The sequence below is a fragment of the Rhizobium sp. R634 genome, from assembly GCF_002211305.1.
Lineage (GTDB): Bacteria > Pseudomonadota > Alphaproteobacteria > Rhizobiales > Rhizobiaceae > Rhizobium.
In genome coordinates this window covers 113,089-222,642 of record NZ_LOKW01000026.1, presented here as the reverse complement: position 1 = coordinate 222,642, position 109,554 = coordinate 113,089, and the positions used below count along the sequence as shown (strand labels likewise).

Annotated in this window: 112 protein-coding genes, 2 tRNA genes and 2 pseudogenes (2 of these 116 cut by a window edge); 58 read left to right on the top strand and 58 right to left on the bottom strand. The window is 62.1% G+C overall.

Annotated features, from left to right (window positions below):
* The 7 genes from sugE to lipB all read right to left on the bottom strand — a co-directional run.
* Positions 1–82: the beginning of a quaternary ammonium compound efflux SMR transporter SugE gene (gene sugE / locus ATY77_RS26430; RefSeq protein ID WP_088689494.1), read on the bottom strand. 233 nt of this gene lie to the left of the window's left edge; only the first 82 of its 315 coding nucleotides appear in the window; it begins with the start codon at positions 80–82; its stop codon lies off the left edge, out of view.
* A 166-nt stretch (positions 83–248) separates the two neighbouring features.
* Positions 249–716: a YaiI/YqxD family protein gene (locus tag ATY77_RS26425; RefSeq protein WP_088674295.1), complete on the bottom strand. Its 468-nt coding sequence runs from the start codon at positions 714–716 to the stop codon at positions 249–251.
* A 10-nt stretch (positions 717–726) separates the two neighbouring features.
* Entirely contained in the window at positions 727–1,200 is a 474-nt protein-coding gene (locus ATY77_RS26420; protein ID WP_088689493.1) for a GNAT family N-acetyltransferase, read from the bottom strand.
* 110 nt (positions 1,201–1,310) lie between these two features.
* Entirely contained in the window at positions 1,311–3,320 is a 2,010-nt protein-coding gene (locus tag ATY77_RS26415; protein WP_088689492.1) for an acetyl/propionyl/methylcrotonyl-CoA carboxylase subunit alpha, read from the bottom strand.
* A 107-nt stretch (positions 3,321–3,427) separates the two neighbouring features.
* Positions 3,428–4,132: a hypothetical protein gene (locus ATY77_RS26410; RefSeq protein WP_088689491.1), complete on the bottom strand. Its 705-nt coding sequence runs from the start codon at positions 4,130–4,132 to the stop codon at positions 3,428–3,430.
* Positions 4,133–4,229: 97 nt separating this feature from the next.
* Entirely contained in the window at positions 4,230–5,156 is a 927-nt protein-coding gene (locus tag ATY77_RS26405; RefSeq protein ID WP_088689669.1) for a DMT family transporter, read from the bottom strand.
* A 53-nt stretch (positions 5,157–5,209) separates the two neighbouring features.
* Entirely contained in the window at positions 5,210–5,923 is a 714-nt protein-coding gene (gene lipB, locus ATY77_RS26400; RefSeq protein WP_088689490.1) for a lipoyl(octanoyl) transferase LipB, read from the bottom strand.
* A 180-nt stretch (positions 5,924–6,103) separates the two neighbouring features.
* On the opposite strand from lipB, the gene ATY77_RS26395 reads away from it, so the two are divergent.
* A tRNA-Leu gene (locus ATY77_RS26395) sits at positions 6,104–6,188 on the top strand.
* 225 nt (positions 6,189–6,413) lie between these two features.
* Positions 6,414–7,058 (top strand): methyltransferase, encoded by a 645-nt coding sequence (locus tag ATY77_RS26390; RefSeq protein WP_088689489.1) that lies wholly within the window; start codon positions 6,414–6,416, stop codon positions 7,056–7,058.
* A 75-nt stretch (positions 7,059–7,133) separates the two neighbouring features.
* Here the strand turns inward: ATY77_RS26390 and ATY77_RS26385 are convergent, their stop codons facing one another.
* The 3 genes from ATY77_RS26385 to ATY77_RS26375 all read right to left on the bottom strand — a co-directional run bounded on the left by ATY77_RS26385 (position 7,134) and on the right by ATY77_RS26375 (position 8,891).
* Positions 7,134–7,502, bottom strand: a complete 369-nt coding sequence (locus tag ATY77_RS26385; RefSeq protein WP_088689488.1) for a hypothetical protein — start codon at positions 7,500–7,502, stop codon at positions 7,134–7,136.
* A 309-nt stretch (positions 7,503–7,811) separates the two neighbouring features.
* Positions 7,812–8,324 carry a BON domain-containing protein gene (locus ATY77_RS26380; RefSeq protein ID WP_088689668.1) on the bottom strand — a complete coding sequence of 171 codons (513 nt, stop codon included), beginning with the start codon at positions 8,322–8,324 and terminating at the stop codon, positions 7,812–7,814.
* Positions 8,325–8,396: 72 nt separating this feature from the next.
* Positions 8,397–8,891 carry a peptide deformylase gene (locus tag ATY77_RS26375; protein ID WP_088689487.1) on the bottom strand — a complete coding sequence of 165 codons (495 nt, stop codon included), beginning with the start codon at positions 8,889–8,891 and terminating at the stop codon, positions 8,397–8,399.
* A gap of 237 nt (positions 8,892–9,128) precedes the next feature.
* Here ATY77_RS26375 and mgtE point away from each other — a divergent pair, with 237 nt between their 5' ends.
* Together mgtE and ATY77_RS26365 are read left to right on the top strand one after the other, a co-directional pair.
* Positions 9,129–10,544, top strand: coding sequence for a magnesium transporter (gene mgtE / locus ATY77_RS26370; protein WP_088674304.1), 1,416 nt, complete (start codon positions 9,129–9,131; stop codon positions 10,542–10,544).
* Between the two features lie 64 nt (positions 10,545–10,608).
* The gene (locus ATY77_RS26365) at positions 10,609–11,001 is read left to right on the top strand and encodes a MerR family DNA-binding transcriptional regulator (RefSeq protein WP_037171273.1); all 393 of its coding nucleotides are present in this window, start codon (positions 10,609–10,611) and stop codon (positions 10,999–11,001) included.
* Between the two features lie 27 nt (positions 11,002–11,028).
* On the opposite strand, the gene ATY77_RS26360 is transcribed toward ATY77_RS26365, so the two are convergent.
* Together ATY77_RS26360 and ATY77_RS26355 are read right to left on the bottom strand one after the other, a co-directional pair.
* A complete protein-coding gene (locus tag ATY77_RS26360) occupies positions 11,029–12,018 on the bottom strand; it encodes a heparan-alpha-glucosaminide N-acetyltransferase (RefSeq protein ID WP_088689486.1) in 990 nt (329 codons plus the stop codon).
* A complete protein-coding gene (locus ATY77_RS26355; protein ID WP_088689485.1) occupies positions 12,018–12,782 on the bottom strand; it encodes a DUF599 domain-containing protein in 765 nt (254 codons plus the stop codon). The genes ATY77_RS26360 and ATY77_RS26355 overlap by 1 nt, the downstream gene beginning before the upstream one ends.
* A gap of 194 nt (positions 12,783–12,976) precedes the next feature.
* Between ATY77_RS26355 and ATY77_RS26350 the strand changes: the two genes are divergently transcribed.
* Positions 12,977–14,380 (top strand): L-serine ammonia-lyase, encoded by a 1,404-nt coding sequence (locus ATY77_RS26350; RefSeq protein ID WP_088689484.1) that lies wholly within the window; start codon positions 12,977–12,979, stop codon positions 14,378–14,380.
* Positions 14,381–14,440: 60 nt separating this feature from the next.
* On the top strand, positions 14,441–14,878 hold the full coding sequence (locus ATY77_RS26345) for a DUF1489 family protein (protein WP_088689483.1): 438 nt from the start codon (positions 14,441–14,443) through the stop codon (positions 14,876–14,878).
* Between the two features lie 3 nt (positions 14,879–14,881).
* On the opposite strand, the gene ATY77_RS26340 is transcribed toward ATY77_RS26345, so the two are convergent.
* The 7 genes from ATY77_RS26340 to ATY77_RS26310 form a co-directional block, all read right to left on the bottom strand.
* Positions 14,882–15,157: a hypothetical protein gene (locus tag ATY77_RS26340; protein WP_088674308.1), complete on the bottom strand. Its 276-nt coding sequence runs from the start codon at positions 15,155–15,157 to the stop codon at positions 14,882–14,884.
* 113 nt (positions 15,158–15,270) lie between these two features.
* Complete coding sequence (locus ATY77_RS26335) at positions 15,271–16,809, bottom strand: D-alanyl-D-alanine carboxypeptidase (protein ID WP_088689482.1); 1,539 nt, start codon at positions 16,807–16,809, stop codon at positions 15,271–15,273.
* 121 nt (positions 16,810–16,930) lie between these two features.
* Positions 16,931–17,716 carry a hypothetical protein gene (locus ATY77_RS26330; RefSeq protein ID WP_088689481.1) on the bottom strand — a complete coding sequence of 262 codons (786 nt, stop codon included), beginning with the start codon at positions 17,714–17,716 and terminating at the stop codon, positions 16,931–16,933.
* 224 nt (positions 17,717–17,940) lie between these two features.
* Positions 17,941–18,546 carry a transglutaminase-like cysteine peptidase gene (locus ATY77_RS26325; protein ID WP_088674311.1) on the bottom strand — a complete coding sequence of 202 codons (606 nt, stop codon included), beginning with the start codon at positions 18,544–18,546 and terminating at the stop codon, positions 17,941–17,943.
* A gap of 339 nt (positions 18,547–18,885) precedes the next feature.
* Positions 18,886–19,884 carry a prolyl aminopeptidase gene (gene pip / locus ATY77_RS26320; protein ID WP_088689480.1) on the bottom strand — a complete coding sequence of 333 codons (999 nt, stop codon included), beginning with the start codon at positions 19,882–19,884 and terminating at the stop codon, positions 18,886–18,888.
* Positions 19,885–19,945: 61 nt separating this feature from the next.
* A complete protein-coding gene (locus ATY77_RS26315; protein ID WP_088674313.1) occupies positions 19,946–20,557 on the bottom strand; it encodes a PilZ domain-containing protein in 612 nt (203 codons plus the stop codon).
* Between the two features lie 123 nt (positions 20,558–20,680).
* Entirely contained in the window at positions 20,681–21,325 is a 645-nt protein-coding gene (locus ATY77_RS26310; RefSeq protein WP_088689479.1) for a PAS domain-containing protein, read from the bottom strand.
* Positions 21,326–21,587: 262 nt separating this feature from the next.
* Here ATY77_RS26310 and ATY77_RS26305 point away from each other — a divergent pair, with 262 nt between their 5' ends.
* Together ATY77_RS26305 and ATY77_RS26300 are read left to right on the top strand one after the other, a co-directional pair.
* Positions 21,588–22,376 carry a rhomboid family intramembrane serine protease gene (locus ATY77_RS26305; protein WP_088689478.1) on the top strand — a complete coding sequence of 263 codons (789 nt, stop codon included), beginning with the start codon at positions 21,588–21,590 and terminating at the stop codon, positions 22,374–22,376.
* A 91-nt stretch (positions 22,377–22,467) separates the two neighbouring features.
* Positions 22,468–22,902: a CBS domain-containing protein gene (locus tag ATY77_RS26300; RefSeq protein ID WP_088674316.1), complete on the top strand. Its 435-nt coding sequence runs from the start codon at positions 22,468–22,470 to the stop codon at positions 22,900–22,902.
* 57 nt (positions 22,903–22,959) lie between these two features.
* Here ATY77_RS26300 and ATY77_RS26295 read toward each other — a convergent pair whose 3' ends face one another.
* The 3 genes from ATY77_RS26295 to folE form a co-directional block, all read right to left on the bottom strand.
* Positions 22,960–23,922, bottom strand: coding sequence for a patatin-like phospholipase family protein (locus ATY77_RS26295; RefSeq protein WP_088674317.1), 963 nt, complete (start codon positions 23,920–23,922; stop codon positions 22,960–22,962).
* Positions 23,923–24,038: 116 nt separating this feature from the next.
* Positions 24,039–24,491, bottom strand: a complete 453-nt coding sequence (gene hisI, locus ATY77_RS26290) for a phosphoribosyl-AMP cyclohydrolase (protein WP_088674318.1) — start codon at positions 24,489–24,491, stop codon at positions 24,039–24,041.
* 25 nt (positions 24,492–24,516) lie between these two features.
* A complete protein-coding gene (gene folE / locus ATY77_RS26285) occupies positions 24,517–25,131 on the bottom strand; it encodes a GTP cyclohydrolase I FolE (protein ID WP_088689477.1) in 615 nt (204 codons plus the stop codon).
* 306 nt (positions 25,132–25,437) lie between these two features.
* On the opposite strand from folE, the gene ATY77_RS26280 reads away from it, so the two are divergent.
* The 4 genes from ATY77_RS26280 to thrS all read left to right on the top strand — a co-directional run bounded on the left by ATY77_RS26280 (position 25,438) and on the right by thrS (position 28,955).
* On the top strand, positions 25,438–25,884 hold the full coding sequence (locus tag ATY77_RS26280) for an iron-sulfur cluster assembly scaffold protein (RefSeq protein WP_088674320.1): 447 nt from the start codon (positions 25,438–25,440) through the stop codon (positions 25,882–25,884).
* 5 nt (positions 25,885–25,889) lie between these two features.
* The gene (gene yidD, locus ATY77_RS26275) at positions 25,890–26,294 is read left to right on the top strand and encodes a membrane protein insertion efficiency factor YidD (protein ID WP_088689476.1); all 405 of its coding nucleotides are present in this window, start codon (positions 25,890–25,892) and stop codon (positions 26,292–26,294) included.
* A 5-nt stretch (positions 26,295–26,299) separates the two neighbouring features.
* Positions 26,300–26,827, top strand: a complete 528-nt coding sequence (locus tag ATY77_RS26270) for a DUF1697 domain-containing protein (RefSeq protein ID WP_088689475.1) — start codon at positions 26,300–26,302, stop codon at positions 26,825–26,827.
* A 121-nt stretch (positions 26,828–26,948) separates the two neighbouring features.
* On the top strand, positions 26,949–28,955 hold the full coding sequence (gene thrS, locus ATY77_RS26265) for a threonine--tRNA ligase (protein ID WP_088689474.1): 2,007 nt from the start codon (positions 26,949–26,951) through the stop codon (positions 28,953–28,955).
* 169 nt (positions 28,956–29,124) lie between these two features.
* Here thrS and ATY77_RS26260 read toward each other — a convergent pair whose 3' ends face one another.
* Positions 29,125–30,222, bottom strand: coding sequence for a hypothetical protein (locus ATY77_RS26260; protein ID WP_088689473.1), 1,098 nt, complete (start codon positions 30,220–30,222; stop codon positions 29,125–29,127).
* Positions 30,223–30,335: 113 nt separating this feature from the next.
* On the opposite strand from ATY77_RS26260, the gene ATY77_RS26255 reads away from it, so the two are divergent.
* The 3 genes from ATY77_RS26255 to ATY77_RS26245 all read left to right on the top strand — a co-directional run bounded on the left by ATY77_RS26255 (position 30,336) and on the right by ATY77_RS26245 (position 32,784).
* Positions 30,336–30,920, top strand: coding sequence for a nitroreductase (locus ATY77_RS26255; protein WP_088689472.1), 585 nt, complete (start codon positions 30,336–30,338; stop codon positions 30,918–30,920).
* Positions 30,920–31,537 carry a flavin reductase family protein gene (locus ATY77_RS26250; protein WP_088689471.1) on the top strand — a complete coding sequence of 206 codons (618 nt, stop codon included), beginning with the start codon at positions 30,920–30,922 and terminating at the stop codon, positions 31,535–31,537. The genes ATY77_RS26255 and ATY77_RS26250 overlap by 1 nt, the downstream gene beginning before the upstream one ends.
* Before the next feature lie 101 nt (positions 31,538–31,638).
* Positions 31,639–32,784 (top strand): DUF2336 domain-containing protein, encoded by a 1,146-nt coding sequence (locus ATY77_RS26245; RefSeq protein ID WP_088689470.1) that lies wholly within the window; start codon positions 31,639–31,641, stop codon positions 32,782–32,784.
* On the opposite strand, the gene ATY77_RS26240 is transcribed toward ATY77_RS26245, so the two are convergent.
* Positions 32,781–33,197, bottom strand: coding sequence for a hypothetical protein (locus ATY77_RS26240; RefSeq protein WP_088689469.1), 417 nt, complete (start codon positions 33,195–33,197; stop codon positions 32,781–32,783). The genes ATY77_RS26245 and ATY77_RS26240 overlap by 4 nt on opposite strands.
* A gap of 129 nt (positions 33,198–33,326) precedes the next feature.
* Between ATY77_RS26240 and ATY77_RS26235 the strand changes: the two genes are divergently transcribed.
* A complete protein-coding gene (locus tag ATY77_RS26235) occupies positions 33,327–33,785 on the top strand; it encodes a GNAT family N-acetyltransferase (RefSeq protein WP_088689468.1) in 459 nt (152 codons plus the stop codon).
* 17 nt (positions 33,786–33,802) lie between these two features.
* Here ATY77_RS26235 and ATY77_RS26230 read toward each other — a convergent pair whose 3' ends face one another.
* From ATY77_RS26230 to parE, 3 genes are all read right to left on the bottom strand, one after another.
* Positions 33,803–35,008 carry an AI-2E family transporter gene (locus tag ATY77_RS26230; protein WP_088674330.1) on the bottom strand — a complete coding sequence of 402 codons (1,206 nt, stop codon included), beginning with the start codon at positions 35,006–35,008 and terminating at the stop codon, positions 33,803–33,805.
* A gap of 112 nt (positions 35,009–35,120) precedes the next feature.
* Positions 35,121–36,260 carry an esterase-like activity of phytase family protein gene (locus ATY77_RS26225; RefSeq protein WP_088689467.1) on the bottom strand — a complete coding sequence of 380 codons (1,140 nt, stop codon included), beginning with the start codon at positions 36,258–36,260 and terminating at the stop codon, positions 35,121–35,123.
* Between the two features lie 184 nt (positions 36,261–36,444).
* Positions 36,445–38,517, bottom strand: coding sequence for a DNA topoisomerase IV subunit B (parE, locus tag ATY77_RS26220; RefSeq protein ID WP_088689466.1), 2,073 nt, complete (start codon positions 38,515–38,517; stop codon positions 36,445–36,447).
* Between the two features lie 209 nt (positions 38,518–38,726).
* On the opposite strand from parE, the gene ATY77_RS26215 reads away from it, so the two are divergent.
* The 5 genes from ATY77_RS26215 to ATY77_RS26195 all read left to right on the top strand — a co-directional run bounded on the left by ATY77_RS26215 (position 38,727) and on the right by ATY77_RS26195 (position 43,487).
* Positions 38,727–39,626: a phospholipase gene (locus ATY77_RS26215; RefSeq protein ID WP_088689667.1), complete on the top strand. Its 900-nt coding sequence runs from the start codon at positions 38,727–38,729 to the stop codon at positions 39,624–39,626.
* A gap of 123 nt (positions 39,627–39,749) precedes the next feature.
* Positions 39,750–40,520 carry a triose-phosphate isomerase gene (gene tpiA, locus ATY77_RS26210; protein ID WP_088689465.1) on the top strand — a complete coding sequence of 257 codons (771 nt, stop codon included), beginning with the start codon at positions 39,750–39,752 and terminating at the stop codon, positions 40,518–40,520.
* Between the two features lie 119 nt (positions 40,521–40,639).
* Entirely contained in the window at positions 40,640–41,173 is a 534-nt protein-coding gene (gene secG, locus ATY77_RS26205) for a preprotein translocase subunit SecG (protein WP_088689464.1), read from the top strand.
* 143 nt (positions 41,174–41,316) lie between these two features.
* Positions 41,317–42,945 carry a CTP synthase gene (locus ATY77_RS26200; RefSeq protein ID WP_088689463.1) on the top strand — a complete coding sequence of 543 codons (1,629 nt, stop codon included), beginning with the start codon at positions 41,317–41,319 and terminating at the stop codon, positions 42,943–42,945.
* 71 nt (positions 42,946–43,016) lie between these two features.
* Positions 43,017–43,487: an SRPBCC family protein gene (locus tag ATY77_RS26195; protein WP_088689666.1), complete on the top strand. Its 471-nt coding sequence runs from the start codon at positions 43,017–43,019 to the stop codon at positions 43,485–43,487.
* A 39-nt stretch (positions 43,488–43,526) separates the two neighbouring features.
* On the opposite strand, the gene ATY77_RS26190 is transcribed toward ATY77_RS26195, so the two are convergent.
* Positions 43,527–44,615, bottom strand: a complete 1,089-nt coding sequence (locus ATY77_RS26190) for a citrate synthase/methylcitrate synthase (RefSeq protein ID WP_088689462.1) — start codon at positions 44,613–44,615, stop codon at positions 43,527–43,529.
* Between the two features lie 84 nt (positions 44,616–44,699).
* On the opposite strand from ATY77_RS26190, the pseudogene ATY77_RS26185 reads away from it, so the two are divergent.
* From ATY77_RS26185 to ATY77_RS26165, 5 genes and pseudogenes are all read left to right on the top strand, one after another.
* Positions 44,700–45,846: pseudogene (locus ATY77_RS26185) on the top strand (citrate synthase).
* A 123-nt stretch (positions 45,847–45,969) separates the two neighbouring features.
* On the top strand, positions 45,970–46,488 hold the full coding sequence (locus ATY77_RS26180) for a FecR domain-containing protein (RefSeq protein ID WP_088689461.1): 519 nt from the start codon (positions 45,970–45,972) through the stop codon (positions 46,486–46,488).
* 4 nt (positions 46,489–46,492) lie between these two features.
* Complete coding sequence (locus tag ATY77_RS26175; protein WP_088689460.1) at positions 46,493–48,349, top strand: adenylate/guanylate cyclase domain-containing protein; 1,857 nt, start codon at positions 46,493–46,495, stop codon at positions 48,347–48,349.
* Positions 48,350–48,447: 98 nt separating this feature from the next.
* Positions 48,448–50,403, top strand: a complete 1,956-nt coding sequence (locus tag ATY77_RS26170) for a DEAD/DEAH box helicase (RefSeq protein WP_088689459.1) — start codon at positions 48,448–48,450, stop codon at positions 50,401–50,403.
* A 57-nt stretch (positions 50,404–50,460) separates the two neighbouring features.
* Entirely contained in the window at positions 50,461–51,114 is a 654-nt protein-coding gene (locus ATY77_RS26165; RefSeq protein WP_088689665.1) for a 50S ribosomal protein L11 methyltransferase, read from the top strand.
* 15 nt (positions 51,115–51,129) lie between these two features.
* Here ATY77_RS26165 and glp read toward each other — a convergent pair whose 3' ends face one another.
* From glp to ATY77_RS26140, 5 genes are all read right to left on the bottom strand, one after another.
* Positions 51,130–52,353 (bottom strand): gephyrin-like molybdotransferase Glp, encoded by a 1,224-nt coding sequence (gene glp, locus ATY77_RS26160; protein ID WP_088674339.1) that lies wholly within the window; start codon positions 52,351–52,353, stop codon positions 51,130–51,132.
* A complete protein-coding gene (gene moaC / locus ATY77_RS26155) occupies positions 52,350–52,847 on the bottom strand; it encodes a cyclic pyranopterin monophosphate synthase MoaC (protein WP_088689458.1) in 498 nt (165 codons plus the stop codon). Before moaC ends, glp begins: the two co-directional genes overlap by 4 nt.
* Position 52,848: 1 nt before the next feature.
* Positions 52,849–53,661: an indole-3-glycerol phosphate synthase TrpC gene (gene trpC / locus ATY77_RS26150; RefSeq protein WP_088689457.1), complete on the bottom strand. Its 813-nt coding sequence runs from the start codon at positions 53,659–53,661 to the stop codon at positions 52,849–52,851.
* A 9-nt stretch (positions 53,662–53,670) separates the two neighbouring features.
* Positions 53,671–54,687, bottom strand: coding sequence for an anthranilate phosphoribosyltransferase (trpD, locus tag ATY77_RS26145; RefSeq protein WP_088689456.1), 1,017 nt, complete (start codon positions 54,685–54,687; stop codon positions 53,671–53,673).
* A 124-nt stretch (positions 54,688–54,811) separates the two neighbouring features.
* Complete coding sequence (locus tag ATY77_RS26140; protein WP_088689455.1) at positions 54,812–56,704, bottom strand: peptidylprolyl isomerase; 1,893 nt, start codon at positions 56,702–56,704, stop codon at positions 54,812–54,814.
* Between the two features lie 219 nt (positions 56,705–56,923).
* Here ATY77_RS26140 and ATY77_RS26135 point away from each other — a divergent pair, with 219 nt between their 5' ends.
* Positions 56,924–57,205 carry a hypothetical protein gene (locus ATY77_RS26135; RefSeq protein WP_088674374.1) on the top strand — a complete coding sequence of 94 codons (282 nt, stop codon included), beginning with the start codon at positions 56,924–56,926 and terminating at the stop codon, positions 57,203–57,205.
* Positions 57,206–57,278: 73 nt separating this feature from the next.
* Here the strand turns inward: ATY77_RS26135 and ATY77_RS26130 are convergent, their stop codons facing one another.
* Entirely contained in the window at positions 57,279–57,533 is a 255-nt protein-coding gene (locus ATY77_RS26130; RefSeq protein WP_088674344.1) for a GlsB/YeaQ/YmgE family stress response membrane protein, read from the bottom strand.
* Between the two features lie 789 nt (positions 57,534–58,322).
* Between ATY77_RS26130 and ATY77_RS26125 the strand changes: the two genes are divergently transcribed.
* The 3 genes from ATY77_RS26125 (at position 58,323) to ATY77_RS26115 (ending at position 60,782) form a co-directional block, all read left to right on the top strand.
* A complete protein-coding gene (locus tag ATY77_RS26125; RefSeq protein WP_088674345.1) occupies positions 58,323–58,478 on the top strand; it encodes an entericidin in 156 nt (51 codons plus the stop codon).
* Positions 58,479–58,950: 472 nt separating this feature from the next.
* Positions 58,951–59,823, top strand: coding sequence for a transglutaminase family protein (locus ATY77_RS26120; protein ID WP_088674346.1), 873 nt, complete (start codon positions 58,951–58,953; stop codon positions 59,821–59,823).
* Positions 59,824–59,915: 92 nt separating this feature from the next.
* Positions 59,916–60,782: a transglutaminase family protein gene (locus ATY77_RS26115; protein ID WP_088689664.1), complete on the top strand. Its 867-nt coding sequence runs from the start codon at positions 59,916–59,918 to the stop codon at positions 60,780–60,782.
* Here the strand turns inward: ATY77_RS26115 and ATY77_RS26110 are convergent.
* A complete protein-coding gene (locus ATY77_RS26110) occupies positions 60,739–60,963 on the bottom strand; it encodes an alkylphosphonate utilization protein (protein WP_088674347.1) in 225 nt (74 codons plus the stop codon). The genes ATY77_RS26115 and ATY77_RS26110 overlap by 44 nt on opposite strands.
* Before the next feature lie 87 nt (positions 60,964–61,050).
* Complete coding sequence (locus ATY77_RS26105; RefSeq protein WP_088689454.1) at positions 61,051–61,944, bottom strand: LysR family transcriptional regulator; 894 nt, start codon at positions 61,942–61,944, stop codon at positions 61,051–61,053.
* 137 nt (positions 61,945–62,081) lie between these two features.
* Between ATY77_RS26105 and ATY77_RS26100 the strand changes: the two genes are divergently transcribed.
* A complete protein-coding gene (locus ATY77_RS26100; RefSeq protein ID WP_088689453.1) occupies positions 62,082–63,506 on the top strand; it encodes an MFS transporter in 1,425 nt (474 codons plus the stop codon).
* Between the two features lie 256 nt (positions 63,507–63,762).
* Here the strand turns inward: ATY77_RS26100 and ATY77_RS26095 are convergent, their stop codons facing one another.
* Both ATY77_RS26095 and ATY77_RS26090 read right to left on the bottom strand, forming a co-directional pair.
* Positions 63,763–64,752, bottom strand: coding sequence for a quinone oxidoreductase (locus ATY77_RS26095; RefSeq protein WP_088689452.1), 990 nt, complete (start codon positions 64,750–64,752; stop codon positions 63,763–63,765).
* 33 nt (positions 64,753–64,785) lie between these two features.
* A complete protein-coding gene (locus tag ATY77_RS26090) occupies positions 64,786–65,511 on the bottom strand; it encodes a 3-keto-5-aminohexanoate cleavage protein (RefSeq protein WP_088689451.1) in 726 nt (241 codons plus the stop codon).
* A gap of 206 nt (positions 65,512–65,717) precedes the next feature.
* Here ATY77_RS26090 and ATY77_RS26085 point away from each other — a divergent pair, with 206 nt between their 5' ends.
* Positions 65,718–66,602, top strand: a complete 885-nt coding sequence (locus ATY77_RS26085) for a LysR family transcriptional regulator (protein ID WP_088689450.1) — start codon at positions 65,718–65,720, stop codon at positions 66,600–66,602.
* Between the two features lie 30 nt (positions 66,603–66,632).
* Here the strand turns inward: ATY77_RS26085 and ATY77_RS26080 are convergent.
* Together ATY77_RS26080 and ATY77_RS26075 are read right to left on the bottom strand one after the other, a co-directional pair.
* A tRNA-Ser gene (locus tag ATY77_RS26080) sits at positions 66,633–66,722 on the bottom strand.
* A gap of 182 nt (positions 66,723–66,904) precedes the next feature.
* Positions 66,905–67,726 (bottom strand): Ig-like domain-containing protein, encoded by an 822-nt coding sequence (locus tag ATY77_RS26075; protein ID WP_088689449.1) that lies wholly within the window; start codon positions 67,724–67,726, stop codon positions 66,905–66,907.
* 496 nt (positions 67,727–68,222) lie between these two features.
* Between ATY77_RS26075 and ATY77_RS26070 the strand changes: the two genes are divergently transcribed.
* From ATY77_RS26070 to ATY77_RS26055, 4 genes are all read left to right on the top strand, one after another.
* Positions 68,223–69,329 carry a septal ring lytic transglycosylase RlpA family protein gene (locus ATY77_RS26070; protein ID WP_088689448.1) on the top strand — a complete coding sequence of 369 codons (1,107 nt, stop codon included), beginning with the start codon at positions 68,223–68,225 and terminating at the stop codon, positions 69,327–69,329.
* A 72-nt stretch (positions 69,330–69,401) separates the two neighbouring features.
* On the top strand, positions 69,402–70,595 hold the full coding sequence (locus ATY77_RS26065) for a D-alanyl-D-alanine carboxypeptidase family protein (RefSeq protein ID WP_088689663.1): 1,194 nt from the start codon (positions 69,402–69,404) through the stop codon (positions 70,593–70,595).
* A 131-nt stretch (positions 70,596–70,726) separates the two neighbouring features.
* Positions 70,727–71,410, top strand: coding sequence for a dTMP kinase (gene tmk / locus ATY77_RS26060; RefSeq protein WP_088689447.1), 684 nt, complete (start codon positions 70,727–70,729; stop codon positions 71,408–71,410).
* Positions 71,403–72,428: a DNA polymerase III subunit delta' gene (locus tag ATY77_RS26055; RefSeq protein ID WP_088689446.1), complete on the top strand. Its 1,026-nt coding sequence runs from the start codon at positions 71,403–71,405 to the stop codon at positions 72,426–72,428. Before tmk ends, ATY77_RS26055 begins: the two co-directional genes overlap by 8 nt.
* On the opposite strand, the gene ATY77_RS26050 is transcribed toward ATY77_RS26055, so the two are convergent.
* A complete protein-coding gene (locus ATY77_RS26050) occupies positions 72,429–73,217 on the bottom strand; it encodes a sulfite exporter TauE/SafE family protein (RefSeq protein ID WP_088674355.1) in 789 nt (262 codons plus the stop codon).
* Between the two features lie 234 nt (positions 73,218–73,451).
* Between ATY77_RS26050 and metG the strand changes: the two genes are divergently transcribed.
* The 3 genes from metG to ATY77_RS26035 are packed head-to-tail and all read left to right on the top strand — an operon-like array spanning position 73,452 to position 76,617.
* The gene (gene metG / locus ATY77_RS26045; protein ID WP_088689445.1) at positions 73,452–75,002 is read left to right on the top strand and encodes a methionine--tRNA ligase; all 1,551 of its coding nucleotides are present in this window, start codon (positions 73,452–73,454) and stop codon (positions 75,000–75,002) included.
* Between the two features lie 4 nt (positions 75,003–75,006).
* Positions 75,007–75,789 carry a TatD family hydrolase gene (locus ATY77_RS26040; RefSeq protein ID WP_088689662.1) on the top strand — a complete coding sequence of 261 codons (783 nt, stop codon included), beginning with the start codon at positions 75,007–75,009 and terminating at the stop codon, positions 75,787–75,789.
* Positions 75,790–75,792: 3 nt separating this feature from the next.
* On the top strand, positions 75,793–76,617 hold the full coding sequence (locus tag ATY77_RS26035) for an MBL fold metallo-hydrolase (protein WP_088689444.1): 825 nt from the start codon (positions 75,793–75,795) through the stop codon (positions 76,615–76,617).
* Positions 76,618–76,703: 86 nt separating this feature from the next.
* On the opposite strand, the gene ATY77_RS26030 is transcribed toward ATY77_RS26035, so the two are convergent.
* On the bottom strand, positions 76,704–77,309 hold the full coding sequence (locus ATY77_RS26030) for a TerC family protein (RefSeq protein ID WP_088674359.1): 606 nt from the start codon (positions 77,307–77,309) through the stop codon (positions 76,704–76,706).
* A 252-nt stretch (positions 77,310–77,561) separates the two neighbouring features.
* On the opposite strand from ATY77_RS26030, the gene ATY77_RS26025 reads away from it, so the two are divergent.
* From ATY77_RS26025 to ATY77_RS33315, 3 genes and pseudogenes are all read left to right on the top strand, one after another.
* Entirely contained in the window at positions 77,562–78,221 is a 660-nt protein-coding gene (locus tag ATY77_RS26025) for a hypothetical protein (RefSeq protein WP_088689443.1), read from the top strand.
* Positions 78,222–78,286: 65 nt separating this feature from the next.
* Positions 78,287–78,652, top strand: a complete 366-nt coding sequence (locus ATY77_RS26020; protein WP_088689442.1) for a hypothetical protein — start codon at positions 78,287–78,289, stop codon at positions 78,650–78,652.
* Between the two features lie 413 nt (positions 78,653–79,065).
* Positions 79,066–79,193, top strand: a pseudogene (locus ATY77_RS33315) (IS30 family transposase); the annotation flags it as partial.
* Positions 79,194–79,569: 376 nt separating this feature from the next.
* Here ATY77_RS33315 and ATY77_RS26010 read toward each other — a convergent pair.
* Positions 79,570–79,788 (bottom strand): hypothetical protein, encoded by a 219-nt coding sequence (locus ATY77_RS26010; RefSeq protein WP_088689440.1) that lies wholly within the window; start codon positions 79,786–79,788, stop codon positions 79,570–79,572.
* Between the two features lie 300 nt (positions 79,789–80,088).
* Here ATY77_RS26010 and ATY77_RS26005 point away from each other — a divergent pair, with 300 nt between their 5' ends.
* Both ATY77_RS26005 and ATY77_RS26000 read left to right on the top strand, forming a co-directional pair.
* Complete coding sequence (locus ATY77_RS26005; RefSeq protein WP_088689439.1) at positions 80,089–83,334, top strand: adenylate/guanylate cyclase domain-containing protein; 3,246 nt, start codon at positions 80,089–80,091, stop codon at positions 83,332–83,334.
* 73 nt (positions 83,335–83,407) lie between these two features.
* Positions 83,408–84,094, top strand: coding sequence for a peroxiredoxin-like family protein (locus ATY77_RS26000; protein WP_088689438.1), 687 nt, complete (start codon positions 83,408–83,410; stop codon positions 84,092–84,094).
* Between the two features lie 29 nt (positions 84,095–84,123).
* Here the strand turns inward: ATY77_RS26000 and ATY77_RS25995 are convergent, their stop codons facing one another.
* Positions 84,124–85,632 carry a winged helix-turn-helix domain-containing tetratricopeptide repeat protein gene (locus ATY77_RS25995; RefSeq protein WP_088689437.1) on the bottom strand — a complete coding sequence of 503 codons (1,509 nt, stop codon included), beginning with the start codon at positions 85,630–85,632 and terminating at the stop codon, positions 84,124–84,126.
* Positions 85,633–85,769: 137 nt separating this feature from the next.
* Here ATY77_RS25995 and ATY77_RS25990 point away from each other — a divergent pair, with 137 nt between their 5' ends.
* The 4 genes from ATY77_RS25990 (at position 85,770) to ATY77_RS25975 (ending at position 89,265) form a co-directional block, all read left to right on the top strand.
* Entirely contained in the window at positions 85,770–86,936 is a 1,167-nt protein-coding gene (locus ATY77_RS25990) for an MFS transporter (RefSeq protein ID WP_088689436.1), read from the top strand.
* Positions 86,937–87,042: 106 nt separating this feature from the next.
* The gene (locus ATY77_RS25985) at positions 87,043–87,534 is read left to right on the top strand and encodes a MarR family transcriptional regulator (RefSeq protein WP_088689435.1); all 492 of its coding nucleotides are present in this window, start codon (positions 87,043–87,045) and stop codon (positions 87,532–87,534) included.
* Positions 87,531–88,211, top strand: a complete 681-nt coding sequence (locus ATY77_RS25980) for a GNAT family N-acetyltransferase (RefSeq protein WP_088689434.1) — start codon at positions 87,531–87,533, stop codon at positions 88,209–88,211. The genes ATY77_RS25985 and ATY77_RS25980 overlap by 4 nt, the downstream gene beginning before the upstream one ends.
* A gap of 85 nt (positions 88,212–88,296) precedes the next feature.
* Positions 88,297–89,265 (top strand): substrate-binding domain-containing protein, encoded by a 969-nt coding sequence (locus ATY77_RS25975; protein ID WP_088689433.1) that lies wholly within the window; start codon positions 88,297–88,299, stop codon positions 89,263–89,265.
* A 73-nt stretch (positions 89,266–89,338) separates the two neighbouring features.
* Here the strand turns inward: ATY77_RS25975 and ATY77_RS25970 are convergent, their stop codons facing one another.
* The 6 genes from ATY77_RS25970 to ATY77_RS25945 form a co-directional block, all read right to left on the bottom strand.
* Positions 89,339–90,604, bottom strand: coding sequence for an ABC transporter substrate-binding protein (locus ATY77_RS25970; RefSeq protein ID WP_088689432.1), 1,266 nt, complete (start codon positions 90,602–90,604; stop codon positions 89,339–89,341).
* 25 nt (positions 90,605–90,629) lie between these two features.
* The gene (locus ATY77_RS25965) at positions 90,630–91,463 is read right to left on the bottom strand and encodes a carbohydrate ABC transporter permease (RefSeq protein WP_088689431.1); all 834 of its coding nucleotides are present in this window, start codon (positions 91,461–91,463) and stop codon (positions 90,630–90,632) included.
* A complete protein-coding gene (locus tag ATY77_RS25960; protein WP_088689430.1) occupies positions 91,460–92,383 on the bottom strand; it encodes a sugar ABC transporter permease in 924 nt (307 codons plus the stop codon). Before ATY77_RS25960 ends, ATY77_RS25965 begins: the two co-directional genes overlap by 4 nt.
* Complete coding sequence (locus ATY77_RS25955; RefSeq protein WP_088689429.1) at positions 92,376–93,557, bottom strand: ABC transporter ATP-binding protein; 1,182 nt, start codon at positions 93,555–93,557, stop codon at positions 92,376–92,378. Before ATY77_RS25955 ends, ATY77_RS25960 begins: the two co-directional genes overlap by 8 nt.
* A complete protein-coding gene (locus ATY77_RS25950; RefSeq protein WP_088689428.1) occupies positions 93,554–94,384 on the bottom strand; it encodes a metallophosphoesterase in 831 nt (276 codons plus the stop codon). The genes ATY77_RS25955 and ATY77_RS25950 overlap by 4 nt, the downstream gene beginning before the upstream one ends.
* Positions 94,385–94,538: 154 nt before the next feature.
* Positions 94,539–94,934, bottom strand: coding sequence for a hypothetical protein (locus tag ATY77_RS25945; protein WP_088674014.1), 396 nt, complete (start codon positions 94,932–94,934; stop codon positions 94,539–94,541).
* 196 nt (positions 94,935–95,130) lie between these two features.
* Here ATY77_RS25945 and ATY77_RS25940 point away from each other — a divergent pair, with 196 nt between their 5' ends.
* The 6 genes from ATY77_RS25940 (at position 95,131) to ATY77_RS25915 (ending at position 99,270) form a co-directional block, all read left to right on the top strand.
* Complete coding sequence (locus ATY77_RS25940; RefSeq protein ID WP_088689427.1) at positions 95,131–95,319, top strand: hypothetical protein; 189 nt, start codon at positions 95,131–95,133, stop codon at positions 95,317–95,319.
* A gap of 122 nt (positions 95,320–95,441) precedes the next feature.
* Complete coding sequence (locus tag ATY77_RS25935; protein ID WP_088689426.1) at positions 95,442–95,744, top strand: hypothetical protein; 303 nt, start codon at positions 95,442–95,444, stop codon at positions 95,742–95,744.
* 41 nt (positions 95,745–95,785) lie between these two features.
* Entirely contained in the window at positions 95,786–96,292 is a 507-nt protein-coding gene (locus ATY77_RS25930) for a helix-turn-helix domain-containing protein (RefSeq protein WP_088689425.1), read from the top strand.
* Positions 96,293–96,303: 11 nt separating this feature from the next.
* On the top strand, positions 96,304–97,569 hold the full coding sequence (gene fabF, locus ATY77_RS25925; protein ID WP_088689424.1) for a beta-ketoacyl-ACP synthase II: 1,266 nt from the start codon (positions 96,304–96,306) through the stop codon (positions 97,567–97,569).
* 81 nt (positions 97,570–97,650) lie between these two features.
* On the top strand, positions 97,651–98,079 hold the full coding sequence (locus ATY77_RS25920; protein WP_088689423.1) for a DUF4864 domain-containing protein: 429 nt from the start codon (positions 97,651–97,653) through the stop codon (positions 98,077–98,079).
* A 105-nt stretch (positions 98,080–98,184) separates the two neighbouring features.
* On the top strand, positions 98,185–99,270 hold the full coding sequence (locus tag ATY77_RS25915) for an acyltransferase (RefSeq protein WP_088689661.1): 1,086 nt from the start codon (positions 98,185–98,187) through the stop codon (positions 99,268–99,270).
* On the opposite strand, the gene tgt is transcribed toward ATY77_RS25915, so the two are convergent.
* The 6 genes from tgt to ATY77_RS33310 all read right to left on the bottom strand — a co-directional run bounded on the left by tgt (position 99,267) and on the right by ATY77_RS33310 (position 103,403).
* Positions 99,267–100,400 (bottom strand): tRNA guanosine(34) transglycosylase Tgt, encoded by a 1,134-nt coding sequence (gene tgt, locus ATY77_RS25910; RefSeq protein ID WP_088689422.1) that lies wholly within the window; start codon positions 100,398–100,400, stop codon positions 99,267–99,269. The genes ATY77_RS25915 and tgt overlap by 4 nt on opposite strands.
* Positions 100,397–101,482: a tRNA preQ1(34) S-adenosylmethionine ribosyltransferase-isomerase QueA gene (gene queA / locus ATY77_RS25905; RefSeq protein WP_088689421.1), complete on the bottom strand. Its 1,086-nt coding sequence runs from the start codon at positions 101,480–101,482 to the stop codon at positions 100,397–100,399. The genes tgt and queA overlap by 4 nt, the downstream gene beginning before the upstream one ends.
* A 76-nt stretch (positions 101,483–101,558) precedes the next feature.
* Positions 101,559–102,068 carry a peptidylprolyl isomerase gene (locus tag ATY77_RS25900; RefSeq protein WP_010029525.1) on the bottom strand — a complete coding sequence of 170 codons (510 nt, stop codon included), beginning with the start codon at positions 102,066–102,068 and terminating at the stop codon, positions 101,559–101,561.
* Between the two features lie 28 nt (positions 102,069–102,096).
* The gene (locus ATY77_RS25895) at positions 102,097–102,669 is read right to left on the bottom strand and encodes a peptidylprolyl isomerase (RefSeq protein WP_088674022.1); all 573 of its coding nucleotides are present in this window, start codon (positions 102,667–102,669) and stop codon (positions 102,097–102,099) included.
* A gap of 26 nt (positions 102,670–102,695) precedes the next feature.
* Entirely contained in the window at positions 102,696–103,190 is a 495-nt protein-coding gene (coaD, locus tag ATY77_RS25890) for a pantetheine-phosphate adenylyltransferase (protein ID WP_088674023.1), read from the bottom strand.
* A 54-nt stretch (positions 103,191–103,244) separates the two neighbouring features.
* A complete protein-coding gene (locus ATY77_RS33310) occupies positions 103,245–103,403 on the bottom strand; it encodes a hypothetical protein (RefSeq protein ID WP_245314400.1) in 159 nt (52 codons plus the stop codon).
* Here ATY77_RS33310 and ATY77_RS25885 point away from each other — a divergent pair.
* The 3 genes from ATY77_RS25885 to ATY77_RS33405 all read left to right on the top strand — a co-directional run bounded on the left by ATY77_RS25885 (position 103,330) and on the right by ATY77_RS33405 (position 104,030).
* Positions 103,330–103,572, top strand: coding sequence for a hypothetical protein (locus tag ATY77_RS25885; protein WP_245314399.1), 243 nt, complete (start codon positions 103,330–103,332; stop codon positions 103,570–103,572). The genes ATY77_RS33310 and ATY77_RS25885 overlap by 74 nt on opposite strands.
* 101 nt (positions 103,573–103,673) lie before the next feature.
* Complete coding sequence (locus ATY77_RS32675; protein WP_141103968.1) at positions 103,674–103,859, top strand: hypothetical protein; 186 nt, start codon at positions 103,674–103,676, stop codon at positions 103,857–103,859.
* A 36-nt stretch (positions 103,860–103,895) separates the two neighbouring features.
* Positions 103,896–104,030: a hypothetical protein gene (locus ATY77_RS33405; protein ID WP_010056528.1), complete on the top strand. Its 135-nt coding sequence runs from the start codon at positions 103,896–103,898 to the stop codon at positions 104,028–104,030.
* 137 nt (positions 104,031–104,167) lie between these two features.
* On the opposite strand, the gene ATY77_RS25880 is transcribed toward ATY77_RS33405, so the two are convergent.
* Together ATY77_RS25880 and gyrA are read right to left on the bottom strand one after the other, a co-directional pair.
* Complete coding sequence (locus ATY77_RS25880) at positions 104,168–106,177, bottom strand: ABC transporter ATP-binding protein/permease (RefSeq protein WP_088689419.1); 2,010 nt, start codon at positions 106,175–106,177, stop codon at positions 104,168–104,170.
* Between the two features lie 147 nt (positions 106,178–106,324).
* A complete protein-coding gene (gene gyrA / locus ATY77_RS25875; protein WP_088689418.1) occupies positions 106,325–109,129 on the bottom strand; it encodes a DNA gyrase subunit A in 2,805 nt (934 codons plus the stop codon).
* Between the two features lie 237 nt (positions 109,130–109,366).
* Here gyrA and ATY77_RS25870 point away from each other — a divergent pair, with 237 nt between their 5' ends.
* Positions 109,367–109,554: the start of a MarC family protein gene (locus tag ATY77_RS25870; RefSeq protein ID WP_088674026.1), read on the top strand. 460 nt of this gene lie beyond the right edge of the window; only the first 188 of its 648 coding nucleotides appear in the window; the start codon lies at positions 109,367–109,369; the stop codon falls past the right edge of the window.

Here is a 109,554-nt window from a genome sequence, read left to right as displayed (position 1 = left end):
GCGTGAAGCCTTCGGTGTATTTAAGACCGACCGCCCAGCCACATTCGAAAAGACCAGCGAGAAAAAGCAGAATCCAGGCCATGCGCCTCTCCTTATTAAAGAGCGAGGCCGTCCCCGCGACGTTGCATCCTCGGATGCCGCAGTCGTCTGCGATAGCATCTATATGCGCGAGGAGACGGCCGCCTTCAAGGTAGGAATCGGCATGGCTGCCATGCCACCCGTTTCCTGCCGCCTTGCAGGGCCGGGCATCATCGCGGCCCGCCGGCCTCGCTGGAAAGGCTCTTGGCGCGGCGGCAGAGACGGTCGAAGGTTTCGAGGAAGCGCGAGCGGTCCTTGGGGCTGAAAGCGGCGTTGTAGCCTTTGCTCTCGCCGGTTTCGCGCAGGTGCGCGCCGAGATCGCGCATAGCGCTCGCCATGCCGATATTGGTCTCGTCGAAGACACGGCCCGTCGGACCGCTGACGAAGGCGCCGCCGGCAACACAGCGCACGGCGAGCGGCACATCGGCGGTGACGACGACATCGCCGGCGCCGGCGCGCTCGGCAATCCAATTGTCGGCGGCATCGAAGGCGTTGGAGACGATGACGTTATGGACCATCGGATCGCGCGAAGGCCGCAGGCCGGAATTGGCGACGAAGGTGACTTCGAGGCCATGGCGCTCCGCGACCTTCAGGACTTCCGGCTTCACCGGGCAGGCATCGGCATCGACGTAGATCATAGCGATATCCTCATGCCGGCTGAGCGGCCGGCTGGCGGACCATATCGATATGGGGAATGCCGTCTTCCAGATATTCCTGCGATGTCCCGATAAAGCCGAAGGATTCGTAGAAGCGGCGCAGATGGGCCTGCGCCGACAAGGTGATCGGGTTTTCCGGATAAAGCCGCTCGCAAACGGCGATCGCATCGCTCATCAGCGCGTCGCCCAGGCGCTTGCCGCGATGGGCAGGCGAGACGACCACGCGGCCGATCTTCGACGCATCCCGCGGCTCATGCGGTTTCAGGATCCGCGCCGCTGCCAGCAACTGCCCACCCTCCAGCAGCCGCAGATGCAAGGCATCGATATCCTTGCCGTCGAGTTCCGGGTACGGGCAGTTCTGCTCGACGACGAAAACGTCGACGCGCATTCTCAGGAGATCATAGAGTTCCCGTGCGGAGAACTCATCGAAACCCTTGAGATCGGTCGTGTAAGTCGTCGGAGCCATGAATAGAAACCACGTTTGGATGCCTCGCCGGAATGCACGAAGGTCGAGGTTATATGTACGACGGGGCTGCTGACTTCAAGCGAGGAAGTGGCGGGCTGGCCCGCCCTGCCTCAGGCGAACTCCATGATCACGGCATCGACGGCCAGGCTTTCGCCGGCGGCGGCATTGATCTTGGAGACGACGAGATCCCGGTCGGCGCGCAGCACGTTTTCCATCTTCATCGCCTCGACCACGGCGAGCGTTTCGCCGGCCTTGACCTCTTGGCCCTCGGCAACCGCGATGGCGACGACCAGCCCGGGCATCGGGCAGAGCAGCAGCTTGGAGGTGTCGGGCGGCAGCTTCACCGGCATCAGCCTGTCGAGCTCCGCATGGCGCGGCGAAAAGACCTTGGCGACAACCGAAAGCCCTTGCCAGGCAATGCGCAGGCCGTTCAAAACCGGGCGGATCTGGGCGGTGACATCGAGGCCGCCGACCTTGCCGCTCCAGACCGGGTCGCCCGGTCTCCAATCGGTGACAACGCCCGAAGGCTCGCCCTCTATCGCCATCTCCATATCGAAGGGGATGGTGACGAGACCGTCGAGCAACTTGGCGGCGACATAATTTTCCCCGAGCTTGATCACCCAGTCCTCGCGCAGCGCGCCCGAGGCAACACGCAGACGATCGGCGAAACGCTCGCGGCGGTTCGTCTCGATCAGGAAGGCGGAGAGGGCGATTGCCGCAAGCACGGCCTCTTCGGCCCGGTCCGGCTTCATCGGTGCAAAACCGTCGGGATATTCCTCGGCGATGAAGCCTGTGGAAAGCCGGCCCTCGCGCCAGCGCGGATGTTTCATCAGCGCGGACAAGAAGGGAACATTGTGCTCGATGCCATCGACGACGAAGCCGTCGAGCGCCTGGCCCATGGCATCAATCGCTTCGCTGCGCGTCGGCGCCCAGGTGCAGAGCTTGGCGATCATCGGATCGTAATACATCGAGATCTCGGCGCCTTCGAAGACGCCGGTATCGTTGCGGACGACGACATTGCCGGTCCTGCCCTCCGCCGGCGGACGGTAGCGCGTCAGGCGGCCGATCGAAGGCAGGAAGTTCCGGTAGGGATCCTCCGCATAGAGCCGGCTCTCGATCGCCCAGCCGTCGAGCCTGATCTCTTCCTGGGTGAAGGGAAGGGGCTCGCCTGCGGCGACGCGGATCATCTGCTCGACGAGATCGATGCCGGTGACGAGCTCGGTGACGGGATGCTCGACCTGCAGGCGGGTATTCATTTCGAGGAAATAGAAGTTGCGGTCGCGATCGACGATGAATTCGACGGTGCCGGCGCTCTGGTAATCGACCGCCTTAGCCAGCGCCACCGACTGTTCGCCCATGGCCTTGCGGGTCTTTTCGTCGAGGAAGGGCGAGGGCGCCTCTTCCGCCACTTTCTGGTTTCGCCGCTGGATCGAACATTCGCGTTCGCCGAGATAGACGACGTTGCCATGCGCATCGGCCAGCACCTGGATTTCGATATGACGCGGCTCGACGACGAATTTCTCGATGAAGACGCGATCGTCGCCGAAGGAGCTTTTCGCCTCCGAGCGGGCGCGCTCAAAGCCATCGCGCACTTCCGCCTCGTTCCAGGCAATGCGCATCCCCTTGCCGCCGCCGCCGGCGGACGCCTTGATCATGACGGGATAGCCGATCTCGTCGGCGATCGTTTCGGCGTGGGCGGCATCCTCGATGATGCCGAGATGGCCGGGGACGGTGGAAACGCCGGCGGCACTAGCGAATTTCTTCGATTCGATCTTATCGCCCATCGCCATGATGGCCTTCGGCTTCGGGCCGATGAAGATGATTCCCTGCTTTTCCAGCTCGGCGCAAAAAGAGGCGCGCTCGGAGAGGAAGCCGTAACCGGGATGCACCGCCTCGGCGCCTGTCGCCTTGCAGGTCGCAATGATCTTCTCGGCGACGAGATAGCTCTCGGCGGCGGCGGCAGGACCGATATGAACGGCCTCGTCGGCCATCTCGACATGCAGGGCATCCCGATCCGCATCCGAATAGACCGCGACGGTCAAAATACCCATGCGGCGCGCAGTCTTGATCACGCGGCAGGCGATCTCGCCGCGATTCGCGATCAGGATTTTCTTGAACATCGAGACTCCACCCAGAAATGCGTTCCGAAGTTTTACGCATAAAACACCGGAACGCACAATCGGGCTTGAGGCAGGCGCGCCAAAGGCAGCAGATTGCGCTTCGAAGGTCAGGCGACGGCGGCGGCCGAGACGGATTCCTCGTCGACGATGCGCAGCCAGCGGCTGCGCCGCGGCTCGGGACGATCACGCAGCTCGACGGCGGCCATGATGCCGGTCCAGTGCGGGTGATTCGCGCCCGGCAGGGTTGCCTGCTCGATCTGCCGGAGCACGCCATATTCGGCCGGCGAGACCGGGATGACACCGCCTGCCGAGATGCTTCTGAAGATGCGCATCGCGAAATCGACATCCTGGCGGGCAATGCTTCGGCGATCGACGGCGCGCGATAGGTGGTAGCCGCCGATGCCGTCGGTGATCGCCAGACGAAGCTGATCGAGGGCAAGTGCTCTCAGTTCCCCCGGGACTTCGGCCGAAATCTCCATGACGTGGAGAATGAGCTCGAGCTCCAGCGCCGAGTTAACGACGCCCTCGGTCGTGAACATGCGCATGATCCAGGCAACGTTGATTTCGTCAAGCGAGCCTTGCGGATAGGTGTGATTGACGATGAAACCGGCCAGCTGCTCCACGAAGAAAGCATTCCACTCGGCACATTTTTCAGGACAGGAATTGTTGAGCGCCAACATCGCCACGACATCCTGGGACGTCCGGATCCCCTCGGGAAAAGCATGTTTGCGCAGCAGCACTATATCTTCGGCCGTCAGCCGATGCTTGCCGGCCACGACACAGGCCGGAAAAGCGAGACGGAATTCGCTCATGTTTTAACTCCAGGCTTCATCATGAAGCCGGCAACAGTTTTACCGCCCGCGAATTGACGATCCCTCAAGAAGGGGAGTTAACCCTCCCTTCCCCAAGTCACGAGGATTTTAACGATCGCGTCTGCAGCCGCTCGCGCCAGATGATGAAGAGGCCGGAAGCGACGATGATGAAAATGCCGATCCATTTGGAGAAGTTCGGGAAATCGTTGAACAGGGCATAGCCGAGCACTGTCGCCGAGATGATCTCGAAGTATTGGAACGGCGCAAGCAGCGACAGCGGCGCGAGCCTGAAGGCCTTAACGACCAGGATATGCGCATAGCCCGAGATCGAGCCGAGGATGAGAAGCAGGACGAGGCCGAGCGCGGAGGAGGGCAGGGAAACGGCAAAATCGGCATTGCCGACACCGCTGCCGACGAGCAGGGCCGCGGCCATGAAGGCCGTTCCGCCGATGCCGGCCATCGTCTGCATGGTCAGCGGCGAATCGGCGACGCCGATCGCGCGGTTAAGGAAGAGGTAGAGCGAGAACAGAAAGGCGCAGGCCACCGGCAGCAGCGCCTTCAGGCCGAAAATCTCGTAGCTCGGCTGAATGACGATCATCGCGCCGCCGAAGCCGACCACGATCGCCATCCAGCGCCGCCAGCCGACCTTCTCTCCGAGAAACAAGGCCGACATGGCGGTCAACATGAAGGGCTCGACGAAATAGATGGCGAAGACATCGGCAAGCGGCATGTATTTGACGGCGACGAAGAACAGCAGGCTCGCCGCGCCATGCAGCACGCCGCGCAGCAGGTTCATCCATGGCCGTTTGGCCGAAAGCGCTTTTCGTCCGAAAAGGGCGAAGAGAATTGGCACGGTGCAGGCGATCTGGAAGAAGAAGCGGTAGAAAGTGACCTGGCCAGGCGACATCGCCTCGAAGGTCGCCATATATTTGGCGATGGCGTCCATGATCGGCAGGATGAGCATGGCGCCGGACATGATGGCCATGCCCTGCATGGTGTTTTGATGGGCTGGATGCTCTGCCATGGCTGCCGATTCTTGCGGGAACGGCTCCATCAATCACGGGAAAGCCGGGCAGATCAAGCCACGGTTTCGCCGAAAACCGCCTCGAAAGCGGCGCGCAGCCGGATATCAACATCCGACATCATGACCGGCAGGCCGAGATCGACGAGGCTGGTGACGCCGTAGGCAGATATACCGCAGGGCACGATGCCGCTGAAATGATCGAGATCTGGATCGACGTTGAGCGACAGGCCATGGAACGTCACCCATTTGCGCAGCCTGATTCCGAGGGCGGCGATCTTGTCCTCGGCCATGGCGCCATCCGGAAGCAGCGGCTTCTCGGGGCGGCGCACCCAAACGCCGACGCGATCCTCGCGCCGCTCACCGCGCACGTTCATCATGTCGAGCGTGCGGATGACGACATCTTCCAGGGCGGCGACGAAGGCGCGCACATCCTGGCGCCTGCGCTTCAGGTCGAGCATGACGTAAGCAACGCGCTGGCCGGGCCCATGATAGGTATATTCACCGCCGCGCCCCGTCGCAAAGACCGGAAAGCGGTCCGGCTGAACGAGGTCGCTCGCATTGGCGCTGGTGCCGGCGGTATAGAGCGGCGGATGCTCGACGAGCCAGACGAGCTCGTCGCCGCCATCGGCGATTGCCGCCACCTCGCGCTCCATCGTCTCCACTGCTTCCTCATAGGGAACGAGTCCCTCGGCAATGCGCCAGCGCACCGGGCGGGCGCCGGATTTCGGAAGCATGGAGAATTCGAGATCAGTGCGAAGCATGGCCATTCCTTGCCGCCTCCGCGAAAAGCCTGAAAAAAAGGGCGGCAGAAGACCTATATGGACGCGTTTCGGCGGCAATTCAAATGCTGTGAAAGGTTTTGAAAAAAACTGTCATATCGCCCTTGTGCACCCCAAATGCTTTTGCTACATGCTGCCCCGCCGACGCAAATCGGCACCTACCACGATGCGGTCGTGGCGGAATTGGTAGACGCGCAGCGTTGAGGTCGCTGTGGGGCAACCCGTGGAAGTTCGAGTCTTCTCGACCGCACCATCTCCTTTCAGGAGAGCAATCGCCGAGCGATAATTCCGGCAGATCCCCTCTATTTGATATGCCTGTAGCTGTGGCTGCCGCCTGGCGTCGCGGCCGCCTTCTGCGGCCGAAACGAAGTAACAAACCATCGCCATCGTGAGAATTGAGTCGGTTGTCTTAACCGACGATTAGCTGTCGCAAAGCTATAGATCAGCTTACTCTTATGGATGCGAAAGTTTGCGATCAATGAAAAAGAAGGCGGCGTCAAGCTGGTCACTCCTCGACGTCCATTTCGCTCTCGATATCGTCGAGAAGGTACTTATCAGCTATTTCTTTGTCGCTATCGTCATGCGCGTGCTGCCGCAGATGCAAGACAATCGTGCAGTCATCGATTGCCTGCTGCTCATTTCCGAGGGCGCGGCCACCTTCCTCATTCTGATGCGCCGGCCGACGAGAAATACGTCGCTGCGCCTCTTCGACTGGACGGTCACGGCCGTCGGCACGCTTTTCCCGTTGCTGGTTTTGCCTTCGGCGACGCAGCCGCTCGCGCCTCTTACGCTTTGCGTGATGGTGATGGCTTTCGGCCTCGCCCTGCAGATCTCTGCAAAGCTGACATTGCGGCGAAGCTTCGGTCTGGTACCGGCCAATCGCGGCGTCAAGATCGGCGGACCCTACAAGTTTCTCCGCCATCCGATGTATGCCGGTTATCTGCTAACCCATATCGGCTTCTTCCTGGCTCACCCGAGCCTTTGGAATTTTGCGATCTACGCAACGGCTCTTATGGCGCAGTGCTTCCGCCTGATGGCGGAAGAGCGTCTGCTCAAACAGGATGCCGCCTACACGGCCTTCATGGCCACGACGCGTTACCGGCTCGTTCCATTCGTGTTCTGAGGCGCCAGCGGACATTCATCGACAAGAAAAAGGGCCGTTTTCCGGCCCTTTCCTCCCGATATATGTCGCCGTCGCTCAGTGGGTCGCACGGCATGCATCCGTGCGGGACGCGCCGCTGTCGGCACCCTTGGTGTGGGAACCGCTTGGGCCGATCATGCTATGGCACGGGGGCAGGGGCTTGATGCTGGCGGTCGCGGTCTTGTCGACCGAAGGAGCCGTCATAGCGACGGGGGCGAATCCATCGCTGTCGTTGGTGTAATCGCTGGAATAGGCCGGAGCCTTGTGGTTGTTGCTGTAGTGAACGGGGGCAGGCTGTGCCATCTTGCTCGGGGCAAAGCCGTCACTGTCATTGGTGTAGTCGTCGGAATAGGTGGGCTGGGCGAAAGCGGCGCCTGCAAGGCTGACAGCGAACAGGGACGCGGCGAGGGCAAATTTGATGCGCATGGTTCATCTCCTCAATCTGCTGTTGAATTCAACAACATAAACCAACCCCTGGCGCTTCCAAGTTCGCGCCCCAATTCTGGCAATTTTGTGAACGAAAAATGCGCTGCCCGCGACCTTTTGTCCAAATGAAATCACAGTCTTGTCAAGGATTTTGACGTTTTCGTTACAGGGGCTACATGACGAAAGCAGGCGGCCGTCAGCAGCTTTACCCACAATCTGAAATTGTTAACTTTTGGTAATGTGGAATGGAGATATACGGGAGGCAGCGGACTGCCTCCCGTATAAGATTCCGTTCGTTCTGGGGTGTGATCAGTCCTCATTCGGAATATGCGCATCGACGCCGGTCAGCTGCAATTTGTTGCGGACATGATGAACGCCGTCGACCGAAAGCGCGCCGAGCTCGACCTTGCGGGCCATGCCAATGGTCTCCACAGAGCCTTCCAACGTGACGACATGGCCATCGGCGTGAACTTCGATACTTTCGATGTCGACGCCGGGGATGTTCTCGATATTGTCGTTCACACGCGCTTCGAGATCGTCGCTTTCGTCGCGGTCGATCATGCCGGCGCGCAACGAATCCTTCAGACGGTTTTCGTTGCCGTCCTCATCCGTGCCATCGATCCGGAAACCCTGGGTGGGATCGCTGTCGAAATTGGCAGCCGTTTCGCCATAGGGGCGGTTGGCAGGGTCGCTGGCGCCATTGCCGTCGGCATAGGGCCAACCGTCGTCGAGATTGCGTTCCTCGAGGTCGCGATAATCTTCTTCGCGCGAAAGCTCCAGCTTTTCGCGAGACGGCGAAGTCTTTTCACCTGTTCTTGCCATTGCATTCGCTCCTTGTTTCTCTGCTGGAAACGCCGGCAGCTGCGAATGGTTCGGCATGGAACGGGCGATTTGTCAGCCCTGCGCCTTCTCCCATTTCTTGACGAGGCGCTCGCGTTTCAGCCGGGAAAGGCGCTGCAGCCAGAAAATGCCGTCGAGCTGGTCGACCTCATGCTGAATGCAGATGGCGAGAAACCCTTCGGCAGCATCCTCATGCACGGCGCCTCCGGCATCCTGGTAGCGGAAGCGGATCGCCCGCGGGCGCGTAACCTCGTCTGTTGCGCCGGGCATGGAAACGCTGCCTTCGGCATGGCTCATCGTCTCCTTCGAAAACCATGTGATCTCCGGGTTGACGTAGAGGCGCACGCCGTCGTCCTTGTCGAGTTCCAGCACCGTCACGCGGCTCGCGACACCGATATGCGCGGCGGTGATGCCGACGCCGGGAGCAGCGCGCATCGTCGCCAAGAGATCTTCGGCAAGCTCGGCGAGCGACGAATCGAAGGCCGTTACCGGCGCGCAAACAGTCTTCAGGCCAGGATGCGGATAGCGCAGAATCGGACGAATGGGCATGTGACGGGCTCTCTCTGCATGGATGGCGGCGGAAACTATCGCCGGCCGCGGGCATTGTCATCACGAAGCATGGTTTGCCGCTTTACGACAAGCACGCTTTGAGCTAGCAGGAGCAGGAATCCGGCTGCGGGAACACCGCGTAGGATTTGCTTATCCGCTTGTTGATAATGTGTTTTCCGCCGACATTTGCGAATGCGGGCGGCAGTCGTTGAAATTCGAACCATGCGAGGGCGGCAGATGACGACGACCGACACAGACGACCGCATCCGCAGGCGTCCCGACGACGAGGAAGCCGATATCTACGATGAGGACGGCAATGTCCGCAGCGATTTCCTGGCGCTCGTCGGCGCCGCGATCGCCGACCGCGACACGCTGTTCCTGCGTGAGAATGTCGCCCGCCTGCATGAATCGGAGATAGGCGACCTGCTGGAATCGATCCAGCCGGATCAGCGCCTTGCGATGGTGCGCCTGCTCGGCGACGATTTCGACATGACGGCGCTGACCGAGGTCGACGAGGCAATCCGCCGCGAAATCGTCGACCAGATGCCGAACGACCAGATCGCCGCGGCGATCGGCGAACTCGATTCGGACGATGCGGTCTACATTCTCGAAGACCTCGACAAAGAGGATCGCGAAGAGATTCTCGCCCAGCTGCCGTTCACCGAACGCGTGCGGCTGCGGCGGGCGCTCGACTACCCCGAAAGTTCGGCTGGGCGCCGCATGCAGACGGAATTCGTCGCCGTGCCGCCGTTCTGGACCGTCGGGCAGACGATCGACTACATGCGCGACGAGGAGGATCTGCCCTATTCCTTCTCGCAGATTTTCGTCATCGATCCGACCTTCAAGCTGCTCGGCGCCGTCGATCTCGACCAGATCCTGCGCACCAAGCGGCAGACGAAGATCGAGCAGATCATGCGCGAGACCAACCATCCGATTCCCGCCGAGATGGACCAGGAAGAGGCCGCGCAGCTCTTCGAGCAATACGACCTTCTCTCGGCCGCCGTCGTCGATGAGAACGGCCGGCTGGTCGGCGTCTTGACCATCGACGACGTCGTCGACGTCATCCATGAGGAGGCGGACGAGGACATAAAGCGCCTCGGCGGCGTCGGCGACGAAGAGCTGTCCGACAATGTGCTTTCGACGGCGCGCTCGCGCTTTCTCTGGCTACTGATCAACCTCGGCACGGCGATGCTGTCGGCGAGCGTCATCGGCCTGTTCGACGCCTCGATCGAGAAGATGATCGCGCTTGCGGTGCTGATGCCGATCGTCGCCTCGATGGGCGGCAATGCCGGCACGCAGACGATGACCGTGACGGTGCGCGCGCTCGCCACCCGCGATCTCGACATTTACAATGCCGGCCGCATCATCCGCAGGGAGGCGGGCGTCGGCATTCTCAACGGCATGGTCTTCGCGACGATCATGGGCGCGATCGCCGGCACGTGGTTCCACGACTACCAGCTCGGCGGCGTGATCGCGGCGGCGATGATCATCAATCTGATGGCGGCGGCCCTTGCCGGCATCCTTCTGCCGCTGCTGCTCGACAAGATGGGGGCCGACCCGGCGATCGCCTCTTCCGTCTTCGTCACGACGGTGACCGACTGTACGGGCTTTTTCGCCTTTCTCGGCATCGCCACATGGTGGTTCGGCATCTAAGCCGGCTGCACAAATTGACTATTACGTAAAAGTCAATATTATGGCCCATGCAGATGGGGAAGACATGCCGGTGAACAAATATTATAGCATAACGGAGCTGACGCGCGAATTCGGTGTATCCACGCGCACACTTCGCTTCTACGAAGACGAGGGACTGATCCATCCGGAGCGGAGAGGGCGTACCCGTCTCTTCCGGCCCGCCGACCGGCGGCTCATCGCCGAAATCCTCCGCGGCCGGCGCATCGGTTTCACCATCGCGGAGATCCGCGAAATCATCCAGGTCTACAAGGAGCCGCCGGGCGAACTCGGCCAGCTGAAGCTCCTGATGAAGCGCGTGGACGAGAAGCGCGAGGACCTGCGCCAGAAGCGCAAGGATATCGACGACACTCTGACGGAACTCGACAATATCGAAGAGGCCTGCCTCGGCCGCCTCGCCGAAATCGGCGTTACCACCTGAAAACTTTCACCGGGCGCTCGCCGCCCTCTATTCCGCTTCCGCGCTGCATTGCGCGGCAATCGTCTGTACGCGCTCGTCGTTCTGAACGTCGATCGTGCCTGCCTGCAATGGTGTGAGCAGAGCCTGCGACTGCAATTTCTGCAGCGTGCATTCGCAGAAGCTGCGGCACAGCGCTTCGCCCTGCTGCATCACGCAGGCGGCGTTGCATTGCTTTCGGTAAGTCTCGACCGGATCAGGCTTGGCCGGCGGGACCACGAGGGAAAGCCCGTAGGCAATGGCGATCAAAACCGGCTGATGGATGAGGTAGAAGGCAAGGCTGTGACGGCCGAGCCTTGCCGGCCACCAGGAGCCGGTGCCGATGGCCGCAAGCCGGTGCAGGAGCCCGGTTCTGAGCGCGATCGAGGCGAGGCTCAGCCCGACAAAAAAGGGCGTCGCCCAGGGAAAGAGCGGCACATAATCATTGGACCGCTCCGGCATCTCGGCAAGGCCGATCCAGGCAAGATATCGGGGATCGAAGAAGGATGACCGAAGCAGGCCGGGCGTTCCGAAATTGTCGGTGATCCAGGCGGCAAGGAGGGCGACGGTCATGACCAGCGTAAAAGCAAGCGGCAGCCGCACGAAGACCACGCCGATGAGCGTGAGCACCGCGATGCAATGCAGGATGCCGAAGTAGATCCACTCGTTGGGCATGGCGATGCGCGTGGCGACCGAAATGAGCGCGGCCGCCGCCGCGATCATGCCGAACCGTTTCCAGAAGGAGGGCCAGCGGATCTCGGGCGTGCTGGAGAGCACCAGGCTGATGCCGACGATGAAGATAAAGGTCGTGGCGATCGCCCGGGCGTAGATCTTCAGCCAGCCGGTCTCCGCCGCGCCGGCCGGGAGATAGCCCATGAACTCCATGTCCCAGCTGAAATGATAAGTCGCCATGGCGATCAGCGCGACACCGCGCGCGGTGTCCAACAGACCGATGCGCGGCGGTCTGGCCGCCGCATCGGCTTCAATTGCCGGCAATGTCATCAGAGGCCCTCGGGCAAATCGTTTCCGTCGCGCGACGGTATATCGCGGCGAATAGCAGAAAGGTGGAGATTTGATGGCGAGCCGACATCCATGATCGCCAAACGCGCCTCCGAAAAGAACTGCCGGCGTGCGAGCACGAAGATGACGACCGCCGTCGTCACCATGAAGACATAGGGATTGATGAACCAGCCGAGATAACCGATCGACAGGAAGATCGCCCTGAGACCCTCGTTGAAATTGCTGCCCGCGATGACATTCATGCGGATGACGCGTTCGGCGGCCCGCTCGGCGGCAATGACGTCGTTCTCGCTGTCGCGCATCATCGGGATGGAGCCGAAAAGGATGGTGCAATAGTTGAACAGCCGATAAGACCAGCCGAACTTGAAGAAGGCATAGCCGAAAAGCGCCGCCAGCCCACCGACCTTGAGCTCGAACGCGGCGTGGCCGCCATGGAAGACGAAGGGCAGGTCGGCGAAAACGGCATCGACCTTTTCCGTCGCCCCGAGCAGCGCAAAACAGCTGCCAAGCGCAAAGATCGAGGTCGAAGCGAAAAAGGCGGTGCCGTTCTGCAGGCCGGACATGATCTGCGTATCGATCATTTTCAGGTCGCGGCGCAGCGAATTGTAGATCCACTCCCGGCGCCGTTCGGTCATCGCATGCGTCAGGCTGGTGCGTCCGAAGAAGGTGCGGCCCTTCAAAAGCCATGAATAGCCCATCCAGACACAGGCAAAGAAGGCCAGAGCGAGGTAATCCGCCGTCGTCATCAGTGATTCAGTCTCCGCATGAACGCGGGCCACTCTACATATGCATTGAAATGCTGCAATGACTGGTAAGGCGGCTCGTCTGCATTTAGTGTTTAGCCGGAATGTCGCACCGGCTCCATGCGATGTCGGTCCGCCGCCCGGGTCGCAAACCGGCCTCGCTTAAGCTTGCATCCTCCTGTTCAGAAAGTGCATCCATGTTTCTTTCGGTATTCGATGTCTTCAAGATCGGTGTCGGACCGTCGAGCTCCCACACGATGGGTCCGATGTCGGCGGCCAACCGCTTTCTCGAGCTGATCCTGTCGAACGAGTGGCCGCGTCCGTCATCGGGCGCACAGGTCGCCGCGATCAAAGTCAGCCTGCACGGCTCGCTCGCCCATACCGGCATCGGTCACGGCACGGGCAGGGCTGTGATTCTCGGCCTGATGGGCGAAGCGCCCGACAGCGTCGATCCCGACAAGATGGACGGCATTATCGATACGGTGGAGCGCAGCGGCCGCATCACGCCGGCCGGCCATCCCGGCTATCAGTTCCAGCCGAAAACCGACCTGATCTTCGACAAGAAACAGCCGCTGCCCGGCCACGCCAACGGCATGTCGTTCTCCGCTTTCGACAGGGACGGCCGGCTACTCCTCAAACGTATCTATTATTCGGTCGGCGGCGGTTTCGTTGTCACCGACACCGAACTCGAGCAGATGCGCGCAAAAAAGAACGCCGCCGGCGGTGCACGCGTACCCTATCCCTTCTCGACCGCCAGACAGATGCTCGACATGGCCGAGCGCTCCGGGCTTTCGATCGCTCAGATGAAGCGTGCGAACGAGGAGAGCCAGCGCTCGCGCGAGGAGCTCGACGAGGGGCTCGACCGCATCTGGGAGGCGATGCGCTCCTGCATCGAGCGCGGCCTCAAGGTCGAGGGTATTATGCCCGGCGGTCTCAACGTCAAGCGACGCGCGCGGCGAATTCACGACAAGCTGCAGGAGGAGTGGCGCAGCAACCGCATCAATCCGCTGCTCGCCAATGATTGGCTGAGCGTCTACGCCATGGCCGTCAACGAGGAGAATGCGGCCGGCGGGCGCGTCGTCACCGCGCCGACCAACGGCGCGGCCGGCGTCATTCCGGCGACGATCCGCTACTACGAGCATTTTCACGAGGATTGGGACCAGAACGGCATCCGCGACTATCTGCTGACGGCCGCCGCCATCGGCGGCATCATCAAGCACAATGCCTCGATCTCCGGCGCCGAGGTCGGCTGTCAGGGCGAGGTGGGCTCGGCGGCTGCGATGGCGGCTGCGGGGCTTGCCGCCGTCATGGGGGGAACGCCCGAGCAGATCGAAAACGCTGCTGAAATCGCGCTCGAACACCATCTCGGCATGACCTGCGATCCGGTCGCCGGCCTCGTCCAAGTTCCCTGCATCGAGCGCAATGCGCTCGGCGCCGTCAAGGCGGTCACAGCCGCCTCACTCGCTGTCAAGGGCGACGGCCAGCATTTCGTACCGCTCGACGCCTGCATCGAGACGATGCGCCAGACCGGCCACGACATGAGTGAGAAATACAAGGAAACCTCGACCGGCGGCTTGGCCGTCAATGTCGTCGAATGCTGAGGGTGTGAAGACTTTCGCTTCACACTTGACGCCCGCTGCCAAAAGGATTTCAACGGCGGCATGGCATTGCATCTCATCAAACTCTGTGTCGGCGCCGACTCGATCGACGATCTGCGCGAATGGGTGGCGGAACGGTCGCTGCGCGCTATCGCCGCCGGGCTAGAGCCGCATTCGGTGCACACGACGCGCATGGTGCCCAAACGCATGGAGGAGCTGCTCGACGGCGGCTCGCTCTATTGGGTGATCAAGGGGCAGGTGCAAGCGCGCCAGAAGCTGCTCGACATCGAAACCTTCACGGACGGCGAGGGGATTTCGCGCTGCCGCCTGATGCTCGGACCTGAGGTCATCGAGACCGCGGTGCAGCCGAAGCGTCCTTTCCAGGGCTGGCGCTATTATGTGCAGGACGACGTGCCGGCGGACCTGACAAGCCTTGGTGCCGGCATTGCGGAAATGCCGGCCGACCTTCGCCGCGAGCTTACTGAACTCGGTTTGCTCTGAAACTCAGCGCAGACGCAGTTGCACCGGCGCACTGCCGTCCGGCGACGTCACATGCAGATGGATGCGGGCTTCGGGCTGAGAATAGCGCCAGGCGCGGGCGCCATGGCAAAGCAGCAGATTGATGAGATCCCGGGTCTTTGGCGATTTCGCCCTTGGCCGCTGCAAACCGATTTCGGCAAGGCGCATCGCCGCCTCGTGCAGAGGATGCAAGGATGAACGCGTCCTGGCCGCAGCGCGGCGCTCTGAAGGCGTTCCCGGAACATTCTCATTGATCGCCATTGTTTTCCCCGTAAGCAATACTGATCGAGTTCAAAAATGGTGGCCGGAAACGCAAACACCGATTCCGGCCGTCACCGATGCCGCCGGCACTTCTGTGGGCAGCATCGAATTCCTCATTGGGCGGCTGCCCAGCACTTGACGCCCGCCTTCTTCAAGGCCTTGCAGGCGTTGACGGCATCACGCTGATCGTCGAAGCCGCCGAAGCGCGCACGGTAGACCTGGTCGCTGCCAGCGCCGTAGGCGACGGCAAAGGGCTTTGCCGAAGCCAGCGCTTTGCCGCCCTTGCTCTTGGCGCCTTCCAGCAGGTCCATTGCCATCTGCCGGCTCGGCGAAACGCCGACCTGCACGACCCAGCCGGTCGGGCCGGCATTCGTCGAAGCGGCGCTGGTCGAAGCGGTCGTGACGTGATCGACGCCGCTATCGCCTTGTTCCGCCGGAGCAGCGGCCGGAGCCTGCGGCTTGAAAGTCGAGATCTTGACCTTGGTCGGCGCAGGCATCGCCTGTGTCACCAACGGGTTATCTGTTTTCGGTGCAGCGGTCTCGGCATAGGCGACTTCGGTCTCGGCGACCTGATAGCGTGCATCCGGCAGCGGCCCCTTATGCGGCAGGCTGAGATCGGAGGCGGCAGCAGAAACCGGCGGCTGCGCCGATGTAATCGTCTTTGCGACCTGCTGCGGCGTCTTCTTCGGCATAACGGGAGCGGGCGTTTCGATGATCGCCGGCGCCGGGGCAGGGGCAGTCTGGGCGATCAGCGCCGAGGACCCGCCACGGCTCGATGCCTTCGGCAGATAGGTCGCGATCAGGTTGCGCATCTGGGCGTCGCGGGCAGGCGTCGAAGTGCCGCCCATGACGACGCCGACGATCGACTTGCCGTCCACCTGCACGGAGCTCACCAGATTGAAGCCGGCAGCGCGGGTATAGCCGGTCTTGATGCCATCGACGCCGCGCACGGAACCGACCAGGCGGTTGTGGCTGCGGATCGTGCGGCTGCCGAACTTGAAGGCACGGGTGGAGAAATAGCCGTAATATTGCGGGAAATGCTGACGAAGGGCGATGCCGAGACGAGCCTGGTCGCGCGCCGTCGTCATCTGCGCCGTGTTCGGCAGGCCGTTGGCATTGCGATAGGTCGTGCGCGTCATGCCGAGAGCGTGCGCCTTGGCGGTCATCAATTGAGCGAAGCGATCCTCGCTGCCGGCAAGCATTTCGCCGAGGGCGGTCGAGGCATCATTGGCGGACAGGGTGACGAGACCGAGAATACCCTGCTCGACGGTGATGGTGCCGCCGGCGCGCACGCCGAGCTTCGTCGGCGCCTGGGCTGCAGCATGAGCGGAGAAGGGAACCGGCGTATCGAGACGGATGCGACCCTGCTCCAAGGCTTCGAAGACCAGATAGAGTGTCATCATCTTGGTCAACGAAGCGGGATATTGCAGCCGGTCGGCATTCTCGCTGTAGAGAACGTTGCCGGTCTTGGCGTCGACGACGATGCCGGCATATTTCGGATTGGCCGTTTTCGCTTCGGCGCCTACCGAATCGACCAGGACGATCGTGACAGCCACCGAAAGGATCGCCAGCAGCTTTGCGACAAAACTGCCGGATCGGGACGATGATACGGAGGAGACTGACCTTGACACTATTCCACTCTTCGCTTGCAATTCAGTTATTTGGCGGGAACCGCACACACCCCCCGCCGCACAGTCCGTCTTTTGAAATTACCGATTGGGCGTTACCAATCCGTTTATGATGAATCGTTTATTTCATTGTCCGGGAAGCATTTTAGGGACTTGTCGCAGAACGGTTCATAAGACGCGCCTCCACAAAAGTCCGGATAGCGGCATCAATATGTTCCCAGTCACCGAGATGGCCGCTGGAGAAGCGATAAAGCACGCTGAGATCCTTGCCGACCTTGATATCTCGCTGGCAATCTCCGCTCGCCGCGTTGTCGGGGGCTGAAGGCAATATGCAGCGCACGACGTAATCCGGTCCATCCTTGACGGGGGCCGTCAGCAGTACCTCGTCGCCATAACCCGCGTCGGCGCGCAGACGATGCAGCGTCAAGCCGTCGCGAAACGGCTCGGCCGCGCCTTCGAGCAGATGGGAATAGATCGGCTCCAGACGCCCGGACATGTCGCGCGACATCGTGCTCTGGGCGATCTGCAGGAAGATCAGGCCGGAGGATTGGGAGACATCATCGAATCGGAGATGATTTTCCTTGCCGTACCCCCGCATTTCCGGCCAGGCGAGATAGAGGTCGACGCGTTCGGCGGCGCCATCATGTCTCTGGCTTGGAAAGCGGATGGCGTTCTCGGGAAATTTGACGGTATCGCGGCCGATGGTCAGCGTGATCTCGGCGGTGCTGTCGGTGTTGCCGGCAAGCGAGATATGCCGGCCGAACCAGCGCCCGCCGATGCTGATCGCAACGGTCAGCACCGCAAGGACGGCGACCACCGCCATGGTGCGGAGGAGGAAGCCCATGGAAAGAAGCGGCTGCTCGTCGGGTGCGCTCTGCACGGCGTGGCTCATGGCGGTTCTTCGCGTTTCGGCCCGCCGCAGGAAGAACATGAGCCGCCGGCGCCGATGATGAATCTCATCGGCATGATCGGACCGGCAAGGTTAATACTTCGCTAAAATTTCAGGGGCGGGCTTCCAGGGAATGAAACGCCTGTGCCAAAAAAGGGCGAGCCGTTCCCGGGACAGCGGGAACGGCTCTTGGGCACCGGTCGGGGACGGGATGCGGGGACTGACCGGGCCGAGGCCTTCTGCCGGTATCGCCGGCGGCCTGTTCTTTACTTGACGCTGCCGACCGCCTCAGCGCGGCCGTCCTGAAGCTTCGACCAGCGGCCCGGATCGCTGGCGGACTGGCGCTTCAGATAGGTATATTCGGTATCCGACCAGAGCAGCACCTTGTTGCGCATGTTGTCGAGGATGAAATCGCCGTGGTCGGTGCGGACGGTCAGCACGGCATGGCCTTCGCCGTTCGGCTGCAGCACGACGGTGATCAGCGTGTCGGACGGCGAGAAACCGTCCTCGATCAGCATCTTGCGCTTCAGCAGGACATAATCCTCGCAGTCGCCGACGGTGGTCGGATAGGCCCAGCGCTCTTCGACACCGTAGATCTGTTCATCCGTTTCCGGCTGAATCGACGAATTGACGGTGTAGTTGACCTTGAGGATTTCCTTCCAGCGGTCCTCGGTGAGAATGGCCGGTCCGGCATCGCCGCCGGAATAGGCGCATTCCTTCGGGTTCGCCTTGCAGAATTCATAGTGTCCGATCGGCGGGCTGGCATTGCCTGCGAGGGCCATGCTGGCGGGCGTCGCCTGTCCCGAACCCGCCATTGCCATCATGATCGCACCGGCCAAAAAGCCGCCTTTCAGGATATTCGCACTTGTCATTGCCGTCTCCCCGTAAGTTGGGACGACAATGGCACACACGTTTTTATCTCACGGAAAATTACGCAATAGAATTAAAGGCTTAGTTGATTCAAATGCCGATAAATCTTGACTAAAAACAATCTCGAATACGCATAAAATTTGAAGCGGATTTGTCTCGAATTCGATTAAAATTGAAACATGCGCAACAAGGCTTTCGTTCGTGAAAGGCTTGCATTGCCATTCCCGCGTTAAGGATTTGCTGAGCCGGATAAACTGCCGCGGCGCTGCCAATGGTGGCTGGTCGGCGGGCGAATACTGTCGAGACGGATCGATTCGGCCGGTTCAGAACCGGAATATCGCTCACTTCCCTGATTTCGACGGAAAATTATTTTTGAAAAAATCGCGAAATCGATCGGTGGCGGCGACGATTGCCGCACTCATATCGGGATTTGACGTGGAATGGGCGGCACGCGGCAGAATCCTGAGCTCGCTCTGCGGCCAGGCACGCGCCAGTTCCCATGCGGTGACAAGCGGCGCCTCGATGTCGAATTGCCCCTGGAGGAGGATGCCTGGAATGCCGGCAAGCCGCCCGGCGTTCTTCAAAAGTGCGCCTTCTTCCAGCCATGCGCCATGCACGAAGTAATGGGTGATGATGCGGGCGCGCGTCAGCAAAAAGGCCGGATCGGCCCAACGGGACGGCAGGCCTGCGGGGTCGGCAAGCAGGATCGACGCTGCTTCCCATGCATGCCAGTCGCGGGCCGCCTTGAGGCGCGTCTCGGCGTCCGGATCGTTGAGGAGACGGTGATAGGCGGCAACCATATCGTCCCCTCGGTCCTGACCGCCCAACGGAATGGCCTCGCGGAAACGGTGCCATTCCTCGGGAAAGAGGGGCGCCATGCCGCGATAGAGCCAATCTATTTCAGAGCGCCGCGTCGTGGTCACGCCCGCAATCACAATGGCAGCGACGCGCTCAGGGTGGGTTTCGCCATAGGCGAGCGCCAGCGTCGAGCCCCAGGAATTGCCGAAAAGAAGCCAGCTGTCGATGCCGAGATAGGTCCGCAGCCGCTCGATATCGGCAACGAGATGCCAGGTGGTGTTGAGGGCGAGGTCTGTTTCGGGGTAGGCGGCACTTGGCAGGCTGCGGCCGCAATTGCGCTGATCGAAGAGAATGATTCGATAGGCATCTGGATCGAACTGACGCCGCGCCGCGGCCGAACAACCGGAGCCCGGTCCGCCATGCAGCACGAGCGCCGGTCTGCCTGCCGGATTGCCGCAGGCCTCCCAATAGATCAGGTTGCCGTCGCCCGTATCGAGCAGGCCGTGATCATATGGTTCGATCTCAGGATAGAGAGGTGACATCGGCGCGCCCAAACGAGGAAACGAACCTTATCCGCCATATCGGTGACGAGTAAAAGACAGCCTAGAGGAATTCGCGCAACGTCTCGCGGGACTGGATCGAAAGGAATTCGATCGCGACGCCTTCGACGAAATGGCGCACGACACGGCCGCGCATATTTCCGAGACGCACCGCCGTACCGATCGAGGGGCGCATTTCGACGTCGATGGCGGCGCCTGACAGCGAAAGGTCCATGATGCGGCAGGAATAGCGCGTGCCGTCATCGAGCGTGAGTTCGGTCTTCACGTCGCGCGGCGTCAGACGGTCGTGGCGGCGATCCTCGGGCAGGCCGAGCTCGTGTTTGTTGGCAAGCCAGGTGAGCTGGGCGGCGAGCTTCTCACGCTTGCGTTCGGTCGCGTTGATCGACATGGTGAAGCCGCGGCCGTCGAGCGTCTGGACATAACCTTCGACGCGGCCAAGATGGTCGATATAGGCGACGACGCGCTCGTTGGCGCGCGGCCGGCCGATGCAGGTGACGTACATGTCGCCGGGCGACATGTCGATCACCATGCATTCGAATTCTTCGTAATTCGCAAGCATCAGCCGGCCCTGCATGTTGATGGGCACACGCTGAAAAACGCCCTGTTCAGGGCGCGGCGCAGGTCGTTGCGTCTGTGCTGGCTGGAACGAGTGCATCAAAGGGCTTCTTCATCAAATCTGAGAGTCCGATCATTACCCGCAATCCATTAACAGAAGGTTGTTTCGCCTTATTCCCGTATAGCCGAAAACGAGTATGCCGGATGTTCCGAAACGGGACTGTCAGCGCGCCTCCGCGCTCAGCAGATGCGACACCATGCGGCGCATGACCTGGCCGAAACGGGCGCTTTTGCCGGCGGCGATCTTGTTGATCGGACGCATCTCGACCGACGCAGCCTTGCCGAAACGTGTCGGCAGCAGACGGCTGCGGTCGAGCGCCAGGAATTCGAGCGGCACGATCTCCAGCCAGCTTGCGGCGGCGGCCGGCGTGATTGCGCCGAGCAGCCGGTCGCAGGCGCCGTCCTGTGAACGCAGCGGCATCATGATGATCTCGAAGGAGGCCTGGTGACCAACGGTGCTGTAGCCGGTGGCATTGAACAGGGCCGGCATGGCATGGTCCATGACGCCCATCGCCGTGCGTTCGATATCCATATGCTGACCATGCGCCCATAGCGACGAGAAACGCTCGCCGCGCAGATCGCGTCCGAAGAGATCGCAGATGCGTGTGCCGGCAAGCCGGAAGCCGATGTCTCTGCCTTCGCGCATCTCCAGAATGAAGAGGCTCTGGAGAAGATGGGGGACGGCAGAGGGTTCGACTTGTGACTTCAACGGCGCATCCGCAGTGCCGCGGATGCGATTCCAGTAGTCGAAGATTTCGATGGTCGTTTGTAAACGCATTTCACACCAACCTGTCCCATTCCGGAGCAATTTCAGGCCCTCATGGCCCTTACAGGCTTTACCATGCGGATTTCATGCCAAAGCCGGGCCGGTAAGGTTAACGAATGGTTTCGGTTGAGCTGCGATGCCCGTCGTGACACTGTTTCACATCGCTTCGACTTTCGAAGTTCTGCACAGCCTGACCGGGCCAAAGTCTTTCCTTGGGATCCCGGTACGCCGTCCGACACTCCGGGCGGCTTTTTTTTTGACAGGCGCTCCTGTATGGCTGTGGCCTCAACGAGGCGAAATACAGATGAACGAGCAGACGGCCGAGCCGAACACGGTGCCCGAACCTCCAAGGGGCCAGCCGCCGGCACAGCCGCCACGCGTACCGGTCTTCAACCTTCCGCCGGCGCTGTTCTTCAGCCTTTGCCTGCTGGTCGCGATCTATGCGGTGCAGGCGCTGGTGCTGTCCGACGATGCGGTGGAGTGGCTGCTTTTCACCTTCGGTTTCATTCCCGCACGTTATCTGATCCCGCTGTCGCAGCAGGGGCCGGAACTGTTCTGGACGCCGGTCACCTATTCGCTGCTGCATGGCGGCGTCGAACATATCGTCTTCAATGCCGTCTGGCTGATGGCCTTCGGCGCGCCGGTCGTGCGCCGCATCGGCACGCTGCGCTTCGTGCTCTTCTGGCTCTTTTCTTCCGTTGCGTCCGCGGCCCTGCACACGGCGTTGAACTGGGGGAACATATCGCTGCTGATCGGCGCGTCCGGCGTCATTTCCGGACTGATGGGGGCGGCCTGCCGATTCGCTTTCCCGCCTGAACGGCAGCCGATGCAGCCGGCGCATCTCAATGCGCGGCTTTCCATTTTCGAGGCGATGAGGAGCCGGACCGTCGTCATCTTCATGCTGTTCTGGCTGTTCGGCAATGCGCTGATTGCCGTCGGCGTCCCGCTCGTCGGCGACGGGAGCCAGGAAATCGCCTGGGATGCGCATATCGGCGGCTTCGTCTTCGGCTTCCTCCTGTTTGCGCTTTTCGACCGGGCGCCGCGGTCGCCTGTGGAACCTGCCGAAGCGCAGAAGGATCTGTTGCAATCCTGAGCCGGGCGGTGCACGATCGAACGATCCGCGATGGGGGGAGAAACTGCCGCGGATGCCTGTGACACTTGTTTCACGGACATAGGAGGTTCGAATGACCAGTTCAGTCAAAGCAATCCTCGACCTGAAGGGTAGGGACGTCGTCACCGCCGCGCCGAACACCACCGTTGCCGAGGCGGCCGCCATTCTAAGCAAGAAGAAGATCGGCGCCATCGTGGTCGTCGGCATGGAAAACCGGATTTCCGGCATGTTCACCGAGCGCGATCTCGTGCATGCCATTGCCAAGCACGGCAAGGAGAGCCTCGATCAGCCGCTCTCCCAGGTCATGACGTCGAAGGTCTATCGCTGTCACGAGGAGACGACCGTCAATGAGCTGATGGAACTGATGACCAGCCGCCGTTTCCGTCACGTGCCGGTGGAAAGCAACGGCAAGCTTGCCGGCATCATTTCGATCGGCGACGTGGTGAAGTCGCGCATTGCCGCGGTCGAGCGTGAGGCCGAGGAAATCAAGGCCTATATCGCCGGTTGAGGTTTCGTTGCCTCGTTCCGTGCCGTTGTCCCAAGCCGCCTTGGGACGACGTCTGCATCAGGGATGGCTGGCGTAGACTTCCTGCATACGCTTGATTTCGGGGAGTCTGGCCCTCGCTTCCTCATAGCCGCGTTCGATCGCTTCACCGGCCCGGTGAAACTCGGAAAGGCCGATGTCGCTCAGACGCGGCTGCAGAGAGATATCAGGCGGGTCGCCGGCAAGGCGGGCGCGGGCAATCCTATCCTGGATGATGTTGAAGGCCTGCACCATGACGCCGGTCATGCCGAGCCGCGCATAGGGCGCCTCTTCCTGCTTCTGAACTTCCTGCGGCGAGAGGCTGGCATTATGCCGGACGACGGCAGAGCGGCCGTAGAGATCGTAATTGAGATTGACGGCAACGACGAGCAGCTGCTCGTAAGCGCGGCAGACGGAGACGGGAACCGGATTGACCAGCGCTCCATCGACCAGCGTGCGGTGATTGCTGCGCACCGGCTCGAAAATGCCGGGCAGGGCATAGGAAGCCCTGAGCGCCGTGATCAGCGAACCGTTCGCGATCCAGACTTCGTGGCCGGTATTGACCTCGGCCGCGACCGCGACGAAAGGCCGGTCGAGATCCTCGACGTTGAAGCCTTCGAGATGTTCCTGCATGCGTTTGGTCAGCCGCATGCCGCCGAAGAGGCCGCTGCCGCCGATCGTGAGATCGAGCAGGCTTGCGATGCGGCGCATGGTCAGCGAGCGGGCGAAGCTTTCGAGCTCATCGAGTTTGCCGGCGAGATAACAGCCGCCGACCAGCGCACCGATCGAGGTGCCGGCAATCATGCCGATCTCGATTTTGGCCTCGTCGAGGGCGCGCAGCACGCCGATATGGGCCCAGCCGCGAGCCGCTCCGCCGCCGAGCGCAAGCGCGATCTTGATTTTTTTTGCAGGCGCGGGGGGAGGGATCGTTTCGAGTGTGGTGGACATGCCGGAGCCGGAACCCTCGCCTTCAGAGCTTTGACGATGCAGACTCCAGCTCAGCATGGCGCTCTCCCCTCCCAGCAGAACACGTGATTTCCGACAGTGTGCCCGATCCGTTTCCAAATCGTATATAGGGGCGGTTTCTGGCGCAATAAGGGACAATTGTCAGGGAATTCGGGCTATTTTCCGTAGATGTCCTTGGGATCGAAATGACGCTCGTCGTCAACGATATCGAGCATCGGCTTTCCGTCCTGAAGGGTGACCGTCCGGTAGAAGCAGGAGCGCCTGCCGGTGTGGCAGGTGGCGTCGTGACCGGCGACCTCGACTTTCAGCCAGATGGCGTCCTGATCGCAATCGGTGCGGATTTCCTTGACAGTCTGGAGATTGCCCGAGGTCTCGCCTTTTTTCCAGATCTTGCCGCGCGACCGGCTGAAATAGTGGGCCGTGCCGGTCTGGATGGTCAGCGCCAGCGCCTGGGCATTCATATGCGCCACCATCAGCAGTTCGCCGTCGCCGGCATCGGTCACAATCGCGGTGATCAAGCCGCGATCGTCGAAACGCGGCGTGAAATCGCCGGCATCTTCCAAGGCGGACTTGTCCTCGGACGGTTGATTGAAGATCAGTTGCCCCATCGCGGCCCTCCTGAGGGAGCCGGTATCAGCGGCTCCGCACCATGCTCATGAAACGGGCCTGGTCGGCCGGCTCGGTCTTGAACGTTCCCGTAAATGTCGTCGTCAATGTGTTCGAACCTTGCTTCTGAACGCCGCGCATCGCCATGCACATATGTTCAGCCTCGATCATCACCGCAACGCCGCGCGGATTAAGGGTATCGTCGATCGCCCGGGCGATCTGCGCGGTCATGGTTTCCTGCGTCTGCAGACGGCGGCCGTAAATCTCGACCACGCGGGCGATCTTCGACAGGCCGAGCACGCGGCCATCGGGCATGTAGGCGACGTGGGCCTTGCCGATGATCGGCACCATGTGGTGCTCGCAATGCGAATAGAAGGGAATGTCCTTGACGAGGACCATGTCGTCGTAGCCGGCGACCTCTTCGAAGGTGCGGCCGAGCACGTCTTCCGGCGCCATGTCGTAGCCGGAGAAAAGTTCGCGATAGGATTTGACAACACGGGCCGGCGTTTCGAGCAGGCCTTCGCGCGTCGGATCGTCACCGGCCCAGCGCAGCAAAACGCGGACGGCTTCCTCCGCCTCCTGCTGGGAGGGGCGGTCGGACTCGCGGTTCGTCTGCGGAAAGTTCTTCACGATGGCGTCCATGATCAATGGTCTCCTGGTCCGCACCGCGGACCCATCTGTCGGAATTGCCACTGGTCAGTCCCATTCGGGAATTCTTGCACCTTTGGCAGGCTCCGGGGCTTTCAGGGCCATTCAGCCCGTCCGGCACGGTTTCCCAATCAAACTTACACGAGGCCATTGCATTTTCATGGCCTTCGAACGACATACATATAGGAAGACGGCCGTGCTATGTAAGTATCCTTAGAGGACACGGTGTGTTTTTTGTTTCAACGACAATAACAGGCTGAAAAACGGCCGATCCGCAGCGATTTTGGAGCGGAATCCAGCATGGACGACATCTACAACAGCAAGATCCTCGAATTCGCCGGTAATATTCCGTTGACCGGGACGCTCTCGGACGCCGATGCGAGCGCCCAAGCCCATTCCAAGCTCTGCGGCTCTAAGGTGCGGATCTGGCTGAAGATGGACGGCGATACGGTGACGGGTTTTGCCCATGACGTGAAGGCTTGCGCGCTCGGGCAGGCGTCTTCCTCGATCATGGCCCGCCATGTCGTTGGCGCGACATCGGTCGAGGTGCGCCAGGCACGCGAGGACATGCTCGCCATGTTGAAGGCGGATGGGCAAGGCCCCGTCGGGCGGTTCGAAGACATGCGCTACCTGCTGCCGGTGCGGGATTACAAGGCCCGCCACGCCTCGACGATGCTGACCTTCGATGCGGTCGTCGATGCGATCGGGCAGATCGAGGCGAAACGGACGGAAGTTGTCGAGGCGTAAGCGAGATGTGCGAGTTCTGCGCCCAGCAGATCGGCGATGAGGACGACGGCGGCGCCGCCGGCCCCGAAAAGCCGCGCAAAGCGCCGGCACACCGATCCCGCAACTATGCCGGCCCCTTCCGGAAAACTCCCGACCGCCTGCTCGGCATGGGACTCATCCGTTTCTATCAGCTGACGCTCTCCGGTTTTGTCGGCAATTCCTGCCGCCATATCCCGACCTGTTCCGAATATGGCTACGAGTCGATCGCCCGCCACGGCCTTTGGGCAGGCGGCTGGATGACGTTCTTCCGCGTCGGCCGCTGCGGCCCCGGCGGCACCAGCGGCCTCGACCAGGTGCCCGAGAGGCTTGGCGACGATTTTCGCTGGTGGACGCCGTGGCGCTATCTCGCCCTCGGGCGCAAGACGGGGTGAGGGTGATGAGCATGTTCGTAGCGCTTCTGCACAGCATCGTCCTGACGCCCGACCGGCGCGTCATCATGGAAGATTTGCGCGCACTTGCCAAAGAGCTTGGTTATCGGGAGCCGCGCACGCTGGTTTCGACAGGCAATCTCGTCTTCGAAGCCGACGACGTGCGGCCGCACGAACTCGAAGTCGCGCTCGAAGAGGCCTTCGAAGAGAAGTTCGGCAAGCATGTCGACATCATCGTGCGCAGCGACTGCACCTGGATGGCACTCTGCGGCACCAATCCCTTCAGGGATGGCAGCGGTGATCAGGTAATCGTCCGGGTGATGCGCCTGCCGATCGATCCCGAGAAGGTGGAGGCGCTTAAACCGCTGATGGCGGAAGGTCAGCGTATCGCCGTCGTCGGCGGCGATCTCTGGATCGATTTTGCCGGCAAGCTGAGCCAGTCCAAGCTGCTTTCGGCGCTGACCACCAAGCGGCTCGGCATCGGAACGATGCGCAACTGGAATACGGTCTGCGGCCTCGCTCAGATGATCATGTAGGACGGCTTCTTCTTTACTCCCGCGGCAAATCTCAGTATCAGGCGACAGCGCATCCCACAGCGATGATGCTTCCGTTTCAACCACCCGCATTCGTTGGCGGGACTGGACAAGGAGAATTTCGATGTCCCAATCCGTTTCCCTGACATTTCCCGATGGTTCGGTGCGCAGCTTCCCGGCTGGCGCGACCGGCAGGGATGTCGCCGAATCCATTTCCAAGTCGCTTGCCAAGAGCGCCGTCGCCATTGCGATCGACGGCACCGTGCAAGACCTTTCCGATGCCGTCACCGACGGCAAGATCGAGATCATCACCCGCAAGGACGGCCGCGCGCTGGAGCTTATTCGGCATGACGCCGCGCACGTGATGGCAGAAGCCGTGCAGGAACTCTGGCCCGGCACGCAGGTGACGATCGGCCCCGTCATCGAGAACGGCTTCTACTACGACTTCGCCAAGAACGAGCCCTTCACGCCCGACGATCTGCCGAAGATCGAAAAGAAGATGAAGGAGATCATCGCCCGCAACGCGCCCTTCACCAAGCAGGTCTGGTCGCGCGAGAAGGCCAAGGAAGTCTTTGCCGCCAAGGGCGAGCAGTACAAGGTCGAACTCGTCGACGCGATTCCCGCAGGGCAGGATCTGAAGATCTACCATCAGGGCGACTGGTTCGATCTCTGCCGCGGCCCGCATATGGCCTCCACCGGCCAGGTCGGCACCGCGTTCAAGCTGATGAAGGTTGCCGGCGCTTATTGGCGTGGCGACAGCAACAACGCGATGCTGTCGCGCATCTACGGCACGGCATGGGCCGACCAGGCCGATCTCGACAACTACCTGCACGTGCTGGCGGAAGCCGAAAAGCGTGACCACCGCAAGCTCGGCCGCGAAATGGATCTCTTCCATTTCCAGGAGGAAGGCCCGGGCGTCGTTTTCTGGCACGGCAAGGGCTGGCGCATCTTCCAGACGCTCGTCGCCTATATGCGCCGGCGGCTGGCCGCAGACTATCAGGAAGTCAACGCGCCGCAGGTGCTCGACACGTCTCTCTGGGAAACTTCGGGGCACTGGGGCTGGTATCAGGAAAACATGTTCGCCGTGAAATCGGCGCATGCGATGACGCACCCGCAAGACAAGGAAGCGGACAACCGCGTCTTCGCGCTGAAGCCGATGAACTGCCCCGGCCACGTGCAGATCTTCAAGCATGGCCTCAAGTCCTATCGCGAGCTGCCGATCCGCCTCGCGGAATTCGGGCTGGTGCATCGCTACGAGCCGTCGGGCGCGCTGCACGGTTTGATGCGCGTGCGCGGCTTCACGCAGGACGACGCGCACATCTTCTGCACGGACGAGCAGATGGCCGCCGAGTGCCTGAAGATCAACGATCTGATCCTGTCGGTCTATGAAGATTTCGGCTTCAAGGAAATCGTCGTGAAGCTCTCGACCCGTCCGGAAAAGCGTGTCGGTTCCGACGCGCTCTGGGATCGCGCCGAAGCCGTCATGACCGACGTTCTGAAAACGATCGAGGCTCAGTCGGAAGGCCGCATCAAGACCGGCATTCTGCCGGGCGAGGGCGCCTTCTACGGACCGAAGTTCGAATATACGCTGAAGGATGCGATCGGCCGCGAATGGCAGTGCGGCACGACGCAGGTCGACTTCAACCTGCCGGAACGTTTCGGCGCGTTCTACATCGACAGCAACTCCGAAAAGACGCAGCCTGTCATGATCCATCGCGCCATCTGCGGCTCGATGGAGCGCTTCCTCGGCATCCTGATCGAGAACTTCGCCGGCCATATGCCGCTCTGGGTATCACCGCTGCAGGTGGTGGTGGCGACGATCACCTCGGAAGCCGATACCTACGGGCTTGAAGTGGCCGAGGCGCTGCGGGATGCCGGTCTCAACGTCGAGACCGACTTCCGCAACGAGAAGATCAATTACAAGATCCGCGAGCACTCGGTGACCAAGGTTCCTGTCATCATCGTCTGCGGCAGGAAGGAAGCCGAGGAGCGCACGGTCAATATCCGCCGCCTCGGCAGCCAGGATCAGGTTTCGCTGGGGCTCGACGCCGCCGTCGAGAGCCTGGCCCTCGAGGCGACACCGCCGGACGTGCGTCGCAAGGCCGAAGCAAAGAAAGCCAAGGCGGCTTGAAAATAGCCGGAATACGACAGCGCCGAACCTCGGCGCTGTCGAAATATGAAAGCGTGGCCCTCCAAGACCGGCTGCTCTTCGAAGTATCTCTTCGCTAATGATGGAAACCGGCGCTTAAAGCGCTGGCCGATCCGCTCGATCTTTCACGCGTCCAAGGCGCGCAGCAAAATCAATCCAGGCTGGCTCCGTCGCCGCCTTTCGGTGCGAGCTCTTCATAGGAGGGCAGCGGCGCTTCCGGGGCCGGCTGGACACCCGGCGGCGGCGGCGTGCCGGCCGGCACCTGCTGCACCGTGCGCGCCGCACTTTCCGGCTGCTGCGGCTGCTGGTCCTTCATCAGAACCTCGACATCGGTGTTCCTGCCGGCGATCACTTTGAAATCGCGCTGGTAGATCTTGTCCTTGTTGCGGGCGACGGCGGAATATTCGCCTTCGGCGAGAACCATGGTCGGAAAGGCGCTGACGCTTTCGCCGACGCTGTCGCCGGCTGCCGTCAGGATCGACCAGGCGGTATCGGCGATCGCTTCGCCCCCGGCCTCCGAGACCAGCTTGAAGGTGACCTGTGCGGCGCGGTGCTGGATCGTCGCCTCGGTGAGCTTGCCGGCTTCGACCTGGATATCGGCGCGGATGACGGCGTTGACGCTGCCATATTCGGAAACGATGTGATAGGTGCCGGCATTGAGGCGTACGACAGTGTTCGGCGAGACATCCGCCACCACGAGACCGCGCTCGCCATCGTCACGCACTTCCGAAGAATAAATCGAGAAACTCAACTGATCCGGGCGGATGCGGGAGTCGGTGCCGGAGACGGCGTTGAGCAGGAGACCGCCGGCATCGAGCACCATCACCTGCTTGTCGACCTCGCCGTCGGCAGGCACGGTCAGCTTCTTGGTAACGCCGGCGCGGCCGAAGGAGACATTGACGAAATAATCGCCGGGCGAAAGCTGAAAGGCGGCTGGTCCGCCCTTGGCGCTGGCGATCAGCGGAAGCTTGCCGTCCGTTCCGGCGATCGGGCTGAAGACGTACCAGGAAAGCCCATCCTCGACCGGCGTGCCATCGGCCGTCAGCTTGGCTTCCATCGCGACGTCGCGCAGCTTGTTGCCTTGCGACGCAGTGCCCGGCGCGATGAAGGCGTTGAGCTTCGGCATCTTCGATGTCGAGTCGAGCTGTTTGAAATCCTTGAAAGCATCCTGCGCGCCGGCGCCGAGGGGCATCAGGACCATCAGGGCGATGGCGAGGCCGGTGCGTGCAAGAGGCGAAATGCCAAACATCTGTTTCGTGAACCGATTGACTTCTGAAATCGCAAAGGCCACTTCAAGACCAACGCGGTGGCAAATTCAAGACCCACCCTTTGCAGCAGCATAAAAATGAAAGCTTCTCCCGTATGAAATCCGATATCAAGCTGATCGACTACCTCGCGGTGCGCCGCTCCACCCCTGCTTTCCAGATGTGCGAACCAGGCCCCGAGAAAGCCGAGATCGAGGAGATCCTGCGTCTTGCCTCGCGGGTTCCCGATCACGGCAAGATCGTGCCCTGGCGCTTCATCGTCTTTCGCGGGCGGCAGCGCGCCGAGCTCGGCGAGGAGCTTCTGAAGCTCGCGCTCGAAACGAAGCCCGAGCTTTCCGAGGAGATGATCCAGGTCGAACGCACCCGTTTCACCCGCGCGCCCGTCGTCGTCGCCGTCGTCAGCAAGGCAGGTCCGCATATCAAGATCCCGGAATGGGAGCAGCTGATGTCGGCGGGCGCGCTTTGCCTCAACGTCATCCTCGCCGCCAATGCCAGCGGCTATGTCGCCAACTGGCTGACGGAATGGTTCGCCTATGACGAGCGCGCCTATCCGCTGCTCGGCGTCGAGGCGGGCGAAAAGGTCGCGGGCTTCATCCATATCGGCTCGACGACATTTCCGGCGATCGAACGTCCGCGGCCGGAGCTTGCCGATACGGTGACCTGGGTCGGCGGAGAAGACTGATGTTCTACACCACCGACGGCAACCGGCACGGGCTCGCGCATGATCCCTTCAAGGCGATCGTGTCGCCGCGCCCGATCGGCTGGATCGGCAGCAAGGGCAGGGACGGGTCGATCAATCTTGCGCCTTATTCCTTCTTCAATGCCGTTGCCGACCGGCCGAAGCTGGTGATGTTTTCGTCCGCCGGGCGCAAGGACAGCCAGCGCAATGCGACCGAGACCGGCGTGTTCACCTGCAATTTCGTCAGCCGCGATCTTGCCGAGAAGATGAACCTCTCCTCGGCGGCGCTGCCCTACGGCGAGAGCGAATTCGGCTTCGCCGGGCTGACTCCGAAGCAGGCCGAACTGATCGACGCGCCCTATGTCGGCGAGGCTTTTGCGGTGCTCGAATGCAGGGTCACCGAGATCATCGAGCCGAAAACGCTCTCCGGCACGCCGTCCGAAAACGTCATCGTCTTCGGCGAGGTGGTCGGCATCCATATTGATGAGGCGATTGTCAGGGACGGCCGGCTCGACATGTCGATCGCCCGGCCTGTGGCGCGCATGGGCTATATGGATTACAGCGAAGGCAGCGATGTCTTCGAGATGTTCCGGCCGCAAATGCCAAAGGCGGACGTCTGAGCGCAAGGCATACAAAGGCTTAAGAAATATGGTGAACCAATCTTAAACCTTTTGCCGCTACGGTCGCAGCAATGAAAGGAACGCGAAGGAATCGCGTTCAAGTGCTGGGGCGTCGCGTGATCGTAGAAGCTTTCCTTCGTTGGATCGAAACCGCAAAGACCGGCGACCGGGCGCGCGCAGCCAACGCACTCGGGCGAGCCTATCTGCAGTCCGACATGTCCAGCGATGAAAAGAAGGCCGCCGAGATGGCGATGACCTTCCTGCTCGACGACCCGTCGCCGCGCGTGCGGCTTGCGCTCGCAGAAGCGATCGCCTGGTCGCCGGACGCGCCGCGCAGCCTCGTGCTTTCGCTCGCCGAGGACCAGCCCGAGGTCGCCTGCCATGCCATCACCTGTTCGCCGCTTTTGAGCGACGCCGATCTTGTCGACCTCGCCGCGCGCGGCAACGGCGCCACCCGCATGCTGATCGCAGCTCGAGCCCATGTCACGCGCCCGGTCTCCGCCGCTCTTGCGGAGGTCGGTGACGAAGAGGAATTGCTCTGCCTGCTCGAAAACGACGGTGCGGCTATCTCCAGCCAATCGCTGAAACGCATCGCCGAACGGCTCGGCGACAGCTGCGACATCCGCAACCTGCTGCTCGACCGCACCGATCTTCCGGCCGATGCCCGCCAGCTGCTGACCCAGCATGTCAGCAATGCCCTGGTCGGCTTGCCTTTGGCACAGGCCGCGATCGGCCTGCAGCGGCTTCAGCGCATCAGCCGCGAGGCGACCGAGGCTGCCATCGTTTCGATCGCCGGCGACATCGCGCCGCGCGAAATACCCGATCTCGTCGAGCATCTGCGCCTCAACGGCCGGCTGACGCCGTCCTTCCTGATGCATGCGCTCTGCGCCGGGAAGGTGGATTTCTTCGCGGCTACGATCGTCGACCTGACGGGTTGCGGCGAGCGCCGGGTGCGCTCGATTCTCGCGACCGGACGCATGCATGCGGTGCGCGCGCTCTATGAATCCGCCGGCCTGTCGCGGGACATCAGCGTCATCTTCGTCGAGGCGACGCTGCTCTGGCGCGACGCCGCCAGGAAAGCGCCGGACAGCGTGCTCGGCAATATTTGCGGCCGCCTCCTCGAAAAATTCCGCCATCACGACGGTGCACATGGTGCGATCGGCGAATTGCTCGATATGGTGGAAAAGCTTGGCGTCGCCGAACAGCGGCAATCGGCCCGCGTCTATGCGGCGCTTGCTGCGGCCTAATCGTTCAGCCGCGTCACCACCCAGGAATAGCTGGTCGATACGAAGTGCACGGGCTTCGATAGGGTTTCTTTGACGTCGCGGCCGGATGGAAGATGCGCGCGGACCTGGCCGGCGATGTTTTCAGCGAAGCCGGCCAATCTTCCCACCGGCTCTTCGGCAGGCTCGAGAGCAGTTCCCGCTGCGGGCAAGGGCGCAGGCTTCGGCGGCTCGGCGGCGGCAAGCGCTTTCGGCGCCTCGCAAACCGCGATGACCGAGGGGTAGCTGACATTGGCATAGGTTTTCAGCCGGCGTTCGGCCTCGGCATCGCAAGCGGCAACACTTTCCCAGCGCTTGTCGACCGTCGCGACATAATTGCACTGGGTAACGGAATCGTCGCAACCGAGAATGGTCATCGCGATGAGCACCGCTTGCATATTCTATTTCCTTGATTATTGAACCTGACATCGCCTTAGACGGCGCAATTCCAACCGAAACAAGGCGGAGACATTAACTCTTCGTCATGTCAGGGAAAATTGCGGCTCTTGCAAACACCGGGAATCAGCATGTCCGTCACCATCGCCCAGGAGCCGCCGCGCCAAGACGGCATCATTCGCCTTCTCGATCTGTCCGATGCCTATGCGCAATCGCTCTATCCCGCAGAGAGCAACCATCTGGTCGATCTGTCATCGCTGGAGAAGCCTTCGGTGAGCTTTTTCGTCGCCCGCAACGACGGTGCGATCGTCGGATGCGCTGCGCTGGTCGAGGCAGGCGACGGCACGGCGGAGATCAAGCGTATGTTCGTCGATCCCGGGGCGAGGGGACTGAGGATCGCCAGTGGGCTGATGAATGCGCTGGAGGCGATCGCGAGGGAAAAACAGCTGACGGCGATCCGGCTCGAAACCGGCATCTATCAGCCCGAGGCGATCGCGCTGTACCGCAAATACGGATATCGGGACATCGAAGCTTTCGGCAGCTATCGGCCGGACCCGCTCAGCCTGTTCATGGAAAAGCGGCTGGGATAGCGCTCGGCGAAGGCGGCTCAGCCCTCGGCGACCCGGGGAATCGGTTTCGACGGGGGCGGCGCCTGTTCGTCGATGAGGACTTGCGGGCCTGTTTCAATCTTTTCGGCATTGCGCGCCTCGTGGATCCATTCACGCCAGATGGCGACGATCAGCGCCATCAGCACGGGACCGATGAAGAGGCCGAGGAAGCCCATTGTCTTCACGCCGCCGACGAGGCCGAAGAAGGTCGGCAGGAAGGGCAGCTTGATTGGGCCGCCGACGAGTTTCGGCCTCAGCGTCTTGTCGACGATGAAGAGCTCGACAGTGCCCCACACGAAGAGGCCGACGCCAGCGACATGCGAGCCGCTCGCCAGGAGATAGACCGAAACCAGCGTAAAGGAGAGCGGCGCACCGCCGGGTATCAGCGCCATGACGCCGGTGAGCACGCCGAGCGTAACCGGCGAGGGAACGCCGGCGATCCAATAGGCCACGCCAAGCACGATGCCTTCGCCGATCGCGATCAGCGTCATGCCCATGACGGTGGAGCTGATCGTCGCCGGCACGACGCGGGAAATACGCTCCCAGCGATTCGGCAGGATGCGCTCGCCGAGCATATCGATCTGCTTGGAGAAAGAGAAACCGTCGCGATAGACGAAGAACAGCGCGATCAGCATGAAGAGGAGCGTCAGGAGAAGGTGGAAGGCGCCGCCGCCAGCCGCCAGCACGGCGCGATAGATGTTGCCGATATGGGCGCCGCTGACCGCCTGAATGAGTTCACCCAGCGCGCCGGGGCTGCCTATATATTTTGTCCAGAGGTCATCGAGATAGGGGCCGGCAAAGGGAAGCGCGACGATCCAGTCGGGCGTCGGCGCGCCGGCGCGGTTGGCATGGATCGCCCAGGCGAGCCATGTGCGGACTTCACCTGTCGTATAGGTGACCGCAAGCCCGATCGGAATGACCAGAAAGGTGACGATCATGACGATGGCGATGGTCGCGGCGATCGTCGTATTGCCGCCGACACGGGCGAGAAGCTTGCGATAGAGAGGCCAGCTGGCAAAGCCGATGACGAGGGCGGCGAGCACCGGCACGAGGAAGCCGTAGAAGAAATAAACGCCGGCCGCGACGATCAGCACCAGCAGCCAGCGCGCCGCCGAGATGGATGGAATCAGCGGCGTGCGCGTTTGCGCTGACGACCCCAGCCATCGCGGTTCATGATTGGTTTTCTGACGATCGAACACACCCACGCGCGCCTCTTCTTTTTATACTCTGGTTATGGGCCATGATCCGGGCGGTTTCAAGGTGCGTGGCGTGAAAGCGTATACAAAGCGTCGCTATCCGTCCGTCAGACAGAGCATCTTACTGCCGCGGACGGCGCAGAACCTTGAAGGCGTAAAACTGCGTTTTCTGAGCGGCCGAGAAGTTGTTGTCGGAGCCAAGGATGAGAACGTCGGTGCCGTCCTTGCCCTTGCCGAGCGACATGGCCTCGATATTGTCGGGGACGAGACCGATCGCTCTCAGATCGAGGACCTGGCTCTTGCGGACCGGAATGACGCGCTGGTCGTTCTTGGCGAGCGAGGCGATGGCAGATATGTCGGTCGCGTCGGCGAGGTCCATCATCATGATCTTGATGTTATTGCCAAAGCCTTCGGCATAGCTGCGCTCGACGGCGAGCAGACGATGATCGTCGAGAGCAAGCATTTCCGACATGCCGTTGTCATTGCCACCGTCGGCCTTGGGGGCTGCCTGCGGGATTGGCGAGACAGGGTAGACATACTGCGCCTTCGGCTCGCCGGTTGCGCCGTCATAACGGATGATGCGCGACAGACTGCCCGTCGTCAGCGACGGCTTCGGGCCATCCTGATAGAGGGCGGCTTCGACGCCGACGAAGACGTCGCCCGATGGCGCGACGGCGAGATCCTCGAAAGCGAGGTTGTCGCGGATGCCGGTCGACTTGTCGACGGTCGGAGCAAAACCTTCCGGCAGCTTGAATTCACGCACGAACGACCCATCCGGCGCGGTGACGCGGACGAAGGGCGGCAACAGCACCTTGGCGTCGCCCTCGCTGCCCCAATAGATGCCGTCCTTGCCGAAACGGATCGATTCCGGATCGACGGTCTTGGCAGCGAAAGGCTCGCTATTCTTGTCCTTCAGCGTCACGTGCTTGACGACGGAAACACCCTTGAGGCCGGACGCATCGACATCGATGTCGAGTTCATAGAAGCGGGCCGGGGCCTTGTCCGAACGATCGTCGCTGATGGCGATATAGTGCCCGGTAGCGGCATCGAAATCGAGGCCGGAAATGCCGCCGAATTCGACGCCGTGTTCCATCTGGCCGGTGGGGATGACGAATTCACCGAGATAGGAGAGCGAAATGCCGGCGGCGCAATCGCCGAAAGGGCAGGCGGTTTCGAAGGTGGCGCCGATATCTGTAGCGCTGGCGGTGACGGTGCTGGACAAAAGAACGAAAGCGGCAGTCGCGGCAAAACGCTTGGTCATGGCAAATATCCGGCAAGGGTTGAAAACGGTTCGAACCGGCGCAGCCAAGGGAGGCCGCGCACCGACCGCTTCATGCGCCGGTTGTTTGACGGAGTTGTTACGGTTCTTCGTCAGGTGAAATCGAAAATGCTAATGTATGGCGCGCCGAATGGTATCTATCCGACCGTTCGGCGCCGCATATGCTTTAAATATCGAGGTTCTCGGCGAAGGCGGCGCGCTCCTGAATGAAGCGGAAACGGGCTTCCGGCTTGGTGCCCATCAGATCGTCGACGGCGCTGCGTGTGCCCTCGAAATCCACCTCGTCGATCAGCACCCGGAGCAGGGTGCGCTTGGACGGATCCATGGTGGTTTCCTTGAGCTGGGCGGGCATCATCTCGCCAAGACCTTTGAAGCGGCTGATCTCGACCTTGGCCTTGCCCTTGAACTCCGTCTGCATCAGTTCGGCGCGATGATTGTCGTCGCGCGCATAGGCGGATTTTGCCCCTTGCGTGATCTTATAGAGCGGCGGCACGGCAAGGAAGAGATGGCCGCCACGCACCAGCTCCGGCATCTCCTGATAGAAGAAGGTGATGAGCAGCGAGGCGATATGGGCGCCGTCGACGTCGGCATCGGTCATGACGATGATGCGTTCGTAGCGCAGGTCTTCGTCGCGGTATTTCGAGCGTGTGCCGCAGCCGAGCGCCTGGATGAGATCGGCGAGCTGCTGGTTGGCGCCGAACTTCTCGCGGCCGGCGCTGGCGACGTTGAGGATCTTGCCGCGCAAGGGAAGGATCGCCTGATTGGCGCGGTTGCGCGCTTGCTTGGCCGAGCCACCTGCCGAATCACCCTCGACGATGAAGAGTTCGGCACCTTCGGCGGTGTTTTGCGAGCAATCGGCGAGCTTGCCGGGCAGGCGCAGCTTGCGCACCGCCGTCTTGCGGTTGACTTCTTTTTCCTTGCGGCGGCGCAGCCGCTCCTCGGCGCGCTCGATCACCCAGTCGAGCAGCTTGGCCGCCTCGTTCGGGTTGTCGGCGAGATAATGGTCGAAGGGATCGCGCAACGCATTCTCGACGATGCGCTGGGCCTCGACGGTCGCCAGCTTGTCCTTGGTCTGGCCGACGAATTCCGGCTCGCGGATGAAGATCGACAGCATGCCGACGGCCGAGATCATTACGTCGTCGGTAGTGATCTGCGCGGCGCGCTTGTTCTGCGTCAGCTCGGCATAGGCTTTCAGACCCTTGGTCAGCGCGATGCGAAGGCCGGCCTCATGCGTACCGCCCTCGGGTGTCGGGATGGTGTTGCAATAGGAATGCACCTGCGGATCGCCGCCATACCAGGTGATCGCCCATTCCATCGAGCCGTGGCCGCTGGTCTTTTCCGTCTTGCCGGCGAAGATTTCGCGGGTGACGGTGAACTCCTTGCCCATCGTCGCCTGGAGATAGTCCTTCAGGCCGCCCGGGAAGTGGAAGACAGCCTTGTCTGGAACCTCGGAACCTTCCGGCAGCACGCCCGCTTCGCAGCTCCAGCGGATCTCGACGCCGCCGAAGAGATAGGCCTTGGAGCGCGCCATGCGGAAGACACGCGCGGCGTCGAACTTCATGTGCTCCCCGAATATCTGGGGGTCGGGATGGAAGCGTACGCGGGTACCGCGGCGATTGTGGACGTCGCCCAGCTCTTCGAGCCCGCCCTGCGGCAGGCCGCGGGAGAAGCGCTGGCGGTAGAGCTTGCGGTTTCGCGCCACCTCGACTTCGAGAAAATCGGAGAGCGCATTGACGACCGAGACGCCGACGCCGTGCAGGCCGCCCGAGGTCTCGTAGGCCTTGCCGTCGAATTTGCCGCCGGCGTGCAGCTTGGTCATGATGACTTCGAGCGTCGACTTACCCGGAACCTGCGGATGGTTCTCGACCGGGATACCGCGGCCGTTGTCGGTGACGCTGAGATAGCCCTGAAGATCGAGATGCACCTCGATGAAATTGGCGTGTCCGGCGACGGCCTCGTCCATCGCATTGTCGATGACTTCGGCGAAGAGGTGATGCAGCGCCTTTTCGTCGGTGCCGCCGATATACATGCCCGGGCGCATGCGCACCGGCTCGAGCCCTTCGAGGACGCGGATCGACGAGGCGCCGTAGTCATCCGCATTCGAGGCGGCGGGCGCAGGGCGGGGAGAAACGGGCGGGGCAGCCGCCGGCGCGCGTTCGGCCGCGGCGGCGGGCTTCTGTGCCTCCTCGCGTTTTTCAGAAAGGGGCATTCCGGAAAAAAGGTCGTTGCTGTCGTCCATGGAGCCGTTCAGATCTTTATCCTGTCTTGGGCTGGCATCCGCCACCGGCCCAAAATCACCGCATTTCACGTCACGTTTGCGAATCAGGCAGATTCTGCCAGAAAGCACCTCTATACGCGACACCGCCTCATTTGGCGGGCTTTTCAGAAATGATTTGCGTTGCCGGGCGCGGAATGGCAAGCGGCGGCAGGCTTCAGGAAACCATCCGCATGCGAATGTCCACAAGTCATTGCACTGTTATATCGGTAATTGCGGCCTTTTTGCTGTCCGCAGCTCTCCTTTCCGCCGCCGGACCGGCGCGGGCGGCCGATGCGCTGCCGCCTTTCAAGGACGATCTCTTCTCGAAACAGACCGTGTTGCAGACAAGCGACGGCGGCGCTTTCGAGGTGATCGACTATGACGAGATGCGCGATATCAACGGCCGCGACCAGATCCCGGAGAAGCGGGCGCAGCAGAAATATGTTGCGCTCGGCATCCGCAAAGCCCAGACCGACGAAACCCTCTCGCTCGACGGCACCAGGCTCGATGTCACCAGGGTGGGACCTGCTCAGAATGCCGCGTTCACAGTGATCTTCATCCACGGCCGCGACGGCGACCGCCGACTCGGCGCCAATGACTACAGCTTCGGCGGAAACTTCAACCGGCTGAAGAACCTCGTCGCCGGCAATGGCGGCGTCTATTATTCGCCGACGGTCAGGAGCTTCGACAGCAACGGCGTTGCTGCGATCGAAGGCCTCATCCGCTATGCGAGCGCGCAATCGCCCGGCCGGCCGATCATTCTTGCCTGCGCCTCCATGGGCAGCCAGATCTGCTGGGGCATTGCGCGTGACGGCGACAGCGCCAAGCGGCTGAAGGGCATGCTTGTCATGAGCGGGGTCACCGATCCCGGTTTCACCAAGAGCGCCTTTTACAAAGCGAAGCTGCCGCTCTGGTTTGCGCATGGCAGCCGTGATCCTGTCTATGCAGCCAGCGACCAGCAGGCGCTGTTCGAGAGCCTGCGCAAGGCGAAATATCCGGCGCGCTTCACGCTGTTTCAGACCGGAAACCACGGAACGCCGATCCGGATGATCGACTGGCGCAGGGTGTTGAACTGGATTCTTGCCCGCTGACGGCGATTTCGGCAGAAAAATGCGCGAGATCGCAGAGATTCCCGTTACGTCAAGGGCATGATGCTTTTCATTGCCGCAAGCTTTTGATAATGCGGCCGGGGATATGAAGTTAGGAAGGCCGGCATGACACCTGACGTGCGCCCGCTGGTGGCGGGAAATTGGAAAATGAACGGCATGCGTGCCTCGCTCGATCAGATCAAGGCGATCGCCGAAGGCGTTCGACCGCCGCTCTCCGGCAAGGTCGAGGCGCTGATCTGCCCGCCGACGACGCTGCTCTACGTGGCAACCGCGCTCTGCACCGACAGCCCGCTTGCGATCGGCGCGCAGGACTGCCACCAGAAGCCGTCAGGCGCGCATACCGGCGATATCTCGGCCGAGATGATCGCCGATAGCTTCGGCACCTATGTGATCGTCGGCCATTCCGAGCGTCGCACCGACCATGCCGAAACGGACCATCTGGTCCGCGCCAAGGCGGAGGCTGCTTTCGCCGCCGAGCTCACGGCGATCATATGCATCGGCGAGACGGCCGACGAACGCCGCGCCGGACAGGAGCTCGACGTCATCAAGCGCCAGCTTTCCGCCTCGGTTCCGGATACCGCGACTGCCGAGAACACCGTTATCGCCTATGAGCCGATCTGGGCGATCGGCACCGGTGTGACGCCGACATCGGCCGATGTCGAAAAGGCCCACGCCTTTATGCGCGCGGAACTCGTTGCCCGCTTCGGCGATGAAGGCCGCAAGATGCGCCTTCTCTACGGCGGCTCGGTCAAGCCCGCCAATGCCGTAGAGCTGCTCGGCATCGCCAATGTCGACGGAGCGCTGATCGGCGGGGCGAGCTTGAAAGCCGCCGACTTCCTCGCCATCTACCGGGCCTATGAGGCACTGCTCGCCTGATGCATTGTTTATTCCTGGGTTTATTCCTGGCCGAAGGGCTTGGAATAGGCGAAAGCCTCATGTAAAGACCCGCCAGAATTCTTACTTATGTCCGTCTCCAGGCGGGCAGGACTGGACCCATGCAGACAGTATTGATTGTCATCCATCTCATGATCGTGCTCGCCCTCGTCGGCGTCGTGCTCATCCAGCGCTCGGAAGGCGGCGGCCTCGGCATCGGCGGCGGATCGGGCTTCATGTCGGCCCGCGGCACGGCCAATGCGCTGACGCGCACGACCGCGATCCTGGCGACCCTGTTCTTCCTCACTTCGCTCGGCCTCGGCATACTGACGCGATATGAACGCCGTCCGACCGACATTCTCGACCGCATTCCGGCGACGAGCGGCCAGGGCAACGGCATTCTCGATTCGCTCGGCGGCGGCGCGCAGGCTCCGGCAACACAGCCGGCCGGCAACGGCGTTCCGAACGGCGGCGCTGCCGCTCCGGCACCGGCCGCCCAGGCTCCCGCAACGCCTGCGCCCGCAACTCAGGCACCGGCCGCCAACGCACCTGCGGCGACTGCCCCGGCAGCTCCGTCGGCGACTGCTCCGGCAACGCCCGCGGCTCCGGCCACGCCGGCACCGGCACAGCCCTCCGGCGTCCCGACGGGACAGTAAACCGGGCAACGACATAAACCGCCGGCAGGCCCTCGGGTCTGCCGGTTTTCTTTTGTTCAGATTCCCGCGGCACGCTCCGAAAGTTCTGGAAAAGAATTTTTGGGCTGGTGGAATCGTTTTTGAAAAGGTATCCGGTGAATCCCATGGCGCGATACGTATTCATCACTGGCGGCGTGGTTTCTTCCCTCGGAAAAGGAATCGCGGCCGCGGCTCTCGGAGCGTTGCTGCAGGCCCGTGGATATCGGGTGCGGCTTCGCAAGCTCGACCCCTATCTGAACGTGGACCCGGGCACGATGAGCCCGACCCAGCACGGCGAAGTCTTCGTCACCGACGACGGCGCGGAAACCGATCTCGATCTCGGCCACTACGAACGCTTCACAGGGCGTTCGGCGACCAAGACCGACAACATCACCACCGGCCGCATCTACAAGAATATCATCGACAAGGAGCGGCGCGGCGACTATCTCGGCGCGACGGTTCAGGTCATTCCGCACGTCACCAACGAGATCAAGGATTTCGTCATCGAGGGCAATGACGACTACGATTTCGTCATCTGCGAGATCGGCGGCACGGTCGGCGATATCGAGGCGATGCCCTTCATGGAAGCGATCCGCCAGCTCGGCAACGACCTGCCGCGCGGCACCGCCGTTTATGTCCACCTGACGCTGATGCCCTATATTCCGGCGGCCGGCGAGCTGAAGACCAAGCCGACGCAGCATTCCGTCAAGGAACTGCAGGCGCTCGGCATCCACCCCGACATCCTGCTGGTGCGCGCCGACCGCGAAATTCCGGAAGCCGAGCGCCGCAAGCTCTCGCTGTTCTGCAACGTTCGCCCGTCCGCGGTCATCCAGGCGCTCGACGTCGCCAACATCTACGATGTGCCGATGGCCTACCACAAGGAAGGCCTCGACGGCGAAGTGCTGGCTGCCTTCGGCATCGAGCCGGCGCCGAAGCCGCGCCTGGAACAGTGGGAAGAGGTCTGCAACCGCATCCGTACGCCGGAAGGCGAGGTGACGATCGCGATCGTCGGCAAATATACCGGCCTGAAGGACGCCTATAAGTCGCTGATCGAAGCGCTGCACCACGGCGGCATCGCCAATCGCGTCAAGGTCAAGCTCGAATGGATCGAGTCGGAGATCTTCGAGAAGGAAGATCCCGCACCCTATCTGGAAAAGGTCCACGGCATTCTCGTGCCCGGCGGCTTCGGCGAACGCGGCTCCGAAGGCAAAATCCTTGCGGCCCGCTTCGCCCGCGAGCGCAAGGTGCCGTATTTCGGCATCTGCTTCGGCATGCAGATGGCCGTGATCGAAGCGGCCCGCAACCTGGCCGACGTCGAGGCCGCATCGTCGACCGAATTCGGCCCGACGAAGGAGCCCGTGGTCGGCCTGATGACCGAGTGGGTCAAGGGCAATGCGCTGGAGAAACGCACGGCAGCCGGCGACCTCGGCGGCACGATGCGCCTCGGCGCCTACAAGGCGGCGCTGAAGAAGGGCACGAAGATCTCCGAGATCTACGGTTCGACCGATATTTCCGAGCGCCATCGGCATCGCTATGAAGTCAATGTCGATTACAAAGACCGGCTGGAAAACTGCGGCCTCGTCTTCTCCGGCATGTCGCCCGACGGCGTGCTGCCGGAGACGATCGAATATCCCGATCATCCCTGGTTCATCGGCGTACAGTACCACCCGGAACTGAAGAGCCGTCCACTCGACCCGCATCCGCTGTTTGCAAGCTTCATCGAAGCAGCAACGGAACAGAGCCGTCTCGTCTGACCACTGCCAAGGCCAGATCGCGCAGCTTCGCGCGGTCTGGATAAGGCCGGTATTTGCGCTATCTCACCGGCATGACGACAGGACGCAGCACGACCGTTTCACGCCTCATTGCGGCGCCGCCGGAGCGCATTTACCGTGCTTTCCTCGATGCGGAGGCCGTCGCGACCTGGCTTCCGCCCGCCTCGATGACGGGCATCGTCCACGCCTTCGAAGGCTGGGAAGGCGGCGCCTTCAGCATGTCGCTCGTCTATCCCGATGACGAAACTTCGCAACTCGGCAAGACCTCGGAGAAGACGGACCGGTTCGAAGGCCGCTTCGCAAGGCTCGTCGCTGACCAGCAGATCGTCTGGGTCACGGTTTTCGATTCCGAGGACGAGAGCTTTTCCGGCGAAATGACCCTTGCGACGACATTGTCGCGTGTCGATGGCGGCACCGTTGTAACGATGGTCTGCGAAGACATCCCCTCCGGCATTCGGCTCGAAGACAATGAGGAAGGCTGCCGTTTGACGCTCGACAAACTTGCCGCCTTCGTCGGCGGCTGAAGATCGGCGGCAGGAGTTTCCCGCCACCGAATTCAAGCTTCAGGCAGCGGCCGGCAATGGGCCGATATAGACCGAGCGCGGGCGGATCAGCCGGCCGTCGAGCGCCTGCTCGCGGGCGTGCGCCAGCCATCCGACCGTTCGGCCGATCGCAAAGACGCCGGTGAAAGCCTCACGCGGGAAGCCGAGTGCCTCGAGCAGCAGAGCGGTGTAGAACTCGACGTTGACGTCGAGCAGCCGGTTCGGCTTGCGGACTTTCAAAACTGCCAATGCAGCGGCCTCTACCGCCTCGGCCAGTGCGCCGCGAGCGCTGTCCACCTGGCCGGTTGCGATCAATGGCTTCAGTACGCCTTTCAGCGCATCGGCGCGCGGATCGCGGACGCGGTAGATGCGGTGGCCGAAACCCATCAGCCTTTCGCCGCGATCGAGCGCTTCGCCGAGCCATTGGCCGGCATTCTCCGCCGTTCCGATCGCATCCAGCATGTCGAGCACCGGACCGGGCGCGCCGCCATGCAGCGGTCCCTTCAGCGCGCTCAGCGCCGCCAGCACGGAGGAGGTGAGGCCTGCCTGGGTCGAGGCGATGACGCGTGATGCGAAAGTCGAGGCGTTGAGACCGTGATCCGAAATCGTCACGAGATAGGCATCGAGGGCTGCCGTCTGCTCCTTGCTCGGCGCGTTTCCGGTCAACATGCGCAGGATATCGGCTGCCTGTGACAGCGAGGCGTTGGGTTCGATCGGCTGTTCGCAGCGCTGAAGGCGCAGGATCGCCGGCAGGAAGACCGCCGGTGCGGCCAGAAGGGCGAGGACGGTGTCGAAATCTTCGCCGTCCGACAAGCGGGCGATCAGCGCACGCATCGCATCGACCGGCGGCAGAGCGAGCAGCGAAGGATCGGCCGCCTTGATGTGATCGAAAACCCTGGTTCGCGCTTTCGCCAGCCATTCGCGCAGCTGCGTTTCGTCGAAGCTTCGTTCCACCAGTCCGTCGAGCAACAAGGCGGCGACGCCCTCATAGCTGCTGCCCCCGACCAGCTGATCCAGCGATATGCCGCGGATGATCAGCCGTCCCGCTTCGCCGTCGACATCCGAAAGCTGCGTTTCGGCGGCAATGACATCTTCCAAGCCGTTTTTCATGATGTTTTCTCCTTTACGGTCTGGATGATCCGATCTAGTTTTATTGACGTCAATCTTGATGCAATCGATCAATATGGGGCCCCGATGTCGTGGCTGACCGCCGAGGAGGCGCTTCGGGCGCTGAAGACCAAGCCGCAGACGCTCTACGCGAATGTCAGCCGCGGGCGCATTCGTGCCAAGCCCGATCCCGCCGATCCACGCCGCAGCCTTTACCAGGCGGCCGACGTGCAGCGGCTGGCCGAGCGCCATGCCGGTCGCCGCAAGGCAGAGACCGTCGCCGCCGAGACGATCCGGTGGGGTGACCCGGTTCTCCCATCGGCAATCTCGACCATCATCGGCGGACGCCTGTTTTATCGCGGGCGGGATGCTGCCGATTTTGCCGAGGCGGCGACCTTGGAACACGCCGCCGCCTTGCTCTGGAACGGGGCGGCAGCAGCTTCCTCGGACAGCGCCGGCAAATATGTCGCCCCCCTCGCTTCAGACGGCCTTTCTGGCACTTGCCGGGCGGGTGACGGCGGATCTACCATCGCTCGGCCGATCGCAGGCAGCACTTCGGCGCGACGCGCATGATGTTCTGTCCACGGTCGCCGATGCATTGGCTCCCGGGCCCTCCGACCAGCCGCTGCATGTCAGGCTGGCCGCAAGCTGGCAGCGGCCGCAGGCGGCCGATTGCCTGCGCTGCGCTTTGGTGCTGCTTGCCGATCACGAACTGAATGCCTCGACTTTCGCGGCGCGGGTGACGGCATCGGCGGGTGCTGCCCTTTCGGCCTCGGTGCTTTCCGGCCTTTCGACCCTGACAGGACCGTTGCACGGCGCCGCCTGGCAGAGTGTCGACGCATTGATCGAGGCGACGGCTGGCGTCGGGGCGGAGCAAGCGATCCGCCGCACGCTTGCACAGGGCAACTCCCTTTCGGCCTTCGGCCATCCGCTCTATCCCGACGGCGATGTCAGGGCCTTGACGCTACTGTCGCATTTCCCTCTGCCAGCGAAATTCACCGAACTCCGGGACGCCGGCGAGGCGATGGTCGGCGAGAAGGTCAACATCGATTTCGCGCTTGCCGCGATGGCCTCCGCCTTCGATCTTCCCAGGGAGGCGCCGATCATCGTCTTTTCGCTTGCCCGCACGACGGGCTGGCTGGCGCATGCGATGGAGCAGATCGAAAGCGGACAGTTGATCCGGCCGCGAGCGCGCTACGCCGGACCGGCGCCCGAAACTATCGCCAGCCGCTGAGGGCTTGGGGCAGTTTTTTTCGCATGGGGAAATATCTGAATTCAGCTATCATGCCCCAAATGGAAGAAGACGGTTGGCGGACACTTTCGTAAAAGCTGCTCCGCACAGTCAAAGGGGCTTTCCATGACTAAGATGCTTCGCAGTCTATTTACTGCCGCACTCGCGGTCGGGCTGTTTCCCTATGGGACCGCCTTTGCTCAGTCCGCCGGCTGCTCGGTGTCGCGCGATGCTAGCTCCCGTCAGGTGCTCACTTGCCCGGGCGGCGTCAAAGTGACCGCGGAAGCCGGCGCGTCCTTCCGCCTCAGCGATCGCAATCGCGACGGCAGCCCGGATTCCCTGTCGCTGCGCAGCAAGGCCGTCCTCGTCGATGTCGACAGCAGCCAGCACGCGGGCGGTTTTCAGGTCGTGACGCCGCAGGCGATCGCCGCGGTGCGCGGCACGCAATGGGCTGTCGACGTTGCAAGCGGCAAGACCTCGGTGCTGGTCGTCAGAGGCAGCGTCGCCGTCCGCCGGCCGGCCGGTGCGCCGGTAGTGCTGTCGCCGGGCGAGGGCGTCGATGTCAGTGGTGGAACCGAGCCGCTTGTCGTGCGCCGCTGGCCGGCGACGCGTGCGGCCGCGCTTCTTGCCCGCCTGGGCCAATAAATCCATGAATCATCGCCTGCTGACGATGATCATGCTGCTGCTCGCCGGCCTTTGGGGGGCTGCGCTCGGCTATCTCAATCTCGATGCGCGAATCGGCCTTCTCGACCGGATGGAAGCTTCGCTCACCGACATCCGCAGCGTCGTCGTCGGGGCGAAAGCGCCGCCGCCTATCGTCTCGATCGTCGCGATCGACGACCGCACCGCCGTAGCCCACGGCTATCCGCTCGACCGGGCGACGCTTGCGCGGCTCCTCAGCGCGATCAACGCGCTGAAGCCGAAAGCCGTGGCGCTCGACATCCTGCTCGTCGACCCCGGGCCGGAGGAGGGTGACGCTGCGCTCGCTTCCGCCCTCCGCCAGGGGTCTTCGGTGATTGCAGCGGCGGCCACCTTTGCCCGGAGCAGCCAGCAGGTCACAGATGCGGCCGGCGATCCGCTTGCCGCCATTCCGGAGGCAAATCATCTTCTCTTGCCGCTTCCGCGTTTTTCCGACGCGGCGGCAGTCGGCGTCGTCAATGTCGCAACCGACCAGACCGGCACACCGCGCTTCATTCCGCTGATCTCGCGCGCCGCCGACCGGCTGGATCCGGCTTTTCCGCTCCGTGCCGCTTCGGTGGCGCTCGGTGTCGATCCCGCGATCGAACCCGGTGCCATCATGCTGGGGAACCTGCGCATTCCCACAGATATCGGCCTGCGCCTGCCGGTGACTTTCTATGGTGGACATGGGAGCATCGCCACCTTCAGCGCCGCCGATGCGCTGGACGGCAAGCTGCCGGCGGATGCGGTTTCGGGCCGCGTCGTCGTCATCGGCTCCACCGTGACCGGCGGCGGCGATGTCTTCCCGACGCCGTTCGATCCCGTCATGCCAGGTGTGGAGGTGATGTCGACGGCGATCACCCATCTCATCGCCGGCGACGGCATGGTGCGGGACCACAGGATACGGCTGATCGACGCCGGCATCGCTGTCGGGCTGTCCGTCCTGCTCGTTTCGCTGATTGCATGGCGGCGTAGTGCCGCCGGCTATGTCGTCATCGTGCTGACGCTCATCGTCTGGGCGATGCTCAACCTGTCGGCCTTTGCCCATGGCTATTGGCTGAGCGCAGCACTGCCGATCGCGGCTGCATTGCCGCCGGCGCTGATCTTCGGGGCAGCCGAGCTTTGGCTCGACCGCGGCCGCGCACGCCATTTCGCGGCTCAGAGCGCGCTCCTGCAGCGCATCGAGGCGCCCGGCCTCGGAGAGTGGCTGGCGCACAACCCGGATTTCCTTGCGAAGCCGGTGCGCCAGGACGCCGCCGTCGTCTTCATCGATCTCTCCGGCTTTACCGGCCTCAGCGAAGACCTCGGGCCGGTAAAGGTCAGCGAGGTTCTGAGCGGCTTCTTCGAGCTGATCGACGAGGAGGCACGCGCTCACGGCGGCGCCATCACCAGCTTCATGGGTGACGGCGCGATGATCCTGTTCGGCCTGCCGGAGCCCGCCGACGACGATGCAGCCCGTGCTGTCGCCTGTGCGGTCCGCCTCTGCGACCGCACGCGGGCATGGCTTGGAAAACATGCCAGCTTCGCTCAGAAGAAGATCGGCTTCAAGGTCGGCGCCCATTGCGGGCCGATCGTCGCCTCGCGGCTCGGCACCGGCGACCGGCAGCAGATCACGGCGGCGGGCGACACGGTGAATGTCGGCAGCCGCCTGATGGAAGTGGCCGCGCGTCACGGCGTCGAGCTGGCGCTCAGCGCCGAAATCGTTGCCGCCGCAGGCGAGGACAGCGTGCTCCTTGAATCGGGCCAGATCGAAGGTCCCCTGGAAACGGAGCTGCGCGGCCGTACAAGCCATATCGATGCCTGGCTGTGGCGAAGCCGCACGCTTTGACAATCGCCGCGGGAGCGGCTAGGAACGGCGCAAATATCCCGCCGGCTGGCTCCGGCCATGGCGCAGTTCGCGCCTGACAGTTCCGAAAGATCGAACCCATGACAGATTTCAACGGCGTCGTTCCGGCGATCGCCAAGGCGTTGCAGAAGCGCGGTTACGCCGAACTCACCCCGGTGCAGCAGGCGATGCTCGATCCTGACCTTGCCGCCTCCGACGCGCTGGTTTCGGCCCAGACCGGCTCCGGCAAGACCGTCGCCTTCGGACTGGCGCTGGCGCCGACGCTGCTTGAGGGCAGGGAGCGCTTCGGCAATGCCGGCGCGCCGCTCGCCCTCGTCATCGCGCCGACGCGCGAACTCGCGCTGCAGGTGAAGCGCGAGCTGGAATGGCTCTACGAGATGACTGGTGCGGTGATCGCCAGCTGTGTGGGCGGCATGGACATCCGCAGCGAGCGCCGCGCGCTCGAACGCGGCGCTCATATCGTCGTCGGCACGCCAGGCCGCCTTTGCGACCACATCCGCCGCAATGCGCTTGATATGACGGACCTCAAGGCTGCCGTGCTCGACGAGGCCGACGAAATGCTCGATCTCGGCTTCCGCGAGGACCTGGAATTCATTCTCGAAGCGGCCCCGGACGAGCGCCGCACGCTGATGTTTTCGGCGACCGTGCCGGCAGCGATCGCCAAGCTCGCCAAGAGCTATCAGCGCGATGCCGTGCGCATCAGCACTGCGGCCGAGGAAAAGCAGCATGTCGATATCGAATATCGCGCACTGGTGGTTGCTCCGAGCGACCGCGAGAACGCGATCATCAACGTGCTGCGCTATTACGAGGCGACCAACGCCATCGTCTTCTGTTCGACGCGCGCTGCCGTCAATCATCTGACCGCGCGCTTCAACAACCGCAATTTTTCCGTCGTGGCTCTCTCCGGCGAGCTGACGCAGAACGAACGCAGCCATGCGCTGCAGGCGATGCGCGACGGCCGCGCGCGTGTCTGCATCGCAACCGACGTCGCCGCCCGCGGCATCGACCTGCCGGGCCTCGATCTCGTCATCCATGCCGACCTGCCGACCAATCCGGAAACGCTGCTCCACCGTAGCGGCCGCACCGGCCGTGCGGGGCGCAAGGGCATCAGCGCCCTGATCGTGCCGCTGAACGCGCGGCGCAAGGCGGAGAGGCTGCTGGAGAATGCCGGCATTTCGGCTGGCTGGGCGCGGCCGCCGTCGGCCGAGGAGGTGAGCGAGCGCGACGACGAGCGGCTGCTCGCCGATCCGATCTTCCATGAAGCGCCGCAGGAGGAAGAGCAGGGACTGGTGCAACAGCTACTTTCGAGCCACGGCGCCGAAAAGCTCGCCGCCGCTTTCCTGCGTCTCTATCGCACCAATCATTCGGCGCCGGAAGACCTGATCGAGGTCACCGTGCAGGACGATCGCAGCCGCAAGCGCCGCGACAATGCTGCGCCCTACGAGCCAGCGCAGAAGGGACCGCGCGAAGATTTCGGCCCCAGCGTCTGGTTCTCCGTCTCGGTCGGGCGCAAGCAGAATGCCGAGCCGCGCTGGCTGATCCCGATGCTCTGCCGCAACGGCAATGTGACGAAGCGCGAGATCGGCGCGATCAAGATGCAGCCCGAGGAAACCTATGTGGAGATCGCCGCAGCGAATGCCGATAGCTTTCAAGAGGCGCTCGGCCCGAACAAGACGCTCGAACGCGGCATCCGCGTAACCCGGCTTCCCGGCACGCCGGATTTCAGCCGCGCGCCTGCGCCAAAGCCCTATTCCGGCAAACCGTCGCGTGACGAACGGCCAGGCGACTCCTTCCGCGATGAGCGGCCGAAGAAGAAGTTCGGCAAGGGTTCGGGCGGCGGTTATGCCGCAGCCGACGCTGGCGGCCAGGAGAGAAGGGACAGCAAGCCCTGGAGCAAGAAATCCGGCAAGCCCGGCTTCGATGGCCCGAAATCCGACAAGCCCAGATATGACAAGCCGAAATTCGAGGGCGGCAAATATGAGGGCAAAGGTGGCTCCGGGCCGAAAAACAAGTTTTCGAAGAAGAAGCCCGGCTGATTTCGTCGGCTGCAATGCCGAATCATTGGATTTCGTGACCGGCGGTATCAGATGATGATGAAACGCCCCGGCACGCCGCGTCCCGATCCGGCCACCTTCATCCAGGCCAATCTGCCGATCTCGCCGGTGCCCTCCATCCCCGAGATCCGGCTTCACACCGCGGGGCCTGCGAGCGGGCTTTGGCGGCTTGCCGGCCGCGGAGAAGCCGATCCGCCGCCTTACTGGGCCTATCCCTGGGCCGGCGGCGCCGTCCTTGCCCGCCATCTGCTCGACCGGCCGGAAACGGTCGCCGGCCGCCGCGTCCTCGATTTCGGCGCCGGCTCCGGACTCGTCGCCATCGCGGCGGCGAAGGCCGGGGCGCGCGCGGTCACTGCGGTCGATATCGATGTCAACGCGGTTGCTGCAATCGGCCTCAACGCGGCTCTGAACGATGTGCACATCGCTGCCGCCGCGACTGACATAATCGACGGACCGCCGCCGGAGGAGACTGATCTCCTTCTGGTCGGCGACCTGTTCTACGATCCCGCACTTGCCTTGCGGGCGATGGCTTTCGTCAGGCGTTGCCAGGCTGGCGGTATTGAGGTGCTAATCGGCGATCCCGAGCGCGCGCATCTTCCGCATCGGGAACTCAATCGAATCGCAAGCCATACAGTTGTGGATTTCGGCGCGGGACGTGGGCCAGTACAGGCGGGCGTCTACTCGCTCGTCTGATCCAGCAGAAGGCGTCTAAGCCAGCAGGTCCGGCCGCAACAGCATGACCGGGCAGGGCGCTCCGGCCGGCAGTTCCGGCGCGTGCGGCGGGCGGATGATGAGGCAGTCCGAACGGGCAAAGGTTTTCATCATCGAGGAATCCTGCTTGTCGAAGGGCTCGACCAGCCGGTTTCCGGCAGCGGATTTCGAAAGTTTCGCCCTGATATAGTCCTGCCGGTGGTCGTTGGCACGCAGCGTCACGGCCGCCTCCACCATTGTCTCTCGCTGCACTGGCGGCAAGCAAGCGAGCTTGCGGATCAGCGGCTCGAGGAAGAGCAAGGAGCAGACGAGGCTCGAGACCGGATTGCCGGGCAGGCCGAGCACATGCGTCTCGCCGAAACTGCCGACCATGAGCGGCTTGCCGGGGCGCATGGCGATGCGCCAGAAATCCAGCTGCATGCCGGCCTCGACCAGCGTCGCCTGCACCAGATCATGATCGCCGACCGAAGCGCCGCCGAGCGTGACGATGACATCGGCCTTGGCGCCCCGTGCTGTGCCGATCGCTGCCGTGATCTTAGCCTTATCATCAGGCACGATACCGAGATCGAGCACCTCCGCGCCGGCTCTGCGGGCGAGGGCTGCGATACCGAACGTGTTGGATGCAATGATCTGCGAGGGGCCGGGCGTGCTTCCGGGCGGCAGCAGTTCGTCGCCGGTTGCGAGAATGGCGATCAACGGGCGGCGCAGCACCTCGAGATCGGGCCGATTCATGCCGGCGGCAACCGTCAGCCGCGAGAAATCAAGCACGGTGCCGGCAGGGAGCACGGCTTCGCCTTCGACGAAATCCTGACCTCGGGGACGCACATGCTGGCCCTGGCGGACGGGGAAATTGGTTCGGATGCCGCCTTCGGTCTTTTCAGCATCCTCCTGCAACAGGACGCTATCGGCGCCTGCGGGAACAGGGGCGCCGGTGAAGATGCGGACGGCTTCTCCCTGGCCGACGCTTCCCTCAAAGCCGTGGCCGGCGGAGGAGGTGCCGATGACCTTCAGCACGGCGCCCGGCTCCGGCGCGTCTTCGCGGCGCAGCGCATAGCCGTCCATGGCGGACGCGTTGAAGGGCGGCTGGGTCAGACGGGCAGTGAGATCGACGGCAAGGACGCGGCCTTCAGCCCCGGTGAGTGGCAGCGTCTCGGATGCCGCGATCGGCTTTGCGCGGGAGAGCAAGCGGCTCAGCGCCTCAGCGACCGGGAGAAGGTTCATTTCGCCTCCGGATGGCGGAAATCGCCGGATTTGCCGCCGGACTTTTGGAGCAGCCTGATACCGCCGATCTCCATTGCCTTGTCGGCAGCCTTGGCCATGTCGTAGATCGTCAGGCAAGCGACCGAGACGGCGGTCAGCGCCTCCATCTCCACGCCGGTCTTGCCGGTCAGCTTGGCGGTCGCGGTAACGCGCAGACCGGGCAGGGCGGCGTCCTCCTCGATCTCGACCGCGACCTTCGTCAGCATCAGCGGATGGCAGAGCGGGATCAGATTGGCGGTCTGCTTGGCGGCCATGATGCCGGCAAGGCGCGCCGTCCCGATTACGTCGCCCTTCTTGGCATCGCCCTGGCGGATGAGCGCGAGTGTTTCCGGCGCCATCTTCACATAGCCTTCGGCCGTGGCGATGCGCACGGTCTCAGCCTTGTCGGAGACATCGACCATATGCGCCTCGCCGGAGGCGCCGATATGGGTCAGGCCGGGCTTTTCGCCGCTCATGTCACTCGGCCGCGATGGCGGCTTCGCCCAAGAGCAGCGCACGAGTGGCGGCCGCCACGTCGTCCTTGCGCATCAGGCTTTCGCCGACGAGGAAGGTATTGATGCCCGACGCCTGCAGGCGCTTGCAATCCGTATTGGTGAAGATGCCGCTTTCGCCGACGAGGAGCCGATCGTCAGGAACCATGGAGGCAAGCGTCTCGCTGACCGTCAGGCTGACCTCGAAGGTCCTGAGATTGCGGTTGTTGATGCCGATGAGCGGCGAGGAAAGTTTCAGCGCCCGCTCCATTTCCGGCGCGTCGTGAACCTCGACCAGCACGTCCATACCGAGCGAAAAAGCTTCGTCCTGCAGGCGCTCCGCATCGTCATCGCTCAGCGACGCCATGATGAGCAGAATGCAGTCGCCCCCCCAGGCGCGCGCCTCATGGACCTGATAGGTCTCGAACATGAAATCCTTGCGCAGCGCGGGCAGGGCGCAGGCGGCCCGAGCCGCCGTCAGGAATTCCGGGGCACCCTGAAAGCTCGGCGTATCGGTCAACACGGAAAGGCAGGCGGCGCCACCAGCTTCGTAGGCCTTTGCCAGCGCCGGCGGATCGAAATCGGGGCGAATGAGACCCTTCGAGGGGCTCGCCTTCTTGATCTCGGCGATCAGGCCGAAATTGCCGGCGTCGCGCTTGCCGGCAAGCGCCTTGTGGAAACCGCGCGGAGCGGACTGATCGGCCTGCATCGCTCTGAGGTCGGCAAGCGATACGGCAGCCTTCGCCGCGGCGATTTCCTCGCGCTTATAGAGTTCGATCTTCTTCAGGATATCGGTCATCGGCCAATCCTAGTCGATATCGTTCGAAACGGCGACGAGTTTGTCGAGCGCAAGCGCAGTGGCGCCGCTGTCAAGCGAATGGGCGGCAAGCGCCATACCGTCACGGATCGTCTCGGCCTTGCCGGCAATGACGAGCGAGGCCGCGGCATTGGCAAGCGAGACATCGCGATAGGCATTCCTGGCGCCGCCGAGAACCTCACGAAGCGCTGCGGCATTGGCGACGCCGTCGCCGCCCTTGATGTCGGCGAGGACGCAAGGGCTGACGCCGAAATCGGCAGGCGACAGCTCGAAGGTGCGAATCTTGCCGTCTTCGAGCGCCGTGACCTGCGTCGTTCCCGTCGTGGTGATCTCGTCGAGGCCATCGCCGTGCACCACCCAGACGCATTCGGAGCCGAGATCGCGCATGACTTCGGCGAGCGGCACCAGCCATTGCGGCGAGAAGACGCCGAGCAGCTGGCGGCGGACGCCGGCCGGGTTGGAGAGCGGCCCGAGCAGGTTGAAGATGGTACGAGTTGCGAGTTCGACCCGGGTGGGGCCGACATGGCGCATGGCGGAGTGATGGAGCTGGGCGAACATGAAGCCGACGCCGGCCTCGGCGATGCAGCGCGTGATAATCTCCGGACCGACATCGATATTGACCCCGAGCGCCGCGAGATTGTCCGCCGCGCCGGATTTCGAACTCAGCGCCCGGTTGCCGTGCTTTGCGACGGGCACACCGGCGCCGGCGACGATCAGCGCCGCCAGCGTCGAAATATTGTAGGTGCCGCTGGCATCGCCGCCGGTGCCGACGATGTCGATCGCATCGGCCGGCGCTTCGACGGTCAGCATTTTCGACCGCATGGTGGTGACGGCGCCGACGATCTCGTCAACGGTTTCGCCGCGTACGCGCAGCGCCATCAGGAAGCCGCCGATCTGCGAGGGTGTCGCCTGGCCCGACATCAGGATGTCAAAAGCGGCGCGGGCCTCGTCACGCGTCAGCGGCTCGCGGCTCGCGGCCTTGGCCAGGAACGGCTTCAGATCGGTCATGCGGTTTCAAGCCTCCCAGAGCATGATGCCGAAAAGTGTGAGCGGTTTTCGGCATCATGCTCTAACTCTTTAATTTAGAACAGGATTCAGATTTTGGGCCGACCTGGCCTAAAATCATCCTGTTCTAGCGGACGGTCGCCTGTTCTGCGAGCGTCTGGTTGATCTGCGCGCCATACTGCGTCTGCAGCAGGTTGACCATCTGATCGAGAATATCGTCGCCGGCGGCATTGGCCATGGCGGTGATCTGGGCGTCGCGGTTGTTCAGCACGTCGCCGGTCGGCTGGGAGTTGACCTCCGTCACCTTCATCAGAATCTGCGTGGAAGGATCGGCACCGACAGCACCGGCAACCGCATCGATGGGGCCAGAGAAGGCGGCATTGATGCCTGCGCGGCCGAGAACCGGATCGTCAGTGGAGCGGGTGAAACCGCTTTTGCTTTCGACGGCGATGCCGAGCGGGGCTGCGATATCGGCAAGAGCGGTGCCTTTGGCCGCCTCGGCCTTCAATTCGTCAGCCTTCTTGGCGAGTGCCGCCTTCTGCTGTTCCGCCGTCCAATCCTCGACGGCCTTTTCGCGCACTTCGGCGACAGGCCGCTCGCGGTCCGGCGTGATTTCGCGGACGTTGAACCAGACATAACCGTCATTGCCCATCGGGAGCGGCGGCGCATCGACGCCGACCTCGGTCTTGAAGGCTTCGCCGAGCAGTTGTTGCTTGATCGGGATATCCTTGACCTCGTTGCCGTCCTTGCCGGCGCCGGTCATATCGACGGCATCGACGGTCACCGCCTTGAGCTTCAGCTGACCGGCGATATCCTCGAGCGTCGAGCCGCCGGCACGCATATCCTCGATGCGGTCATGAACGTTGATCACTTCCTGAGAGGCATTGGCGAGCGCCAGCTGCTTGCGGATATCTTCCTTCACCTCGTCGAAGTTCTTGACGGTCTCAGGCTTGATATTGGTGATGCGCAGGATGACCGGGCCGAAAGAGCCGTCGACGACCGGCGTGGTGCCGCCATCCTTCGAAACCGCGAAGGCGGCATCGGCGACGGCCTGATCCGGGACCTTGTCCTTGGTGAATTCGCCGAGCAGCACGTCGCTCGCCGTCTTGCCCTGGTCCGAAACCAGCTGATCGAAGCTGGTGCCGCTCTTCAGCGCCGTTTCGGCGGCGGTGGCGAGATCCTTGCTCGCGAAGGTCAGCTGTTCGATCGTGCGGCTTTCCGGCGTGCGGTAGGCATCCTTGCCCTTGTCGAAGGCTTCGCGGATCTGATCGTCGGTGACGGTCGCGGCGTCGGCGATGTCGGCGGGCTGCAGCTTCAGATAGATGATCTTGCGGTATTCAGGTGCGCGGTAGCGCTGCTTGACGCCTTCGAACCAAGCCGCCAGCACGTCATCGGCCGGTGCCTTGATCGGCTCGATATTGGCGTTGGTGAGCAGCAGGTAATCGACGCTGCGGCTTTCATCGCCATAGAGCTTGAGAGCGTCGACCAGTGTCTTCGGCGCCGTGAAGCCATTGGAGACGGCATCGACGATCTGGCTGCGGACCGCGACCTTGCTGCGCTCCTTGATGTAATCCTCCTGGCGGATGCCGGCATTGCGCAGGCGCGAGATGAAGAGCTCGCGATCGAACTTGCCGTTGACGGCCTTGAAAGCGGGATCGTCGCCGATCAGCTGAGCGAGGCGATCCTCGGACAGACCGAGATTCATGTCTTCGGCGAGCTGATCGAGCGAGGCGCCGGCGACGAGCTGGGCTAGCACCTGCTGTTCGACGCCGAAGGCGCGGGCCTGCTCGGGGGTAAGGCGCATGCCGAATTGCTGGCTGAGGCTTTGCACCTGGCGCTGATAAGCGAGATGGAATTCATTGACGCCCACCTGCTGATCGCCGACGGTCACAACCGTGTTGCTGTTGCCGCCCGTCAGCAGCTCACGCGACACGCCCCAGATGCCGAAGGAGGCGACGAGCAGCAGCAGGAGCAGCTTGGCAACCCAGGTCTGAGCAGCTCTTCTCAGAAAATGGAACATGGAAACGCAAACCTCGCAGTATCATTGACCCGCACGCGGGCAGACATTCGTCGTTCCTTAAAACAAACCCGACAGGAAATGAAGGGTTTGTCGCGCGAAAAGCTGCGTGGGGCGGTGGCAGGCGCGAACGTCCCTAGCGGGGAACAAAAGATCGGCTGGAACGGAACCTTTCCGGCCGCCATTTCGTTGAAGCGGCATCCCATGAAACAGGAGCAGACCATGGCAGAATTGAAAACCGCTTCCGCCGAATCCACCGCTGCGCGCGTCAAGGCTGATATCGCAGCAGACGATCTGTCGGCGCAGGTCACGGCGCTGCGCGAAGACCTCTCCAGGCTGACGGAAAGCGTGCGGGCGCTGGGACAGGGGGCAAAGTCGGTGGTAACAGATGAGGCTTCGCTGATGACGGAACGGCTGCGCGATAAGGTACGCGAAGAACCGCTCATGGCGCTCGCGGTGACGGCAGGCGTCGCCTATCTTTTCGGCCTGCTGAGCCGCCGCTGAATTCGGAAATCGGACAAGGAAAAGCCGGACGCGATAAACGCCCGGCTTTCAGTCGTGACTATGACCAATTGGGTCAGCGGCGGATGACTCGCCCGAGCGCGATCAGGATGCACGCGCCGACGAAACCGGTGATCAGGTAACCCAGCCAGCCGGCGAGCGGCTGAATGTGCAACAGACCGAGAATCCAGTTGGCGACGATGGCGCCGACGATGCCGAGCAATATGTTCATGAGCAGGCCCATATTGCTGCTCATGACCTTTTCCGCCAGCCATCCGGCGATACCGCCGATGATGATGGCCGCGATCCAACCCACGCCTGCGTTTTCCATATAATTTCCTCCTGATGAAATGCCTCGTCACTATGCACGAAAAGAAAAAAAGTTCCACTCCTAGAGGAACTTAAGCATTTACGGCTGCAGGAGGGTGACGGGAGTTTCCAGCGCGTAAACGGCCAACTGAAAAAGAAGGCCAGTAACGGCGAGCAAGGCGAAGCCGACCGGCATGATGAGGCTTTTGCTAAACATCTTCTTCTCCCCCTTTTTATGAAGCATAAACCGACGCGGGGGGCACGCAAGGCTATTATTAATAGTTAGTTAAGCCTCATTTTTAAGTAAAATTCAAAATATCGAAATGGCATATGTCGTTATCTTGCGAAACAATGAACGAAGTACACGGACACCGGTCCAACTGTCTTCGCGCTGACTTGGAAATGTTTTTATGACCTATACTGGCGTAAACGTCGTCAACCAATACTAGCCATTCCGGATTATTGCGTCGCATATACCGAGGCGGCCGGTGGCCACAGTCTCTCTGAAACGTACATTTCGGGAGCCGCAGACTGTGCCAAAGCTGTTCAGCAGCGGACTGAGATCAGGGCAATTGCGCGGTCTTCACGTTCTGTGGATGAGCAGCATGAAGAACAGGAAGGATGCTGTTGCGACGGTTGCGGCGAAGGCGATTTGATAATCCATATCGTTGACCCCGGTGGATGGCTCTCATAAACGCCCGCGGCGTCGCCGGGTTCCATACCCGCGATCGTGCCATCCCATCGGCGGATTGATTTTACCGCAGAGTGTATCATTTTCTTCAGATCGCAATTCATTTGGGGAAGATACCTGATGCCACAAGCTGCCATCGCCATTGCCTGCATCTGCCTGCTTACGCTTTCCGGTTGCGGCAATACCGCATACGGACTGAAGAAGGACGGGCAACAAACGAGCCATGCATTGGACAATGCAACACATCGGGTACTTTCAGCCGGCGCCAAGAAGTGAAGCCGCGACGCAATGACCGTGTAAAAAAAGCCCGCCTGGGGTGAGGCGGGCTTGGACTAACGGAGAAAATGGACGGGTGAAACCGCCTTCTTGAAAAAGCACTTCCTTAAGTGGATGGCTTTTGCGTCATGCGAGCGACCGACGCTGTTAGAGCAGGCGGTCGCGAGGATAGAATCAGAAGTTGCCCCAGTTTTGAGCGCGGGCACGAGCGCGAATGATCCGGTATTCGCGACCGCCATAGAGCGAACCGATTGTCAGCAGCAGCGTAAGAACGTCCCAGATGATATGCATCATACCCTCCTAAGGTTGGACGGCTCTGCCGTCGATCGGTGGAGCTACAATAGCAATCTTTCGAATCTGCTTATATGACAAGAAATCGGGATAAGCGGAGAAGCGGGCAGGGCGCTTCCAAGGGAGAGGCGGCATGGCCGCTTTGGAGCAGCAACGTGAATAGATTGCGGGGCGGCGGCCCATGACAATTTTCACCGTCCGCCATATCACCTCCTATCGCTATGTCAGAGAGGTCTATTTCGGGCAGCACCGCCTGATGTTCCGGCCACGCGACAGTTTCGACCAGCGGCTCCTGGAGGCGTCTCTGGCGATCTATCCGGAGCAAGGCCGGGTGCGCTGGATCCACGACGTCTTCGGCAATTGCGTCGCACTCATCGATATTCCGACACCGTCCGACGAGCTTCGGTTCGAAACCTGGATCACGCTCGACCATACGCCTCAGGTCGCACTCGATCTCAGGGTCGACAACGCCGCCCTGACCTATCCCTTCCCCTACGACCAAGACGAGATCGCCGATCTCGCGCCCTCGGTGCAGCGCCATTATCCCGATCCGAACAACGAGGTCGGGCGCTGGGCAATGCGGTTCGTGCGCCAGGGGCGGCCGACGGAAACCGGGCATCTGCTGATGACGCTCTGTTACGCTATCCGGGAAAGCTTCGTCTATTCGCGGCGCCTGGAGCATGGGACGCAGCCGCCTCTCCAGACCTTGCAGCTTCGCTCCGGCACCTGCCGCGATTTCGCGCTTCTGATGATGGAAGCGGCACGCGCGCTCGGCCTCGCGGCGCGCTTCGTCACCGGCTATGTCTATGTTCCCGACCGGGACGGCTCCACCGTGCTCGGCGGCGGCTCCACGCATGCATGGTGCCAGATCTATCTGCCCGGCGCCGGTTGGGCGGAGTTCGATCCGACCAACGGAATCGTCGGCAATCGCGACCTCATTCGCGTCGCCGTCGCCCGCGATCCCCGCCAGGCCGTCCCGCTGAGCGGCAGCTACGATGGGGGCCAAGCGGATTTCGACAGCATGACGGTCCAGGTCAACGTCACGACCAGCTAACCGCGGAGACGCTCGCAGTCCGTGGAACCGCGCCGCGCCGATCAACGTTCGATAGGCAGCCGCATATGCGCAGACGCGACGAGGAAGCCGCCATGAGGATACGCGCCGGGTTTCATCTGGGGTACGAATGCGTACAGCCGACACCCATGCTGCTCGTCCTCAACATTCATCCCTCCCGGCGCGCCGATCTTTTGAGCGAGCAGGTGCTGACATTCGACCGGCCGATCGAGGTCTGGGAGTATATCGACGTGTTCGGCAATGCCTGCAGCCGGATCGTCGCGCCGCCGGGACTGACGACGATTTCCACCGCGTTCGAGATCTACGACACCGGGCAGCCCGACATCGTTCCTGAGAATGCCGTTCAGCACGCGATCAGGGACCTGCCCGACGAGGTGCTCGTCTTCCTGCTCGGCAGCCGCTACTGCGATACCGACAGGCTTTCGGATTTCGCCTGGGCAACCTTCTCGTCGACCCCGCTCGGATGGGCGCGGGTCCAGGCGATCTGCGATTTCGTCCATAACCACATTACCTTCGATTACCAGAAGGCCGACGTGCTGAGGACCGCGCATGGCGGCTTTACCGACAAGAACGGCGTCTGCCGCGATTTCGCTCATCTCGCGATCGCGCTCTGCCGGTGCCTAAATATCCCGGCCCGCTACTGCACAGGCTATCTCGGCGATATCGGTGTTCCGGTCGATCCCAATCCGATGGATTTCAGCGCCTGGTTCGAGGTCTTTCTCGGCGGTCATTGGCATACGGTCGATGCCCGCCACAACACGCCGCGTATCGGCAGAATATTGATGGCGACCGGCCGTGACGCCACTGACGTCGCAATGTCGACGGCCTTCGGCCCGGCGACGCTTTCCCGTTTCGAAGTCATCACGGAGGAGGTGCCGCAGGAGACCCCCGACGATCCTATGCCTTCTTCAGGAATTCCGTTTTCAACACCAGACCCTTGACCTGCTTGGTGTTGCACTCGATTTCGCCGGGATTGTCCGTCAGACGGATGCCCTTGACGAGCGTGCCGCGCTTCAGCGTTTCCGAGGTTCCCTTGACCTTGAGATCCTTGATCAGCGTGACGGAATCGCCGTCGTGAAGCTGGCTTCCGTTGCTGTCCTTTACGATTATGCCGTCGGTCATGATGTCCTCGCTGATGGATGCGAGAGGGGAGATCACGGCAGCACGGGATAGTCAACCGCCGACACAGGATCGCTCTCGGGCCTTCAATCAGGTCGCGGCACAGGCATCGCGAAGGCAGCCGCGCAGCCAGCGGTGGGCGGGATCGGCATCCATCCTGGGATGCCAGAGCAAGGAAACCGTGATGTCAGGCATCGATACGGGGAGCGGAAAACTGTGCATTCCCGCGCGCAAGACGCCGGTATGCCGTTCGGGAACACTGGCGATCAGATCGGAAGCCCGCGCGAGGGCGAGTGCTGTCGAAAAGCCGCCGACGATCGTCACGATCTGCCGTTCCAACCCGAGCAGATCAAGCGCCTCATCGATCGGCCCTTTCTCGAGGCCGCGCCTGGATACGCTGACATGCCGGCCGGCCGCATAACGGGAGAGCGTCATTTCGCCCTGGCAAAGCGGATGTCCCGCTCGCACGACACCGACGAAGCGATCCCGAAACAAGGCTTGCGCCCGCACTTCGGGTCCGGTCGCCTTGCCGACGACACCAGTTTCCAGATCGACGGTGCCGTCGCGCAAGGGGGCGCTGTCTCTATCCGGCTTCTGCACGAAGCATAGCCGCACGCCAGGCGCTTCTTCGCCGATCCGTGCGATGAGACCCGGCCCGAAGTTCTCGACGAAGCCTTCGCTGGTGCGCAGCGTGAATGTCCGGTCCAGCCGTTTCAGGTCGAGCGTCTCGACAGGGCGCAGCACGGCTTGCCCCTCCTCGACGATCCGGCCGACGCGCTCGCGCAGTTCGAGCGCCCGCGGGGTGGGGACGAGACCGCGTCCGGCACGGACCAGCAGCGGATCACCCGTGGTTTCGCGCAATCGCGCCAATGCCCGGCTCATCGCCGAGGGACTGAGCCGCAATCTGCGGGCCGCGCGGGCAACGCTGCCTTCGGCAAGCAGCACATCGAGAGTGACAAGCAGGTTGAGATCGGGTGTCGACATCGGTCGACGATAACACGGTTCGATCGTGACGTGGCGTCAAATGCATCAATGAAATGCAAATCGTGCGCCTTCCGCCATATCAAACAGGTCACTAGGCTTCGACGCTCCATTCCCGAAAACGCCAAAAGGAGGTCATGATGAAGCCGGTCACTGCGGAACGAGGCGAAGCAATTGCTGAGCGGGCGCCCTCGATCCGATGGACGCTCGCCAGCCTTTCGTTCTCCATGCTGCTGCCATCACTTGGCACCAGCATCGCCAATGTCGGCCTGCCGAGCCTGGCGCAGGCTTTCGATGCCGCCTTCCAAGATGTTCAGTGGATCGTGCTCGCCTATCTGCTTGCCATCACCACGCTGGTCGTCAGTGCCGGGCGGCTCGGCGACATCGTCGGGCGCAAACGGCTGCTGCTCATCGGCATCCTGCTGTTCACGATGGCGTCTATCCTGTGCGGCCTCGCGCCTACTCTGTGGGTGCTGATTGCAGCGCGTGCCCTGCAAGGCCTGGGCGCAGCCATGATGATGGCTCTCACCATGGCCTTCGTCGGCGAGACGGTGCCGAAAGCGAGGACCGGCAGCGCCATGGGGCTGCTTGGAACGATGTCGGCGGTCGGCACCGCTCTCGGTCCGTCGCTCGGCGGCGTTCTGATCGCCTCGTTCGGCTGGCAGATGATCTTCCTCGTCAACGTGCCGCTCGGCGTGGTCACCTTCGCTCTCGCTTTTCGCCATCTGCCCGTCGATACCAGCGGAAAGAAGACGGATCGGGCACGCTTCGACATTGCCGGCACGTTGCTGCTTGCGCTGACGCTTTCGGCTTATGCGCTTGCGATGACGATCGGGCGGGGCAGGTTTGGTCCGCTGAACGCAGCCCTGTTGCTGGCCGCCGCTTTCGGCATCGGTCTCTTCATCTTCGCCGAGGCGAGAACAGCATCGCCGCTGATCCGATTGGCGGCGTTCCGCAACTCGGCATTCAGCGCCAGCCTCGCCATGAACATTTTGGTCTCGACGGTTATGATGGCGACGCTGGTGGTCGCGCCCTTCTACCTTTCCCGTGCGCTCGGGCTCGACGAAGCCTTCGTCGGCATCGTCATGTCGAGCGGCCCCGTCATCTCCACTTTGAGCGGTTTGCCGGCCGGTCGTCTTGTCGACCGCCTGGATGCGCCCTTTGTGATTGTCGCAGGGCTCATTGCCATGGCGGCAGGCTCGATCGCCCTGGCCGTGCTTCCCGGTATTGCCGGCTACATCGCCGCCATCGCCATCCTGACGCCGGGCTATCAACTGTTCCAGGCGGCCAATAACACGGCCGTCACGGCGAATGTCCGGCCCGATCAGCGAGGCGTCATCTCGGGCATGCTCAACCTGTCGCGCAATCTCGGCTTGATCACCGGCGCATCCGTGATGGGCGCCGTGTTCGCTCTCGCATCGGCGACATCCGATATCGCCACGGCGCGCCCTGAAGCGGTCGCGTCAGGAATGCGGATAACCTTTGCCGTCGCCGCGGCGCTGATTGCCGTTGCACTCGTCGTCGTGGTCGTTCTCTACCGTCACCTCCCACGCTCGGAGCGGTGATAGCGTGGGTTAAATGCTCGAAACTGAGACCAAAGTCCGATCCATCCCGGACTTCGTGCCCATACCAAACCGTGGATCGCTGAAATAGATCTTCGCGGGGGCGTGCGGAGATTCGGAGTTTTCTAATGACAAAAGTCATCGTCCTTGGATTGATACTTACGCCTATTGTCTTTTGGGGCTCCGTCGGACTGCTGATATACTCGTTCTTCTTGTAAACATTCTTCATTTCCTGAAATATAAAGTGATCTTGAAGATGTCACGGAATGAGAATGATAGGACCTTGCGTTCGGCGCGCTTCCAAATCTTCGTGCACCTTGACCGCATCGCCGAGCCTGTATCTCGATATATTAGGGACCTTGACGATGCCGGCCTCGATGGCGCCTAAGAGATTGCTCGCCGCCGCCTCGTAGTCGCTGCGATCGGCCGTGTAATGGGCGATGGACGGACGCGTGACGAACAGCGATCCTTTTGCACCCAGCGAGGGAACGTTTAGAGGTGCGATCGGACCGGAGGCTTCCCCAAAGCTGACGAGAGTGCCGCGGGGACGCAGGCAATCCAGAGATTTGGCAAACGTGTCGGCGCCGACCGAATCGTAGACGACACGCACGCCCTTGCCACCGGTGATCTCGGCCACGCGGCCCTGGAAATCCTCCTTGGTGTAAACGATCGCGTGATCGCACCCGTTGGCGCGCGCGATCCCAGCCTTTTCCTCCGAACCGACAGTGCCGATCACCGTCGCCCCGAGATGTTTCAGCCACTGGCACGCGATCGATCCGACCCCACCTGCGGCGGCATGGAAGAGAACGACGTCACCTTTCGCCACGGGCACGCAGCGATGGATCAGGTATTCGACGGTCAACCCCTTGAAAACCAGAGCAGCGACGGTTTCGCTGTCCAGCCCCTCCGGCACGGGCAAAGCACGCGCGGCAGGCAGGTTTCGATGCGTGGAATAGGCGTTCGGGGGACCGCCGACATAGGCCACGCGGTCACCAACATTGAAGGTTTTAACGCCGTCGCCAAGCGCCGTGACGATGCCGACACCTTCCACGCCGAGCCCGCTCGGCAAGGGAAGCTGCGCCGCGAAGACGCCTTTGCGGTGATAGATGTCGATGTAATTCACGCCGATCGCCAGATGCCGGATCTGGATTTCGCCGGCAGCGGGCAGGGCCAGCTCGAGACTTTCCTGGCGCAGGACGTCAGGCGTGCCGAATTCAGAAAATCGGAAAACATCTGTTCTCGTTGTCATGTTTGCCTCGCGAGAGAAATATTAAACGGCGGATCAATTCGACCGGCCACGGAAGATATCGACGGCGGCGGCGACCAGCGCGGCATTGCCGCACGCGGTCGTTCCATCCGGAAGATGCTTTCCATCTTCCAGGCCGACGCGGGTGGAAAAGCGCCGCTGACGCGCCAATTCGACGAACGGCCAGACCGTTGCATCGAAACCGTGCAGAAGAATGGGTCGTGTCACGCCGCCACGTTCGAGCACCTCGAGAATGCCGTCCTGAACAGCGCGGGCACGTTGCCAATCCTGTTCGTGATCGAGCTCGATCAGCACGCGAAAGACCCGCTGGTGGTCTTCGAGGCTGATATAACGTTCTGCATCGGCGACTGATGCCAGCCCGACTTCGATCCCGACGCCCCTGTCGCGAAGCAGTTGCATGATAGCGGGCGCATCGTCTTCGGAGAGGTTCACCGACGCGTAATCCGGCAATACCCGCCACTGGCGGATGGCTTCGCGCGTCCGTTCCCGATCGCCCTCGATCCAGGCGCCCGTGGAAACTCCGACCAGCGTCCCCGGACAGACCCGCCGGATCGCGCAGACGGTTTCGTCGACAGCGGCGAGGCTTTCCCGGCCTTCGGCTCCACGCGGATGAAGGTGAAGTTCGGCAGCGCCGGCAGCGACCGAAGCCGCAGCGTCGCGCGCCATGGCTCCCGCCGTCAGGGGAATATGCGGATGGAAATCGCTCGGCCTTGCGCCGTTGATGCAAGCTTGAACGATCATGAGAATTGCCTCGCGCTTTGTTGCGGAAGCACGACGCTCTCGGATTCGTGCCGAAAACGTCGGCATAGCAAATTTGGAAAACTGAAGGACCGGAGTGTGCCGCTTCTGCGACCGTCCTGTTGCCGTTTCTGGTCCGATGATATCAAATTGGCTGCAATAGACCACTGCCGTTTTGGGCAAGCGCCGTTCCAAAATTGGAAAGCCTCATGGACTGGAATGACCTGAAGTTCTTTCTTGCCGTCGCAAACTCCAGGTCGCTCAGCGCGGCAGCGCGCCGGCTGGGCGTTAGCACATCCACCGTGTCGCGCCGAATAACGGCGCTCGAGCAAGCACTGGGATCGACGCTGTTTCGCCATCACTTCGACGGATACGAAATGACCGAAGCAGGCATCGGTCTTCTGGCGCCGGCCGAAACGGCCGAAGCGTCTTTGAAGGCTTTCGAAAGGTCGGCCAGAGACAGTAGCGAAAGCGTGTCGGGCATGGTCCGCATCGACGCGCCCGAACTGCTGGGCCAGCAGATCCTCATCCCCAATCTCGGGGGCCTCATGCAGGATTATCCCGGCATTCAGCTCGACATCAGGTCCAGCGTCCGGCCGGCGCCGCTCGCGACCCAGCAATCCGATATCGCCCTTCGGATCGTGCCGCCGGAGCGAGGCAGCTACCGGATGCGCACGGTGGGCAAGGTCACATTCGGCTTCTACATCAATCGCAGCTATCTGGAGTTATATGGCAAGCCGTCGAACGAGCGCGACCTCCACTCCCACCGGGTGATCGGATGGAGCGAAGACCTGCGTTACCTCTCGATGTCGATCTGGCTGGAAGAGATTTTCGCCGATTGCCAGCCGGCGATGCGCCTCAGTTCGTTCACCGCGCAGCTGACGGCGGTCGAAAACGGCCTCGGTATCGGGGTCCTGCCTTGTTTCGCCGCTTGCCGAACCGATCTCGTGCCCGTGCTGGAAGATGTGCCCAAGCTAACGCTCGATCTGTGGCTTCTCGTGCAGGACCAAGCGGCCCGGACGCCGAGATTCCAGATCGTGAAGGAGCAATTGATAAAGATACTGACGGAGAACGCAGTCCGGCTGGAGGGCTGAAACGGCGCGATCGAAGAAATACGGCCAAAATGGCGGAAGAGGTGGGATTCGAACCCACGGTACGGTTTCCCGCACGCCGGTTTTCAAGACCGGTTCCTTAAACCACTCGGACACTCTTCCAGGCAAATTGAGAAGCCCATGGAAATGCCGTTTCGGCATTTCCTTTAGATCGGCGCTTACGCCGACGTGCGACCCATTCACTCACAGGCCGGCTTTGTAGCAGCTTTGACCGCAGCGTCAACTTGTTCTGCAGCACTTGCCGGAGGAGGGAAGCGGCTTTGCGGGCCGCTTGCCTGATGTCGTCAGACGAGGACCGTGAAGTTGTCGAAGGCGAGCTGCGGGAAGCCTGTGGGCTCCACGTCCGGGTCGATATCGAAGCGGACGAAGTCGACCGCGCCCAGCTCTGCCAGTGAAATATGCTGGCCGTCGGCAATGGTATCGCCATAGACCTTGACGGTCATCTCGCTCACCTTATTGCCACCGATGTAGCCTTCGAAGGTGACGAGGGCATCGCCCCCTTCGTAGCCGGGGTCGAAAACGGTCGCGACGTCGACGCCCTCTACCGTGAAGAGCTTACCGTCAACACGGTCGAAAAAGGGATTGTAGGGATTGGTGACGACGTATTCGTTACCGCTGGCTTCAGCGACCGCCCAAAGATTGCCGTCGACCTTGTCGCCGAACTTGAAGCCCGCATAACCCGAAGCGATATCAGGCTGCCCGGGATATTCCGTCGGGGCATTTTCGAAATCGATCGAATAGAGCCCTTGCGGCGGCGCGTTGACGGCGATGTGAAAATTGGCGACGTCAGTGCCGCCTTTTCCATCGGAGACCTTGAAGGAGAATTTTTCGGAGAAGGCTTGACCGGGCTCAAGGCTTTCCGGGTCAGTGACCGTGTAACTATAGCTGCCATTGCTCCAGATGGTCAGCGTGCCGTGCTCACCTTCGATGGTCAGATATCCGGGTTCACCTGCCTTGTTGGGAATTCGGACACCATTGACAAACTGAACCTGAAGCAGATCGCCATCCTGGTCCGTCGCGCCGTCGAGAAGGCTTCCTTCGATGGCTTCCGTTGGTGAATAGTCGTGGATCGACACGCTAGGCACTGCTGGTTTGTGATTTGCCATGGCTCGTCCCCCTAAAGATGAGCGTGGAAAGGACGCCGGGCTTCACCCGAACGCCGCAACTAAACTTTCTACTCCACTTTGAGTCAAGCAACAAACTACACGGTGCAGGGGTAGCGCAGTCGATACGGTGCTGACCGGCGATAACTTCAGAGCGATCTTTTTGAAATAAAACTACCAGTGGGTGAAATCCGCAACCTCGGCCGGCGCCACCGATCGAAAGCTTTTTGAACGCGCAAATCCCTTCGGCCATCTACTATGTGTCACGTATCGGCACGGCGATTCCGGGGTCTCATTGCGGCGGCGGAGGGCAGGGTGCAGGCCTCAATGTTAGTAGTTTATAAACCATAATTATCGGAATTGGGGCTATCGCTGCGAAATCGTTCGTAAATTTGCCATGAAGCTCACAAGATTAAAGTCTCGTTAGGCGGGCGGGGATAAGGCGCTATTGACCCATTATCGGGCAGAGTTCCTTAACCATATGAGCGGCGTGGGACATATGAGACTGGATTACGGGGCGGCGTCATTCGCAACGGCAGCGCGATGGCTGGCGATATCGGCGATGTGTGCGACGGTTGCGGCGTGCGGCACGACGCAGGCGGTGCCGAAAAAGAAAGCCCACGGCAAAGAGTATTTTTCCGAATCCGAATATGGCGTGAAGGCGAGCCCGCGGGTCGCCACCGGCAACAACATCCCGAAGGGCGGCGGCCGCTACATCGTCGGCAATCCCTACGAGGTGAAGGGCAAGTGGTATTATCCGAAGGAAGACTTCGCCTATAACAAGGTCGGCGTCGCCTCCTGGTATGGCTCCGCCTTTCATGGGCGCCTGACGGCAAACGGCGAAGTCTACGACCAGATGCATCTTTCGGCCGCCCACCCGACCTTCCCGCTGCCGAGCTACGCCCGCGTCACCAATCTCGAAAACGGCTCCTCCGTCGTCGTGCGCGTCAATGACCGCGGTCCTTACCACGAAGGCCGTATCATCGATCTTTCCAACAAGACGGCCAACATGCTGGATCTGCAGCACAGTGGCACCGGCAAGGTGCGCGTTCAATATGTCGGCCGCGCCCGCATGGACGGCCATGACATGCCCTATCTGATGGCATCTTATGTGCCGAAGGGCAGCCGCATTCCGGCAATCAATCCTGAGGGACAGATCGCAACCGGCGTGATGGTCGCCTCCAACAGCCGCAAGATCACGCGCGACCAGCTGCAGAGTTCGGAGAGCTATGAGACGCCGGCCAACGTGCCGGTGCCGATGTCGGCGACCTCCTATGCCGGTTCGACGCCAAGCGCGCGCTACAATGCGGCGCCGGCGCTCGCTGCTCCGGCCAATGTTCTGGTCGCACCGTCTGCCCAGTCGGCAGGGAATGGTGCTCCGACCTTCGAGCAGATGGTCGTGCTGCCGGAGATCGGACCCATGCCTTATGAGCGCCCCTATGGCGGGCGTCAGGGTTCGCTGGCACTCGGCTACCAGAACGAGGACGTGAAGACAGTGACGGTCGATCTCGCCTTCGACGCAGTGATGGTGCGCAATGACGGGCTGACGCAGCAGTCGATCCTGGCCTCTGCCAAGCGGCAGCAGGCAAAATCCGCGGCACGCTAAGCATGGTAATTGCATCGGATTCCCTCTCGCTCTAACCTCCTGAAATCCGCCGCTCGATCGATGGAAATCGCGATGCTGAAGCCCTTGCTTCGCCTTTTTGCATGCCTGATACCCCTGGCCACCGGCGCGCTCGCTGCCGATGGCGGCGCTGGCGGATTTGCCACGAAGGCCGCGCAGGCCTACATGATCGAGGCCTCCACCGGCACGGTGCTTCTCGCCAAGAACGAGGACCAGGGCTTTTCGCCGGCCTCGCTCGCCAAGCTGATGACGGTGGATATCGCCTTCGAGGCGGTGACGAAGGGTCAGATCACGCTCGACACAGAATATCCGGTTTCGGAATATGCCTGGCGAACGGGCGGCGCACCCTCGCGGACGGCCACGATGTTTGCCGCGCTCAAATCGCGCGTGCCAGTCGACGACTTGCTCAAGGGCATTACCATCCAGGGCGCCAATGACGGCTGCATCGTGCTGGCCGAAGGCATGGCGGGAAGCGAACAGCAATTTGCCGAATCGATGACCCGCCGCGCCCGCGAACTCGGCATGGAGAAGGCAGTATTCGGCAACTCCACCGGCCTTCCCGATGGCAAGAGCAAGGTGACCACGCGCGAAATGGTGACGCTTGCTGCCGCCCTGCAGCAATCCTATCCGAACCTCTATCCCTATTTCGCGCAGCCGGAATTCGAGTGGAACAAGATCCTCCAGCGCAACCGGAATCCGCTGCTCGGGCTCGATCTCGGCGCCGATGGACTGGCGACCGGCTTTGCCGAGGGCGAGGGCTATTCGATCGTCGCCTCGGTCGAGCGCGACGGCCGGCGGCTGTTTCTGGCCCTTGCCGGCATCCCTTCCGACAAGGAACGGACCGAGGAGGCCAAGCGCGTGCTCGAATGGGGGCTGACGGCCTTCGAGAACCGCCAGGTCTTTGCCGACAAGGAAGTGATCGGCTCGGCCAGCGTCTATGGCGGCACGGCGCGCACCGTCGATCTCGTCGCCAAGGCGCCGGTCAGCGTCTATATCCCGGTCAGCAATCCGGACCGGCTGTCGGCACGCATCGTCTACCGCTGGCCGCTGATGGCGCCGGTCAAGCCGGACTATCAGGCAGGCACGCTCAGGATTTTCGCGGGCAGCCGGCTGCTCCGCGAAGTGCCGCTCTATACCGTGCAGGCAGTGGAGGAGGGCTCGCTCAGCAGCCGGGCCGTCGATGCCATGCTGGAACTCGGCGAATCGCTGTTCTTCTCCTGGCTCTGGGATAAGTCCGCGCCGGGCTGAACGCCTTCTTCCGATGCGATTTACCGGGAAAGGTGAATATGTCGCCGCGCCGAAAGGTTTTCCTCCCTGGCATCTTCGGATAGATAGAAGGAACGAGGCGCATATGGCGCCTGGAATGCGGGAAGCTGTCATTGTCGTCCGGTACGGGATTGTTCGTTACGTTTGAAGGCGGGGAAGGCGCTGGGAAATCCACGCAGATCCGCCGCCTTGCCGAGGCGTTGAAAAGCGAAGGCCACGACGTGCTGGTGACGCGGGAGCCGGGCGGATCGCCCGGCGCCGAAGCCGTGCGCCACGTGCTTCTCTCCGGCGCCGCCGAAGCCTTCGGCACGCGCATGGAGGCGATCCTGTTTGCGGCAGCGCGCAATGACCATGTCGAAGAGGTGATCCGGCCTGCACTTGCCGAAGGCAAGGTCGTGCTCTGCGACCGCTTCATGGACTCCTCCCGCGTCTATCAGGGCGTCACCGGCAATCTCGAGCCGGAGTTCATCGAGACGCTGCAGCGCGTCGCCATCAACGGCGTCATGCCGGATTGCACCGTGATCCTCGACATCCCCGCCAGGATCGGATTGGAGCGGGCACAGAAACGCGCCGCAGCCGATGGTCCCGACCGCTTCGAAAAAGAGCAGCTCGAAACGCATGAGAAACGGCGCGAAGCCTTTCTCGATATCGCCGCCCGCGAGCCCGAGCGCTGCCACGTCGTCAACGCTCTGCAGACGGAAGAGGCGATCGCCGCCGAGATCCTGGCGATCGTCAAGCAGCTCAGGTCGTCGCCCGCGGGCCATGCCCGCACACCGGAAGCCGCCCACCATGAATGAGGAGAGGCCCGGACTGCTCGACGGCGCGATCTGGCCGGCGGAAAATACCAGGCTGTTCGGCCATGAGGAGGCGGAGGCATTTCTTGCCCAGTCCTACCGGTCCGGCAAGGGCCATCACGCCATACTGATCGAGGGGCCTGAAGGCATCGGCAAGGCGACGCTCGCCTTCCGCTTCGCCAATCATGTCCTCTCCCATCCCGATCCCCAGACGGCGCCGGAGACGATCGGCGATCCCGACCCGGCTTCGCCCGTCAGCCGGCAGATCGTCTCCGGTGCTTCGCACAATCTCCTGCACCTTGCCCGGCCGGTGGACGAAAAGACCGGCAAGGTAAAGTCGGCGATCACCGTCGACGAGGTGCGGCGCGCCGGCAAGTTCTTCTCTCAGACCTCAGGCACCGGCAACTGGCGGATCGTCATCATCGATCCGGCCGACGACATGAACCGCAATGCGGCCAACGCCATCCTGAAGATCCTGGAGGAGCCGCCGAAGCGAGCGCTGTTCCTGGTGCTCTCGCACGCGCCGGGACGCCTGCTGCCGACGATCCGCTCCCGCTGCCTGCCGCTGAAACTGGCGCCGCTTGCCGACGACGCGCTCATTGCCGCCCTTGGCCATCTCGGCATCTCGGGTGAGGGCGGGTCGGTGCTTGCCGCCGCCAAGGGCAGCGTCGGCGAAGCCCTCAAACTCTTGAACTACGGCGGCGGCGAAATCATCGCCGCCTATGACGAGATGCTTTCATCCGAAGGGCCGGGCGCGCGCAAGGCGATGCATCGATTGGCCGATGCCCTGTCCGGCAAGGAAAGCGACACGATCTTCGATTTCTTCGTCAGCCATATCGGCGACGACATCATGAACCGCGCCCGTGCGGCCGCGGCTGAGGGGCAGATCGCTGCTGCGGAGCGACTGGCACGGCTCTATTCCGAAATTACCGAGCGGCTGACCGTTTCCGATGCCTACAACCTCGACCGCAAGCAGACCATCATCAGCATTCTTTCCGACATCAAGCAGCCGGGCCTCTGATCAGCCGATCAACAGCTTCGATGCGACGACTGCCAGCGTCACGGCAAGGACGATACGGATGGTGCGTTCGTGCAGCTTCGGCGCCAGAAGGCTTCCGGCGATGATGCCGGGAATCGAGCCGATGAGCAGGGCAAACAGCATCGACCAGTCTATCTCGCCGATGAACCAGTAACCCATGCCGCCGATCAGGGTCAGCGGCACGGCGTGGACGATATCGGAGCCGACGATCTCGCGCACATCGAGCCTGGGATAGAGGACCAGCAGGATGGTCACGCCGAGCGCGCCTGCGCCGACCGAGGTCAAGGTGACGAGGACGCCGAGAAGGAACCCGAGGACGACGGTGAAGGCGACGATAGTCGCCGGCTTTGGCGGCGTGCGGTCACCGATGGCGCGACGCGCCATTTCGAGTATCGGGCCTCGGAAGACCAGCATGATCGCGGTCATGACGAGAAGCCAGCCGAGCGCGGTGGTGATCGTGTTCGTCACGCCGATGCTCTTGCGGTCGACGCCGGCCAGCAGCCAGAGCATCAGCAGGGCGGCGGGCACGCTGCCGGCGGCAAGGCCGCCGACGATCTTCCAGTTGACGCGCCCGTGCATGCCGTGAACGGCCGTGCCGGCCGTCTTGGTGATCGCCGCATAGAGAAGATCGGTGCCGACGGCGGTGGCGGGATGGACGCCGAAGAGGAGCACCAGCAGCGGCGTCATCAGCGAGCCGCCGCCAACGCCGGTAATGCCGACAAGGGCCCCCACAACCAGGCCCGAAAGCGAATAGAGAGGCTCGAAAGTCAATCAAGCGTCTCCGACGGCGCACGCCCACGGCGATTCCGGTAGATGAAAACTGGCACTGCGTTCTTGTCCCGCCCTCTTTTCCAAAACGGGTAGATTGCGTGAGAAGCTGAGTCAAGTTCACGCTCCCCAAGTCTCGGAAATCATCGACGACTGGAAAGTTGAGGTTTCGCTTGACGGTGACATGCGCTAAGAGCGGCTGACCATTTATATAGAGTAAGCCGGACATTGGCCGCCATGACAGACAAGACACCTTTCTACATCACCACCGCGATTTCCTATCCCAACGGCAAGCCGCATATCGGCCATGCCTATGAGCTGATCGCGACAGATGCGATGGCGCGCTACCAGCGCCTGGACGGCCGGGACGTGTTTTTCCTGACCGGCACCGACGAACATGGCCAGAAGATGCAGCAGACCGCACGCGCAGAGGGAATAACGCCTCAGGCGCTCGCCGATCGCAACTCCGGCGAATTCCAGGCAATGGCGAAGCTGCTCAACGCTTCGAACGATGACTTCATCCGCACCACGCAGGAGCGTCATCACGAGACGTCGCGCAACATCTGGAACCTGATGGCCGATAGCGGCGACATCTACAAGGACAGCTATGCCGGCTGGTATTCGGTGCGCGACGAGGCCTATTACCAGGAAAACGAAACGGAGCTGCGCGCTGACGGCGTGCGCTACGGGCCGCAGGGCACGCCTGTCGAATGGGTGGAAGAGGCAAGCTACTTCTTCAAGCTTTCCGAATACCAGGACAAGCTGCTGAAGCACTACGAAGAGAATCCCGACTTCATCGGTCCGGCCGAACGCCGCAACGAGGTGATCTCCTTCGTCAAATCAGGCCTCAAGGATCTCTCGGTCTCGCGCACCACCTTCGACTGGGGCATCAAGGTGCCGAACGATCCGGCCCATGTCATGTATGTCTGGGTCGACGCGCTCACCAACTACATCACCGCGACGGGCTACATCGAGGACAGGAACGGTCCCAGGGCGAAATACTGGCCGGCTGATGTCCACATCATCGGCAAGGACATCATCCGCTTCCACGCGGTCTACTGGCCTGCCTTCCTGATGTCGGCGAAGCTGCCGCTGCCGAAGCGCGTCTTTGCCCACGGCTTCCTGCTCAACAAGGGCGAGAAGATGTCGAAGTCGCTCGGCAACGTCGTCGATCCCGTCAATCTCGTGAACCATTTCGGCCTCGACCAGGTGCGCTATTTCTTCCTGCGCGAAGTTTCCTTCGGTCAGGACGGAAGCTACAGCGAAGAGGCGATCGGCACGCGCATCAATTCCGATCTCGCCAACGGCATCGGCAACCTCGCCAGCCGCTCGCTGTCGATGATCGTCAAGAATTGCGACGGCAAGATCCCGGAATGCGGGCCGCTGACCGACGAGGACAAGGCAATGCTGGCGCAGGCCGACGCGCTGCATGCCTCGACGCGCGAGGATATGAGCAAGCAGCTCATCCACCGGGCGCTCGCCTCGATCATCGCTGTCGTTTCGGAGGCCGACCGCTACTTCGCCGGCCAGGCGCCGTGGGCGCTGAAGAAGACCGATCCGGCGCGCATGGGCACGGTGCTTTACGTCACGGCCGAGGTCGTGCGCCAGATCGCGATCTTGCTGCAGCCCTTCATGCCGGAATCGGCGGGCAAGCTGCTTGATCTCGTGGCAGCGCCTGATGACAAGCGTGACTTTGCCGCGCTCGGCGAAGCGGGCCGCCTCGTTGCCGGGACCGCGCTCGAAGCACCGGCGCCGGTCTTCCCGCGCTATGTCGCTCCGGAGGCCTGAATCCGTGCTGATCGATACGCACTGCCATCTTGATTTCGCCGACTTCGAGGCGGAGCGCGACGAGATCGTCGCGCGCGCCCATCAGGCCGGGGTTAAACAGATGGTGACGATCTGCACGCGGGTGCGCAAGCTCGACGGGCTGCTCGCCATCACCGAAAAATATCCTTCCGTCTTCTGCTCGGTCGGAACGCATCCGAACAATGCCGGCGACGAGCTGGACATCCAGACGGACGACCTAGTGCGCCTCGCCAATGCTCATGAAAAGGTGGTTGCGATCGGCGAGGCGGGCCTCGATTATTTCTACGATACGCAGAAGCCCGAGGACCAGCAGACCGGCTTTCGCCGGCATATTGCCGCCGCCCGGCAGACGCAGCTTCCGCTCGTCATCCACAGCCGCAGCGCCGACGAAGACATGGCCGACATCCTGGTCGAGGAGACAGGGAAGGGGGCCTTTCCCTTCATCCTGCACTGCTTCTCGGCTGGCCCCGAACTGGCGAGGACAGGCGTCGAACTCGGCGGTTATATTTCTTTCTCGGGCATCCTGACCTTCCCGAAATCGGAAGAGCTGCGCGATATCGCCAAGACCATCCCGCATGAGCGGCTGCTGGTGGAGACCGATGCGCCCTATCTCGCGCCGAAGCGCTGGCGCGGCAAGCGCAACGAGCCGTCCTATGTGGTGAACACGGCCGAAGTGCTCGCCGATACGATCGGCCTTTCCTATGCCGACGTCGCGCGGATCACGACGGAAAACGCTTTCCGCTTATTCTTGAAGATGCCGAGGATCTAGCGCGTGCTCTATCGGCGGCGTTTCACCATCCTCGGCTGTTCGTCGTCACCGGGCGTCCCGCGCATTACCGGCGACTGGGGCGCCTGCAATCCCGACAATCCAAAGAACCGGCGCACACGCGCCTCGTTCATGGTGCAACAAATCGGGCCTGATGGTGGTGTGACAACCGTCGTCATCGATACGGGGCCGGATTTTCGCGAGCAGATGATCAGGGCAGGGGCCGACCATGTCGATGCCGTGCTCTACAGCCATCCGCATGCCGATCATATCCACGGCATCGACGATCTGCGCGGCTATTTCCACAATACGCGCCGCCGCGTGCCAATCTTTGCCGACCAGTTTACGATGGACAGGCTGCGAGATGCCTTCGGCTATTGCCTGGAAACGCCGCCCGGCAGCAACTATCCGCCGATCGCGCTGCCCATCGTCATCGAAAACCTCGATGAACCCGTCGAAATCCGCGGTCCGGGCGGCCGGATAAAATTTCATCCCCACATTCAGCAGCACGGGGATATTCATTCGCTCGGTTTCCGGATCGGCGATGTCGCTTATTGCAGCGATATCAGCGATTTCCCGCCGCAGACCGTCGAGAAGCTTCAAAATCTCGACGTGCTGATCATCGACGCGCTGCAGTACACTTATCACCCCAGCCATCTGTCGCTGGAACAGTCGCTCGACTGGATCGGCCGGCTGAAGCCGAAACGGGCGATCCTTACGCATATGCACACGCCGCTCGACTACGACGCGGTGATGGCGCAGACGCCGGACCATGTGGTTCCGGCCTATGACCAGATGAGCTTCGAGACCGAGTTCAGGACCGAGGGCTGAACCTACGACATCGCGTACAGGCATCGGCCCGTTGCACCACGCACGGGGCGTCAGCCCCGTAGCGTCATGCACGCCGGCTCGTTTTATTACACGTACGGCATAATCTCGACAGCGCCGCGATAGATCATGTCGAGCGAGACGTAGAGGATGATCAGCAGGCCGACATAGGCGATCCAGCGGTGGTTGTTGAGCAACCGTGCGATCAGGTTTGCAGCAAGGCCCATCAGCGCGATCGACAGTCCGAGACCGATGATCAGAACGCTCGGATGTTCGCGTGCTGCGCCGGCAACGGCGAGCACGTTGTCGAGCGACATCGAAACGTCTGCGATAACGATCTGGGTGGCAGCCTGGAAGAAGGTCTTTTTCGGCGCGCCCTGGGCGCCCGCCGATTCGTGATGCTCGCCATGGCCGGCGCGAAGCTCACGCCACATCTTCCAGCAGACCCACAGGAGCAGCAGGCCGCCGGCCAGCAGCAGACCGACGATTGCCAGCAGATATACCGCGACGCTGGCGAAGAGGATGCGCAGAACAGTCGCGGCCAGGATGCCGACGATGATCGCCTTGCGGCGCTGTGTAGCTTCAAGGCCCGCAGCGGCGAGACCGATGACCACGGCGTTGTCGCCGGCGAGAACGAGGTCGATAGCAATGACCTGCAGCAAAGCCGTCATAGCGGCTGCCGAAAAGAAATCCATGATGAATTATCCCCGATACGTTGAAAGCGTGCTAGCGCCTCGAAGGTTTGACGTCAACCGCTGACGGCCCGCATCGGGCAGCGCAATCCACGAGACTTGGTATCCGAAGCAGAATGGCCAAGTTATGGAACCGCAGGCGAGGGCGGCTGCTCGCTCGTCCTTCCGTGGAACATTCACCGCATCCGCCGGTTTTTCGAGTCAGGAAGCCAGACGTCTATTGCGGCTGGATCTGCACATCGAGAGGAGAGTCCCGTGAGCAGCATTTACAACGATACCAATCCGGCCTTTTCAGGTCCGACGGGCGGCAGCAGCCTTGCCGCGTTTTTCGATAGCCGGTCAGAAGCCGAGTCCGCCGTTTCACGTCTTGAAGACGCCGGCGTGCCGGTCGCACGAATACGGCTGCTGCCGGGATATGAGGCCGACGGAAAAAATGCCGGCACGATGAGCGACGACCGCAGCGGCTTCTTTGACGCGCTGGCAGATTTCTTCTTTCCCGAAGAGGATCGCGCGGTCTATGCCGAAGGGCTGCGGCGAGGCGGCTTCCTCGTCCAGGTCAATGATATCGATGACGCGCTCTATGAGACCGTCCACGATATCCTGGACGACGAAGGCAGCATCGACATGGATGAGCGGGCGGATCTCTGGTCGTCCGAAGGCGCATTCCAGGGTGCCTCGAATACCGGCTATGCCGGGTCGGCCCATGGCGGGAAAGCCTCGGAAAATCTCGCCGTATCGGAGAGCGCATTCGACGATCCGCGTCCGATCGCCACGCGCGATACCACGCATGGAAGCGCCAAGGTGCGTGCCTATACCTTTACCGGCCCGGCGCCTTCGACCGATGCCGACCGGCAGTCGCAGAGCCAGTCACAAGGCGGATCGCAGCAGAGCCAGGGTTTCCGGCGCGATCACTAATGTTCACGAGGCCGTGCGGTAATGCGGGGCCTCAATTCGTCCTGCTCGCATTCGAGGATACGTCCATGCAATCATCCATCAACCGCCACGGCTTTCCGCCTGATCCCGATGAACTGATCGCCGAAGGCGAGCCGCCTTTTGCCGATGCCGCGAGCGACAACGCCGACGAAAGCCTGGCTGCTCTGCGGCACGAGGTAAGGCTGCTGCGCGCCCGCATCGGCATGCTGCGCGAAGATGCGGAAGCAGCGCTGAAAGCCAAGGCGACGTCGATCGATGCAAACGCTCACGTCCAGCTGGGAGACTATCCCTGGGCAAAGCTTGCGCTGGCAACAGGCGCTGCCTTCGTTGCAGCCAGGATCATCCGAAGCCTTCCGCTCGGCGTCGTGCTTGCCGGCTTGGCGGGGCATATCTCGGATGCCAGACGGCGGTGACAGGTCGTGTGCATCGAACGTCGTGTGCGATGCGCATGGCAACCGGAAAGAATTCGGCACGTTTGGCCGGCCAATTCAGGGCAGGATGCTGTAAACACTCGCGTATCCGAGCGCGCATTAATGTTCCATAATCTATCTTATGCGATATTCTGTTGTAGCGGCTATTTAGTAATGCGACAGTTGGGCCAGTTAGAGATGCGACAGTCTCGCCTCTCGACGTGCTGGTCAATGCCAACGTTGGGAGCAAGGATGACGACCTTCAGCCTGGTCGAGACCATGAGCGGTCGGAGTCGTGCTGTCCTGTTTGATCACCATGTCGCAGAAAGAATTGCATCGCCTCGAAGTTGTTCAGAAGATCCGTGATCGACGCCTGAGCGTCGTCCAGGCGGCTGAGGTGCTCGATCTCAGCCGCACTGTGGCGGCACCTGCCAGAGCGGCGTGCGAGACGCAGATCGCGGCATGCCGCCGGCGTCACGGTCGCCGCTTCAACCCGGAACTCAACATCCTTCATCGTCCCGATACTGTCGCCGAGCGCAAGCGGCGGGTTCTACTTTCAAATGCAACGAGAAGAATAATGGCCACGATTTTAGGAGGACGGGATGGGCCACTCTTATGGATGAACGTCGCGTCATCGCGCGGATGCATGAGAAGGAGATCTGTCAGGCAGAGATTGCCCGCGCTTCGTCGTGACCGCTCAACGATCTGTCGGGCGTCGGAACTACTGGCATGATCGCGAGCTTCCTAATATAGCGGCTAGTTCTCGGCCGTTGCCAACGATATCACCGACCGGCGGTCGACAGGCAGGCCGATCGCTGAACCACCCTGTTCCGATACACCCTCACTTGCTGATTTTCGATAGCGGAGGCGAAGAGCAGCGCCCTCACCTCACCGCTCCGTCTTCCCAACCCATGGCGCGGTCAGCTTGTTCGCCCGAGTGTCGACAGCGCATCATATAGCCTAAGGGTCGCCAGGGCTTTCGTCGCCTCTTCGGGAGGCCACCCAGCCTCCACGGCAGCGGCAAGAAGCGCCGACTCCGTCTGCATTTCCAGCTTTTCGTACAGCGGCTCGAGAGCCTCGCGGGCTGTAACGACGTGTTCATCAGGTGGCGTCACCTGCGTCGCTGCGAACGTAGGCATGAAATCCTCCTCTTCTTAACACCGAAGAGCGACAACGCGGAAAGCATGGACTTGTTCCGCATGCGATTGCTTTTTCTCACAATTGCAGCTGCAGGTAGTTTCCTCGCGCGCGAAGCCGCCGTAACAAGCAAGAGAAGTTGCCTGGATGGAGTGGTAAAGGAGGTATCCGAGCCCCGGCCTCGATCCGCCGCTCGTTTAATGCTTGCGGGCGCGAAGCAGCAGGTTCATGCTGGTCGCCGTTGAGGCCCATTGGTTGCGGCTGAAATAGCGCAACGCATCGGGTTTCGTGAGACGCGTCCGATGGAATGCGCCGGCTGCGGTTTCGATATTCAGAGCGATTTTGCCTTCTGTCCGCGGTGCGGCGCAAGGCAACCGCTTTCCTGTGCTGCCTGCGGCTACCCCTGCCAGCCCGATTTCGCTTTCTGCCCAAAATGCGGCGCTTCGATATCAGGCAAAGTCCAACCTGCATCGAAGCCGAACATTGTCACGATACAGTCTAATTCGGACGGCGATGCCGACCGGCGGCCGGTGACGGTTCTCTTTGCCGATCTCTGCGGCTTCACGACGCTGAGCGAGCAGATCGATCCCGAGGTCATGCGGGTGCTGCAGAACGAATTGTTCGAAGAGATGACGCAGGCGGTCGAGGCTTATGGCGGCTTCGTCGACAAGTTCGTCGGCGATGCGCTGCTGGCGCTGTTCGGTGCGCCGGTTGCCCATGAGGACGATCCAGTCCGGGCGCTGAGTGCCGCCCTCGATATGATCCGTCGAGCGACCGAAGTCGGCGATCGCTGGCATACGCGTGCCGGCGTGCCGCTGCGTCTGCATATCGGCGTCAACAGCGGCCCTGTCGTGACCGGCGGCTTCGGCGCGGTCAGCACAAAGTCCTACTCCGTGACCGGCGACACGGTTAATACCGCACAGCGGCTGCAGTCCATGGCCGGCGAAAACGATATCCTCGTCGGGCCGCTGACCTATCGCCTCACCCGCCATGCCTTTGCCTTCGACAGTCTCGGCGCGCAGACGCTGCGCGGCAAAAGCGGTAACGTTCTCGTCCATCGGCTGACAGGGTTGCTGGAAGCGCCGCATAGAGCCCGCGGGCTCGAAAGTTTCGGCCTTCAGGCGCCGATGATCGGACGGGACGCGGAACTCACGCGGCTGCTCGCATGCCTCGATCTCGCCTGCGGCGGCGCGGCGCAGCTTGTCCGCTTGATCGGCGAAGCGGGCATCGGCAAATCGCGGCTGGCGAACGAATTCGTGACGATTGCCGGCGATACCGGCCGCTTTGCGGGCCTCGCCATCCGCAAAGCTACCTGCTCCCCCCTCGGCGAACAATCCTATGGTACGCTCGCCGCCGTTGTGCGCAGCGCCTACGGCATCGGCGAGCGGGACGATCCCGACAGGACGCGGCAATTGCTGGCGACCGGCTTTCGTGCGCTCGACCTCACCCAGGATGACGTCGAGGGACTTTTGCCCCTCTTCCTGCACGTCCTCGGCCTCGGCGATCCCGATGGCACGCTGCGGTACATCGAGCCGGAGCAGTTGCGGCGGCAGATCTTCTATGCTGTTCGCACCGTCTTTGAGCGGCGGCTGGCGCAAGGCCCGCTGCTGCTCGTCATCGAGGATCTGCATTGGGCAGACGCCGCCTCGCTGGAAGTGCTTCGCTTCATGATGGACCGGCTGGAACGCAGCCGGCTGATGCTGCTGGCGATCTACCGGCCGACATCGCAAACCGACCCGCTGAATTCCGATCGCGTCAGCGTCACCGTACAGCGTCTCGGCCCGCTCGCTGCGGCCGACGGGCAGAAGCTGCTTACCGCCTTTTTCGGCGAAAGCCATAGCAAGCTGCCCGTCGCCATGCGCAGGCGCATCCTCGAGCGCGCCGGCGGCAATCCGCTTTTCATCGAAGAATTCCTTCGAGGGCTGATCGACATGGGCACGCTGCGCAATGACGGTCAGCGCTGGCATGTTGCCGCCGAGGATACGGATGTCGATATTCCGGTCAATCTGCACGCCTTGCTGCTGGCCCGCGTCGATCGTCTGCCGCAGGAGATAAGACGGTTGGCTCAGGAGGCGGCAGTCGTCGGCCCGAAGTTCGATACCGCCCTACTCCGCACCGTCGCAACCGATCCGGCCGCCATCGACGCCGCACTGGATTATCTCTGCGATGCCAACATCGTCGAGGAACTTCGCGGTCCCAGTGCCGGTCAGTCACGGGGCTATCGCTTCAGCCAGACGCTGATGCACGACGTCATCTACCACAATCTCCTGCAGCAGCGGCGCATGGAGCTTCATCGGCGGGTCGGCCAGGTTCTGGAGCGTCAATATGGTGAGGCGCCCGACCGGCCCGAGCATCTGGCGCAGCTCGGCCACCACTTCAGCCTGACCACCGAAAAGGCCAAGGGGGCGGCCTATCTGATGGCGGCCGGCGATCTGGCGCGCAAGGCCTACGCCAATGACGATGCAATGCGCCTCTATCGTCAGGCGCTTGCAGCCTTCGCGGACGAGGCGAAGGCGCCCCCGGAGCAATTGGCGCTGCTCGAGCGTCTTGCCGATCTCTGCGGCCCCGCCGGCCTGCGCGAGGCAGCGCTGAACCACTATCAGCGCGCGCTGACGATCCACCGCAGCAAGGACGACCCGATCGCCGCGGCGAGGATATTGCGCAAGATCGGCCGCTTGCACCTCGATGCAGGCCGCCGCGATCAGGCGGAGACGCATTGCGCCGAAGCCGAAGCGATGATCGCAACGATCGATGCGCCGGTCGAGCGGGCACATGTCCTGCAGGAGCGCGGCCATCTGGCCTTCCGCATGGGGGATCAAGCCGCTGCCGCCGAATGGGCGACGCAGGCGCTGCAATGCCTGCAAACGCTGCCGATCGACGCAACGACCGAGGCTGGACGGGAGACCGCGCGGGCAATGGCGGAGGCGCTGAACACCAAGGGCGCTGCCTTTGCGCGGCTTGGACGCCGCCGCGAGGCGGTGCAGGAGGTGGAGCGCAGCCTTTCCGTCGCCGAAAAGGCCGATTTGCAAAGTGCTGCCTGCCGCGCCTATTCCAATCTCGGCGTGCTCTACACGATCGTCGACCCGGCCACCGCCATCAGGATCTGCCGGCGCGGACTGGAGGTTGCCACCCGTATTGGCGATCTCGGCTTCCAGGCGCGCCTTCTCGCCAATCTGGCGGTTTCCTGCTGCACCTTCACCGACCGTTGCGCCGCCGAGGGCGTGCCGGCAGCGGAGAAGGCCGCCGAGATCGACCGGGCGCTCGATCAGCGCGACCATCTCTCCGTGCCGCTGATCGTCCTCGGGCAGATTCATCAATGCCATGGGCAGCCGAAGCTAGCTCGTAAGTATTACGAGGAAGCCCTTGAGGTTGCGAAGGAAATTGACGAGCCGCAACTGCTCTTTCCGTGTTATGATGGCTTGGCGACGCTGAGCCTCGAACATGACGATATGGACGAGGCGGAACGGTATTTCACGCTGGCACAGGATGTGTGCATGCGCCACAACCTCGACCCCGGCACACTCGTCGTCTTGCCGTTTCTCGATTGAGCACCCGCGCCGCGAGGTTCGCTCGATATCGATTAGATCAAGCGATTCAGACAGATAAACGGAGGAACGAACAATGCAGGAGAACCACGCCGATAGACCACTACAGCCTGGAGATCGCGCGCCGAACGTGGTGCTGGATGCGATCACCCGCCAGGGCAAGATCGCCATCGACGATTTCCGCGGCCAAAAGCCGGTGTTCGTCGGCCTGTTCCGCGGATTGCATTGCCCCTTCTGCCGCCGGCAGATCGCCGCCATGGCCGAACTTACCGATGCGTTGCAGGAGAAAGGCATCGACAGTCTGACCGTCGTCAATACGCCCATCGAACGCGCCCGCCTCTATTTCCGCTACCACCCGCTTCCCAATCTGCTGGCGGCCTCTGACCCGGAACGGGTATCGCACAAGGCCTTCGGCCTGCCGATGCTTCAGATGACCGAGGCCGAGAATGACTGGCCGCGTAAAGTCAGCAGGAGCACGATGATGTCGACGCGCATCGACATGCCCGGCGAGCTTCCAGCACCCATGGACCTGATGGCGGCGGTGGAATACCTCGATAGGGCGGACGGCTATGAATTCACCGAGGATGACAGGCAGATGATCGCCACCGGCGAAGGACAGCTCGTTGGTGAATTCCTGCTTGACCGCGATGGAGTCGTGCGGTGGTCCTTCACCGAAGTCGACGACGGAGGCCGCCACATGTTCGGCGCCCCCGCCCCTCGGGAGGTGATGTCGGCAGCGTCGAACATGGCGGTCTGGCACTGACGATCGTTTGCTGGGCCGCTCTCGGAATTCTATTCCGGAAGACCGGCTTTGCTATAGCCATCGACAAAATGGTCGAGCGTGCGGGCGTCGCGGAATGGCTCCGTCTCAGCCCAATGACGCGTCGAAAATTGCGGATTGGCGACAAGGAACAACTCGGCCTCGGCGCGCGCTTCATCGAGCCGGCCGAGTTGGGCGAGGCTTGCCGCCAGGAAGCGGCGTGAGCTCGTGTGATAGGTCTCTTCGCTGCGAAGCGTTTCGACAGCGGCTTCGTATTGCCCGGCGGCATATTGCGCCTGGCCGAGGGTCAGATAGTACCAGCTTGCCGGAAACGGGTTTAGCCGGAAAGCCTTGCGAATATGCTCAAGCGCCTCCTCGACCCGCCCGGCCAACACGGTGATGTCGGATAGTGCCGCGAAGGTATCAGCTTCGTTCGGGTCGAGTTCGATTGCCCGGGCGAATTCGACATCCGCCTCGGCGAAGCTGCGCTCATAGGCAAGCAAGTAGGCCAGAACCCAGCGGCAGCCGGCGTCGTTGGGGTCCATCGCCACCGCCTTGCGTGCCAATTCCAGCGCAAGGCGTCGGGTCGCATCCGTCGGTCCGCCGCTATGGACCCATCCCATCCAGTGGTTCATGGCAAGCCAGCGATAGGCCTCGGCATAATCGGGGTCCAGGGAAATCGCCCGCGTCAGCATCAGATGCGCTTCCTGAGCGGCCTGCGGGGCATCATCCATCAGCTTGCGCGCCCGAACGCAGAGATCGTAGGCTTCGAGGCTTTTCGGCCGTTTGCGCGGCGGCGGTGCGCGCAGCCGGCCGAGCAAGGCCTCGACGATCTTGGCCGTCACCTCGTCCTGAACGGCGAAGATATCGTCCAGGCTGCGATCGAAGCGTTCTGCCCATAGGTGATCGCCGCTCACCGCGTCGACCAGCTGGGCGTTGATGCGGACGCGCCCCGCGGCGCGTCTTGTACTGCCTTCCAGCAGGTAGCGCACGCCAAGCTCCCCGGCGATCCCGCGCACATCCATCGCCTTTCCCTTGTAGGCAAAGGCCGAATTGCGGGCGATGACGAAAAGACCCGGCACTCTGGAGAGATCGGTGATCAGGTCTTCCGTCAGCCCGTCCGCGAAGGATCCCTGCTCTGGATCGTTGCTGATATTCAGGAAGGGCAGCACGACGATCGACGGCTTGTCCGGCAGCGGCAGAGTTTTTCGCTTTGCGCCGGCGTGCTGATGTGTGGCGCCCGTAAAGCGGTAGCCGATGCGCGGAACAGTGGTGATCCAGTCGCCGCCGCCGACGGCAGGACCAAGCAGTTTGCGCAGCTGCGCAATCTGGACGGTGAGATTGCCTTCCTCGACCGCCATGCCCGGCCAAGCCGCATCCATCAGCTCCGCTTTGCCGAGAATTTCACCAGGCCGTTCGACAAGCGCCGCGAGCAGCTTTATGCCGCGATGGCCGACGGCAACGGGCTCATCGTTCCGAAGGAGCGTCCCCGCATCCGGATCAAGCACGAACGGACCAAAGGCAAAATGCGATCCCTGCATAGAGCGAATCTATAGTCCGTTTGGAAGTTTTTGAGAACTTTTTGGGAGCGCTTAATTACGCCACCCCCTGTCTCCGGCAAAATCCATACTCCTGCAGGTCGAAGGCTCTGCCCTCCTAGCATCCCGAGGATATCAGCATGACTGCCGCAAGCATGACATCACCGAGAGAGGAACGGATCGCATGGGCTGCCATGGCCGGGATCATCGCCACCGTGACGGTGTTCGCCGTTGCCCAGGGGCTGACCTATCCGTTGCTCAGTTTCATCCTGGAGCGGCAGGGAACGGCATCAAGCCTGATCGGCGTATCGGCAGCGATGACGCCGCTGGGTTTCATCCTGTCCGCACCGTTCATTCCGATGCTTTCGCGGCGCCTGGGCGGCACGCGGCTGGCGATCGCCTGTTCGATGCTCGCCGCCCTCGCCCTGGTCGCAATTGCCTGCACAAGGGACGCCCTGATCTGGATACCGCTGCGCCTCCTGCTCGGTTTCTTTGCCAATCCACTTTATGTGGTCAGCGAAACCTGGCTGATCTCCATCACACCGGCGCCACGTCGGGGCCGCATCATGGGCCTCTATTCATCGATCGTTTCCGCGGGCTTCGCGCTCGGTCCGCTGTCGCTCCGCCTTGTCGGCACCGAGGGTTGGCCGCCCTTTCTGATCGGCATTGCCGCATTCCTTCTCTGCGGCCTGGTCGTGCTCGCGGTCTCCCGGCGCCTGCCGGATATGCCTTGGGAAGGCGAAGCAGCATCCGTCGGCGGCTTCTTCAGGCAGGCGCCGCTCCTGCTGTTTGCGGTCTTCACTGCCGCCGCCTTCGAGCAGATCCTGCTTTCGCTGTTTGCGGTCTATGGTGCGGCACTCGGCAGCGCCGAGGGGCGCATTGCTTCGCTCATCACCTGTTTCATCGCCGGCAATGCCATGCTGCAGATCCTCCTCGGGCGCATTGCCGAACAATCGGGTTCGACGCGGACCATGCTGGTCTGCGTCCTGGTTTGCCTGAACTGCTGCCTTCTACTGCCGCTCACCTTCGACACATGGCTCGTCTGGCCGCTGATTTTTATTTGGGGCGGCGTTTCTTTCGGGATCTACACACTGTCGTTGATACAGCTCGGCGAACGCTTCACCGGTCAGATGCTCATCGCCGGCAACGCGGCTTTCGCTTTTGCATGGGGCATCGGCGGCATCGTCGGCTCACCCGCCGCGGGACTGGTGATGCAGGCAATCGGGCATCAAGGCCTGCCCTCCTTCCTCGGCCTGCTCAGCTTTGTGTTGGCGGTTTTGCTGGTGGTTCGGAGACGGCGGCCCTGATCAGGGCATTTGCCGCGCCCCACCCTGCCCCTGGCTCCGGCCCTGCAAAGAATTGCCCCTCAATATATAACGCGTTATATAACAACCAATCAAATGGAGGATCGCCATGGTCGAGGATGTGGTCCGGGCGCTCGGATTTCTGTGCATGGGCAGCCGCCTGCGGCGGATCGGCGAGAGGCTGCAGGCCGATACGCAGCAGATCATCGATGCAGCCAGTCTCGGCATCCAAGCGGGCCAGTTTCCGTTTCTCGCCGCGATCGACCGCGCCGGGCCGCTGACGATCGGCGAACTTGCGCAGGCGGTGGGCATCACCCAACCCGGCGCAACCCGTACCACGGGCCAGCTTCTCGAACTTGGCTTCGTCGATATGCAGCCGGCACCGGATGATCAGCGCCGCAGGCTGGTCTCGCTGACTGAGAAAGGACAGGAACTGGTCGACGATGCCAAGAGATCGGTCTGGCCGCGTGTCACGGCAGCCGTTGCGGATCTCTGCGGCAATCTCGACGGGCCGATCCTCGAACAGCTCGCAGCCATCGAGGACCGGCTTGCACAGGCGCCGCTCAAGTTTCGCGGCGCGGCCAAGGAGGAAATAGGATGAGGCATGTTCTCGACCGGCCGATCTGGAGCGCGCTGGAAACCGCGCATGCGGATCTTGCCGAAGGCAATAGGCACGCGCGGCGATACCCGCCTTCAATCGTCCCTTTCGCCGCCTCCGCCGACGATACGCCGGAGAGCCTCGGCGCCCTGGAGAATCTGCCCTCGCCAGATGAAAGCATGTTTCTCGTTGAGGCCGGACCGATCGCAATACCGCCGGGCCTTTCCGTCACCACGGAAGCATCGGTCGTCCAGATGGTTGCGGCGCGACTCCATGAAAAGATATCGGACCCCCGCATTCAGCCGCTGACAGAGGCCGATGCTGCCGACATGCTGGCTTTGGCGACATTGACCAAACCGGGGCCGTTCACGCTGCGAGCCCAGAGCCTTGGCAGCTTCTGGGGGATCAAAAGCGAAGGCCGCCTGGTGGCGATGGCGGGGCAGCGGATGCGACAGACAGGCTTCATCGAGCTCAGCGGGCTCTGCACCCATCCCGATTTCCAGGGACGCGGCCTCGGCACCCTGCTCTTCCGCTTCGTCGCCGGCGAGATCGCGTCAAGCGGCGATACTGCCTATCTGCACGCCTACGCGGCAAACAGATCGGCGATTTCGCTTTACGAAACCCACGACTTCACCGTCCGCTCGCTGATGAATATGCGCGTGGTCAAGCGCCGCTCCTGACCGCACCTCCGCCTGGGCTGTCAGATCACTGTCATCGAAAGCACTTAAGGGATTGCGCCTTGCTGCTATCAAGGAGACGTTTTCGATGGCGACATTGGAGCAGGTCGCTTTCCGGGCAGGCTGTTCGCTGGCGACAGCAAGCCGCGTTCTCAACCGCAACGGGCCCGCCAGCGATCTGATGGTGCGCAAGGTGCGCCGGGCCGCCGCCGAACTCGGCTATCATTCCGCCGGCCGGCTCGGACGGCGGCCAGTGGTCGGCGTGCTGATCCCAAGCATCACCAACCCGGTCTTTGCCTCGTCGCTGTCGAGCATCCAGAACCGCATGCTGGTGGCCGGCCACGGCGTGCTGATCGCCCAGTCGAATTACGATCCGGCGCGCGAGGCCGATGCCGTCGCGGCACTCCTCAACGACCGGCCGACCGGGCTGATCCTCACGGTCTGCGATCCATCGACCAGCGAGGCGCTGCTCGCCCGGCTGCCGCCGACGGTACTCCTTCACAACCTGCCGACAGCGCAGTTTCCGGCGGCGGTGACCGCCGACAATCGGGGCGCAGGGCGTGAAATCACAACTTTCCTGATCGGCATGGGCCATCGTCGGATCCTCTTTCTTTCCGGCAATTTCGCCGCCTCCGACCGCGCGCGCCTTCGCTACAAGGGTTATCTCGATGCCATGGCGGAAAGCGGGCTGCAACCGCTCGATGCCGTGCAGATCCCGTTCGTCGGCGGTTATGACCAACTCGATCTCAGTGCTGTGATGACCTCGCTTTCGCCGACGGCGATCATCGCTTCCAACGATCTGCTGGCGCTCGGCGTCATCGGCGCACTGAAACGCGAGGGACTTTTGGTACCCGGGGATGTTTCGGTCGCCGGCTTCGACGGCATCGCCATCGGCCGGCTGATCGATCCGCCGCTGACGACGATCGAAATGCCCGACGCCAGCATGGGTGCGACGGCCGCTTCGCTGCTCCTCGACATGGCGGAGAATGCCGCCCCTGCCCGCCATCTCGATGTCGCCTATACGCTGCGCCGCGGCGGCACGGTGCGCGCCATCTGAAAAGCCAGGAAAAGAAGAGGCCGCCACGCGCTTGGCGTGGCGGCCCCTATCCTGTTGCCTGCGGGGAAGCCGATCAGCTGCGCGGCAGCATGCCCTCGACATCGGCGGCCGCGTCGTCAAGCGCTTCCTTCGGATCGGCCGACTGGTCGACGATGCGCGAGAGATTGTCGACGATCGTCTGCGTGACCTTGACGCCGTTGGAGCCCGGGAAAGCATACCAGGGGATCATCACCGGCATCTGGCTGAGGCCTGCCTGGAACAGCGGGTTCTGCTTGTAGAAATCGCCGAGATATTCGGGCGACTTGGCGGCAAGCTCGTTGTTCGGGACATAACCGGTGCCCGGCACGACCACCGAGGCGCCATAAGGGCCTGCGGCGAATTTGGCGAACTTCCAGGCGGCGTCCTGCTTGGCGGCGTCGTGCGTCAGGATGACGACCGCGTTGCCGCCCGTCGGCAGGCGGCCGTTCACCGGATCGATCAGCGGGATCTTGGCGGTGCGCAGATCGAACTTGTCACCGACATTCTTGATCGTGTTGCGCAGCGCGCCCGTCGTCTGGAATTCGAAGCCGACCTTGCCGGCCGCGAAGGCCTGCTCACCGGCAGGTTTGGTGAAGACGGGCATGCCGCCTTCGGTGGCGAGACGATGCAGAACTTCGACGGCCTTCTGGCCTTCCGGACCGTTGAAGGCGACCTTGCTTTCATCGTCGCTCAGCATCTTGCCGCCGGCGCCGAAGAGCAGCGCGGAAAACATCCAGTCGTCGCCCTGCCAGCGGAAATCGATGCCGTCGACGCCATTGCCGAGCGCCTTGATCTTGCCGCCGAGCGCGATGACCTCATCCCAGGTCTTCGGCGGATTGTCGGGATTACCGCCGGCTGCCTTCACGAGATCGGCGTTGTAATACATGATCGGGTTGGACGTGGCGAAAGCGAGGCCGACCTGCTTGCCCTTGACCTGGGCGAGCTTGAGGATCGTGTCGGAGAAGCCCTGCTCGGCCATGTTGCCGTCCTTCTGGACGAGCGGGCCGAGGTCGACGGCGACGTCGCGCTCGTCGAGCATGCGCAGGCGGTTCAGGCCGATGAAGGTGATGTCGGGCATTTCGCTGGTGCCGGCCTGGCGAAGGATCGTCTGGATGCCTTCCTCATAGGTTGCCGAGGGGCTGGCGAACTGGATCTTGATGTCGGGGTTCTCTTCCATGAACTTCTTCGAGATCGTGTCCATCACGTCCTTGAAAAAGCCCGGCATCGGGTAGTGAACCGTCAGCGTCGTCTCGGCACGCGCGGGGAGCGCGATTGCCAAGGATACGGCCGCTGCGGCGAGAAGCTGGGTGATATGTTTCATCGCTCGTTCTCCTGGTTGAAGCCGGTCAGCCTTTGAGACCGGTCATGGTGATGCCCTCGACGAAACGCTTCTGCGCAAGCAGGAAGGCGGCGACGAGGGGAAGGGTAATGATGAGGGTCGCCGCCATCAGCGCGCCGTAATCATCGCCGGCCTCGGCGGCTCGGAAATACATGAGCCCGAGCGGCGGCGTGGCGTAGTCCTGCTTGCTGATGACGACCAGCGGCCAGTAGAGATCGTTCCAATGGGCGACGACCGAGAAGATGGCGAAGGCGGTGACGGCAGGCCAGGCATTCGGCACGATGATGCGGGCGACGATGCCGAACTCCGACATGCCGTCGAGACGGGCGGCATGGATGAGATCGTCCGGCATGGCGCGGAAGAACTGCAGGAACATGAAGATTGCGAAGACAGAAATCGTGAAGGGCGCGACAAGGGCGACATAGCCGTTGAGCAGCGAGGCACGGTCGAAAGCGACGTAGAGCGGCAGCGCGGTCGCATGGATCGGCACCAGAAGGCCGAGCATGACAAGCACCATCATGGCGCGGGCGGCGGCGAAGCGCAGTTTCGCCATGGCATAGGCGCAAGGGATCGCCACCAGAACCTGAAAGAAGAAGATCAGCCCGCAGACGACGACGCCGTTCCACAGGAGCCGCGGCATCGGCACGCGGCTCAAGGCCTTGGCGAAATTTTCCGCATAGGTGAAATGGGCGGGGATCAGCGACAGCGACGAGGTGAAGATATCGCTCTGTGCCTTGCCCGCCGCCGAAATCATGAAGACGTAGGGCGAAAGGAAGATGATTGCGCCCAGCGAAAGCAGCGTCAGGCGGATGATCCTGCCAAGGAAAAAAGCGCTCGTCATGTGTAATGCACCCGGCGATCGAGAATGCGGTATTGCAGGAACATCAGCACCACGAGGATCAACAGGAAGACCACGGTCATCGCCGAGGCGTAGCCGACGCGCAGGTAGACGAAGCCCTCCTGGTAGATCGTGAACAGCAGCACTTCCGACGCCTTGTTCGGGCCTCCCTCCGTCAGCGTCTTGACCGTCTCGAAGACCTTGACAGCATTGGTGATGCTGATGGTGATGACGAAGAGCGTCGTCGGCCCGAGCATCGGCCAGGTCACCAGCAGGAAGCGGTCGAGAGAGGATCTGGCGCCGTCCACTTCGGCTGCGGCGTAAAGCACGCGCGGGATTGCCGTCAGGCCGGCCAGGAACAGCACCATGTTGAATCCGGCCGATTGCCAGACGCCGATGATCGACAGGCTGTAGAGCACCGTGCCGGAGCTGCCCAGCCAGTTCGGCCCAGGCAGGCCCGCCAATGCCAGAAGCGCATTGATCGGCCCGATAGTGGGGTGGAACATATATTGCCAGACGGTTGCCATGGCGACGATCAGCGAGGCGACCGGCAGGAAATAGGCGGTGCGGAAGAAGCTGCGCGCCGCCGTCTCGCTCTCGATCAGCATGGCGACGCCGAGGCCCAGAAGGATCGAGACCGGTGCAACGATCGCGGTATACATCGTCGTATTCCACAGCGACTTGCGGAACGTGCGGTCGGTGATCAGATGGGCGTAATTCTCGAAACCGACGAAGCGGAACTTGCCGTAGCCGAGTTCGAAATCGGTAAATCCGAGGAAGATCACAGCCGCAACCGGCAAAAGCACGAAAAGGAAGAGCAAGACGAGTGCCGGCAGCACCAGCATCCAGGCCATGCGGGCCTCGCTGCGCCGATGCGCGATGGCGGGATTGGCCGACAGGCCGACGGAAACGACACTAGCCATGCGCCCTCTCCCGCCTGATATCGCCTGCGGCGAGACCGCTGCCGCCTTCCGCGCGAGCGGCAAGCCGATTGCCATCCTCGGCGAAAGCCATTGTCCGGCCTGCCGAAAGCCGCAGCCCAATGGGATCGCCGGCTGCGAGGCCGGCGGCTTCGGGCGGCTGAACCTTGGCGACCACGGTCTCGCCGATCGCGTCGAGGCGGCAATAGAGGATGACCTCCGAGCCCAGGAACTCGACACGCTCGATCCGGGCGGCAAGCCCGCCCTGGCCGGCTCTCTCGATAGAGACGAACTCCGGGCGAATGGCGAGCATGACCGGCATCTTGCCGGCAGACGGATTTTCAAGCGTCAGGCGCAGGTCGCCAAAGGCCACCACACCGCCCTGCGCTTCCGCGGGCAGCAGGTTGATGCGCGGCTGACCGATGAAGCGGGCGACTTCGATATGGGCGGGATCGTCGTAGATGACCTCAGGGCTTGCGATCTGCAGCAGACGGCCGCCCATCATCACGGCGACGCGATCGGCCATCGACAGCGCTTCGGCCTGGTCATGGGTGACATAAAGCGTCGGCACGCCGGCGCGGCGATGCAATTCGACGATTTCGCCGCGGGCATGGACACGCAGATTGGCGTCGAGGTTGGACAGTGGTTCGTCCATCAGGAAGATGCTCGGCCGGCGCACCATGGCGCGGGCAAGCGCCACGCGCTGACGTTGGCCGCCCGACATCTGGCCGGGCTTGCGGTCGAGAAGGTGATCGATTTTCAGCGATTTCGCCATTTCCTTGACGTCACGAGCGATGGCAGCGCGAATGGCCCGCTGGCCCGGCAACAGCGATAGGATGAAAGGTAGCCGCTGCATGGTCGATAGCCGGCGCATCGCCAGCGGCACGGCGATGTTCTGCGAAGCCGTCAGATGCGGATAGAGCGCGTAGGACTGAAAGACCATGGCGATGTTACGGTCGGAGGCCGCCACGCCGGACATGTCTTTCCCGCCGATCAGGATCTCGCCGCTATCGGCATGGTCGAGGCCGGCAAGCACGCGCAGCAGCGTGCTCTTGCCGCAGCCGGAGGGCCCGACCAGAGCGATGAATTCGCCCGCCCCGACATCGAGACTGATGCCGCTCAAGATCTGGTTGCCGCCGAATGCCTTGGTGATGTCGCGAAGCGAGAGCGCGCTCATTCGACCGGCTCCCGCTGCTTGACCGCCTGGGGATAGACCTCATGCACGACATCGTCGAGCACATGCGCGGTCATGCCGGGAACAGCGACGATCGTGCTTTCGACCGACGTACCGAACTCATGGACGACAGCACCGATCAGCCGCTCGCCCGGCATTTCCCTCTCCATCTTGTCGATGATGAAGGCAGCGGACGGACCCCATGTCAGCTCCGTATTGCCGAAGCGCCCCTGCCAGGCCCAGTGAAGGTGGCCGCTGCCGAAGAACGCGACGTCATGGGCCGCGATCAGATCATAGAGCCGGCGGCGCTGAGCGGGACGAACGCTCCAATATCCGGTATCGCCTTCGTCCGGAGCGTCGACGAACAGGGGTTTGTGCGCAAAGAGCGCCACGCGCCGCCCTGCCCTTTCGGAGAGCGCCTTGTCCAGCCACGCGAACTGGGCCGCTTCTTCGTCATCCTCGTGGCCCATGAGCAGCGAGTTCAACCCGATGAAGCGCCAGCCGGCCGCATCCTCCAGCCAGCGGTCGTCTCCGGCAAGGCTGCGCCAGCGCGCGAGCCGCTCGGCATTGACAGGTTGACCGGAGTCTTGGAAGTGGCCGACATCGTGATTGCCGGGGACGATCAGCATCGGGATCGACACCTGACGCATCAGGTCCATCGAGAAAGTAATGTCTTCGTCCTTGTCGGCGCCGTCGACGGTGAGATCACCGGTATGAACGATCAGGTCCGCGCCGGTCGTCTCGATCCAGGTCAGGAGCGGCGCCCAGTTGCCGTTGAAATGCGGCTTGTTCGGGCTGAAATGGGTGTCGGTGATCTGGATGATTTTCATGGGGCGCGCCTCCAAGACCTTGGAAGCGCTGCATGCACGCCTCCTTCTCGGGCCTTCTCTAGAAGGCTCCCATGTCAATCAGGTACTGACAGTTTTCAGCTGTTTTTCAGTTTCGACATCAAACTGTCATGCAGGCCAACCTGCCGTCTGTTGGTTAGCGCCGTGGAGCATTGGCGGGGATGGATGAAACCGTTGCCGAAACAGGGTCGCTCGCTGGAAATGTATCCTCGAGCCCCTCCTCGAGTTCGTCTTCCAGCGTTTCTTTATCTCCGCTGGAACGTGCGCTGGGCTGGCCGATCAGACCCTGGCTGCCCTCGTCGAAGTTGCCGTTGCTCAAGGCATCATAGCGGTTGACGCTGCCATCGGCGCCTGGACCCGTAAAGGCGGTCAGCTGAACCATCATGACCTTGGCGTGATCCACCGCTGTTTTCTCATCGAGTTCGCCATTGGAGTTGTCGATCCTGACGGAAATCGATTCCCCTCCCTCGCCCAGAAATTCGACGGCAAAGAAGGCGCCGGCCTGTGTCACTCGGGTGTCGATCAATTGCATGGAAACCTCCTGTGCTCACCGACATCAACGGTGAGGACGGTTTGGAGTTCCAGCGGAGCCTCTTGCCGCCGTGGCGGCGATCGCGCCGAAATGCCTCCTCGATGGCGCTTATGGTTAATTTATTAATAATTCAGGATTTATAAATGGAACCCAGCAGCCTGTCCGAATGTTGATGATGCGCCGCGGAGGAAGTCCGATGTTCCTGAAAATCCTTGCCCCGAAGATCGACGCCGATAGCCATGACACCGGCACCTATGCCGATGGAATTTTTGCCGAAAACCGGATCGATTTTTCCATCCGCCGCGACGGCCGTCGCCGCTCGCCACATGAACGCGACTACGGCGCCGACAGGAAACTGGAAAACCTGCCGCTCGGCTTCGCGTGAGGCGGATGACAAGCCGATCGCGGGCTGCCTGACCAAGCCCGTCTTGCGCGCTCTCTTGCCGGCATGAAGTTACAGGCCACATTCTCCCGTCGACACTGCCTCGTGCCGCTTAGGAGAAACCCTTGCCCTGGATCGCCTATATCGCCCATTTCATTGCCGCCGCGTTTTTGACCAACGGCGTTCCGCATTTCGTCAACGGCGTCTGCGGCCGGTCCTTCCGGTTTCCGTTCGCGCGGCCGGCGAAGGTCGCTTCGCCAACGGCAAATGTCATCTGGGGCTGGGCGAACTTCTTCATCGCCTTCCTGCTCTTTGCCAATATCGGACCACTCTATATCGGAACGCCAGGCGACACTGTCTTCGTTGCAGCCGGCATGCTCGTCACCGGAATCCTGCTCGCCCGGATCTTTGAGGCCGGCGCACGATAGTTACTTGCATGATGATAGTCACTGCTATAGTGACTATCATCATGCAACGGACAAGCTTCAGTCACTTCAAATGCCCGGCGGCGCGCGCGCTCGAGAGCGTCGGCGACTGGTGGAGCATTCTGATTCTGCGTGACGCCTTCCAGGGCCTGTCGCGCTTCGACGAATTCCAGAAGAGCCTCGGCGTGGCGCCGAATATCCTGACGCGCCGGTTGAAACATTTGACTGATGAAGGGCTGTTCGAACGGCGTCTCTACCATCAGCGCCCTGCCCGCTACGAATATGTGCTGACTGCAAAGGGCCGCGACTTCTTTCCTGTCCTGATGGCGCTGTTTTCCTGGGGAAGCCGGCACATTCCGGAGGAGGATCTCGCCTTTCTGCTTGGCGACGCCGCTTCCGGCACGCCGCGCGAAACAGTGCTGGTCGATGCCAGAACCGGCGAAGCAGTGACACCCGAAAATACCAGCCTGCTTGCTGGTCCCGCCGCAGACGACGAAGTGCGTGAACGGATCGCCCGCATGCGCGCCTGGTATCTCGGCATCGACGCGTAGAGGAGAATAAAATGGATCGTATCGTTGTCACCGGCATGGGACTTGTCTCGCCACTCGGCACCGGCGTCGAGCCCGCCTGGAAGCGCCTCATCGAAGGCGCCTCGGGTCTGAGGCTGCTGGCGGAGGATGTCGTCGGCGAGCTTTCGGCCAAGGTCGGCGGTGTCGTTCCCGCTATTGCCGAAGATGCGCAGGCCGGTTTCGATCCGGACCGATACATCACGCCCAAGGACCAGAAAAAGATGGACCGCTTCATCCAGTTCGCCATGGCGGCAACGGAGGAAGCGGTAAAGCAGGCCGGCTGGATGCCCACCGACCAAAGCGCGCGCGAGCGCACGGCGACGATCATCGCCTCCGGCGTCGGCGGCTTTCCCGCCATTGCCGAGGCGGTGCGCATCGGCGAGACGCGCGGCGTGCGGCGGCTGTCGCCCTTCACCGTACCCTCCTTCCTCGTCAACCTTGCCGCCGGCCAGGTCAGCATCCGCTATGGCTTCAAGGGGCCGCTCGGCGCGCCGGTGACGGCGTGCGCGGCAAGCGTCCAGGCGATCGGCGATGCGGCGCGGCTGATCCGCTCCGGTGAAGCCGACGTGGCGATCTGCGGCGGGGCCGAGGCCTGCATCGACAAGGTGAGCCTCGGCGGCTTTGCCGCTGCGCGCGCCCTTTCCACCGGATTCAATGAGACCCCGGAGCTTGCCTCACGCCCCTTCGACACGGCGCGCGACGGTTTCGTGATGGGCGAAGGCGCCGGCATCCTGGTCATCGAAACGCTGGAGCACGCGCTTGCCCGCGGCGCGACACCGATCGCCGAACTCGTCGGCTACGGCACGGCGGCGGATGCCTATCATATGACCTCGGGCCCCGAAGACGGTGATGGCGCCCGACGCGCCATGGAGGCAGCACTCAGGCAGGCAAAGATCTCCGCTTCCGAGGTCAAGCACCTGAACGCGCATGCGACCTCGACGCCGGTCGGTGACAGGGGTGAGATCGCGGCAATCGGCACGGTTTTCGGCCGCAACGGCGGCATTGCCGTCAGCGCGACGAAGTCGGCGACCGGCCATCTGCTCGGCGCTGCCGGCGGGCTGGAGGCGATCTTCACCATTCTGGCGCTGCGCGATCAGATCGCGCCGCCGACCCGCAATCTGGTAGAGGCCGATCCCGACGCCGACGGCATCGATATCGTCGGCAAAACGGCGCGGCCGATCGCCGTGGACTATGCCATCACCAACGGTTTCGGCTTCGGCGGAGTGAACGCCAGCGCCCTCTTCCGGCGCTGGTCGTAAAGTCCGCTTTTCTTGCGCGGAAATTGGCCTACACTTCTGCTCCATCAGGGATCATTTCCTGGTGGAGCCGGAGATCAATCCATGCGCGCCTTTTTCGCAGTTTTCATTCTGTGTGCCGCGTCCATCCTCTCCTCTGTATCGGCTCACGCCGAAGATCCGATCGATACGACGCGGACGATGATCGAGGAGCAGATCAAGGCCTTCCTCAAGGACGATGCCGAAACCGCCTATTCCTTCGCCGCCCCAGGCATCAAGGCGATGTATCCGGACAAAAACCTGTTCTTCGCCATGGTGAAGAAGAGCTACGAGCCGGTCTATCATCCCGGCAACTACGCCTTCGGCCGTAGCCGCTCCATCGACAACGGCGCACTGATCTATCACGAAGTGCTGATTTCAGGCCGTGACAGAAAAGACTGGACCGCGATCTACCAGATCACCCGCCAGCCGGACGGCAGCTATCGGATCAACGGCGTGCAGATCATACCGGATGCGGACAGTAAGGGTATTTGATCCCGCTTCCCCCTTTGAGGAAAGCCGGACAACCACACAGATTCCTTGCACTAACAATTTGGAAATCCTCCCAGAGTAGAAAAGTGCTAGCGGAGGACTATTGTGGTGAACACCGGCAAGCAATTTTTCACAGCTCTTGAGGCGTTGCGCGGAGTTGCGGCCATTATGGTCATCTTCCGGCATACGGAGGGCGCACTTGGCCCGATACAGCCGAATATCAGTTACCTTGCCGTCGACCTTTTCTTTCTTTTAAGCGGTGTCGTTCTTGCAAATTCGTATGAGAGGCGACTGATAATGGGGAATATCTCGCCTGCAGGATTTCTGTTGCAACGTATCATACGACTTTATCCTCTTTATCTTCTTTCGCTTCCGATTGGCCTTGTGAGCTATGCAGTTCAGATCGGGTTGGACTATTCCACCCTGGCGGGACTTCTACTGAAGGGGATCCTATTCATTCCAAGCTCGAGTTTCGGAAGTCTTTTTCCTTTCAATGGACCTAGCTGGTCGCTCTTCTTCGAGCTCTGGGCCGGCGTACTGTTCTCCGTTCTTCTGATACGACTGTCACTGAGAAGTTTGCTCACCATCTCGCTGGCGGCGGCTGGCGCGGCCATGTATGGAACATTGTCGGCAGGAAATCTCGACATCGGTTTCCAGCCAGCCTACTTCATCTTTGGCTTTTCAAGAGTTCTGTTCTCATTCTCGCTCGGGATCTGCCTTTACAGGCTATATGAGCTGCGGAAACCGAATACTGCCGATCACGGCAACATCATCGGCCTTCTTCTCTGTGGTTGCCTGATCCTCATCACAAACATACCAGCCACCACGTTCTTTGGTTTCCCGTATTTTGATTTTTTAATATGCCTCGTAGTCTTCCCGGCAATCGTCTGGATCGCGATGCGCACGACACAGACCGGCCTCGTCGAACTAATGTTTCGGTGGCTGGGGAGGCTTTCCTATCCGATTTATATCCTGCACGGGCCGATCTTCAGCCTGCTTCAAACCCAGCGACAAAAGGGCTACGATCTTCCTGCTTCTCCGGCAGCCGGCATGGTTGTCGTTATCGCGATTTTCGTTGTGGCCGCCATCGCCGCCGTTCGCTTCGATGAGCCGGTACGCAAAAAGGTCAAAATGATTCTTTCACAGAATCCGGCGTCTACGACGCCCACGACCGGCAACGCAGGCGGCGCTTAGACCGGTTCGAGATCGCCCCTCGCCCATTCCTCCATCGTCTCCACCATGAAATCGGCGAAGCGGCCCTCGTCGATCGCCTTGCGGATGCCCTGCATCAGTTCCTGGTAATAGGCGAGATTGTGCCAGGAGAGCAGCATGCCGCCGAGCGCTTCGTTGGAGCGGACGAGATGGTGCAGATAGGCGCGTGAATAATCGCGCGAGGCCGGGCAGTTCGACAGCTCGTCGAGCGGGCGCATATCCTCCGCGTGGCGTGCATTGCGGATATTGACCTTGCCGCGGCGGGTAAAGGCCAGGCCATGGCGGCCGGAACGGGTCGGCATGACGCAATCGAACATGTCGATGCCGCGGGCGACCGATTTCAGAATGTCGTCGGGCGTGCCGACGCCCATGAGGTAACGCGGCTTTTCCAGAGGCAGGACGGGAAGCGTTTCCTTGAGCATATTCAGCATCACCTCCTGCGGTTCGCCGACCGCAAGACCGCCGACGGCGTAGCCCTTGAGATCGAGCTTGGTGAGCTCCTCGGCGGAGCGGACGCGCAGCGCCGGGATATCACCGCCCTGGACGATGCCGAACATCGCCTTCCCAGGCTGCTCGCCGAAGGCGACCCGGCAGCGTTCGGCCCAGCGCAGCGACATTTCCATGGCGCGCTCGATCTCCTTCGGCTCGGCCGGCAGCGCCACGCATTCGTCGAGCTGCATCTGGATATCGGAGCCGAGCAGCCCCTGGATTTCGATGGAGCGCTCCGGCGACATATGATGCAGGCTGCCGTCGACATGCGATTTGAAGGTGACGCCCTGCTCGTCGAGCTTGCGCAGGCCGGAGAGCGACATGACCTGGAAGCCGCCGGAATCCGTCAGGATCGGATGCTCCCAGCGGATGAGCTTGTGCAGGCCGCCGAGGCGGGCGACGCGTTCGGCGGTCGGGCGCAGCATCAAGTGATAGGTATTGCCGAGGATGATGTCCGCGCCGGTCTCGCGCACCTGGTCGAGATACATGGCCTTGACCGTGCCGACGGTGCCGACCGGCATGAAGGCCGGCGTGCGGATTACGCCGCGCGGCATGGAAACCTCGCCGAGACGCGCACCGCCATCGGTCTTTTTCAGGGTGAACTGGAAGTTCTCAGTCGTCATCGGTCTTTCCGGAAAAGAAGGCTCGCATCGCCGTAGGAATAGAAGCGGTAGCCTGTCGAAATCGCGTGTTCATAGGCCGCGTGCATGGTCTCGAAACCGGCGAAGGCCGAAACCAACATGAAGAGCGTCGAGCGAGGCAGGTGAAAATTGGTCATTAGGATATCGACCGCCTTGAAGCGGTAGCCGGGCGTAATGAAGATGCCGGTGGCGCCGGCCCAGGCTTTGATTTCGCCACTCTCTCCCGCGGCACTCTCGATCAGCCGCAGCGAAGTCGTACCAACGCAGATGATACGCCCGCCCCTCGCCTTCACGGCGTTCAGCCGTGCGGCGGCCTCGGCACTGACATAGCCGCTTTCGAGATGCATCTTGTGATCGTCGGTATCGTCGGCCTTCACGGGCAGGAAGGTGCCGGCACCGACATGCAGCGTGACGAAATGGCGTTCGATGCCGGCCTTATCCAGCGCTGCAAATAGATCGGGCGTGAAATGCAGGCCGGCGGTGGGGGCGGCGACGGCGCCCTCCTCGCGGGCATAGATCGTCTGGTAATCGGCGCGGTCGCGCTCGTCCTCGGGACGCTTGGCGGCGATATAGGGCGGCAGCGGGATATGGCCGACGGCGGCGATCGCCTCGTCGAGCGCCGGGCCTGTGAGATCGAAGGCGAGCGTCACTTCGCCCGCTTCGCCCTTTTCCTCGACGGTGGCATCGAGCGAACCGAGGAAGCAGCTTTCGCCGGAATGACCGAAGGCGATGCGGTCGCCCTCCTTGATGCGTTTGCCGGGCTTGGCAAAGGCCTTCCAGCGGCTGGGGCCGATGCGCATGTGCAGCGTTGCCGACACCTGCTGGCCGCCGGCGCCGTCGCGATGACGGATTCCTTCGAGCTGGGCGGGAATGACCTTGGTATCGTTGAACACGAGCGCGTCACCGGCGCGCAGAAACGACGGCAGATCGTAAACGTGATGATCCGAGAGCGCGCTTTCCGCATCGGGATCCACGACGAGCAGGCGCGCGCTGTCGCGCGGCTCGGCGGGCCGCAACGCGATGCGTTCATCCGGCAGATCGAAATCGAAAAGGTCTACGCGCATAACGGCACTTTCATGCAAAGCGAAACCCGCCCCCGCGCGGTTGACGCGCAAGAGCGGGTTTCAGCAGAAATCACAATCAGACGTCGGCGGCAACCCGCATCGAGACGATCGAATCCGGATCGGAAACCGGCTCGCCGCGCTTGATCTTGTCGACGTTGTCCATGCCTTCGATAACCTGGCCCCAGACTGAATACTGCTTGTTCAGCCACGGTGCGTCGGTGAAGCAGATGAAAAACTGCGAGTTGGCCGAATTCGGGTTCTGCGAACGCGCCATCGAGCAGGTGCCGCGAACATGCGAGGTCGCGGAAAATTCAGCCTTCAAGTCCGGCTTGGAGGAGCCGCCCATGCCGGCCCGGCCAGGATTGAAGGTTTCCGAGCCCTTCTTGCCATATTCGACATCGCCCGTCTGGGCCATGAAATCCTGGATGACGCGGTGGAAGACGACGCCATCATAGGCCTTCTCGCGGGCGAGTTCCTTGATGCGGGCGACATGCTCCGGGGCGACCTGCGGCAGAAGCTGAATGACAACCTTGCCCTTGGTGGTTTCCAGAATGATGGTGTTTTCGGGATCCTTGATCTCGGCCATTGTCTTCTCCTCTTGTTTCTCTCGTAACTTACTTCTTGCCCAGGGTGACCTTGACCATCCTGTCGGGATTCTTGACTTCGCCGTTCTGGCCTTCGCCGCGCTTGATCTTGTCGACGTTCTCCATGCCGGAGACGACCTTGCCGACGACGGTATACTGGCCGTTGAGGAAGGAACCGTCGGCGAACATGATGAAGAACTGCGAATTGGCGGAATTCGGATCCTGCGAGCGGGCCATCCCGACCGTGCCGCGCACGAAGGGCGTCTTCGAAAATTCGGCGGGAATGTCGGGCAGGTCGGACGAGCCGGTGCCGGCGAGGCTCGCGTCGAAGCCCTTTTCCATGTTGCCGTATTTGACGTCGCCGGTCTGGGCCATGAAGCCGTCGATGACGCGGTGGAAGGCGACGTTGTCATATTCGCCCTTCTTAGCCAGCGCCTCGATCTGCGCGACGTGCTTCGGCGCCACATCGGGCATCAACTGGATGACGACGGGGCCGTTCTTCAGCTGGATGGTCAGATAATGATCGGCCGACTGGGCCAGCGCATCCCCCGCGAAGGAGGCGAGATAGAGCACGCCGGCAAATGCGAGATAAAAGAGTTTCATGTGAGCTCCGTTGCGGCGTTATCCGCCTAGTTTGGGCGCTTGGACGTGAGGGCTTGGAGGACGGCGGCCGGCACGAAGGCGCTGACATCGCCGCCCATGGCGGCGATCTGGCGGACCAATGTGGCGGTAATGGGCCGCGACGCCGTGCCGGCAGGCAAAAAGATGGTCTGGATATCGGGCGCCATCGTCCTGTTCATGCCAGCCATCTGCATTTCGTAATCGAGGTCGGTTCCATCGCGAAGACCGCGGATCAGAAGCGTCGCCCCATGGGCGCGGGCGGCATCGACGACCAGATTGTCGAAGGCGACGACTTCGATGTCACCGGCCTTGCCGGGCAGCGCCTGAGCCAGCGAAAGGCGGATCAGCTCGGCTCTCTCCTCGAAGGAGAAGAGCGGCGCCTTGCCGGGATGGATGCCGATCGCGACGATGACCTTCTCGGCGACATTAAGCGCCTGGACCAGCACATCCACATGTCCGTTGGTGATCGGGTCGAAGGACCCCGGATAAAAAGCTGTCGTCATCTGACCTGGCCGTTGGTTTGACGCCTTTTGTCATGGATGCGGCCTTGCCGCAAGTCATTTGGCCGCAAGTGATTTCGCCGCTGAACGATAGATGAATGTGCCGTTCAAGCCCGTTTCAGACGCAACCTGCTTAACTCGGATCATCAAGTCGGCCGATGCCATTCCGGCATCCGGCGCTCCCGGAAAGACCAGGTTCATGCTGATCGTGCTCATTGCACTTGCCGTTGTTTTCTCTCTCGCCGCCGAGATGGCCTACAGCTATTTCGCCGAGCGCTACGAGATGAACTGGGTGCGGCCTGAACTTGCCGAACATGCTGCGATCGTGCGCGCCACTCAGGGCCGACTGCGCCAAAACCGCGCCTCGAATCTGAACGCCAGATGAACGAGACATTCAAAGTCGCTTCAGATCGAGCTTGGTAAATCCCCCCTCAACATCCGGCGGAACCAATTTTAGACGGATGCGTTCATTCAACCGATACATAGATGCGACAAGCGCGCCAGGAAGGACCGAAGATGCCCGGCAAGATTACGATGATTAACGTGCTCTGGATGGCAATGATCACGGGCATGCTCACCGCAACCGTCGCGCTCTATGATCAGAAGGTCGATACGTCCAAGGTTTATGGTCCCTATGCTTCGGCCCGTACGGCCGTAGTGGGCCAGTACTGAGGGGCGAGAACGCAACTCCCCAGGAAAGGAATGCCTATGTTCACGATCTTGACAGTGCTCACCGCCCTCATCAGCGTCATGTTCATAGTGTCCGTGGCTTCGACGATCTCCGCGCTCAGGCGCGAAGGTGAAGAAGTAAAGGCGCTGAACGAGAAACATAGCGCATTCTGACCATCCTCTCTTCCCCACCTCGAGCGGCACCCTTCCGCCGCCGAGGCCATTCAAAGCCGGATGCACCCAGCATCCGGCTTTTTTCTGAATTGCGCCAGCAAGCTGGCTATTTCCTCCCAGTCGCAGCCAGACGGATTTCAGTTTTTATTCTGCGGCAACGTGGCTTTCCCGGAGGTCAGGCTGCCTTTCGGCTGGGGCCGCCGGTCCTCCAGAAGGCGCATAAGCACGTTCCGTTTTCTCTGGCGCGGCACAAGATCGATATCGCTGACCAGCTTTGCGCCGCCTTCGCGCCGCTCCAAGGTAATCTTGCGGCTATGAAAGGCCTCGAGTTCGGCGCGGTGCGCCACGCTGATGATGGTGACCTTCGGCAATTCCCGGATCACCATTTCCATCATCTTGTCCTGGCTCTTCTCGTCGAGCGCGGACGTCGCTTCATCGAGCACGATGATATCGGGATTGTGCAGGAGCAGACGCGCAAAGGCGAGCCGCTGCTTTTCGCCGCCCGACAAAGTCTGGTCCCATGGCCCCTCTTCCTCGATCTTCTCGTTCAGGTAATCGAGCCCCACCTTGCTGAGGGCCGCCTTGATCTCATCAAGCGACCAACCGTCGGCCGCGCGGGGATAGGCGACGGCGCGGCGAAGCGTGCCGGAAGGAATGTAGGGCCGCTGCGGCAGCATGAACAACCGTCTGTCCGTGCGGAAACCGACGCTGCCATGGCCCCACGGCCAAAGACCTGAAATGGCGCGCACAAGGGTGCTCTTGCCCGAACCGGATTCACCGGCGACAAGTACCCGTTCGCCCGGCTCGATCTCGACCCGGGTTTCCTTGACCACGGCGGTGCCGTCGTCCAGCGACACAGAGAGATCATTGAGGCTCAGCATCGCATCGCTTTTCGTCTCGCCGTGTTTGATGCGCCCCAGAGAATCACTCTGTTCAGCACGTTCCAGCCCATCGAGCGACATCATCAGCGAAGCGACGCGCCGCGCGCAGGCGTTCCAATCGGCAAGACGGGGATAGTTGTCGACCAGCCATCCGAAGGCAGACTGAACGATGGCGAAGGCAGAGGCAGCCTGCATGACCTCCCCCAGCGACATGCTGCCCTCGAGGAATTTCGGAGCGCACAACAGGACGGGTACGACGGGTGCAATCAGCATCGACCCATGCGACACGAACGTCGTGCGCATATACTGGTGCGCAAGCAGCGCCCATTGCCGCAGCACATTGCCGAAAGTCTTGTCGAGATCGTTCCGCTCTTCCTCTTCGCCGCCGAGAAGAGCGATGCTCTCGCCGTTCTCACGCACATGGGTCAGCGTGTAGCGGAACTCGGCTTCCAACTGGTTCTTGACCTCGGACACCTGGACGAAATGCCGGCCGATGATCGCGATGGTGGTCGACGTAATGACGGCGTAGAGCACGGCGGTGACGACGAGAAAGCCGGGAATGGTAACGGTCACCCCGCCGATCGGGAGAGTCAGCGCTCCGCCGATCGTCCACAGCACCACGATGAAGGTCGAGGCCGACAGAAATGCGGAGGTGACGCCGGCGAGAAAATCGACCGGGGCCTCGGTAGCGATCCTGAGATCCTCCGAGATACGCGCCTCGGGGTTCTTATGATCGCCGCCGATGAGGTTCAACTGATAATAGCGGCCATTTGCGAGCCAGCGCGCGATGAGCGCCGTCGCGAGCCAGGAACGCCAGCGGCGCTGAATCATCATGCGAAGGTAGACTTGCGAGGTGACGAGGGCGACGCTTCCGAGCACAAGCGGCGGGAAAACGGCACTCAGATAATAGACGGTGCCGGCATCGTGCCGCTCTATGGCATCGAAAATCCCGCGGTTCCAGCGATTGATGCCATATTGGAAACCGACATTCATGACGATCAGGAGCAGCAGTCCAATGCAGCACGGCCAGGCAAAGCCATCGCCGCGGCGACTCCAGTAACCGCGTGCGCTGATCCAGAAGCGCTTCAGCAAATATTTCTTCCGCGCCTTCTCGGCGTCCTCGGGCGTCAGCTTTGGATCGTCTTCGATGATATCCGGCGGTGGCGCGACTTCGACAGTCGATGCCTTCTCATGGTGCGGCGGCTTTTCGGCACCGTCGGGCCTGGTGCCGTCGACCGATTTCGGGTTCAATCTAGCGTCGGTCATAAGCGCAATAACGGCTTAAAAATCAGAAGGTTTCATGGCCATGCCGAAGATGGCATCGGAAGGCCGCCGAAGAAGCGAAATGCCGTGGCTGGCAGGGCCCCTGGCCATCAAAAGAAAAGGGCGGCTCGAAGCCGCCCTTTTCCTTTATCATTCCTCGGCAGGTCCTGCCGGATCGCCATCGGCAGCCGGCGCGTCGTCGGCAGCGCCGCCTTCGGCGGCCTCGACCGCCTCCTCGGTCTCGTCCTCTTCCGGCTCGCTGATGCGCTCGACGGAGACGACCTTTTCGTCCTTGGCTGTCGAGAAGATGGTGACGCCCTTGGTGGCGCGGCTGGCGATGCGGATGCCGCCGACCGGTACGCGGATCAACTGGCCGCCGTCCGAAACCAGCATGATCTGGTCGCCGTCATCGACCGGGAAGGCGGCGACGAGTTCGCCGATCTCGCCCGTCTTCGACGTGTCGGTGGCGCGAATGCCCTTGCCGCCGCGGCCGGAGATGCGGAAGTCATAGGAAGACGACCGCTTGCCGAAGCCCTTCTCGGAGACGGTGAGCACGAACTGCTCGCGCGCCTTCAGCTCTTCGTAGCGTTCGTCGGAGAGCTGTCCCTCCTCGGTGACTTCCTCGCCGACCAGTGCGATATCCTCTTCATCCACGCCCGTCGCGCGACGTTCGGCGGCGGAGCGCTTCAGATAGGCGGCGCGCTCCCACGGCTCAGCATCGACATGGCCAACGATCGTCATCGAGATGATGCGATCGCCCTCGCCGAGATTGATGCCGCGCACGCCGATAGAATTACGGCCGGCGAAGACGCGAACGTCGTCGACGGAGAAGCGGATGCACTGGCCGAGCGCGGTCGTCAGCAGAACGTCGTCATGTTCCGTACAGGTCTCGACGGAGAGGATTTCGTCGCCCTCTTCTTCGAGCTTCATGGCGATCTTGCCGTTGCGGTTCACCTGAACGAAGTCCGACAGCTTGTTGCGGCGAACCGTGCCGCGCGTCGTCGAGAACATGACGTCGAGATTGTCCCAGCTTTCCTCGTCCTCGGGCAAGGGCAGGATGGTGGTGATGCGTTCGCCGGGGGCGAGCGGCAGCATGTTGATCAGCGCCTTGCCGCGCGAGGTCGGCGTGCCGATCGGCAGGCGCCAGACCTTTTCCTTGTAGACGATGCCGCGCGAGGAGAAGAACAGAACCGGCGTATGCGTGTTGACTACAAATAGCCGGCTAACAAAATCCTCGTCACGGGTGGTCATGCCAGAGCGGCCCTTCCCGCCGCGGCGCTGGGCGCGATAGGTGGTGAGCGGCACGCGCTTGATATAACCGAGATGCGAGACGGTGACGACCATGTCTTCGCGGGCGATCAGATCCTCATCGTCCATTTCAAGACCGCCATCGACGATCTCGGTGCGGCGCGGCGTGCCGAACTCGTCGCGCACGGCGGTGAGTTCATCCTTGACGATGGTCTGGATGCGGATGCGCGACGAAAGAATATCGAGATAATCCCGGATTTCCTCGCCTATCTTATTGAGTTCATCGCCGATTTCGTCACGGCCGAGAGCGGTCAGGCGAGCAAGACGCAGTTCGAGGATGGCTCTCGCCTGCTCCTCCGACAGGTTATACGTCATGTCCTCGTTGATGCGGTGGCGCGGATCATCGATCAGACGGATCAGGCTTTCGACATCTTCCGCCGGCCAGCGTCGGGTCATCAGCTCTTCGCGGGCCGATTGCGGATCCGGCGCTTGGCGGATAACGCGGATGACTTCATCGATGTTGGCGACGGCAATCGCGAGGCCGACCAACACATGGGCGCGCTCGCGCGCCTTGCGCAGCAGGAACTTCGTTCTCCGGCTAACGACTTCCTCGCGGAAAGAGACGAAGGCGCGCAGCATGTCGAGCAGCGTCAGCTGTTCCGGCTTGCCACCGTTTAGCGCCACCATGTTGCAGCCGAAAGAGGTCTGCAGCGGCGTGTAGCGATAGAGCTGATTGAGGATAACCTCGGCATTGGCGTCGCGCTTCAGCTCGATGACGACGCGATAGCCCTGGCGGTCGGATTCGTCGCGCAGGTCGGAGATGCCCTCGATGCGCTTTTCGCGCACCAGTTCGGCCATCTTCTCGATCATCGTCGCCTTGTTCACCTGATAGGGAATTTCGGTGATGATGATCTGCTCGCGGTCGCCGCGCATCGGCTCGATGGCGGCGACGCCGCGCATGATGACCGAGCCGCGGCCAGTCTCATAGGCGGAGCGGATGCCGGCGCGGCCGAGGATCTTGGCCCCCGTCGGGAAATCCGGGCCGGGAATGATCTGCATCAGTTCCGGCAGCTCGATTGCCGGATCGTCGATCAGCGCGATGCAACCGTTGATGACTTCCGACAGGTTATGCGGAGGGATGTTGGTCGCCATGCCGACGGCGATGCCGCCGGCGCCGTTGACGAGCAGGTTCGGGAACTTGGCGGGAACCACGACCGGCTCGGAGAGCGTGCCGTCATAGTTGTCGCGGAAGTCGACCGTTTCCTTGTCGAGATCGTCGAGCAGCGAATGGGCGGCCTTCTCCAGCCGGCATTCCGTGTAACGTTCGGCCGCCGGCGGATCGCCGTCGACGGAGCCGAAATTGCCCTGACCGTCGATCAGCGGCAGCCGCAGCGACCAGGGCTGCGCCATGCGGGCGAGCGCGTCGTAGATCGCGGCGTTGCCGTGCGGATGGTATTTACCCATCACGTCACCGGTGACGCGGGCGCATTTGACGTATTTCTTGTTCCAGTCGATGCCGAGCTCGGACATGCCGTAGAGGATGCGCCGGTGCACGGGCTTCAGGCCGTCGCGCACGTCGGGCAGCGCGCGGCTGACGATGACGCTCATGGCGTAATCGAGATACGACCGCTGCATTTCCTCCATGATGGAGATGGGCTCGATGCCTGGCGGGAGCTTCCCGCCGCCGGGGGGTGTTTGCTCAGTCAAAACAGATCACGATCTCTTCTAGAATCACTTGAAGATTTATAGCGGAAAGCCTGTTCCCACGCCAATTTCACAGAGCGTTTTGAACAGGCTTTTGCGGCCTAAAAAGGGTAAAGCATGCGGTTTTGGCCGCTGGACCGGGCAAATCCTTCAGGGACCGCCGCGGGCTATTTGCCAAATCGGAATCCCCGCTTCACAATCGCGAAAACCCAGGCATTCATATGGGGTTCGGGAGAGACGATGGCAAGCGCCGACCAACTGATCAACGCCTTTACGACGCTCATCGTCACCATCGATCCGCCGGGGCTGGCGCCCATCTTCCTGGGTCTGACGATCGGCATGAGCCGAGCTCAGCGCACCCAGGTGGCGCTGCGCGGCTCGACCATCGCCTTCATCATCCTCGCCGTCTTCGCTCTGTTCGGCTCGAG

What these genes read in the sequence shown, in the direction of transcription:
- ATY77_RS26255 (WP_088689472.1), top strand. Translation starts at nt 30,336, where the DNA reads ATGAAATCCGATATCAAGCTGATCGACTACCTCGCGGTGCGCCGCTCC.
- ATY77_RS25940 (WP_088689427.1), top strand. Translation starts at nt 95,131, where the DNA reads ATGTTCCTGAAAATCCTTGCCCCGAAGATCGACGCCGATAGCCATGAC.
- ATY77_RS26380 (WP_088689668.1), bottom strand. Translation starts at nt 8,324, where the DNA reads ATGGCAAGAACAGGTGAAAAGACTTCGCCGTCTCGCGAAAAGCTGGAG.
- ATY77_RS26250 (WP_088689471.1), top strand. Translation starts at nt 30,920, where the DNA reads ATGTTCTACACCACCGACGGCAACCGGCACGGGCTCGCGCATGATCCC.
- ATY77_RS25960 (WP_088689430.1), bottom strand. Translation starts at nt 92,383, where the DNA reads ATGGCTAGTGTCGTTTCCGTCGGCCTGTCGGCCAATCCCGCCATCGCG.
- ATY77_RS25930 (WP_088689425.1), top strand. Translation starts at nt 95,786, where the DNA reads ATGCAACGGACAAGCTTCAGTCACTTCAAATGCCCGGCGGCGCGCGCG.
- ATY77_RS25920 (WP_088689423.1), top strand. Translation starts at nt 97,651, where the DNA reads ATGCGCGCCTTTTTCGCAGTTTTCATTCTGTGTGCCGCGTCCATCCTC.
- ATY77_RS26195 (WP_088689666.1), top strand. Translation starts at nt 43,017, where the DNA reads ATGACGACAGGACGCAGCACGACCGTTTCACGCCTCATTGCGGCGCCG.
- ATY77_RS33405 (WP_010056528.1), top strand. Translation starts at nt 103,896, where the DNA reads ATGTTCACGATCTTGACAGTGCTCACCGCCCTCATCAGCGTCATGTTC.
- queA (WP_088689421.1), bottom strand. Translation starts at nt 101,482, where the DNA reads ATGCGCGTAGACCTTTTCGATTTCGATCTGCCGGATGAACGCATCGCG.
- ATY77_RS26295 (WP_088674317.1), bottom strand. Translation starts at nt 23,922, where the DNA reads ATGCTGAGCTGGAGTCTGCATCGTCAAAGCTCTGAAGGCGAGGGTTCC.
- ATY77_RS26165 (WP_088689665.1), top strand. Translation starts at nt 50,461, where the DNA reads ATGAAACGCCCCGGCACGCCGCGTCCCGATCCGGCCACCTTCATCCAG.
- ATY77_RS26345 (WP_088689483.1), top strand. Translation starts at nt 14,441, where the DNA reads ATGGCATTGCATCTCATCAAACTCTGTGTCGGCGCCGACTCGATCGAC.
- ATY77_RS26120 (WP_088674346.1), top strand. Translation starts at nt 58,951, where the DNA reads ATGACAATTTTCACCGTCCGCCATATCACCTCCTATCGCTATGTCAGA.
- secG (WP_088689464.1), top strand. Translation starts at nt 40,640, where the DNA reads ATGCAGACAGTATTGATTGTCATCCATCTCATGATCGTGCTCGCCCTC.
- ATY77_RS26110 (WP_088674347.1), bottom strand. Translation starts at nt 60,963, where the DNA reads ATGACCGACGGCATAATCGTAAAGGACAGCAACGGAAGCCAGCTTCAC.
- ATY77_RS26340 (WP_088674308.1), bottom strand. Translation starts at nt 15,157, where the DNA reads ATGGCGATCAATGAGAATGTTCCGGGAACGCCTTCAGAGCGCCGCGCT.
- ATY77_RS26095 (WP_088689452.1), bottom strand. Translation starts at nt 64,752, where the DNA reads ATGACAACGAGAACAGATGTTTTCCGATTTTCTGAATTCGGCACGCCT.
- ATY77_RS26405 (WP_088689669.1), bottom strand. Translation starts at nt 5,156, where the DNA reads ATGGCAGAGCATCCAGCCCATCAAAACACCATGCAGGGCATGGCCATC.
- tpiA (WP_088689465.1), top strand. Translation starts at nt 39,750, where the DNA reads ATGACACCTGACGTGCGCCCGCTGGTGGCGGGAAATTGGAAAATGAAC.
- ATY77_RS25880 (WP_088689419.1), bottom strand. Translation starts at nt 106,177, where the DNA reads ATGACCGACGCTAGATTGAACCCGAAATCGGTCGACGGCACCAGGCCC.
- ATY77_RS26075 (WP_088689449.1), bottom strand. Translation starts at nt 67,726, where the DNA reads ATGGCAAATCACAAACCAGCAGTGCCTAGCGTGTCGATCCACGACTAT.
- mgtE (WP_088674304.1), top strand. Translation starts at nt 9,129, where the DNA reads ATGACGACGACCGACACAGACGACCGCATCCGCAGGCGTCCCGACGAC.
- ATY77_RS25970 (WP_088689432.1), bottom strand. Translation starts at nt 90,604, where the DNA reads ATGAAACATATCACCCAGCTTCTCGCCGCAGCGGCCGTATCCTTGGCA.
- ATY77_RS26350 (WP_088689484.1), top strand. Translation starts at nt 12,977, where the DNA reads ATGTTTCTTTCGGTATTCGATGTCTTCAAGATCGGTGTCGGACCGTCG.
- ATY77_RS26175 (WP_088689460.1), top strand. Translation starts at nt 46,493, where the DNA reads ATGAATCATCGCCTGCTGACGATGATCATGCTGCTGCTCGCCGGCCTT.
- ATY77_RS25985 (WP_088689435.1), top strand. Translation starts at nt 87,043, where the DNA reads ATGGTCGAGGATGTGGTCCGGGCGCTCGGATTTCTGTGCATGGGCAGC.
- ATY77_RS26085 (WP_088689450.1), top strand. Translation starts at nt 65,718, where the DNA reads ATGGACTGGAATGACCTGAAGTTCTTTCTTGCCGTCGCAAACTCCAGG.
- ATY77_RS26415 (WP_088689492.1), bottom strand. Translation starts at nt 3,320, where the DNA reads ATGTTCAAGAAAATCCTGATCGCGAATCGCGGCGAGATCGCCTGCCGC.
- ATY77_RS25955 (WP_088689429.1), bottom strand. Translation starts at nt 93,557, where the DNA reads ATGAGCGCGCTCTCGCTTCGCGACATCACCAAGGCATTCGGCGGCAAC.
- ATY77_RS26170 (WP_088689459.1), top strand. Translation starts at nt 48,448, where the DNA reads ATGACAGATTTCAACGGCGTCGTTCCGGCGATCGCCAAGGCGTTGCAG.
- ATY77_RS26000 (WP_088689438.1), top strand. Translation starts at nt 83,408, where the DNA reads ATGCAGGAGAACCACGCCGATAGACCACTACAGCCTGGAGATCGCGCG.
- ATY77_RS26020 (WP_088689442.1), top strand. Translation starts at nt 78,287, where the DNA reads ATGCAATCATCCATCAACCGCCACGGCTTTCCGCCTGATCCCGATGAA.
- ATY77_RS26330 (WP_088689481.1), bottom strand. Translation starts at nt 17,716, where the DNA reads ATGTTCTTCCTGCGGCGGGCCGAAACGCGAAGAACCGCCATGAGCCAC.
- ATY77_RS26115 (WP_088689664.1), top strand. Translation starts at nt 59,916, where the DNA reads ATGAGGATACGCGCCGGGTTTCATCTGGGGTACGAATGCGTACAGCCG.
- ATY77_RS26325 (WP_088674311.1), bottom strand. Translation starts at nt 18,546, where the DNA reads ATGACAAGTGCGAATATCCTGAAAGGCGGCTTTTTGGCCGGTGCGATC.
- ATY77_RS26425 (WP_088674295.1), bottom strand. Translation starts at nt 716, where the DNA reads ATGATCTACGTCGATGCCGATGCCTGCCCGGTGAAGCCGGAAGTCCTG.
- ATY77_RS26225 (WP_088689467.1), bottom strand. Translation starts at nt 36,260, where the DNA reads ATGACCAAGCGTTTTGCCGCGACTGCCGCTTTCGTTCTTTTGTCCAGC.
- ATY77_RS25965 (WP_088689431.1), bottom strand. Translation starts at nt 91,463, where the DNA reads ATGACGAGCGCTTTTTTCCTTGGCAGGATCATCCGCCTGACGCTGCTT.
- lipB (WP_088689490.1), bottom strand. Translation starts at nt 5,923, where the DNA reads ATGGCCATGCTTCGCACTGATCTCGAATTCTCCATGCTTCCGAAATCC.
- ATY77_RS26360 (WP_088689486.1), bottom strand. Translation starts at nt 12,018, where the DNA reads ATGACATTGCCGGCAATTGAAGCCGATGCGGCGGCCAGACCGCCGCGC.
- moaC (WP_088689458.1), bottom strand. Translation starts at nt 52,847, where the DNA reads ATGAGCGGCGAAAAGCCCGGCCTGACCCATATCGGCGCCTCCGGCGAG.
- ATY77_RS26365 (WP_037171273.1), top strand. Translation starts at nt 10,609, where the DNA reads ATGCCGGTGAACAAATATTATAGCATAACGGAGCTGACGCGCGAATTC.
- ATY77_RS26355 (WP_088689485.1), bottom strand. Translation starts at nt 12,782, where the DNA reads ATGACGACGGCGGATTACCTCGCTCTGGCCTTCTTTGCCTGTGTCTGG.
- ATY77_RS26100 (WP_088689453.1), top strand. Translation starts at nt 62,082, where the DNA reads ATGAAGCCGGTCACTGCGGAACGAGGCGAAGCAATTGCTGAGCGGGCG.
- ATY77_RS26070 (WP_088689448.1), top strand. Translation starts at nt 68,223, where the DNA reads ATGAGACTGGATTACGGGGCGGCGTCATTCGCAACGGCAGCGCGATGG.
- ATY77_RS26420 (WP_088689493.1), bottom strand. Translation starts at nt 1,200, where the DNA reads ATGGCTCCGACGACTTACACGACCGATCTCAAGGGTTTCGATGAGTTC.
- ATY77_RS26270 (WP_088689475.1), top strand. Translation starts at nt 26,300, where the DNA reads ATGAGCATGTTCGTAGCGCTTCTGCACAGCATCGTCCTGACGCCCGAC.
- ATY77_RS26260 (WP_088689473.1), bottom strand. Translation starts at nt 30,222, where the DNA reads ATGTTTGGCATTTCGCCTCTTGCACGCACCGGCCTCGCCATCGCCCTG.
- fabF (WP_088689424.1), top strand. Translation starts at nt 96,304, where the DNA reads ATGGATCGTATCGTTGTCACCGGCATGGGACTTGTCTCGCCACTCGGC.
- ATY77_RS26030 (WP_088674359.1), bottom strand. Translation starts at nt 77,309, where the DNA reads ATGGATTTCTTTTCGGCAGCCGCTATGACGGCTTTGCTGCAGGTCATT.
- ATY77_RS26315 (WP_088674313.1), bottom strand. Translation starts at nt 20,557, where the DNA reads ATGCACTCGTTCCAGCCAGCACAGACGCAACGACCTGCGCCGCGCCCT.
- ATY77_RS26280 (WP_088674320.1), top strand. Translation starts at nt 25,438, where the DNA reads ATGGACGACATCTACAACAGCAAGATCCTCGAATTCGCCGGTAATATT.
- ATY77_RS26385 (WP_088689488.1), bottom strand. Translation starts at nt 7,502, where the DNA reads ATGCGCATCAAATTTGCCCTCGCCGCGTCCCTGTTCGCTGTCAGCCTT.
- ATY77_RS25990 (WP_088689436.1), top strand. Translation starts at nt 85,770, where the DNA reads ATGACTGCCGCAAGCATGACATCACCGAGAGAGGAACGGATCGCATGG.
- ATY77_RS26135 (WP_088674374.1), top strand. Translation starts at nt 56,924, where the DNA reads ATGGCAGAATTGAAAACCGCTTCCGCCGAATCCACCGCTGCGCGCGTC.
- tgt (WP_088689422.1), bottom strand. Translation starts at nt 100,400, where the DNA reads ATGACGACTGAGAACTTCCAGTTCACCCTGAAAAAGACCGATGGCGGT.
- trpD (WP_088689456.1), bottom strand. Translation starts at nt 54,687, where the DNA reads ATGACCGATCTGAAGCCGTTCCTGGCCAAGGCCGCGAGCCGCGAGCCG.
- ATY77_RS25895 (WP_088674022.1), bottom strand. Translation starts at nt 102,669, where the DNA reads ATGAAACTCTTTTATCTCGCATTTGCCGGCGTGCTCTATCTCGCCTCC.
- ATY77_RS26130 (WP_088674344.1), bottom strand. Translation starts at nt 57,533, where the DNA reads ATGGAAAACGCAGGCGTGGGTTGGATCGCGGCCATCATCATCGGCGGT.
- ATY77_RS26180 (WP_088689461.1), top strand. Translation starts at nt 45,970, where the DNA reads ATGACTAAGATGCTTCGCAGTCTATTTACTGCCGCACTCGCGGTCGGG.
- ATY77_RS26090 (WP_088689451.1), bottom strand. Translation starts at nt 65,511, where the DNA reads ATGATCGTTCAAGCTTGCATCAACGGCGCAAGGCCGAGCGATTTCCAT.
- ATY77_RS26305 (WP_088689478.1), top strand. Translation starts at nt 21,588, where the DNA reads ATGAACGAGCAGACGGCCGAGCCGAACACGGTGCCCGAACCTCCAAGG.
- ATY77_RS26005 (WP_088689439.1), top strand. Translation starts at nt 80,089, where the DNA reads ATGGAATGCGCCGGCTGCGGTTTCGATATTCAGAGCGATTTTGCCTTC.
- thrS (WP_088689474.1), top strand. Translation starts at nt 26,949, where the DNA reads ATGTCCCAATCCGTTTCCCTGACATTTCCCGATGGTTCGGTGCGCAGC.
- ATY77_RS25900 (WP_010029525.1), bottom strand. Translation starts at nt 102,068, where the DNA reads ATGGCCGAGATCAAGGATCCCGAAAACACCATCATTCTGGAAACCACC.
- ATY77_RS26010 (WP_088689440.1), bottom strand. Translation starts at nt 79,788, where the DNA reads ATGCCTACGTTCGCAGCGACGCAGGTGACGCCACCTGATGAACACGTC.
- ATY77_RS26300 (WP_088674316.1), top strand. Translation starts at nt 22,468, where the DNA reads ATGACCAGTTCAGTCAAAGCAATCCTCGACCTGAAGGGTAGGGACGTC.
- ATY77_RS26140 (WP_088689455.1), bottom strand. Translation starts at nt 56,704, where the DNA reads ATGTTCCATTTTCTGAGAAGAGCTGCTCAGACCTGGGTTGCCAAGCTG.
- ATY77_RS25995 (WP_088689437.1), bottom strand. Translation starts at nt 85,632, where the DNA reads ATGCAGGGATCGCATTTTGCCTTTGGTCCGTTCGTGCTTGATCCGGAT.
- metG (WP_088689445.1), top strand. Translation starts at nt 73,452, where the DNA reads ATGACAGACAAGACACCTTTCTACATCACCACCGCGATTTCCTATCCC.
- ATY77_RS26235 (WP_088689468.1), top strand. Translation starts at nt 33,327, where the DNA reads ATGTCCGTCACCATCGCCCAGGAGCCGCCGCGCCAAGACGGCATCATT.
- coaD (WP_088674023.1), bottom strand. Translation starts at nt 103,190, where the DNA reads ATGACGACAGCTTTTTATCCGGGGTCCTTCGACCCGATCACCAACGGA.
- parE (WP_088689466.1), bottom strand. Translation starts at nt 38,517, where the DNA reads ATGGACGACAGCAACGACCTTTTTTCCGGAATGCCCCTTTCTGAAAAA.
- ATY77_RS26105 (WP_088689454.1), bottom strand. Translation starts at nt 61,944, where the DNA reads ATGTCGACACCCGATCTCAACCTGCTTGTCACTCTCGATGTGCTGCTT.
- ATY77_RS26240 (WP_088689469.1), bottom strand. Translation starts at nt 33,197, where the DNA reads ATGCAAGCGGTGCTCATCGCGATGACCATTCTCGGTTGCGACGATTCC.
- pip (WP_088689480.1), bottom strand. Translation starts at nt 19,884, where the DNA reads ATGTCACCTCTCTATCCTGAGATCGAACCATATGATCACGGCCTGCTC.
- hisI (WP_088674318.1), bottom strand. Translation starts at nt 24,491, where the DNA reads ATGGGGCAACTGATCTTCAATCAACCGTCCGAGGACAAGTCCGCCTTG.
- ATY77_RS33310 (WP_245314400.1), bottom strand. Translation starts at nt 103,403, where the DNA reads ATGAGCACGATCAGCATGAACCTGGTCTTTCCGGGAGCGCCGGATGCC.
- ATY77_RS25945 (WP_088674014.1), bottom strand. Translation starts at nt 94,934, where the DNA reads ATGCAATTGATCGACACCCGAGTGACACAGGCCGGCGCCTTCTTTGCC.
- glp (WP_088674339.1), bottom strand. Translation starts at nt 52,353, where the DNA reads ATGAACCTTCTCCCGGTCGCTGAGGCGCTGAGCCGCTTGCTCTCCCGC.
- yidD (WP_088689476.1), top strand. Translation starts at nt 25,890, where the DNA reads ATGTGCGAGTTCTGCGCCCAGCAGATCGGCGATGAGGACGACGGCGGC.
- ATY77_RS26200 (WP_088689463.1), top strand. Translation starts at nt 41,317, where the DNA reads ATGGCGCGATACGTATTCATCACTGGCGGCGTGGTTTCTTCCCTCGGA.
- ATY77_RS26215 (WP_088689667.1), top strand. Translation starts at nt 38,727, where the DNA reads ATGCGAATGTCCACAAGTCATTGCACTGTTATATCGGTAATTGCGGCC.
- ATY77_RS32675 (WP_141103968.1), top strand. Translation starts at nt 103,674, where the DNA reads ATGCGACAAGCGCGCCAGGAAGGACCGAAGATGCCCGGCAAGATTACG.
- ATY77_RS26055 (WP_088689446.1), top strand. Translation starts at nt 71,403, where the DNA reads ATGAATGAGGAGAGGCCCGGACTGCTCGACGGCGCGATCTGGCCGGCG.
- trpC (WP_088689457.1), bottom strand. Translation starts at nt 53,661, where the DNA reads ATGACCGATATCCTGAAGAAGATCGAACTCTATAAGCGCGAGGAAATC.
- ATY77_RS26190 (WP_088689462.1), bottom strand. Translation starts at nt 44,615, where the DNA reads ATGAAAAACGGCTTGGAAGATGTCATTGCCGCCGAAACGCAGCTTTCG.
- ATY77_RS25980 (WP_088689434.1), top strand. Translation starts at nt 87,531, where the DNA reads ATGAGGCATGTTCTCGACCGGCCGATCTGGAGCGCGCTGGAAACCGCG.
- ATY77_RS26390 (WP_088689489.1), top strand. Translation starts at nt 6,414, where the DNA reads ATGAAAAAGAAGGCGGCGTCAAGCTGGTCACTCCTCGACGTCCATTTC.
- ATY77_RS26375 (WP_088689487.1), bottom strand. Translation starts at nt 8,891, where the DNA reads ATGCCCATTCGTCCGATTCTGCGCTATCCGCATCCTGGCCTGAAGACT.
- ATY77_RS26410 (WP_088689491.1), bottom strand. Translation starts at nt 4,132, where the DNA reads ATGAGCGAATTCCGTCTCGCTTTTCCGGCCTGTGTCGTGGCCGGCAAG.
- ATY77_RS26065 (WP_088689663.1), top strand. Translation starts at nt 69,402, where the DNA reads ATGCTGAAGCCCTTGCTTCGCCTTTTTGCATGCCTGATACCCCTGGCC.
- ATY77_RS25975 (WP_088689433.1), top strand. Translation starts at nt 88,297, where the DNA reads ATGGCGACATTGGAGCAGGTCGCTTTCCGGGCAGGCTGTTCGCTGGCG.
- ATY77_RS26125 (WP_088674345.1), top strand. Translation starts at nt 58,323, where the DNA reads ATGCCACAAGCTGCCATCGCCATTGCCTGCATCTGCCTGCTTACGCTT.
- folE (WP_088689477.1), bottom strand. Translation starts at nt 25,131, where the DNA reads ATGGACGCCATCGTGAAGAACTTTCCGCAGACGAACCGCGAGTCCGAC.
- ATY77_RS25950 (WP_088689428.1), bottom strand. Translation starts at nt 94,384, where the DNA reads ATGAAAATCATCCAGATCACCGACACCCATTTCAGCCCGAACAAGCCG.